This is a genomic window from Parapedobacter sp. GCM10030251 (genome assembly GCF_042666505.1).
Lineage (GTDB): Bacteria > Bacteroidota > Bacteroidia > Sphingobacteriales > Sphingobacteriaceae > Parapedobacter.
In genome coordinates this window covers 1-115343 of record NZ_JBHTDN010000009.1, presented here as the reverse complement: position 1 = coordinate 115343, position 115343 = coordinate 1, and the positions used below count along the sequence as shown (strand labels likewise).

Sequence of the window (115343 nt, the reverse complement as noted above, 5' to 3'; positions counted from 1 at the left end):
AATAGACCCGCGCAAACTGGTTGTTGGCAACGGCGGGCGTGAAGGTGTCTTCGGTTTTCGACTCGAATTCATAGCTGACATTCGTGCTGGCGCGGAGCCCCTGGATGAATTCGTAGCTGGCCTCCAGGTTCGACCGGATCAACCGGGTCGCGTTGTCGTTGTCGGTGTTCAACGCGGAGGCGTGGCTGCCACCGGCCTGGTAGAAGGATGGAGGCGGAAGCAGGGTGGAGGACAACCCGTTTTCGGCAATCCCGGTCTGCAGCATCCCGATGCCGTCGCCCACGCTCTGCTGCCCCAGTTGGCCGGTTACCGAGCCGATAATCTGAAAGCGGCGGTCGGCGGGCTGGTATTCCATGCGCAGGTTGGCGTTATAGCGCTGGAAGCCCGTATTGCGGATGATGCCCTGATCGGAAAAATAACCCAGGTTGGCCTTGTAGTTGAACAGCTGATCACCGCCGTCGATCGCCAGGTTATGGCTCTGGTTGTAGATGGTGCGGTAGTAGTAATCCTGCCAGTTGGTCGAGTTGTTCCAGTACGCGTTGAGGCTGTCGGAGAGCATTCCCGATTGAGACACGAGCCACAAATCCCAAAAGTCCTGCGCATTTTCATAGATCTGCCTCAGTTTGAGCTGCCGCTCCAGGTTCCCGCCCAAGGTTTCGCGCAGCTTGGGCGGTGTTTTTACGAAGGAATTGTGGGTGTACCGCACGCGGGGGATGGGTGAGTTGCCCCGTTTGGTGGTGATGATGATCACCCCGTAGGCGGCCATGGAGCCGTACAGCGACGTCGCCTGGGCGTCTTTCAGGATTTCAATGCTGGCGATGTCTTCCTGCGGGATGAGGGAGAGCGGACTGATACCGGGTCCTTGTTGCTGGAACCCGTACTCCGTGGCGCGGTCAGCGTCCATCGGTACCCCGTCGATGACATAGAGCGGTGAGGTGGGCTGCAGAAACGACTGGTTGCCACTGCCCGTCATGGAGATGGTCGAAAGGCCCCGTATCTGGGTAGAGCCCCGGAAGCCGGGAGCGCCGGTGTTTAACTGGATGTTCATACCCGGCACCCGGCCCTGGAGGAGCTGCTCCACATTGGCGACGGGAATGTCCTGCACCTGCTCGCCGCTGATGGCGAACGACGAACCTGTGCTTAACTCTTTGGAACGCTTCTGGTAGCCGCGGATCACCACCTCTTCCAGCGCATTTGCGTCCGGCGCCAGCTGGATGCGGAGGCTCTCGCGGTCGGCGCCGACCTTTCGCGACTGCTCCTGATAGCCGATAATCCGGAACACCAATGTAGAGCCGGGGGGAACCGAAAAGCGGAAGTTCCCGTTTTCGTCGGTGGTACCCAAGGCGCGCAACGGGCGTCCCACGAACACGGTGACGCCGGCAAACGGCTGGCGGTTTTCATCGACGACATTCCCCGCCACGGTTACGTTGGCCTGCCCGTAGGCACCCACGGTGGCCAGTAACCCGATAACTATCCCGATCAATCGTACAGACTTCATACTGAAGAAATTGATGTGTAACTTATTCATCTTCAAACTTTGGTAGTTCGTTTCTAAAATGGAATATGATTTCCCAGTTGCCCGCTCGGTAAATGTTGAAGTCCAGTCCGAACGATGCATATTCCCGCACGCCGCCGAATCCCCGGCGGGAGTATTCGATATCAATGCTGGCACTGCTTCCGTTTCCGTTGGTGTACGGGGTGGCGACATTGACCAGGGGAATGGGATAGGCTACGTCGTATTGGACGTACTCGGCCGTTTTGACGATGTTGAAACCGTGGATCAGCTGGTTCCACTTCGTTTCGTTGAACTCGTCGGGATTCATAAATGTACCGTCGGGGCGCATGAACTTCAGGCGGAGGTTATGGCCGTTGCCGCCTTCAAACGGACGGATGTAAACCACGACGTCCTTGACGTTGTCATTGCTCTGCAGCGGTTTATTGGAATTGGCGCCGATGACCTTGTCCAATCGCGGACGGATGTAGTCTTGCTTGTCCGGATTGGCTGGATCCACCGGATCGGGGGCCGGTTCACCGGTATACGGATTGGTATCCGTGTACGGGTAATAGGGCTGCTCCCGCCAGGGGATGAGCTGAAAGTCCCGTAAGTAAACGGTTCCGCCGGAGTTGGATACCTTCAGGTCGAAAAAGCGGATATCCTGCACGAGGTTGCTGCTGTCCGTCGGGCGGGGCTCGATGAGGTCGTTGGTGGACGAACCCCAGAGAATGAACTGTCCCGACTCGCGGACTTCAAACAAGGGGCGGTCTTCCAGGCGACGCTTGGCTTCGATTTCTTCCAGCGATTTTTCATAGCCATCGTACGCGTCGATCCACACGTAGGTGGGCCGCACCTGGAACAGGTCGGTAACCGGCCGGCCGTCGCCATACCGGGCATTGACAATTTCGAAGGTCAGCGGCAGCGACGAGTCGTCGGAGTTGAAAATCCCCATCAGGTTGGTCCGCCCGATAACGGGCTCCAGCAGTTGTGTGCCGTAATTGATGTTTTTGCTCAGGTATTCCCGTTCTTCGGGCAAATCCAGTACGTCCTTACAGCCGCCCGCAAGCGAGGCTGCCAGGATGCAGGGGATGACGATATGGAATGGGTATCTTCTCATGGTCTTGTTCGTTTAATTCTCCTCACTATCGGGTGCGTTCATCGTCCAGTCGGCGATCTGGAAATCACTGCCGCTGCGTATGCGGGTTACGTTGAGCCGGTAGAACTTATACGCCACTTCGTTGCGGATGCGGAATACCTTCAGCTGGAACCGCTCCTCGAAGATCTGCCCGGATTTCGAATCAAGGGTAGTCCAATTCTCGCCGTCTTGTGAGCCCTGCACGTTCCAGTCGATCGGGTCGCGCTGCGGCAGGTCGTTCGCCGACGTGAGGGTGTAGGCCCCGGCAACCGCAGGTTCCTCCAGTTCAAATTGCAGCCAAACGCCGTTGAAGTTGTTGAGGAAGAACTTGGTTTCCCGGTTTCCGTCAAAGGCGAATTCCGCAGCTTCGATGGCGGTCGGACCGCCGGGATTTTCGCGCGAGGTTTTCCATTCGCCGCCGATCAGCTTAAACAGGTTGGGTGGTGGCGGGACGTAGGTAAGCCGGCTGATGAAATCACCGAAACCGAATACATGATCGCTATTGACGACGTGTACAAACCCGTTGTCGGTTTGGATGTTGATCGACCCGGTGTGGGTCGTGATCCAGTTGCGCCGGAACTGACTGCGCTTGGTGTCGCTGAATTCAATGGTCGAAGGTCCGCCATCGCGGAATCCGGTAGAGGTGGTGTGCGCCAGCTTGGCGTGCATGGGGTAGTTGTAGCGGATGGCCGTCAGGCTGATGCCGTCTTGCAACCGCATCGAATCCGTTGGGTACTTGCCGCGGATTATGTATTGGGTCAGCATCGTATCCAAGTGTTCGTAATCGACGGTTGACAGGTATTCCGATGGCTTATCGGCCAAAAAGCGGACGTTGTTCAGGTTTGCGATCGCCAGCTGAAAGCTTTCGTTGGTCAGCGCAAACAACGTGATGTCGCTGTCGCGGAGCGTCTCTGCCAGTTCCAGTCGGTCGATCACGCTGAGCAGCGAGTCGTACACGCCCGGTTGGCTTTTCAGGTAGGCATAGGTGTCTCCCACGAACTGTTTGTCAATGGGTTCCGGATTGTAGTAACCGCCATCTTTGGCACAGGAGGTTACCAACAATCCCAGGAGCAGCCAATAGCAAAAATTGATCAGTTTCTTCATGGTTACGGGGTTATTGCCAGTATTCGTTTTGAGTCAATAGGTTATTCTGATCCAGCAGGGTCTGGGCAATGGGCCAGTAGATGCCTTGTTGGGTAATCAACCGGCTGATCACCGGATGGCCGGGCCGGATGCGGTTGTAGCGTACCAGGTCATACCAACGGTGGCCTTCGCCCATCAATTCGCGCTGGCGTTCCAGAAAGATGGCGTTGAGCAGGTCGCCGTTGACTTCCTCGTTGTACGGGTCCAGTCCGCGCCGTGTGCGGATTGCATCGAGGTTCTCGATGGCACCCGAGCGCTCACCCAATACGGCCAGCGCTTCGGCGCGCAGCAGCGTGACGTCTTCCAGCCGCGTGAATACGATGGCGCTAGTGAAAATCCGGAACGAGGGGTCGTTTACCCCGCCCATGATGCATTTGATTTTGCTGAAAATCGGGTACCGGCCGTTATAGTTGGAAAAATACCGCTCGGATACGGGGGTGCCCAAGGTGTCCAGACTGAAGCGCTCGTCGCCGCCTTCGTTGAAGATGTTGATGATCGAATCCTTCGGCAGGTAGATGTCGGGGATGCGCTTGTTGACCACCGGTTCGGCCAGTGTCAGTTCTTCGATATGGCCCGTAAAAGAGGCATCGACATGGCCCCAGTCAAAAGCAAAGCCGAATAGCTGATTGGTATTCTTATTGAAGAAAAACCCGTTTGCCCCGGTGAGGTGGTCGGTAGAGATGTAACCGTTTGAAGCGCGTTGGTAATTGTCGATCACAAACTTGCTGTAATTGGCTACGGAGGGATAGTCCCCCTGCCAGGCCGCCAGGTGCGCAAGTACGGCATATGCCGTTAACTTGCGCGCTAACGCACCATCCCAACGACCTGTTGTTTCGTTATAGTAATTGCCCTGCTGCTGTTCGTCGTTTGCACTGTAACGATAGGGGAGGTCGGCCGCCGCAGCCAGCATTTCCTGCTCCGCCCAGGCCAGCACCCGGTCCTGGTTTTCACGGGGTTTGTTTTCAAAATTCCCATCGTGCGAGGAGACGATCAGCGGTACATCTCCCCAGTTCCTGACCATGTAAAAATAGGCGAAGGCACGCAGGAACCGGACTTGGGCAATGTCTACGACCATGTTGTTTTCCGTATACCGGAGGTCTTTTTCGTGCACCTCATGCACGCGCTCCAGGAAGATGTTGGCCGAATTGATCACCGCATACCAACGCCGCCAGTTCGAGAGGGCTTCCAGCGATGGATACGAGGCAGTGAGGTCATTGCTGATGATGGCGCGGAGATCTTGTCTCGAGGGACTGGTAAATTCGCCCGCGCGGACGTCGCCATAAAGCCAGTGGGCGTTGTAATCGGCCAGCGCCGCACGTACCAGGCCGTAGGTTCCCATTACCGCGGCACGGGTGTCTTCCAGCGAATTCCACATGTTTTCTTCGCCCACCACGCGCGACGAATCGATGTCAAGCATTTTTTTGCACCCACCCGTCATCCACAGTAGGATGGCCACAGCGCCCCAGGTGATCAGCCGTAGGCTCGGTAAGTTGCGATTTGTCGGTTTACTCATGATGTATCTTTGTGCTTTCTGTGGTTTACAAATTCATTCGGATGCCCAACGTATACGTACGGGGGATGGGCAATCCATATCCCGTGTCGTATCCCATAAAATCAACCAGCTCCGGATCGCGCCCCGTATAGGGGGAGAGCGTAAATAGGTTGTGGCCCGTGCAATAGACAAAAAGCCGATCCAGCGTGCCCATCCGCTTGCTCAGCAGCTCGGTCAGGTCATAGCCCAACGACAGCGTGCGGAGTTTGAGGAACGAGCCGTTTTCCAGGAACAGATCCTGCTCCATGCGATAGGGAATGACGTTGCTCCAGGGATTGTAAATGGGATACTTGCTGTAATCGCCGTGTTTCTCCCAGAAGGTGATTTCCTTCACTGCATTGATTTCTATGGCTCCTTCCCGGTTAACGAAATCAAACCGGTTGGCCATGTCGGCATTCAGCACGTTGCGGCCCAGGTTGAAATAGAAATTTGCATCCAGCGACCACTTGCCGTACCGGAACTGGTTCGTAAAGCCGCCGGATACTTTCGGGAAGATGGATCCCATAAGCATCCGGTCGTTGTTGTCAATCAGGTTATCGCCGTTGGTGTCCACCCATTTCGGGTCGCCGGCGCGCAGCGGTATGCCGTTGTACCGCAGCGGTTGCCCGTTGGTTACCGGCACTTCGGCATCCGACAAATAGATGCCTTCGTTTTGCAGCAACCAGAACCGGTCAATCCGCTCGCCGACGCGGAACAGGCGGTTGTTTATGACTAGCTCATCGCGGCCGCCCGGCAATGCAGTAAGTTTGTTCTGGTTGTAGTTGATATTAAGGGACGGTGTCCACGAAAAATTCCCGGCCCCACGGAAGGCATCGACCCGCATCAGCAGTTCCACGCCGGTATTGTTGACGTCCATGCCGGCTTCGTACGACTGGCGATAGCCAAATTCGGCATAGGAAGGAATTCCCAGAAGCTGGTTCCGGTCGTACTTGGTGTACCAATCCAGGTTGATCTGGATGCGCTCATCGGCCAAGCCCAGATCCACGCCGATATTCAACTGATCGGTGTAGGCCCAGGGGATGCCGTACCCCGACCAGCCGAATTCATAAGGCCGGGTCAGCACGCCCATGCCGTTGTAGCCGGGGGTAATGAGGTTTCCGGTATACCCGACCTGCGTGGAGTAGGACGGTCCCTGTGAGAAATTGTCAAACGCATTCAGGCGGCCGATGCGGCCGGCGCTGGCGCGCAGGTTGAATGTCGAAAACGGCGTACCTTCCGTCAACAGGTCGTTCCGGATGTTCCATCCCACCGACAGTACCGGGGTAAACAGCCACCGGCTGGTAGGCTGGGCATTCGACGAGCCATCAGACCGCAGCAACAGGGAAACGGTGTACCGGTTGTCGAAGTTGTAAGATCCGCGGCCATAGAAAGACACCAGGTTCTGCTTGGTGTAATCGAGAAATTTAAAGACCAGTTGCCGGGGAAACGCCGTGGGGTTGAGGTAGTCGCCGTTGTTCGGGTCCGACTGAAGCAAGTTGATTTTGATGAAATCGTTGATGCCTTTATAGGCATATGCGTAGTTGTATTTGAACGCATCCCATTGCAGCACGCCGCCGCCTTCAACGAACAGCGTATGCCTATCACCCGTTTTGACGTCGTATGTGACGTGATTGTCGAAAATCAGCCGTTGGTTGTAACCGTAGTAGTTGGACGCGAAACTGTTTTCTTCCATCAGGGTACGCGGATAAAAGAGGTCACGGTACCCTTCGTTGTAGTCGACCGCCAGTCGGGATGCAATTTTAACCCGATTCAGGTCAAACACCAGTTTGGCATGCCCCTCCACGATGTTGGTCGCGTTGTTATCAAAACTGTTGTCAAACTGGGCGAGATACTGCCGGTAGATCTCATCATTCGGAGATAGGGGCGAGGAAGGGTCGGGGATATAGGAAGCCGTGGCAAAGCGGTCGCGCAACGACCGGTTGCGGTCACGTTGCACGCGGTTGCCATTGATCATGGCCGAAAACAACAGCCACTTCATGGGTTTCATGTTGATGTTGAACAGGGCGTTGTATCGCTTCAAACCGGTTTCATCGGCCACGCCCTGGTTCCGTAGATGTCCCGCAGCGAAGCGGAAATTCGCACGTTCGCTTCCGCCCGATATATCGGCATTGGCGGAGTACAGCAGGCCGGTTTGGTAATAGCTGTCCGTCCAGTTGGATGGACCGTAATACGAGGCGTTCAACGAGTCACTCAGGTAAAGCGGATAGCTGTCGTCCGCCGAATACCGCCCCGTGGCGGTGTAGCGATCGTAAAACTGCTTGCGGAATGCATTTTCATACGCGCCGTTGATGGTGGTCACCGTAGGCCGCTGGGCCGCACCTGCGTATACGTTGAAGCTGATTTTACGCTCGGTGCCGGGTTGTTTGGTGGTGATGGCGATCACGCCGTTGGCACCCAACGGTCCGTAAACCGCTATACTTGCCAGATCCTTCAACACCGCTACCGACTCGATGTTGTTCATGTCGATGTTACTCAAGAGATTGGTGGCCGGGCCGATGCGGTTGAATTGGTATTGCTGGATGTCGAACGCAAAGGGGTGCTCGCCAATGAGCGGAATGCCATCCACAACCACCAAGGGCTGTGATTGATAGACTTCTTTGTTGGAAAGGATCGGCATCGGGAGGCCGCGGATGTACATCGGCTGTACACTTCCCGGTTCTCCGGTATTTTCCTGCACATACAGTCCCGCAACCTGATCTTTCAGGTACTGTTGCAGGGAAACTGCGGGAAAGCGGGCGATGTCATCAGGTGCCGCACTCATGAACCGCGCACTCAGGTCTGTGAAAACGGAATCCCGCCGACCGATTGCCAGTTCCCTGACCAACGTGGTGTCGCTACGGAGACTGTCTTGGGCCGCTCCCGTGGTATCCACAGTGGACTGGTACGCCCCGCCGGAAAAGTTCCGGGCAGCATATGCGGGATACGTTAGGTATAGCAGCGCACAACCCGTTAGAATTATTGTGATACGCATATAAATTGGTTTTTCAGACAATTATTATCTTTTAAGTTAATAAAAGGCATGCGAGTTCCTTGCCACCAGAAGTAGCAGTGCATAAAAGTTTACAAAAGCTTACAAAAAGTCACCGGACGCCCCGCAACGAAGGCAGCCAATAGATCCATACACGGTCGGCAACACGGAACGTGAGGTACCGCATACAAATCGAATGTCCGTCCTGATTAACTAAATTAGGTGATGAATGTAAATAAGATTCTCATATGTCATAATTAAAAGAGTTTATTAATTAGGCAGTTTATCCCTTTCTTTCGTAATTAATTTGGTCAACGGCATCGCTGACGATGCTTGTTTACTTGGTTTGTTACGGCTAAGTTACAAACAAAAATCGTTTTAGCAATTTTTTTTGAAATTTTTTTTTCGCGGAAAAATCGGAGCGCTTGTATTGTTAAAATTTTGTAATTAATCGCAGAAAAATCGGGATTTTCTGATTTCTGTCACTAATTTTGCGGCAATTTTAACAGAATGGGTAAAAGAAGCAAAAAAACCGCCGACGAGGTGGATGTCATTCTTATCGGCGCGGGCATCATGAGTGCTACCTTAGGCACCTTAATCAACGAACTGCATCCCCGTGCAAGCATCGAAATTTTCGAACGTCTGGACGAGGTTGCGGCCGAGAGTTCCGATGCATGGAACAACGCTGGGACAGGGCATTCGGCGTTATGTGAACTGAACTATACGCCCCAGCGTCCCGATGGCTCGGTGGACATCGCAAAGGCCATCAAGATTGCGGAGTCGTTTGAGCAGTCGAAGGAATTTTGGTCATACCTGGTGGTCAACGGACTGGTAGACCGTCCGGAGAGCTTTATCCGGAGTATTCCGCATATGAGTTTTGTGTTCGGGAAGGAGAACGTAGCGTTTCTTAAAAGACGCTACGAGACGATGAAAGAACACCATCTTTTCAAAGGTATGGAGTACACGGAGGACCATTCCGTGCTGCGGGAATGGATTCCCTTGATGATGGAAGGCCGGAACAAAAAGGAACTGCTGGCGGCGACAAAGATCGACATCGGTACCGACGTTAATTTCGGCGCGTTGACAAGGGCCTTGTTTCGCCATCTGATGGAGAAAGAGGGCGTGAAGCTCCGGCTGGCACACGAAGTGCGCGACATCGAGCGGGCAGCCGACGGGCGCTGGGAGGTAACGGTGAAGAACCTGACCACCGACAAAAAGCGTACGGTGTCTGCTAAATTCGTGTTTATCGGTGCGGGCGGTGGATCCCTGCTGCTGCTCGAGAAATCGGGGATACCCGAGGCCAAGGGATTCGGCGGATTCCCGGTCAGCGGACAATGGCTGAAATGCACCAACCCGGCTGTCATCGAGCAACACCACGCAAAAGTATACGGAAAGGCCGCGGTCGGATCGCCACCCATGTCTGTACCCCACCTGGATACCCGTGTCATCGACGGCAAGCTGGCGCTGTTGTTTGGCCCTTATGCGGGTTTCTCGACGAAATTTCTCAAAAATGGTTCCTGGCTCGACCTGCCGGCTTCCATTAAACTCAATAACATCCGTCCCATGCTGGCCGCCGGAATGGACAACATTCCGCTGACCAAATACCTGATCAACCAGGTACGCCAAAGCCCGGAAGACCGGCTGGAAGCCTTGCGGGAATACGTTCCCACTGCCCGTATGGAAGATTGGGAGCTTGAAGTTGCCGGGCAACGGGTACAGGTTATCAAAAAGGACGAAAAGCATGGCGGCATATTGGAGTTCGGTACGGAAGTGGTGAGCAGCGCCGATGGTTCCATCGCGGCATTGCTGGGCGCATCGCCCGGTGCATCCACCTCGGTCTCCATCATGATCGACCTGCTGGCCCGCTGTTTTCCGGAACGGGCGAAGACCCGGCAGTACCTCGATAAGCTGCAGGCTATGGTGCCTTCGTTCAACCATTCCATTGCGGCCGATGAGCAACTGTGCCGGGAAACGCGTGAACGTTCGGCAGCAATCCTGAAACTCGAGCCAACACTCGCGTCCGTCTGATGGCGCCGGTAGCACTTACGAGCGACTGGCTTTTCCTGCTTATTCAATGGGTGGGTGTCATTTGCGGCGTAGTGCAGGTGCTGCTCGCAAAAGCCAACCGCGTGCTGCTGTATCCGTTCGGAATTGCCAGTATCCTGATTACCCTCTATGTGCTGTATGATGCGGGCTTGTATGCGGAAATCCTGCTGAACCTGTATTACCTGGCTATGAGTATTTACGGATGGGCACACTGGGCGAAGCGCAGGGGCGAGGCCCCGGTAAAGGCGGGCTACTCAGGCAAAAGGGAATGGATCATCACACTGCTGATCGTCGCCATCGGCTTCCCGTTGTTATATTATGCATTGGTCCATTTCACCGATTCAACGGTGCCGGCGTGGGATGCATGGGTAAGTGCCACGGCGTGGGCCGGCATGTGGCTGTTGGCGCAGCGAAAAATCGAAAATTGGGTTTGGCTCAACATCAGCAATGCGATCGCGATTCCGCTGCTTATCCACAAGGGGCTTCATCTCTATGCCGCGTTAACCTTGTTTTTATTTATTGTGGCCATTTTCGGCTTTATCGAGTGGAGGCGTATCATCCGCCGGGAAGGGGCATCGCTATGATTCCCGCGGAAATCGCCGATCAGCTGCGCGCGTTGTCGGGCCGCGCCGAGTCGGAAGGCCGATTGACGCAGGAGCAGTTGGCCATTCTCTACAATCGTGGCTGGTTCAAGCTCTTTGTACCCCGGGATTTGGGTGGATTGGAATTGACGCTGCCCGATGGGGTTCGTCTGGAAGAGGAACTGGCGGGCATTGACGGAAGCCTTGGATGGACGGTCACGCTTTGTGCCGGGGCTAATTTGTTCGTGGGGTATATGCAACCGTCGGCCGCACAGGCCGTGTTTGCCGATCCGGCCGTCTGCCTGGGAGGAAGCGGACAGGCGTCGGGCACCGCTACGGTAGCGGGGAATGGCTACCGCGTGTCCGGAAGGTGGCGCTATGCTACCGGAGCACCTCACTTGACTCATTTTACGGCCAACTGCTTCGTCGAACGCGATGGCGAGACCTTGTTGGACGAAGCCGGGAATCCTCGGGTGATGTCATTTTTCTTTGCTAAAGACGATGTACGGATTATCGAGGACTGGCCGGCTTTCGGTCTGAAGGCTACGGCAAGCCACTCGTTTGAGGTGTCAGACATTTGGGTGGACGAAACCCATGCGTTTGTCATTGCTCCCGAGCGGGCTACCCTGGCCCAACCGATATACCGGTATCCGTTCCTGCAATTTGCGGAAGCGACACTTGCCGCCAACACGTTGGGCATGGCGCGTCATTTCGTGTCGTGCGCAAAAGGGCTGCTGAAAGATCCGGTGGTTGATTTGGCCGAAACCGTACTGGCGCGGCTTGCGACGGTGAGGGCTTCGTTTTATCAGGCTGTGGACGCGTCGTGGAACGAATTGGCAGATCGGGGGCAGCTATCTCCTTCAATACTTCAGTCGGTGAGCGATCAAAGCCGGATCATGGTGCATGTGTGCCGCGAGCAGGTGATGGCTCTGTATCCCCACGCCGGATTGGCTGCCGCGGATGCTTCCACCGAGATCAACCGGATCTGGCGGGATCTCTTTACCGCCAGTCAACACAGCCTCCTCCGTTAATCTCTTCTCTGCCGCTAATGCTAATCACTTACACAATCTACGGGTTCGTACAGCACCGAAAAGCGACTGGTATCGCGGGTGACCTGCCGGCCGGTAACCGTATCTACGGATAGGGGTTTTTGCGTCAACCTGCCATCCTGCAACGCGAATACTACCCGAAGCGTATCCGGCATGCCCTCCTGGGTGAAACTCCATACCAAGTCAAGTGTGTCGCCCTCCATCTTACCCAGCAACGTGCCCCGTCGGGCGTCCTTTTCAAAAGGAATAACGTTGAAAACGCCCGTAACGGTTTCCTTGCGGATCGCCAATTGGACGTAAGATGAATCCTGCTGTTGGGTTCCCTCGGTGCGCAGAAAACAGTACTTCTGCTCCTGGTCGCTTCGCGTTGGGTTGCCGCCCGTCGAATCTCCGGCAGTTGATTTATCACCGGTTGTGCTGTGTTCGCTCTGTGTACGATTTTGGCAGGAAAATAGCGCTGCTAGGCAACATATACTAAAATAGGTCCGTAGATTCATGCTTGAAGTTCGATGTTCCGTTTAGTAACAACTAAGCCGCCATAATGTTTTTAATTACAGGCGACCGATACAAATATACGGTTTCAGCTTGTTTGTTTCTCGGAGGTATTTTGAACCTGCCGCTCGCAAGCTGGGATCCGCTGCGCTACGCTTGCGTCTCAGCAAGGCTTGCTCGGGGGTATTTTGGACCTGCCGCTCGCAAGCTGGGACCCGCTGCGCTACGCTTGCGTCTCAGCAAGGCTTGCTCGGGGGTATTTTGGACCTGCCGCTCGCAAGCTGGGACCCGCTGCGCTCCGCTTGCGTCTCAGCAAGGCTTGCTCTGCAGCAGGTCCAAAATACTAGATCTACGTCAGAGACACCACCCGGGATACCTTTGGCTACGCAAAAGCAGCCTAGTGACGCGGACCAACGGGAGCGTTACAGCTGAGTTGCGTACCAAAGGTATCCGTACCCAAGTTATCCATCCCAAATACTTCTCCAAAGATACCCTTGCTACGCAAAAGCAGCCTGATGACACGCAGACCAACAAGAGCGTTACAGCGGAGTTGCGTAAAGCTATAGAGATTGCCCATTGAACCCGTATATTTCCTCTAAAATATGGTCTTTCATTGGCAGAGGAGAGACCGATAAATTCCTTTTATATGTAACGCCATCAAATTGCATATAAAAGGTAATTTATCTAAGTTTGTCTACATCATGCATAGAAAAAGTTAAATGATTGCATTTGCCAATGCCAAAATCAATATCGGCTTGCAGGTCTTGAGCCGGAGAGAAGACGGATACCACAATCTTGAAACCGTCTTCTATCCGCTGAAACTATATGATGTCGTGGAAGTGGTAGAAGCTCCGGATATGCGCTTTATCCCCTCCGGTATCCCCGTTCCCGGCGATGGACACGACAATCTCTGCCTCCGGGCTTATCGGCTGCTCAGTGAAACACACGATTTGCCGCCCGTGCATATTTACCTGCATAAGGCCATTCCCATCGGTGCCGGACTAGGCGGTGGCTCGGCGGATGCCGCGTTTCTGTTAACGTTGCTGAACACGATGTTCGAATTAAAGCTTGACGAACCGCAGTTGATGGATTATGCACGCCGGCTGGGCGCGGATTGCGCCTTTTTTATCCGTAATACACCTGTACTGGCCTCCGGAATCGGTGATGTTTTCCAAGACGTAAAGATTGATCTGTCGGCATACCACTTGGTGTTGGTTAAGCCTCCGGTACACATATCGACGGCGGAAGCCTATGGGACGGTCACACCGGATCCGGAGGGGCGGCAATTGAAGTCGGCCATCACCCGTCCAGTAACCGAATGGCGGGACACCATCGTCAACGACTTCGAGTCCGGCATTTTTGCGAATCATCCCGAAATAGCGGCAGTTAAAAATCAGCTGTATGAAAACGGAGCCCTATTTGCCGCCATGAGCGGCAGCGGATCTTCGGTGTATGGATTGTTTAGCAAACCGGTAAAAATTCCTGACTTAGAGTTAACTAACGAAGTATTTTACATCGCGCAATAAAAGAGATTTAGCATGGTAGAATTCCGGGCACTTATCGAACGATCCGAAATCCAGCATGGTCCGGCAATGATGGGATGGGCGTATATCGAAGTGCCGCGTACCATAGCCGAACAGCTAAAACCCGGCTGTCGGCAGGTCTACCGGGTACGCGGGGAAATCGACGATCAGCCGTTTTCCGGACTGGCCTTGATGCCCAAAGGGGAAGGCGACTACTTCCTCGCCATCAATGGTGGCATGAGAAAAAAATTAAAGAAGGGCGTGGGGGATTTTCTGTCCCTCCGCTTGGAGGAAGATCGGGAATTTGTGATCGAGATGCCCGAAGACTTGGAACTATGCCTATCGGACGATGAAGGGAATCTGATGGCAAGATTCATGTCAATGCCCAAATCGCACCGCAATTATTTCATCAAATACATCAACGACGCAAAAACCGATCCCACGCGCGCAAAACGCATCGGCATGACGGTGGAGGCGATGGCGACAGGACTCGACTTCGGGGCGATGATCCGGCTCGACAAAGCAAGGAGGCAACGCGATGTATAGGTTGTTGAAAATAGCGTTGATGGCGGTGGTATCGGTCGGCGCCGTAGTGGCGTGCGCGCAGGAAAGCGAAAAAACAAAACCTATGGAAACACTAGAAATCGGGGATCAAGTGCCCCGCTTTGTTCTGAAAGATCAATCGGGCCGTGATGTGGATATCGCGGATTACATCGGTAAGAAAAAACTGGTCATCTATTTTTACCCCAAAGACGAAAGTCCGGGTTGCACGAAGCAGGCCTGTGCGATCCGGGATAGTTTTGCAGACTATACCGATGCGGGTGCCGTTGTTATTGGCATTAACTCCGGAAGCGTGGAAAGCCACCGGTCATTTGCGGAAAAACACAGGTTGCCTTTTATCCTACTCAGCGACCCCGGCAACCGGGTGCTGAAACAGTTCGGTGTGAAAAATGTACTTTTTCTTACCGGGCGGGAGACGTTTGTAGTCGGGCTTGACGGGAAGATCGTATTTAACTACCGGGCGTTGATGAATGCCGCCGAACATAACGATAAGGTATTGGAGTTTCTGAAAGGAGACGATGCCGGATAATCCCGGATAATCGGCGTCCGAAACCGGCACCGTCCTCAATACCGTTGTTTAATGTTTAATGACCGTGGTCATCCCCGTCCACTACGTGAACCTCTACTTTAAGGTCAAGGTCGTTCGCCCCACTGAATTGCGTGTAGTTGGGATTGTTCCAATCATCGGCTGTGATGTTAGCCTTTACGCCGTTGTTTAAGTGGCGCAGGATGACATTGAACACAAACGAGTCGGATGGTTTCAGCACGTGTAAATATCCCGTTATACCCACCCGCTTGTTCTCAGGATCGGCATATTGGTAGTCCAGTACCCCGTCCGGAGCGCCCAGGAAGAAAATCTGGTGGATGTCGGATTCCGCCAGGAATTCCTGTTCGGCACCTTCCCGGCCGGCGAAGTCTGTGGTGCTCAACGTGAGGCGGTAGGTTTTTCCGGCGTCCAAGTGCAGGTGCGTACCCACCGGAGGTAAACCGGTCTCGTCAAACGTTACCGCCACGACTTCCGGGTTTTCAAGATCCTCGGCATGACCGTCGTGCCAATCTACTTCGGTAAAGGTCAATGTCGCCGATTTGATTTCTTCCTGAGGGATCTCAGGTTCCGGGTCATCCTTGCTGCACGACACTGCAAACACCAGGAATCCCAGCGATAACAGCGTAAAACGAAGGGGGCTAAACAAATGCTTCATAACGGACTTAATTAAGATTTGAGTTAAACAAGTTATTTAATTATATTGTTTTATCAGTTGACAAATAGCGTATTGAATAGCTAAAAAGAATATGATAATCGGATGCCGATTTCTCGGCCCAAACCATGGCTGTAATAGCGAAATCGATTCATGTATTCTTTATAACTTCTATTAAATAAATTAGTTATGGATACACCCGCTTCTAACGGATGATTGCCTAAAGCAAATTGACTGCCGGCATACAAGGAAAAGAGGTGGTAGGCCGGCGGTGGTGGTGCGTAATCCGACGCTGGTTCGTAACGCCTTTGTTCCAGTACCCATTGGTGTGCAAAGGTGAGATAGGTGTTGCTCGTTATCTTACTTTCTATGGGCAACTGCCATCGCAGCCGGTGATCGAACCGATCGGATGGGATATAGGGAAGATAGTTGTCATGGGTTATGTCACGGGCACGGATAACCGAAGCATTGAGGTGGTAATCGAGGTCTGCAAATAATGCGTATCGCAGGGCAAGGTCTGCACCAAAAAACGACGCGTCGGTCTGCGTGTACCTGAACACGGGAAATGTACCGCGGATGGTTTGCAGAAATTCGCCGGGTGAGGGCTGTGCATAGATATAGTCTTGGATATACTGCGCGTACAGATCAAGGTCGACGGTCAGCGCGCCATTGGCATATGACGGGCTGACGACCCATTTATATCCGTGTTCGCTACCCAGCCCCGCATCCCCGATTTCATAGAGGGCTGATCCATGGTGCAGGCCGTTGCTATATAGTTCATTGGCACTGGGTGCACGCCATGCCAAGCCGAGGTTACTACGTAGCTGCCAAGCTGCGCTCATGTGCCATACAGCGCCAAAAGAGCCGCTGACGTTGTGGAAGTCGCGCTGGCCGCCATACAGGTTCTGGTGTTTATCGAACCCAGCGGCATCAAAGGTTTTAAAATCATACCGGATTCCCAGTTCCCATTCGTGCGTCTCCCGGATGAGCCGCTGGATGGCAAAAAGCCCACCGGTGAAACTGTCGTAGTTCGGAATGAGCGGCGTATTCAGCGTTCCCGGGACGTTGTTATTCACCTGTAACGTCAGGTTGGTCCCCACCTGTGTGCGCCAGTGGTCGTAAAGCGGTGTCTGGTAATTCGCATCCAGCGTCTGGGTGGTCAGGACCATATCAAGCATCGGCAAGGCGTCGCGGTCCGCACGGCGCATGTCATACTCCTGCCGGTGGTTGCGCTGAATACCATACTGGATATCGGAACTGCCGCCGCCGGAATAATCGCGGTGCCATTTCAGCTTACCGAGGTCGTGTGTAACGCGCTGGCGGGGAACATCAATGTCGTAAGTAAACGGATACGTTTCGAAAGGCCGGCCGGCCTCAACGCGGGCCCGTATGTCGGCTGTGGTGCCGACATGGGCTCCGGTGAAAATGCCGAGTGACGTATAAAACCGGCTGTAGTAAGCATCAAACACCGATTGCGGGCGGCTATAGCGCAGTGCAGCAGAGACATTGTACTCCGCCAGTCCGGTATTGCCAAGGTAATAATCAGCCGTGCGTACATTTCCACTCCGTTTGGCCGTGCCCTGTACACGCCACGCAAGTCCCGGTAAGGCACTGACTCCCGATTGCAGCATGCCGGATAGGATACCGCCGCGGCCATTGGTCTGGTAGAGGGTATTCAGCTCGCCGGATAGATGCGGATCGACGGGCAAAGGAGATGGCGACGTAATGATGACGCCCCCGATGGCATCGGCGCCGTAGCGAACACCTTCCGCGCCCTTTACCAGCCGGAATTCCTTTGCAACAAATGGATCGATCTCCGGTGCATGCTCGCTGCCCCATTGCTGGCCTTCCTGCCGGATGCCGTTGTTCAGAATCAGGATCCGGTTGCTGTGCATCCCATTGATGACCGGTTTTGCAATCGTCGTACCGGTCTGCAACATGCTTACCCCGGGCAACGTACTGAAGATGTCAGCCAACGTTTTTCCCTGTACCTGTGCGGCTTGCTCGCGGGAGACAGTCCGTACCGCATTCGTGGTAACCACGGTCTGCTGGTGGCCTACCACATTGACATCGTGCAACAAGATCTGATCGTGATGAAGTGTCAAGGTAAGGGTCGCGTCACTCTCCAGCGTGACTTCCGTAGTCAGGCTATCAAAACCCACGCTGGTAGCAGTAATCGCATACCGGGTACCGCTGCAGAGCTGCACAAACCGGAAATAGCCATGCCCATCGGAAAGAATTTGCTGCGTGCCGGGATTGATTTTCAGGGTCACGCCCGATAAGGGGAGCTGCGTGTCACTGTCCACTACCCGGCCCCGGATAGTAAGGTGGCATGTCGGAGTTTGGGAATACCCGGCCTCGACAAATAAGCCCGGTATGGAAACAAGTATAGAAATAAGTATCGTCCAGATCCGCATCGTGTCGTTATCGATCAGGCCACAAATTTCAACATAGTTGCGTTAATAAACAAATCAAATGCAACAAAGTTTATTTTAATAATTGAGGTTTGCAAATAAATTTCTGATTGTCAGTATACTAACTAGATTTATGGCTCAGTCGGCAGCGTTGATCATGAACCATAAACTAGGAGCGCGGATGGAATTGCGTGATAACCGAATGTAAGTAATCGCGATCCACATGGGTATAGATTTCCGTAGTGGTAATGCTTTCGTGTCCCAGCATCTCCTGTACAGCACGCAGATCGGCACCGCCTTCGACCAGGTGGCTGGCAAACGAATGGCGGAACGTGTGGGGACTGATTTTTTTCTTCAATCCGATTTTTGCCGCAAGGTCCTTGATGATAATAAATATCATGACTCGGGTCAACGGCGCGCCCCGGCGGTTCAGGAATACGAAGTCCTCGAAGCCCGGTTTGATCTTCTGGTGGATGCGTATTTCGTTCAGATAAATATGGAGATATTTGGCCGCTTGGGAGCCAATAGGTACCAGGCGTTCTTTGCTGCCTTTGCCTTCGACTTTGATAAACTCCACGTCCAGAAACAGGTTGGAAATTTTCAAGCCTACCAATTCACTCACCCGGAGGCCGCAGCCATACAGAACCTCCAGCAGGGCTTTGTTACGCATACCTTCGGCGGCAGTCAGGTCGATTGCAGCGATGAGGTCGTCTATTTCCGTGATGTTGAGTACGTCCGGGATCTTGCGGCCCAGGCGCGGCGCCTGGATCAGTGCCGTGGGGTTTTCAACCAATCCGTACTCCAGTGCCATAAAGAGATAAAATGTTTTGATGCCGGAGAGGATGCGGGCCTGGCTGTATGCGGAGAGCCCGAATCCGTTGATCCATGTTAAAAAATCCTGTAGCTGTACCGGCGTAATACTTTGGGGTTCTATCGCTTGTGGTTCGGCGAACTGCTGAAGTTTGGATACGTCATCGAGGTATGCCTCAACCGTATTTGCAGACATGGCCCGCTCCAGTTGGAGGTAGTGCTTGAAGCCGTCGATGGCGGTTTTCCAATCCATGGTCACTGTCCAAGTGAGTCAGGAAAGTGTTATTTATTCAAACAAAGTAAAATGACACCGAATGTCGCGGCAACTTGTCCACTCCAGAAAACAAACATCCATTTGATGATTTCGGTTTTATTCTTGGCTAAATCGGCTTTCGTCGCCAAAATTTTTGTTTTATCTTCCACCTCTTCTTTGATTTTTTTTTTCGATATACGTTGTGAGGTTTTCGGCTGATTCTTCTCCCAGTTTTCCCGAAAGCAATGAATATAACTTTGTAATCGTAATGGTACGCATTCTATTCCAGTTTTTTAGATCGATTACACAAAAATAAGAAAGAATCATATGATATGCAAGTCCCAGCGGATCCAAGCTTGCGGGCGGCAGGCGTAAAATTCATTCCGATTTGTTATTTTTACCACCCATGGAAAAGATGGAACTTGCATTGGACCGCATCATCGAAGCGATGTTGTCGCGGATACCTGGTTTGATCCTCGCGATCATCCTGTTGTTCATCGGAAGCTGGTTGATCGGGCTGATCCTGAAAGTCCTCCGCAACCGGTTCGAACGGCGAAATGTAGACCTTTCGCTCCGCGATTTTGTGGCAAGTATTGTCAAGTTTATCCTGTATACCATGCTGATTATTTCCGTCGCCTCGATGGTAGGGATACAGACCACCTCATTTGTGGCGGTGCTGGGCGCAGCCAGCCTTTCCATCGGACTCGCGCTTCAGGGCAGCCTCTCCAATTTTGCCGGCGGGGTGTTGATCCTTCTTTTCCGCCCCTTTCGGGTGGGCGACTACGTAAGCAGCGCTGCGGGTGCTTCGGGAACTGTGGAAAAAATCGATATTCTTTATACCACGCTGCGGACTGCCGACGGGATTGCGGTGTTCGCACCCAACGGGCCGCTTGCCAACTCGGTGATCACCAATTATTCAAGCATTACCAAACGTCGGATTGAGTATAAGATTGGCATCGGTTACGAATCCAATATCAAAGAAGCACGGGAGGTTATTTTGTCTGTTCTGAAAGCGGACAGCCGGGTCTTAGGCACTCCGAAGCCGGAAGTGCACGTCGCGGAACTCGCAGACAGTTCGGTTAATCTGGTCGTTCGGGCTTGGGCACCGAAGGAGGTCTATTGGGATGCATATTATGAAGTCTTTGAGCAGATAAAGGGAGCCCTCGATACCAACAACATCACCATTCCCTATCCCCAGCAAGAAATGCGCATTGTGAACATAGGTTCCTCAAAGGGGGATGTGCTCGGCGGGGACCCGAACGGAGGGCGGGATAACTAGCGCTGCATGCCCAGCAGGCGGGCCACATATTTCCCGACAATGTCGAATTCAAGATTGACGACATCACCGACGTTAACCTGCTTAAGATTTGTGTGTTCGTAGGTATATGGAATAATGGCAACCGAAAATTGGCTGTCTTTAGAATCTACGACCGTAAGGCTGATTCCATTGACCGTAATCGAGCCTTTTTCGACCGTTATGTTACCCGGACCGGCATCATATTGGAAGGTATACAGATAACTGCCCTGTTGGTCTTCGATGGCTATGCATCGCGCGGTCTGATCCACGTGCCCTTGCACGATATGCCCATCCAACCGGTCGCCCACTTTGGTGCAGCGCTCGAGATTGACCTCACTGCCGAGTTGCAGGCCGCCGAGGTTGCTTTTTGACAACGTTTCCGCAATGGCGGTTACTGTATGTTCGCCGGGCGACAAAGCCACCACCGTGAGGCAGACCCCGTTATGCGATATGCTCTGATCGATTTTCAGTTCGTCCGAGAGTGCGGACGCGACGGTGATGTGCAGGTTGCCGGCCTCGTGGTCGAGGCGTGATACCTTGCCGATGGTTTCGATAATGCCTGTGAACATGCGCGTGGTTTTTTAGCTTTCAATTAATTTTTACCCGTTTCCGTAATCCAAATAGCAGTAGAACACCGAACACCAGGCTTCCTGCGCATCCGGCATAAGCGAGATAGTCGCCCGTTTGCACATAAAACGTGATTTCCTCATTGAGATTGATGTCCTGCTTAATGGCCGTCGGTACCCACCACTTGGTTTTTCGCACGACGTCACCGCGTTGGTTGATGAATGCCGAGATACCGGTGTTGGCCGACCGGGCTACCCAGCGCCGAGTTTCGATCGCCCGCAATTTGGCGTATGCCAGGTGTTGGTCTTTGCCGGCCGTATTGCCCCACCAGCCGTCGTTGGTAATGATGGCAATGAACTGTGCACCTTGTTCGATAGACTTGGCTACATAATCTCCCCAGATCGATTCGTAACAGATCACCGGAGCGGCACCGATGCCGCTTTGCGAATAGAAAACCGAAGGCTTGTCCTGGCTTCCGTAACCTCCGGTGGTGCCACCGAATCCTTCGAACAGCGGTTTCAGGAATGCCAGCGCGCCTCCGAAGGGGAACTGCTCGGCACCGGCCACCAACTTGGATTTGTGATAGTATTGCAGCTTTGCCGAATTCTCAATGAGCACGGCCGAATTAAATGCGTCGTAATAAACGCCTTCAAAGGCACGTGCCGTGGGGGTCTGTGGACCGTTGTAGATCCGGTATCCTTCGATGCCCGAGAGCACGTTTCCATTTTTGTACCGATCCAGAAATTGCTGGATGTGCAAAAAGGTAGGGTGTTCGTAAAAGCGATCTTCGTCAAAACCTCCCTGTCGGGCGATGGCCGTTTCCGGCCAGATGAAAAATTCGGTATTCGGCTGTGCAATGGACTCCGATAGCTTCACCAGGTTATCGATCTGTGATTCAGGTGTCAGGAAAGTGAACTTGCCATAAGGATCGACGTTTGGCTGTACCACCACGATATTAGAAGGGTTTTCCCGTTCTTCATAGGTCGTGTACCGCCATAGCGACCAAAAAGTAGGCACACCGATCAGCAGAACGACAACACTCAGCAGTTTCCGCCGATGTGAAGGAGCAAATCCATCGCGTGCCGACAAAATTGCCAGAAACACCAATATGTTCAGCGCCCAGATCCATACCGTCCCGCCGTACACACCGGTGTATTCATACCATTGTACCATCTGATGGGCGTTGGCAAAACCATTTCCCAGCGTCATCCACGGAAACGCGAGGTCCCACGTCTGGTGCAGGTATTCATAAGCGATCCAGAACGATACCAATCCGGCGAATGACCACCCGATTGCATACCGTTTACGCAACTGATAATAGAGGCGAAAGGCGAATGCCATCAATAGGGCGGCCAGACCGAAGGGGATAAGTGAAACAAAAGCCGCAGCATAGACCGGCATCACGGCATTCATAGCGTTGAAGACCCAATAAATGGAGGCTGTATTCCACACCACACCTGTTAGTCCTCCCAATAAAAACACCTTCGCGCCCTTCTTTTGGTAGTCACCCCGCATCACATCTTCGAGGGCTAATAAAAGGGGAATGAAGGCTAGCCAAAGCAATGGAGCGGTGTAGGGGATAGGGGGCCATGACAACCACAGTAAGAAAGCACTCAACAGTGCAAATAAATAATTCTTTCTCACGGTTAAAGTTGGGATAGGAGTTCGCTTTTCTTGTTTTCGTACTCTTCCTGCGTGATCAGCTGCCGCTCAAACAACGATTTCAGCCGCCGGAGCTTCAAGGTGAGCTCATCTTCCTGTTCGGTTTGCTGAGGAGGCGGGGCCGGTTGCGGTTCCGGAAGCTGCTTTTCCGTTAAGCGCTGCTTTTCGGCCGAACGTTGCTTTTCCAATGCGTCGTTTGCCAATTGGTATACTTTGCGTGCCTGGTTTTTAGGGATGTATCCAATCTCTACAGGGTCGCCTTTCGCCGGGATGAGGAACAGCCGGGAGCCGAGTATGCCCTCTTTGAACCACACCTCAGACAATTGGTGCCAAGGAAAGATATCGAAGTCGGCAGCGAGTCCGAGTTTCGTCGATTTACACACCAAGATCCGCTGATCGGTCACCGCAATGCTGTCCGGAAACAAGGTGACGGCAGGCATCTTCTGCACGGCTACGTATTGTATCTGTTCGTCGTGAGCCAACAGGTCCTGAAGTTTCAGCAGCAGCTTTTCGACGACCTTGGGATCTTGCCCATCATTGATATATCGATCGATGTTCATGTACGCGAAGATAGGAAGATTATCCCATACCTTGTATGCACACCACAAATTCCCCTTTCACCGGATGCGAAGTGAAATGTGCGATCACTTCGGCAAGCGTACCCCGTACGGTTTCCTCGTATACTTTGCTGATTTCACGCGATACAGAAGCCAACCGCTCTCGGCCGAAGGTATCGGCAAACTCCTGCAGCGTTTTCGTCAGCCGGTGTGGCGACTCATAAAAGACCATCGTCCGGTTTTCATTGACGAGCGCTTTCAATCTCGTCTGGCGCCCTTTTTTTACCGGAAGAAAGCCCTCGAAACAAAACCGGTCGCATGGGAACCCCGAAGCAACCAGTGCCGGCACAAAAGCGGTCGCGCCGGGTAGGCATTGGATCTCGATCCCATTTTTAATCGCTTCACGCACCAAAAGAAATCCCGGGTCGGATATTGCCGGTGTGCCTGCATCAGATATCAGAGCGACCGCCTGGCCTTCTTTGAGGAAGCGGATAACCTCATTCACCGCTTTGTGCTCATTGTGCTGATGATGGGCGTATGCCTTTTTTTCAATGCCGAAATGCCTGAGCAGGGGGGCACTGGTACGGGTATCTTCAGCAAGGATAACGTCGGCCTCTTTCAGGATACGTATTGCTCGTAAGGTCATATCCTCCAGATTACCGATGGGAGTGGGGACGAGGTAAAGCATTTTTCTTATTTTTGCGCGATACAAATAAACGAAAATATGTTGCAAGTTAATTATCTCCGAGAGAACCGCGACCATGTGGTCGAACGTCTGGCAATCCGTAACTTCAAAGCGTTGGAACTGGTAGATGAAGTGATTGCGCTTGATGAGCGCCGTAAGCAACTTCAGACTGAGTCGGATTCCATTGCTGCTGAGGCGAATGCGGCGGCACGCCAGATTGGCGAGTTGATGCGGCAGGGGCAGCGGGAAGAAGCCGAGACGATCAAAGCGCGTTCCGGAGGATATAAAGAGCAACAAAAGAAGCTTGCCGACGAACAGGCTGCGGTCGAGGCGTATTTATACGAGAAGCTGGTGCTTTTGCCTAATCTGCCGCACAAGTCCGTACCGCGTGGGGGCGGTGCGGAAGACAACGAGGTGGTGTTGGAACACGGCCATCGTCCCGAACTTCCCGAAAATGCGTTGCCCCATTGGGAGCTGGCGGCAAAATACGACATCATCGATTTTGAACTCGGTACCAAGGTTACCGGCGCTGGATTTCCGGTATATAAAGGCAAAGGTGCACGCCTGCAACGCGCCATGATCAATTTCTTTTTGGATCAAGCCGCCAAGGCGGGGTATAAAGAGGTACAGCCGCCCATCCTCATCAACGAAGCGTCCGGATTCGGCACGGGCCAGCTACCCGACAAAGAAGGACAGATGTACCACGTCGGAGTTGACAATCTGTACTTGATCCCCACGGCGGAGGTACCGGTAACCAATCTGTACCGTGATACCATCGTCAAGGAGTCCGACTTCCCCATCAAAATGACGGCCTATACACCGTGTTTCCGACGTGAAGCGGGATCCTATGGTGCCCACGTGCGGGGTTTGAATCGCCTGCACCAGTTTGACAAAGTAGAGGTTGTGCAGATCGTACATCCTGATAAATCTTACGAGACGCTGGAGGAGATGAGTGCCTATGTCCAGTCGTTGCTGCAGGCACTGAACCTCCCATACCGGGTGTTGCGGCTCTGCGGCGGGGATATGGGATTCACGTCCGCGCTGACGTACGACATGGAGGTGTGGAGCGCCGCCCAAAAACGCTGGCTGGAGGTTTCTTCCGTATCCAATTTTGAAACTTTCCAAAGCAACCGGCTAAAGGTGCGCTTTAAAGGGGAAAACGGCAAAACCCAGCTGGCACACACACTTAATGGAAGCGCCCTGGCATTGCCCCGTATATTGGCCTCGCTTTTGGAAGACAATCAAACGGCAGCGGGTATAAAAATTCCAGAAGTGCTGGTACCCTACGCGGGCTTTGAGTGGATCGACTAGGTAGCGGATATTATTCGCCATGGAGGGAAGCTTCCCGGTAAAGATGTTTGAACATGACGCCCGGATCTTCCCCGATGGCCAACGCGATAAGGTAGAGTTCGTCTGCTCGCAGCTGTGATTTTGGATTGATACTCAATTGGCTGAGTCGATAGGTACTCAGCCCTGTTTTTCTTGCAACTTCAGCCCTGTTCACGGATCTTTTGGCAAGGTAAAGGCCAAGTTCCGTCAATGTCCCCTTATTCACGTCGTCTAATCTTTTAATCTTCGAGATGGGATAAAAATATCCGCTTAGATATTTTATGGAAAAAATATTTTGATATATGTGTAATTTCTCTATATTTGTAGAGTCTAAACAATATTATCAACAGTCATACCGCATATAGGTTTGTCTAATTTTTTGAAAGTACTTGCGGTTTTTGAATTGTCCGCTTGTATCATGTGTTTGTGAATCCAAAACAATTCTATCGCTAAAAGGGGCTCCCCGCCCCTTTTTTCCGTTTACCCTCGCTCTAAATTCCTCTCTGACTTTTTCCATACTGCTTCGTGCGTCAGTTTTGTTAAATAGATAATAAATTAAGTATACACATAGGCTTAATATAGGGTTTGTATAGGTTAATGCTATTTATATACTATATAAAAGCATTATATTTTCGTTAAATATTCTATCTTTGTATCGTTAAAGAATCGGATAAAGCACATATCATAACAAACGATTAAGATGGCTATTATACAGCAGGGAATAAACGGTCCATTCCGCGGTAAAGTAGGATCCGTCATCGGATATACCTTGAACGGTCAGAATGTAATGCGTTCGATCGGTAAACGGCGTACACGGCCTTTTACTGAACTGGAACTTTTGAATCAGGCTAAGATGAAAGTTACGTCGGAATATCTCGGGCGGATTAAGCCTTTTGTCAAATTCGGTTACCGGACCGAAGCGCCCAATGGCAGCCGGATTGGCGCGTTCCAGTTAGCTCAATCGCAGGTGAGAAAGCATGCGCTGGAGATCGATTCGGAAGGTAAGCCCTTTGTGAACCCCGCAAAAGTGCTTATTTCCAAGGGAAACCTGGAGCCTCCCACAAACTGTTCGGTAAAGGCAGACGGCAACCGGTTAATCTTCCGCTGGGATTATTTGAAACGTGGGGGATACCACAGGCTCCTGACGTTGGCGTATGATGGCGATTCTTTCCGTTTTTTCCGGGACCTGGGAGAAGAGCGGCGGAATGGAGCGGACATCTGGGATCTACATAACCTGGATTTGCTGGAACAACCACTTCATGTATATGCGGCATTCCGGGATACAATAACCGGCGAAATATCGGACAGTGTCTACTGCGGGGCTATTGAGCCATCGGTTCCATCCGTGCCAGATATTGATCGTTCCCATCCTCAAACACCACCTGCACCACCCAGCCCTCCATCCGGGCAATACGAGTTAGCATTTCCTGATCGATGAACAGCCAGTTGAACGGCGTTCCGGTCACGCCCCGGTATTCATACTGATAGTGGATTTCGCCAAAATATCCATGTGGTTTCCCGACCGACCCGTCTGAATAAAGATAGGTAATGTCGGAGGAATCGAACAAAAGCTGCCCACCCTGACGGAGCAGCGTGCGGCAGTGTTTCAGCAACGAGCTTAACCCCGCTACGGTTCCTGCTAAACCGATGCCGTTCATAAGAAACAGAAGTGTATCGTAGCCGCCTTCACGGTAGTCAAAAAAGTCTCGTTGCAGCACGGTTCGGACGCCTCTTTGGCGCATCACGGAACACGCCCCGGACGATAGTTCCAAAGCGGTTACATCAAAGCCCCGTTCCTGCAGATACAGGGCGTGACTGCCCGCACCCGCTCCGACATCGAGCGTGCGGCCGTCACACAACGCGAGTGCGATGTGTTCCAGTTCCGGAAAATCGTCAGGTTGCCGGAAAAATACGTCAACCGGCATTTCTTCCAGGTCGCCGTAACTGGTGTGCAGCATCAGCTTGTCGCTGGTATTGCCGTGAAAATAGTCGCGAAGGGCACTGCCCAGAACATCAGTCGCCATGGGAGATGTGCAGGATCTGTTTGGCAAGCGCAATGGTTTCTGCATCACCCGTATGCTTGCCAGGTTCGTCGGAAAGTTTAATAACCGGTGTCCACTCCGCTTCTTCGGGATAGGCCTCGGTCATTTTAATCACAATATTCATCGGCGAAAGCCCCACGTCGTTGGTAAAATTCGTGCCGATGCCGAAGGACATTCCGATGCGGTCCCGGCAATATTCGACGATGCGGGCAACTTTCTCGTAATTCAGCCCATCGGAAAAAATGATGGTTTTGGAACGCGGATCGATTCCTTTCTGTTGGTAGTGATGGATGGCTTTATCGGCAAACTGCAACGGATCACCGCTGTCGTGGCGGACGCCGTCGAATAATTTGGTGAGTTTTTTGTCGAATTGCGTAAAGAAGACATCGGTCGTATAGGTATCGGAGAGTGCGATGCCGAGATCTCCCCGGTACACGTCCGACCAGTGCTCGAGCCCCAGCAGATTGGCCATTTTGAATCCATATTTTGCCGCATGGAACATAAACCATTCGTGCGCATGCGTTCCGATGGGTTTGGTCTGGTACAGCATGGCCATATGTACGTTGCTGGTGCCGATAAACGAACCCTTGCCGTATTGGGTGAGTGCCTGGACCACCAGCCGGTGTACCGCATAGGAATGACGCCGTCGGGTGCCGAATTCCGCCAGGGTAATACCCAGTTGGCCATATTGATTGATTTTTCGCCGTACGGTTTCCACGACCTGGTCATCCGGTTGCCGCTGCTGGCCGGTCATCTGATAGTAGAGTTCACAGATCAGCGACATAATCGGTACCTCCCACAGGATCGTGCGATACCAATATCCCTCGATTGACACGGAAAGTTCTTCGCCAAGCTGCCGGATGTGAACCTCTTCGGGATCGTATCGGTACCCTTCCAGGAAGTCAAAATAAGTAGGGTCGATATAAGGGCAGGTGATGGCAAAGAAGTTTTTTTCCTGGCGCGTGAGCTGGAGCTTTGCCAGCTCGTTAACAGCTTTCCGTAACGCTTCTGCAAATCCATCAGGAAAGGTATGCCCACCCCGGTTGATGAACCGGTATTTTGCTTTGGCCTTGGGAAATAATTTCACCACCGCGTGCTGCATGGTGAATTTATAAAAGTCGTTATCGAGCAGGGAATTGATCATCACTTCACCGCTGCTAGCCAAGCTTCAGCCATCAATTGCGCCCCGGCTAAGGACGCATGCACACCGTCGCCGGTCCAATAGGAGGGAGCTGCCACTTTCGCTGCTTCATCGAATACCCGTTGATAGGGGATAAATGCTGCTCCATATTCCGTGGCGATTTCCCTTGCCGCCCGGCGGTATTCGTCAAAATCCGGATACCAGGCGTCGGTCACCGCTTTCACGTTATTGACGGCAAAGGGCTCGCCGATGACGAGTTTGACTCCGGGAAGTGCGGTCAGCGTTCGATCGATCAGTTTGCGGTAATCGTCGCGGTACACTTGTATGGTCCCGTCATATTTTCCGTCAAATTTATGCCAGAAGTCGTTTACACCGATGAGGATGCTGAGTACATTGGGTTTGAGAGCCAAACAATCTTCTTCCCAGCGGTCGGCCAGCTGGTAGACCTTATTTCCGCTGATCCCGCGGTTATAGATCGTCAATTGCTTCGATGCATGTGTATTCAAAAGGTTCGCGGCGGCCAAAAACGCGTAACCGGTTCCCAGTGCACGGCTGTTATTGGGGGCTTTGTTTTCTTTGTCCCGCCCGGCGTCTGTGATGGAGTCTCCTTGAAATAAGACGACGTCGTTTTCCTGAATGCGGATCTTCGGAGCCGAAGAGATCCCAGCGGCTTTGACAATTTCGGGAAGGCTGACCGCCATCGCGGCTCTCATTAACGTGGTTCCTATAAAGGTGCGTCTGCTTTTATCCATGGTTAACAAATGGTTTTTACTGGTTTCAAAAGTAGAAAAATATATGGAAAAAAGAAGAAGCAGTCCGATCGGACCGCTTCTTCTTTTTACGATTGCTGGTCTACGCTAGCGGGAATTATCCCCGGCCGCGGGAAGACCCCGACCGCTCATCCGAACGGCCCCGTACGGCGCTGCTGCTTCTTTCGGAACTGCGGCTTGTCGATACACTTGGCCGCGACGTTGAACGTGAAGACACCGAGGTGTTACGGCTGGAGGTACTGCGCTGTGTCTGGGAGGACGAAGGCCTGACATTCTCGCGTGACGACCGCGATGATACGGTGTGTACCCGTGCTGCCGGCTGGTTGCGCTCCCGGGCTTGAGGTTGTACGCGTTCCCTTGCTTGGGGTTGTACGCGTTCCCTTGCTTGAGGCTGTACCCGCTCCCTCGCTTGAGGCTGTACCCGTTCACGTGAGCGTTGTGGCGTCACGTTTTCGCGGCCGTTTGTTTGCGAACGGCTGCTGTTTACCTCCGGACGGCTGGCACGGTTGCGTTCAGCACGGGGTGCCGGTGAGTTGCCGGACTCCCTGCGGGTACGTGATTCCGTGCGTGTGCGCTCGGGGGCCGATTGCCGCGCCGGCGCAGTGGCCTTGGAACGGTTTTCCGATGTCCGGGATGTCCGGGCAGTATTGCCGTTCTCACGGGTGGTTGACTGCGCTCCGCGTGTGGCTGCGTTATTCCTGGAGGCCGTGCCGCGCGTAGCGGAAGAAGTCCTCGGATCGGTGGCTTCCGTGCGACCGCCGGTCCGTGAACTGGCGCTGCGTGATCCGGCCGACCGCACGGTCGCTGCGTCGGCTACCCGCGAAGGGCGTGCCGAAGAGCGGGAGCTGCGGTCAACTTCCGGACGGTATAAGCTTACCGAGCGGCTACTGACCGATGCCCGTCCGGGACGGGAAGCGCTATTGATATCCCGAATGGCCACCCGGCTGCGTGTTACACGCTCGATCTCGCTGTGCCGTGGGCCGGTTACGTACGTGCGGTTGTTGTATACATAGGTGTTGTTGATAATCGTCGTACGGTTATAAATGTTCACACGGTTCCGATACGGTGCATAGTAGCTGTAGATCCGCGGGCTGCAGATGTAACGTTGCGGCACAAATACCCAATGTGCGGCAGGGATGCCCATATTGATGGAGATGCTCATCCGGGGGCCGAGCGGTGCCCAGCCATAATAACCACCGCCGCTGCGCCAGCTCACCCACGCAGGTCCCCATTCATAGCCCGGTACCCACGCCCAACCGTAATAGTCGGAATAGGTCCAACGTCCGTAGTGAAACGGAGCCCAGCCCCAATCGTAATCCGAAACCCAGGTATTGCCGTAAGAGGTCATTACCCAATGGCCGCGGGAAGCATAGGGCTGGAAATCACGATCTACGTCAGGAAGCCAAATATATCCATATTCGGGGTCGTCTATCCATTCCCCATAAGGTGAAAGTTCGTCGTAGAACATTTGAAATGAAACGCTCATACCGGGTTGAGCCTTCACGGTGCCGGTTGCTGCCATCACCATGAAGGTAAGTGCAGTTATCACTAATTGTCCGGTTCTTTTTAACGTTTTCATGACAAGTTGATTTAAATCTAACAATCTTGTTCGTTTCTGTGGGTATGACTGCAAAGCAGGGGCCAGGGTTTAACGGGGTGGCAGCGTCTTTCTTTTTGTTACGTTTGGTTTTCCAAGAACATTTTGCCGAAATTGGTGTTTACTAGTGCATTGGCAAGGGTATTTGCCTGGACTCCGGGAACGGCTCACTGTTGCGGGAGGGCCCGGAATAACGGACGGTTGCCTGCGCGACGGGTTTGAATGACAAATAAACGATACAGATTAAAATTAATCTTCTATTTTTGTAGCCTTAACTGCTGAAATCCCCGATGATAAACAAGATACAGCGCATACTGATCGAATTAGCTAATATCCATCGGTTTGTTATGCGTTTCTATCGGGAGGTGTTCATGCCTCCCTACGAATTCAAGGAAATTATCCGGCAATGCTACGAAGTGGGATGGAAATCACTGCCGTTGATTTCGCTGACGGGCTTCATTACGGGCATTGTGTTCACCAACCAATCCCGTCCGTCGCTCGCTGAATTTGGTGCCACCTCTTGGTTGCCCGCCCTGATATCCATCGCGATTATCCGCGCGCTGGCACCGCTGGTTACCGCATTGATTGCATCGGGCAAAGTGGGCTCACAGATCGGTGCCGAATTGGGCTCGATGAAGGTGACGGAGCAGATCGATGCCATGGAGGTTTCCGGTACCAATCCGTTTAAATTTTTGGTGGTGAGTAGAGTGCTAGCTACGACAATTACGATACCCATCCTTTCTTTCTACACGGCAGGGGTAGGTTTAATCGGTGCCTTTTTGAGCGTAAACCAAAATGAAAACACCAGTTTCGCGGTTTATTTCGATCAAGTGTTTGAAGCAGTAACTTATTTGGATATATTTTCGTTGGTGTTGAAGGCCGTGGTTTTTGGCTTTACGATCGGCATTGTAGGCTGCTACCAAGGCTATAATTCATCCAAAGGAACCGAGGGAGTGGGCAGGGCGGCTAATTGGGCGGTCGTTATGTCGATGTTCCTCATATTTATCGAAGAAATATTGATTGTACAAATTATTCAGGCAATGCGCGCTTAAGTCATGTTGAAAGCAGACGGACATATTGATCAGAGCACACAGGTGATAGACGTGCGGGATGTAAGCAAGTCATTTGGCGATCTGCATGTGTTGCGTGGAGTGAATCTTGAATTGTATAAAGGAGAGAACCTGGTCGTTCTGGGACGATCGGGTACGGGGAAATCGGTACTGATCAAATTGATATCCGGATTGTTAAAACCCGATTCAGGAACCATTGAAGTGCTGGGTGAACACTTGGATGAACTAACTGAAAAGGAATTGCAGCAACTCCGGCTGAAAATAGGTTTTTCATTTCAGAACAGTGCGTTGTATGACAGCATGACCGTGCGCGAGAATCTGGAGTTTCCACTGGTACGTAATAAACGTCATCTTTCGCGCTCAGAAATTAACCACGAAGTGGAAGATGTGCTGGATGCGGTGGGACTCTTACAGGCGATCAACCAAATGCCCTCGGAGCTGTCCGGCGGTCAGCGCAAGCGGATCGGGATAGCACGTACGCTGATACTTCGTCCAGAAATCATGCTATACGACGAACCAACCGCTGGACTCGATCCCATTACTTGCATTGAGATCAATGGATTGATCAACGAGGTGCAGGAAAAATACAGGACCTCGTCGATTATCATCACGCATGATCTGGCGTGTGCAAAGAGTGTGGGCGACCGGATCGTGATGCTGCTTGACGGTAAATTTGAACGTGAAGGTAATTTTGACCAGATTTTTGACACGGACGATAACCGGGTCAAACCGTTTTATGACTATAATTTTATCAAATGATCTATGAGTGCTACAGAAAATAAACGTTCAATTATCGTAGGGTTGTTTGTACTGGTGGGGTTGGTTATTTTGGTGGCAGGTATTTTGGTGCTTGGCGGCCAGCAGAACCGTTTTTCCAAAAACGTACGCGTATCCACCGTATTCAATGACGTGAGCGGCCTCAAAGCTGGCAATAATGTTTGGTTTTCGGGTGTGAAAATCGGAACGATCAAAAGCATCACATTCAAGAACCTTAAGCAGGTAGAGATCGTCATGGCCATCGAAGAGAAATCGCATGAATACATCCGAAAGGACGCGGTTGCCAAAATCGGATCGGAGAGTTTTATCGGAAACAAGCTGATCGTCATTGAAGGTGGCAGCAGCGATGCGCCACCTATCGAGGAAGGCGATGTGTTACAAAGTGCTGAGGAAGGAGGATTGGACGCCATGCTGTCTACTTTGCAGGTGAATAACGAGAATCTAGCGATAATCACCAAGAATTTCAGCGAGCTGAGTGCCCGTATTGCTCGGGGCGAAGGCGCGGTAGGGGCTGTTCTGACAGACTCGTTGATGGCGATCCATATTAGGCAAATGATTGCTAACTTAGACAGAACCGCGTCAAATACTGCGGCGGCGTCGCAAGCGTTAAACCAATTGACGGGTAAATTGAATACAGAAGGCACGCTGATCAATGACCTGCTTACAGATACGGTGGTTTATGGCAATCTGCAGTCGGCTGTCGCGCAATTACAGGGCATTACTCAAACGGCATCGGCGTTGGTAACTAATTTAAACCAAACAGCCAGCAAATTGGACGAAAAAGATAACGTGGCAGGTGTGCTGCTCAACGATCCGGAGTCGGCTGAAACCATCAAACAAACGTTGTTGAATCTGGAACAAAGCACCGAAAAGCTGGATCAGAACATGGAGGCGTTGCAGCACAATTTTCTATTCAGGGGTTTTTTCCGGAAGCAGCGGAAACAGGCAGAGAAGGAAGCGGAAGCGCAGAATTGACCTCCGATACGAACGATCTTGGGTTAAACGATGGTAGCCTCTTTATTAATGCGATAGCAATTCAGGGATTTCCGTAGCTTCCACTTCGCCGCTTTCCGTAATTTTTGCGAGCTTCACGGCTACCACTTCATTGACGAGCAACGGATCGTAGGGTGTACGCACCTTTACATAATTGCGGGTAAAGCCGTGCATATAGCCGTCTTTGACATCGCCTTCAAATAATACCGCCTCTTCCTTCCCCAATTGGGATTCATAAAACGCCCGGCGTTTTTTGTCGGAGAGGATGTGCAGCATTTTGCTACGTTCCCCACGCTGCGCGCCCGGCACCGCACCTTCCATCTGCGCCGCGATGGTGTTTTCACGCTCCGAATAAGTGAATACGTGCAGGTAGGAAATATCGAGACCGTTGAGGAACTCATAGGTGTCCAAAAAATCTTCCCGCGTTTCGCCGGGGAAACCCACAATCACATCCACGCCGATGCAGCAGTTGGGCATCAACTCCTTGATCCGTGCGACCCGGCCGGCATACAGCTCGCGTTTATAGCGCCTGCGCATCAGTCCAAGGACTTTATTTGATCCGGATTGCAGTGGAATATGAAAATGAGGGACAAACCGTTCTGAACCGGCTACAAATTCAATAATTTCATCGCTGAGCAGATTCGGTTCGATGGATGAAATGCGGAAGCGGTCGATTCCTTCCACGCGGTCCAGTGCCTTTACCAAATCGAAGAAGCGATCTTCACGGTTGCCATTGCGGATTCCGAAGTCGCCGATGTTTACCCCCGTGAGCACGATTTCCCGTACGCCGGATGCGGCAATGTCTTCTGCTTGTTTCACCAGATCGGCAATGGTTCCACTGCGGCTTGCGCCCCTGGCCAGAGGAATCGTACAAAATGTGCACGAATAATCGCAACCATCCTGGACTTTCAAAAACGTGCGGGTTCGGTCGCCGATTGAAAAGGCCGGCACAAACTGATGGGTTTCTGCAATCGGTGCATTATAAACAATCGCTTTCGGTTGCTTGGTTAAATCATTGATATGCTCAATGATATTAAATTTTTCGGCCGCACCAAGCACCATATCCACACCCGGTATCTCCGTGATTTCGCGGGGTTTCAGCTGGGCATAGCAGCCCACGACGACAATATATGCACCGGGCGAATGGTTCAAGGCTTCCTTTACGACCTTGCGGCATTTACGGTCGGCATTTTCCGTAACGGAACAGGTGTTGATCACATAGACATCCGCCCGGCTATTAAACGGGGTAGCCTCGTATCCCGCTTGTTGAAAAATGCGGCCAATGGAAGATGTCTCCGAAAAATTCAGCTTACATCCCAAGGTATAAAAAGCGACTTTCCTGCTCATTTTCAAAGCGCAAAGGTACTTCTTTTTTCTCAGGCAGCAAAAGCTATCTTTGGTAGATGGAACGTGAAGTTATCATCGGATTATCCCCGGTCCGTCGGCGGAATTTGCCGTACAAAATCCTTGATCCGAAAAAGCGGGCCTCTGATCGCGGTGAGGTTGCATATCCTCACGCGGAAATCACCTGGCCATGAACCGGCGATCAAAAATCTGCATAAATGCGGTTAACGGATAACAGGGTGTTGTGGTTTAGGACGAGATTCAGTACACTTGCTCCTAAAACACGACAAACATTTAGGGATTGCATTCCATTGAAAAACAACGATCTGCATATCGGTCCGTACAAAAAAATCAAAAGGCTGCTTTTGCATGTGGTGTTCTGGGCGATTATTTCGGTATTGGCATACCTTACCTACCGGCGTCTCGGAGGTGATTACGTATGGATTTTTGTGGTCAAGGAAATCGCGGTCACCATGACGCTTTTTTATACCGTGTCGTGGTTGATAGCCAAAGGGGTGCAGGTCGGCAATATCTATCGGGTTATCGGTTTCTATATCTTGGGTTATGTTTGGTGGGTGTCCATGACCTACCTGGTATGCTATATTGTACAGCATGATTTCGAAAGAGGAGATACGTTTTTTGATGCCTACCTGAATTTGGTGTTGGACAAGGGGTACTTCGGATTGTTCACGTTCCGTAAAACGGCGGCATTGTTGCTGGACTACATTTTTATCGTTACCTTAACCGTCGGTCCGAAACTCGTCAAGTCTTACGTAGATCAATCCAACGAGAAGGCGCGGTTGGAACGGGATCACCTCGCGATGGAATTGAACTTTCTCAAATCCCAGGTATCTCCGCATTTTTTGTTCAATACGTTGAATAGCATTTATCGGATGTCTGAAAAAGGTGATCCCAGGGCGTCGGATACGATTTATCGGTTATCCGGAATGATGCGATACCTGCTGTATGAAGCCAGGGACGAGAAACTGCTTCTTGACAAAGAGGTGCGGTTCATTGACGATTACGTAGCGTTGGCCCGTATGCGGTACAACGATAATGTCCGGATTGAACTTTTAACCGACGAAATAGATGAGCCGTACCGTATTGTTCCGCTTCTGCTGATCCCTTTTGTCGAAAATGCCTTTAAGCACGGCCCGGAACAGAGCCGTAAAGATGCCTGGGTTCGCATTGAACTGACGGTTCGGGATGGAGTGCTTTATTTCAAGGTAGGCAACGGGATAAACCGGGCTATCAAACCGTCCGAGGTGGGCGGCGTAGGCATGGAAAATGTCCGTAAGCGGTTGAAGCTCCATTATGCGGACCGTCATTCCCTCCAGGTGCGTGAAACCGAATCGGATTATTGTATTTCGTTGGAGATCCAACTGTAGCGAAGGTTATGTATACGTGTGTAATTATCGACGATGAGGCCATTGCGCGTGACGCGCTCGCGGAATATGTGGCCAAGGTGCCCTTTCTGAAATTACTGGGTTGTTACGAAAATCCCTTGGCTCTCATGACGCTTACCGAGCCGGTAGATATCATTTTCTCAGATATCCGCATGCCGGAGATGGATGGTATATCGTTTTTCAGAAGCCTAAGCAATCCACCGGCTTTCATCTTCGTTACGGGTAATCCGGAACATGCCGCCGAGAGTTATGAACTGGATGTATTGGATTTTGTGGTCAAACCATTCGACCTCGCGCGTTTTATCAAAGCGGTGAATAAGGCGAAGTTGTTTTTGGAGCATAAGCATGGATCGAAGCAAAACACTCCCTACTTCGTGGTAAAGGACCGGAATCTGCACGTTATCCTGGAACATGCCGCCATTTGTTTTGTAAAAGGGAATAAGGACTATGTTTCCATTGAGACGACCGAAAGGACCTACACCCTTTGGCGTACATTGGGCAGCGTGGCTGCGGACCTTCCGGCCGACCGTTTTCTGCAGGTACATAAGTCGTACATCGTTAACCTCGCCTTTGTGAAATCCATTGCGGCCGAAAAATTGATCCTGAAAGGAAATCTCGGAGAAGTACCGGTAGGTAAGCAATTTAAGGACGAACTGCGCAGACGCTTCGGGATAGGCTTATTGTAGGGTTACCCCGGATGTTGGAGGTGTTGGATGATCCGTTCGATGCACGCTTCAAAATCGTTAAATGATATTGGTTTTAGAAGTTGATAGGTGACGATGGGCGGAAGCTGCTCGGTAAAACAATCCGTGGAGGTGGCCGAAACCACCACCACGGCCAGGGACGTAGGGAACAGTCCAAAATGGAAGCCTGAGGGGCCTCCGGAGGGAATCACTAGGTCGAGGAAAACAATGTCCGGCTTCGTTAAATTCAGTGCGCCGAGAATCTCGCAACGTTCCTGTACGACGCCGACCATTAGGAGTTCATCGCGCCGGCCGATGTAATCCGTCATCATGTCGATGGCCAATGAATCGTCTTCAATCAGCAGACAGCGATACATCCTCATAATGAAACGAAGATGGCGTATCTGAAAGACGTTGAAAAATAAAACCGACCAATGGATGATCTACCCCTACGAAAGCCGAATTCCAACCGATATAACGGATATAACCCGATAGCGCGAAGCGCAGGGTCCGATGCCAGAAAGCCGCCCGGCTTTTTGTAGGTACGTGAATATAATAGCCTATGGCTATAAAACGTGAAATAGATCGGCTGGTAGGACGTTTTCGTCGCGGTCGGTGCCCCGTTCGTCGGGTATTTTTTTGCCGTTACTCAATCTTTTTCATAATTGTACAAATACAAGTTTTTGGATTATGGAAAGGAATCACCTAAACGCTATCATCAGCCGGAATCTGCTGTTGGTACGGCGGCAACGACGGCTTTCACAGACGGAAGTCGCTGCGGTGTTACGAATCAAACAGCCGTCCTACAATCGGATGGAGTCGGGAAAAACGCACATCAGTGCGGATCAATTGGCTATGTTGGCGGAATTTTATGATTTGTCCGTTGCCGCGTTTTTCAATGAGTCAAGGAAATATGAAAGGTATGCCTAAGTTTGGAAGCAGACCAAGGGAACGTAGAGGAGCTAAGGAAGATTGATCAATATGTTATTGTGGTTGGTAATTATCGGGCTATTGGTGAGGGTGGCGTGGGAAGATTTCAAATATCGTGCAGTATTGGTGTTGTTGTTTCCGATACTCGGATCGGTGGCTATTTCGCACGCCATTTTATTGGGCGTGTTTTCAATCAAGGATGTGGCCGTCAACCTGATCATTGTGACGGTACAGTCGGGGATATTGGCGGTGGTGTTATTCCGGCGGAAAGGAAGTTGGAAGTTGACGGGGAGCAGCTGGATCGGTTGGGGTGACATTGCTTTCCTCGTGGTGATGGCTTGCTGCTTTTCGACCGCGAATTTCGTGCTATTTTATTCCGTTGGCGTCGTGTTGGTGCTGTTTGAATCTTTGTTGGCAAAGATGATCGGTTTCCAAGTAAAGCATATCTTATTGGCGGGCGGGCAGGCGCTGATCCTGGCGATTGTTTACCTGTGCGATCATATGCAACTAGGCGCCAGTTTGTTTATGGACGTATCAATTTTCCGGATATTACTAGATGGGATCACGGCCTTGTGATACATCTGCAGACTGTATGGTTAATGTAATCAGACTTCTAAGAATGAGAGCGTAGGAAAATAGAAAGTGTGGGAAATACAGGGCTCGAACCTGTGACCCCTACCTTGTCGAGGTAGTGCTCTGAACCAACTGAGCTAATTTCCCGGGTGCTGCAAAAATAGGCTTTTTTTGAATAGCTGCAAATGATTTTTGATATTGTCGGATTGGAAGCGAAGGCATTGTCGCATTTGGCCCGTAAAAATGTCACAGAAAGCCGCTGCAAACCACCGAAAATATCGCTAATATTGGCCCGATTTTCACGCTTACCTCGGAATTTATGCGAACAACTAAGCAGGCTGCGATTGGTTTTATCTTTGTCACCTTGTTGATTGATGTTATGGGTTGGGGGTTGATCATCCCCGTCATGGCCGATCTGATTGCCGAACTGAAGGGTATCCCGGTAAATATTGCCAGTACCTACGGGGCGCTTTTGTTATCCTCGTTTGCGATTACTCAATTTCTATTTTCGCCGTTGGTCGGAAACCTCAGCGATCGGTTCGGCCGGCGGCCCATCTTGCTGATTTCGCTGCTGGGATTCGCGATAGACTACCTGATTCTCGCTTGGGCGCCTACCTACGGGTGGTTGTTTGCGGGTCGTATTATCGCGGGCATCACGGGTGCAAGCTTCACGACAGCGTCTTCCTACATTGCGGATATCAGCACGGACGAAACCACCCGGGCAAAGAACTTCGGATTGATCGGTGCAGCTTTCGGGCTGGGGTTTGTGCTCGGACCCGCGCTGGGCGGACTGCTGGCAACATGGGGCCTGCGGGCTCCTTTTTATGCTGCGGCGGTGCTTTGTTTGCTGAACTTTCTTTTCGGATTATTGCTGTTGCCCGAATCGCTTCCCAAAAGCAGCCGAAGGGCGTTCGACTGGCGGCGCGCGAATCCGCTGGGGTCGCTTCGCTTTCTGATGGAACATAAGGAAATCGGCGGATTGGCGATCAGCTTTTTTCTGATTTACCTGGGGGCGCAGGCAGTGCAGGGAAGCTGGAATTTCTTTACCATTTACCAATTTGACTGGAGTGAGGGCATGATCGGGATTTCGCTGGCGGTCGTTGGCGTACTGACCGGCTTGGTGCAAGGGGGATTGACCCGGATTTTGAATCCGAAAATCGGAAACGAAAAAAGCATATACCTTGGGTTGTCGCTGTATGCACTGGGACTTATTTTGTTTGCATTTGCGACCGAAGGATGGATGATGTTTGTCTTTTTGGTGCCGTATTGCCTGGGCGGTATTTGCGGACCTTCTTTGCAATCATTGATCGCGGGCCACGTGGAAAGCAGCCAGCAGGGCGAGTTGCAGGGTGCACTGACCAGCCTAATGAGTCTGACGACCATCGTAGGGCCGCTCATTATGAATAATGCATTCTCCTATTTTACAACACCCCAGGCACCGTTTCACTTTCCGGGTATCCATTTTCTGATCGGTGCGGTCTGTATGCTGGGCGGTCTGTGGATCGTCCGCCGGATATTAACGCGGGAAAAACTTGCGGTGGTATGACAACAACATGGGCCGAAAAGATCATCGCGTTTAACCGGGACCTGCAATACACAGGTGCACTGCCTCCCGGTTTCGGGGTGATGAATCCTTACCTGGATAACCCGGAGACGATGGTTGTAATGCAGGCCTTTTACCGGAAATATTACGGCGATTCAAACCAGCGAAAGTTCATTATCGGTATCAACCCGAGTCGGCATGGCGCCGGGGTAACGGGTGTTCCGTTTACCGATACGAAGCGGCTGGAAAGTGTTTGCGGCATTAAGATGCTTTCGGCGCGTACCCACGAAGTTTCGTCGGTGTTCCTGTACGATATGATCACAGCATGGGGTGGGCCGGAAGATTTCTACCAACGGTTTTATATCAATTCACCGTTTCCGTTAGCCATTGTGCGTCATGTAAAAGAGGATACCTGGCTGAATGCCAACTACTACGACGATCCCAAGCTTTTTGAAATGGTGAAACCGTTCATGATTGCCTCCATGAAACAACACATCAGCCTCGGGTTGGATACTTCGGAAGTTTACATCCTCGGGAAAAAGAATGCGCAGTTTATCAGTAAACTGAACAAAGCCGAAAAGCTGTTTGAGAAAGCCGTGGTATTAGACCACCCGCGATTTATTCAGCAATATAAATCCAAAGATAAGCAATGGTATATCGATAAATACCTGACGGCCCTGAGCGGCGGCAATTCTTATACCGCTGCGCGATAGTTCGAATGCGGGCGTTTATGTTTCTTCTTTTTGCTTTTATTCGGCTTGCCGGAAGGTTGTGCGGCCGCTCGTGCGGGCTCGTTCCGGTATTCGTCCACGTTATCCGGGAGGAACGGATGGTCTTCGACCAACGGCAGGCGCTGTTTGATCAGTTTTGAGATCTGCCAGAGGTATTCTCGCTCTTCCGTATCGCAGAACGACCAGGCCCGTCCGCTTTCACCGGCTCTTCCGGTGCGTCCGATGCGATGCACGTAGGTTTCCGGCTCGTTGGGCAGATCAAAGTTAATGACTAATTGGAGCCGGTCGATGTCAATCCCTCGTGCAGCGATGTCTGTAGCTATCAACACCTTGAGGGTTCCGTCCTTAAAGGCTTTGAGCGCCTTTTGCCGGGCCTGTTGGGATTTGTTGCCGTGAATCGCCTGCGCGGTGATATTGGCTTTGCTGAGCTTTCGCACGATTTTGTCGGCGCCGTGCTTCGTCCGTGAGAATACCAATACGTTTCCGTTTTTTTCATTGTGCACCAGGTGGCACAACAGGTCGACTTTGTCGGCCTTCGCGACGGGATAGATTGCCTGCTGAATCGTATCTACGGTGGAAGACACCGGTGCAACGGCAATCCGCTCGGGTTTGTTCAAAATGGCATTGGCCAGGTTTTCGATTTCCGAAGGCATGGTGGCCGAGAACAACATCGTTTGCCGTTTTTCCGGAATTTTGCTGATGATGGTGCGGATGTCTTTGATGAAGCCCATATCGAGCATGCGGTCGGCTTCGTCCAACACCAGGAAACGTACCTGTTGCAGGGACAGAACTTTTTGGTTGAGCAGATCGATCAGCCGCCCGGGTGTGGCTACCAGAATATCCGGGCGTTTACGGAGCGCCGCAATTTGATTGACGGCTGATACGCCGCCGAATATAACGGTATGTTTGATGCGTGTCCGGCTGACATATACGTCGATATTTTCGCCGATCTGGATGGCCAACTCCCGGGTTGGGGCGAGTATCAGTGCTTTTGGTCCCTGAAACCCAATATCCGTTTTTGAAGCTAACAGGCGCTCAATAATCGGAAGGGAAAACGCTGCGGTCTTGCCGGTACCGGTCTGTGCACATGCCAACACGTCGTGGTGTTGAAGTACTGCGGGAATGGCCTGCTGCTGAATGGGAGTGGGGGTATGGTAACCTGCGGAATCCAGTGCCTGTAAGATCGGGCTGGAAAGATTTAATGATGTAAATAGCAAAGTACAATGTTTACTGAGGCTGCAAAGGTATTCATAATTATCGAGCTTCCGAAATGTTGGGTGTTTTTAGCGGGCAGCGGGTTCGCTTTGGTACGCAGCGCAGCGGTAACGCTCCCTTCGGTCTGCGTCACTAGGCTGCTTATGCGTATCCAACGCGAGCCTGGGTAAGGGTTGGGATTCCGTGCCTTTGTGTTGAGACCTGCTGCAGAGCAAGCCTTACCGGGACGCAAGAGCAGCGTCGCGGATTCCAGCTTGTCTTGGATACCCATTAAAAATGTCGCATCCGGCACCTGTGATTTAGCGTATCTGTGCTTATTTTTGTTACAAAATCAATGGTATGAAAAGGTTACTATTCTTGCTGTTTACCGCGTGTACGTTGGCGCATACGGTCATGGCACAATCGGCTGCGCCTGGGGCGCAACACGACAAAGCATTTTTGCTGGATTATTATCAGCAAACATTCGATGCGCTTGCGAAATCAGTGGAGGGACTGAGCGATGCACAGCTCGCATTCAAGTCGGCACCCGACCGATGGTCCATCAGCCAATGTTTGGAGCATATTATCCAAACGGAACCGGCACTTTTTGTGTATGCGAAAAAAACGCTCGAACAGCAACCGAACCCTGAGCGGAGAGGCGATGTAAAAATGAGCGATGACGATGTGATCAACGGAATGACTGACCGGAGTTTTAAGGCAAAAGCCTCCGAAGAGTTAAGTCCGAAGGAAGCTGGAACGTATACGAATGGCAAGACCGCGCTTAAAGACCTAAAAAAGCAACGCAAAGCATTACTCGATTTTATAAAAGAGACTTCCGTGGACGATATGCGTAACCGCATTACCGATTCACCATTCGGTGCCGTTGACGGGTACCATGCGCTTCTGTATATTCCGGCGCATACCGCGCGGCATACGCTGCAGATCGAGGAGATCAAGGCGGATCCGAATTTTCCAAGGTGATAACCACGTTTCCGGTTTTTTGGCCGGTTTCTACGTAGCGGTACGCCTCGACCAGCTGTTCGAGCGGATAGGTGCGGTCGACCACGGGTTTAAAATCACCGGATTCCGCAAGGTTTCGAATCATTACTACATCGGCCTGGGTGATGGAAGGGATGGGAAACAAGACCTTCCTGCCCTTGCCCAACGGTGTTACAAGCGCGAGGAATACGTTTTCCGAATTCCTGCCTAATTCGGTAGAGATGTAGATTCCTTTTGGCTTTAATAGCGGTTTGCATTGCCGGAAAGAAGATTTGCCAACGGCGTCAAAAACGAAGTCGAAGCGATGAGGGGTCCCGGTGAATTGCTGGGTTTCGTAGTCGATCACTTCGTCTGCTCCCAAGGATGCGACCAATTCGACGTTTTTTGTATTGGAAACAGCTACCACATAGGCGCCGAAGTGCTTTAGCAATTGGACCGCAGCGGAACCGATGGATCCCGTGGCACCATATACCATTGCGATATCGCCTTTCTTGACCCTGGCTGCGCGGATGTTACCCAATGCATAGTGGCTTCCTTCCGTAAGCGGAGCTGCCTCGGTGTAATCCATTCCGCCGGGAATCGTTGCTAAGGCGCCCGATGCCGCTATAACCTTATATTCGCCATGCCCACCAAAACGGGTCTCGTCATATCCGAAGACGCGGTCTCCCGGTTTGAAGTTGCGCACATTTTTGCCGACGGCTTCTATTTCTCCCGCAAACTCGCAGCCCAGTATTTTCGCCCGTGGTTTAAACAAGCCGCTGAAAAAACGGACGATAAAATAGTTTGCGCTGCGGAATCCACAATCGGTACGATTTACCGTGGTTGCGTGTATCTTGATCAATACCTCACCCGCTTTTACCGCCGGTACGTCGACATCCTGCATCCGGACCACCTCGGGAGGGCCGTATCGGGTATAAATCATTGCCTTCATTCGAAGTTGTGATGTGTTGGTTACGTAAAGTTACATTTATGTAGGTTAATTTACTATTAAATCAGTGGCGTATGAGCGGGTGATGGTTGCTCGCTGTCATTTTTATGCATCGGTGTGTGGTTTCCGAAAAAGTTCCTGTAAATTTGTGAAGATGGAGGCCAAACCGCTAACCGACGAACGTGAACTATTATCCCGAGTGGTTAATGGCGATCAACGTGCTTTCCGTATCCTCTATGATCATTATTACCCAAAGGTTTATGGGTATGCCCTGTATCTGCTGAAGTCGGTCGTTCTTGCTGAGGAAACGGTCCAGTTTACGTTTTTAAAACTGTGGACAATAGGCGAAGGAGCAAGAAAGATTGACCATTTGGAGCCGTTTCTGGTAAGGATCTGCCGGAACCGCGCCCTGGATTTTCTCCGTCGCCAGAAGCTACAGGTCAGAATCGACCGTGAAACCCACACAGATTGGTCGGAATCCCACAACGAGACCGAGGAGGTAATCCTACTGAACGATACCCGGAGACTGCTTGACGAAGCCGTCCAATCCCTGCCGCCCCAACAGAAACGAGTGTATCAGCTATGTCATCAACAAGGGCTGAAGTACGAGGAAGCGGCACGGGAGCTCGACCTTTCGACCGCCACAGTTCAATCTTATATGAAACATGCGCTCCGTGCGCTCCGGAAACATCTTTCGCGACATACCGATATTGCCGCGATGCTGGTTATCTTCAAACTGCTTTAGCAAAAAAAATTACAACCCCATACCCCCGAAATTCCTCGCCATTCGTCTACATGAGAAAGGGTAGGTGTAAATACCTAACGGATACGCGTCTTGGAAGATGGACAAAAGCAGGATTTCTTATTTGATCGAGCGGTATCTTAACAATACGGCGTCACCCGATGAGCTAACGGAACTGGAAAACCTGTTGGCGGATCCCGATGCGGATGGCATCGTCAAAGAGGTGCTGTATTCCTTTTATCCGGATGTGCCGGTTTCGATATACGACGGGGCTGAAAGTGCTGCGAAAGAGCGGATTTTTCAGCAAATTGTCGATCACCCTCAGCAGCCGGCCAAACCCATCAGCCTGAAATGGCGCAGGTGGCTACCCTATGCGGCGGTTGTATTGCTCTCGGTTTCGGTGGGTTTGCTGATCTGGCAAGCTGGTCAGGATACAACCCCTTATGAAGTATCTGCTGCAGAAATCGCTCCAGGCGCGAATCGTGCTACCTTATCCCTGGGAAGCGGGAGAACGATTGCGCTTGATGAAAGTCATCGGGGGATTGTCATTGGAAAGGGAGAAATTACCTATAGCGATGGGACCTCGGAGGTGACGAGTCTGGAAGATGGCGCCTCGATCGAGCGGTTGGTGCTTTCCATACCCAAAGGAGGGACGTATGCAGTAACGCTTCCCGACAGTTCGACCGTGTGGCTGAATTCGGCATCGACGCTTACCTATCCATCGCGGTTTGACGACACGGAGCGCGTGGTATTTTTGGAAGGTGAAGCGTACTTTGAGGTTCGGCAATCGAGGGGAAGACCATTCCGGGTCGTAAGTGCCGGTCAGGTGGTTGAAGTACTGGGGACGGAATTTGCGATCTCGGCCTATGCAGACGAGTCCGAGGTCCGGACAACCCTGGTGAATGGCCGTGTGCAGGTATCTGCCAACGCGGGCGTTACGGCGAGTGAGGTGGCTTCGGGTGGCAAGCCGAGGATGTTGAAGCCGGGCGAACAAGCGGTAAACCACGCCGGAACCATCCATGTACGGAATGTGGATGTCAATCCCTATACGGCGTGGAAAGACGGTCTTTTTTACTTTGACCGATCGTCGCCGCAGGCAGCAATCGCGCAACTGGCCCGCTGGTATAATTTGGAGGTAACTTATCAGGGCAAACTGCCGCAGGTTCCTATTTTTGGCGTAATTGATCGGAATAAACCCTTGGCTTCTGTGTTGAAATCACTTGAAAAGACTGGGTTGAAATTCTCGGTGACTCAAACCGAAGGAATAAATCGGCTTACCGTTCTAGGGGAACAGTAGGCAGGCATTAACCAATACATAACGGGAAGGAGCTAGATTATGAAAACGTAACCAGACAAACCATTTCCATTCTTCCATTCAAAAAAACGGATGATGCTGACAACATCACCCGCGTTATTTGCTTGGACTGACCCCGGCGACAGCATCGCACCGCTTTGCCGGAAACCAATTTATTAACCACGCAAACAGGACAAATATATGAATTTTACACGATGTGTAACGGGCAGTTGCTGGCCCATTAACTACCGATTATTACTCATTATGAAATTGGCGATATTCCTGACGGTCGCCTTCGTGTTCCAAGCGATCGCCGACAGCAAAGCGCAGAAGATAACGCTTAACGTGCAGAATGCCCCCTTGCGGGAGGTGATGAGGGAAATCCAAAAACAACAAGGGTTTTCGTTTTTGTTCCGGGGCGATCACATTGCGGACATTCCCATCGACGCCCATGTGAAGCAAATCGACCTGGCTGAGGCGATGCGCGTCATCTTGTCGGGCCAACGTTTGGATTGGTCGCTTGACGATGGGATCATTACGATCATGGAAAAGGCCACGCCGACGACCCCACAAATGGAAACACCGCAGGAACGCGTGGTTTCTGGGCGCGTAACCGACGAATCCGGCTTGCCGCTGGAAGGCGTGACCATTGCGCAAAAAGGAGGAAATAACCGTACGACGACCGGCGCCGATGGGAATTACCGGATTACGCTATCCGGCGATCCTGCGGTATTGGTTTTCAGTAGTGTCGGGTTTGAAACCCGGGAGCATCCCATCCGACAGCAGTCGGTCGTGAATATCTCCCTGAAGGCGGTGGTCAGCGACCTGGCGGAAGTCGTGGTGGTGGGGTATGGCACGCAAAAGCGCAGTGACCTTACAGGATCGATTGCTTCTGCAGATTTGGACGCCTTGAGTGGTACACCGAATCTCAACATCTTCCAGAGCGTACAGGGCACGGTTCCCGGGCTTAATGTAGGGATGGTGGATGAGGCGGGAGAGACCCCTTCCATTTCGATCCGGGGCAGAACGAGCTTATCCGGCAGCCAAAACCCACTGATTATCTTAGACGGAATTATCTTCTATGGGAATCTTACCAGCATCAATCCCAACGATATCAAAACATTGGATATCTTAAAAGATGCCAGTAGTAAAGCAATCTATGGGGCGCAGGCCGCCAATGGCGTGATCCTGATTACCACGAAAAGCGGGCGTGGGGAGCAGAAGCCGCAGATCAGCTATACTGGTTCGTACGCGATTGGTGGACCCTCAAGCAGGCTGCACACGCGCAATCGCGACTCGTATCTTAAGATGATACAAGATATCTTCTGGAGGGAAGCTTATACAGAAGAATCCGGTTATTTACAGCTGGATGAAAACTTCAATATGCTGGAAACCAATCCATTTTCCCGGGAACTTGCGGTTAAAGGATATGAAACAGGCGCGGATGTCGACTGGTGGGAACTCGGAACGACCAACGCTTCGATCCAGCAGCACAACATAGGGATCCAGGGCGCTTCAGCCAGAACCAACTACTACCTGTCGTTGGCTTATGACAAGCAAAAAAACTACATCATCAATGATAAAATGAATCGAAAGGCTGGCCGGATTAACATCGAAACACAGCTAACCGAATGGTTGAACGTAGGGGTACAGACGTTCGGTACGTTTGCAGACTTTTCGGGCGCGTCGCCGAACCTTGCCCAGCTGACCCAGGCGGGTCCGCTGCGGATGCCTTACGATGAAGCCGGTAAGCTGATAACCGAATTCGGGGGGCTGAACAACCCACTTATCGCCGTCAATACCGACGATCTGGACCAGCGGAATGAACTATTCGGTAACCTGTACGCAAAAATCAAAGTACCTTTTCTTCCTGGGTTCACTTGGGATATCAATTATGGGAACACACTGCAATGGCGACGGCAGTTCAATTCCAATCCGTATGTAAATGCGGAGACCGGCGAAGCGTGGAAAAACAACTCCGAACTCTACAGTTATACATTTGATAACATCCTGAACTATACGAAAGAGCTGGGTGAAAACCATCACATTGATGCAACGCTTGTCATTGGAAAGAGCCACAGGGAAGCTGATTCGACCATGGCACGGGCCACCAGTCTGGCTAACCAGACGCTGGGTTATAACGACCTGTCACAGGGCATCAATCAATTCACCAATTCGAGCTCATGGGAAGAAACTTCCCTGTATCAGATGTTCCGGATCAACTACGCAGCATTTTCCAAGTATTACCTCACAGCTACGCTGCGCCGGGACGGATTTTCCGGATTTGCCGAAAATGAAAAAACCGCTTATTTTCCATCCGTTGGAATCGGCTGGACGGTTTCGGAGGAGGCTTTTTTGCGTCCGGTTACTTGGCTGAACCATTTGAAACTCCGCTTCAGTTATGGTGTAAACGGGAATCTGGTACAACGGTACAGTTCCTTGGCGAGCGTGGGCTCCTCCCCCACTTACGTGTTCGGCGATGGGGCGTCGACGGCCTACGGTCACGCACCTTCGAGCCTGCCTAACCCGGATCTCAGGTGGGAGAAAACCTATGGGTCGAATTTCGGACTTGATTTTGGGGTTCTCGGCGACCGGGTTGTGGGTAACTTGGAGTACTACCAGACGACCACCCGCGATTTGATCTGGAGCCGTGATTTACCGATCCTTACCGGCTTCAACTCGATCATAAGCAACATCGGCCAGATCGGAAACCGTGGCTTTGAAGCAAGCATTACGGCCGCGGCCATCCAGACTGCCGACTTTCAATGGAAAGTTACCGGAAACTTTTCGCTGAACCGGAACCGGATTGAGAAGTTGCTTGGCGATATTGACGGCGATGGGAGGGAAGATGACCTGATGACCAGTAACCTGTTCATTGGCGAGCCCATCGGCGCAGTTTTTGGGTATGAAGTAGACGGCATTTACCAATTCGGCGAGCAGATTCCCACGGGTTATTATGTGGGGAGTTACCGTATTGTAGATCATACCGCAGACGGGGCGTTATCCGCGGCCGACCGGGTCATTCTGGGCATGACGGATCCGTTATATCGGTTCGGTATCCATAATCACTTTCAATACAAGGGGTTCTCATTGAAGTTTTTTCTGAATTCCATCCAAGGCGGAAGAAAAGGGTACTTGGGTGAAAACGAGCCGTTTGAAGCCAGAAGTGCGGATGCTATTTCGGACATGGGAATCTGGGAGGAGGTGGATTTTTGGACCCCCAGTAATCCGGGCGGGCAATTCCGAAGCCCGGCAAGTACGAGTTCCATCAACCCCATGTTGTATGGAAGGCGTAGTTTTCTGCGCCTGCAGGACGTCATTCTGGCCTACCGCTTTGATGCCGACCTGCTCTCGAGACTCAGGCTGTCGGATTTGACGCTTACCCTTGCGGGTAAAAACCTGTTCACGTTGACCGACTGGAAGGGCTGGGATCCCGAAACGGGCAGTGGTTTAGGCTATGGAAGCCGTCCGGTTATGCGTCACTATTCCATCGGTTTAGCATTAACATTTTAAACTTATCGATCATGAAAAGACTGCTCATAGTTTTCTTTATAATTCCTTTTGTAGCGTGTCAGGAAGCTGATATACTTCGGGAGAATCCATCGGGTATCTATACGGCGGATAATATGTATGTTACCGAAGCTCACTTCCGGTCTGCGTTGAATATGTTGTATCAAAACTATCGCAACCTGTATTATGGAGGGGATGATAATTCTTTTGATTTGCAGTTGGCTACGGATTTGTCGCATGCGGGCCAGGATGCGATTGTCCGATTCTTCAGCGACTATCCGGCAACGCTGGACCCAACTGCTGCCAAAGTATTGTATCATTGGCGAGGCAATTATAAAATTATCGCCAATGCCAATACCATCATTGGACGGCTGCCCGCATCGGAAGTGCCTATTGAAGCACAGCCGCAGCTAGAGGGGGAAGCCCGTTTTTTCAGGGCCTTGGCCTATCGTTACCTCGTCTATCTTTATGGAGGGGTGCCGTTAATATTGGAAGAGACCACATCTGCAAAAAATGACTTTGTACGTAGTTCAAAGGACGAGGTGATCCAGCAGATGATCGCAGACCTACAATTTGCAGCAGCAAACTTACCAAGCATCCCCAATTTGCCGGATGGCCAGGTGTCCAAGGAGGCAGCCAACCATCTTTTGGCCGAGTCGGCATTAGCGATCGGAGAAAATGATTTAGCGATTGAGGCTAGCAGTCAGGTCATTGGCAATCCGGCCTTGGCGTTGATGACCGACCGTTTTGGTTCACGCCGGAATCAACCGGGTGATGTATACTGGGATCTTTTCCAACGGAATAATCAGAATCGAAGCAGTGGCAATACGGAAGGGATCTTTGTCATCCAATTTGAACCGGATGTTCCCGGAGGTGGCCAATCTACCATTGCGCGGACGGGATATCAAATGGAACGGTGGCACACTCCGAATGTACCACTGGCAACGGATCCGGACGACCGGAACCTCATCGCCACTGGTTTTCTTCCGACCTCTATCGTCGGTCGCGGTGCAGGGTGGCTGATGCCGACGTTCCATTTTTCGAATGAGATCTGGTACGATGAATCGGGCGATATTGACGATCGGGACATGCGCGTTTCGGAGTATAACTTTCCGCGGGGAGTTTTGTACAACAACCCCAGCGGGCCGGCGAAGTACCAGGGTGTGTATTTCGATATCAACACCGACGAAAATCAATACCTATTAGACACACGGGGCACCTGGTCGCGCGGAGCCTATCCTTATCAAACCAAAGCGACCACTCCCGGTGATCATCCGTCCAACCTCATTCTCAATCCGGAAACGATGCAGCTTCGTGACATTGCCGGTGTAACCTACACGGATTGGTACGACATGCGGCTGGCAGAAACCTATTTGCTGCGTGCGGAAGCTTACCTGGAAAGTGGGAATCCCGCGCTGGCGGCGGCAGACATCAATACGGTAAGAAGCCGTGCGGGTGCGGTATCGGTGGATGCCTCGGCCGTTAATTTGGATTTCATCCTGGATGAACGGCTCAGGGAGCTCGGTATTGAAGAAAAAAGACGGCTGACACTGAGCCGGACGGGACGGATGTATACGAATATCCGGCAATACAATCGTTATAACGCGGACGACATACAAGAACATCACCAGGTTTTTCCGATTCCGCAAAGTGAAATCGATGCAAATATCGGGGCGGTGTTGGAACAAAATCCGGGATATAACTAACAAGGACCGGTATTTCAATAGCATATAGAAATTCATGGAGAATCAAAACAAAAAGGGAATGATAAATAGATTAATATTCGTAGTAGTATTGCTTTGGATCTGCCAGTCGTGTAAAACAGCGGATCAACAAGCCTTCGAAGCCGATATCATCATCTACGGCGGTACGGCTTCGGCGATTATCGCGGCAGTACAGGCCAAACAGTCGGGCAAATCGGTGGTCGTGGTATCGCCGGATCAACACCTGGGCGGTTTGTCGTCAGGCGGTTTGGGCTTTACCGATACGGGCGACAAGTCGACCATCGGCGGGTTGGCCCGCGATTTCTATCACCGCATATATCTTCATTATGAAGATAGTGCGGCATGGCGTTGGCAGCAACATGCAGAATATGGAAATAAGGGACAGGGTACACCTGCGATGGACGGAGATGCGCGTACGATGTGGATATTTGAGCCGCATGTCGCTGAGCGGGTGTTCGAGGATTACGTGAAGGAGTTCGATATAGAGGTGCGCAGGGACGAATGGCTGGACCGCGACGCGGGCGTGGCGGTGGAAGACGGGCGAATCAGGTCGATCACCACGTTGAGTGGGACAACTTATCGCGGCAAGATGTTTATCGATGCTACGTACGAAGGCGATCTGATGGCTGCAGCCGGGGTAAGCTATCACGTCGGACGGGAGGCAAATAGCGTGTATGGAGAAAAGTGGAATGGTCTCCAGACCGGCGTGTTGCACCACAAACACTGGTTTGCCTCCAATGTCAGTCCGTATAAGATTCCCGGCGACAGTTCTAGCGGTTTGCTGTATGGCGTATCAGCTGAGCCGCCGGGTGGGTACGGGCAGGGGGATCATCGCGTGCAGGCTTACTGTTTCCGCATGTGCCTAAGCAATCACCCGGACAACCGGGTGGCCTTCCCCAAACCAGACGGTTACAATCCGGAACATTACGAGTTGCTCGCCCGTGTGTTTGCGGCAGGCTGGCGGGAGACGTTTGAGAAGTTTGATCCCATCCCCAACCGCAAGACAGATACGAATAACCATGGGCCGTTCAGTACGGATTTTATTGGCATGAATTACGATTACCCGGAGGCCAGTTACGAGCGCCGCCGGGAAATCATCAAGGCGCATGAAAACTACCAAAAGGGATTGATGTACTTTTTGGCCAATGATCCCCGGGTACCCGATGAGGTGAGACAGGAAATGGTCCAATGGGGATTGGCAAAGGATGAATTTATCGATAACGGCCACTGGCCGCACCAGCTGTACATCCGGGAGGCGCGGCGCATGATCGGGCAATACGTGATGACGGAGCATGACACGTTCAGCGAACGGGAGATCACCGATCCCGTTGGAATGGGATCGTACACACTTGACTCGCACAATACGCAGCGTTACGTAAAGCCGGATGGGTTTGTGCAGAATGAGGGTGACATTGGCGTTTCGACGAACGGGCCTTATCGGATTGCTTATGGATCGATCATTCCGAAGAAAGAGGAGTGCGAAAACTTGCTGGTGCCGGTGTGTGTTTCGAGTTCGCATATTGCTTTCGGCAGCATCCGTATGGAGCCGGTGTTCATGATTCTTGGCCAGAGCGCTGCGTTGGCCGCGTCGTTGGCGCTGGATCGGGAGTGTGCGGTGCAGGACTTGGATTACAGCGAATTGGAGCGGCAGCTGCTGGCGGAGAAGCAAATTTTAAGAAAGTAATGCTGCTGTGCAGGTGATGGCTGTTGAGGGGATCGCTTTGGTATGCATAAGCAACCTTGGGGGATGAAGCGAAGCGAGTCTTCCAGTTGCATTGCATATCAAAGCGATCCTAAATGATGGTTACAGCTCAGCGCAAGCCTTGTGGAGATGCAAGCGACGTGCAGCGGATTCCAGCTAGCGAGCAGCAGGTTTAAAAACCAATTCGGATCGCCTATGCTGTGGCATTTTAACTACCTTTGGTGTTGATGGATAAAATCAAGGCATTGGGTACGGATATTGCACGTGCAATACGCCAGTATTACGGAGCGCTGCTCGTAGCGCTCGTGGCTACCGCTGCATTCATCGACCGATCGCAGTCGGCCTCCGAGCCGCTGCTCAAGCTGGGGTTTGTCGGTATGCTGGGCATTTCCCTGTTGTTTGCATTGCACCTCATCCAGCAACGCTATCGCATAAAGTGGCCGCTGCCGATCGTCGGATTTCTCGTGTTGGCCGCCTATTATGTGCTGCTTCCGGATTTCGATGGATCGCAATTCGGACCGGTCACCGCAATCATTCTGGGCGTTTCTTCGATCTGCTTTCATTTACTGGCAGCAACCGGGCCCTTTTTAAAACGCGGCGATACAGATGGCTTTTGGTCTTATAACAAGAGCTTATTTATCAACCTGGTGCAGACAGCTGTGTTCACCGTAGTGCTTTGGGGCGGCTTAGCACTGGCCGTCGTAGCCGTGGAAAACCTCTTTGGCCTGGACGTGGGCAGCGTTTTTTGGGAACGGCTGGCCTGGACGGTCCTAATCTTGGGAAGCAGCCTCATCTATGCGCTTTTTTCAAAAGACGGGTGGGCGGTATTGAAGCAAAGTGCACCCTATCCGCCGGTGCTGCGGTTCTTCGTGCAGTATATACTGGTACCCCTGTTGGTCATTTACCTCGTGATCCTGTATAGCTACGGTATCAAGATTGTGGTGGAATGGGATCTGCCTAAAGGATGGGTGAGTTACCTTGTGCTGGCGTATAGCTTTCTGGGGGTATTATCACTGCTTCTCCTTGATCCTCTATACGAGGTTACTGAAAAAGTATGGGTCCGTTTCTTTTCCCGGAGCTTTTACCTGACGCTGTTGCCGCTGCTGGCCTTGCTTTTTGTGGCAATCGGCGTACGCGTGGCCGCATATGGCTTCACGGAAAATCGTTACTATGTGCTATTATTGGCGCTTTGGTTATCGGGCATCGCCGTGTATCAGTTGTTTCGCGGGCGAAATGAGATAAAAACCATTCCGGTAAGTCTGTTGGTGGTCGGCGCACTGAGCTTATTGACGCCGTTCGGGAATGTCTTCAGCGTATCATTCAACAGTCAAAGTAGCCGTTTCCACCGGTTGTTGGCGACGCAGGAAGCCCTGACGTCGGGAAAAATTGACTTTGACCGACCGGTGAAGCGTTCCGCACTGAATGAAATTGCCAATGTTTTTCAGTACCTAAACACCCGTAACCAGCACCACGTCATCCGGGCCAAAATACCCGATGACCGGAAGGTAAAGGTAGATAGCTTACTAGCGGATAAATGGGGGAGCGAGTCCGAGTTTGCCAGGTTATTTGCACACGTTATTGAAGACGACGATGGCAGCAAACGATTTACATTTACCCGGTTGGGCGACGGTCGGTCGGGCTACGAACAGGTCTATGACATCCGCGGATATGATTACATCATTCCGATGGTTCATATGGGGACCGGGTATGCAAAAAGGCAATATGCATTGGGTGCAGATTCATTGCGGTTGGAAGTCGGAAGTGATTATCCAAACCACCTTTCCCGTCGGCAAATAGATAGTATTTCCAATACCGTTTCGCTATACAGTCCGGACGGCGATACGGTTTTTCGTCACAATTTCACTGCCTTTGTCGATTCCGTGTATGCGCAATACGCGGATCAGCTCTTTACGACAGAGGCGATCGAGGTAAGCGGTCTGGCTACGCGTTTCAGTCTCGATAAGTATGATGTGGAAATCCATTTCAATGAACTGGGTTTTAATCGGGGGGAAAACGACTCCTCCGCCAAGGCGCCCCTGGACAGCATCACCACGACAAAGGCGGCCGCCATTTTAATAAGAGCACGATGAGAGACCTTACTACCTTAACGTTTCCTTAACACGAAGGCGCTAACTTTGCGCCGTGGCAAGCCCTTCGGACCAGGAACTGATCATAGCGATACGTAATTCGGATATCCGTGCATTCGAGCAATTGCACGGGCGGTATTGGACACAGCTGTACGATCTGGCTTATCGCCGTATAGGTCATGCCGAGGATACGGGCGACTTATTGCAGGATCTTTTTATCGAACTTTGGGAAATCCGCGATACCCTGTACTTCGAAAACCCGCCCGCGAACTGGCTGCGCAATAGGCTGTGGTTCAAGATTGCCCATTATTTTCGCGACAAAGGATCCAGGGAGCGACATCGCCAGGATTTCTCGGCATTCATGAAACAACAGCACACGCTTGATTGTGCAATGAACGACGAACACATCCGGGAGGCCGAGCAATATTATGCAGAAATATGCGATGCATTGAACCAGACGATCGGCGAGATGCCCCAGCGCATGCGGGAAATCTTTCGGTTGAATAAAGCTGAGCGGCTAACCGTGAAAGAAATTGCGGTAAAGTTGGAAATATCGCCGCAAACCGTCAAAACCCAACTTGAACGGGCTATGTTGCGTGTTCGAAAAACGGCAGGTAACCACCACCCCACGACATTTGGGCTCGTTCTTACCTGGTGGTTACTTAATTTGTAAACGTAAAGTTAACCTAAATTTCATCCAACGCCTGTAGGCCATTTACCCTTTACCGGGATATTATGGGTGATATGCAATCAGAAGATCCCATAGCCGAATTGTTCCGGAGAATTGACGCCGGCGAGGCAACCGAAGAAGAAATTACATTGGCGGCTCGTTGGCTGTCTCGTTTGGACGTGAAGCCGCAGCGGATTGCGCCAAACGAGGTAGCCGCCAGGCGTCTTCGTATGCATCAAGCTGTCGTTGCACGCAATACAGCCAGCAAACGGCCGAGGCGGATATTTCGTGGGTTGGGATGGATTTCCGCGGCGGCGGTATTGCTGCTTTCACTTGCGCTTTGGCAGCAGCAAATCGATCGGGACCGTACATCCGGACCCGTCCGCTACCAGGTGGTGCACACCACACGTGCTCAACAAAAGCGGCTGGTTTTACCCGATGGCACCGTCGTGCTGTTAAACCCAGTCAGCACCCTTCGCGTCCCCAGCAACTTCGGGCAGACCGGCCGCGATGTCCATTTGGAGGGGCGGGCCTTTTTCGACGTTGCCCGCGATGCATCCCGTCCGTTTACGATCGAATCGGCCGACTTAAGCGTGAACGTATTGGGCACGTCGTTCAGTGTATCAAGTTACGGCGACGATGCGGAAGCCGAGGTGATGGTCGAATCCGGAAAGGTACAGGTAACCGCCCCCGGGCAAATGGATCATCCACAGATTTTGGGGGCCGGCGATCAGTTAGTCTACGATAAGAAATTGCAAGAAATGCGGCGGCAACGGGTGCATCCGGAAGATTACCAGATCTGGAGGCGTGGCGAGTTGGTTTTTAAGGACGCTCCGTTGCAAACGATTTGCCGCGGATTACAGCGGCGGTATGACGTGGAGATTACGATCGAATCGCCTTCAATTGCCGATCGACGGTTGTCCATTGAACCCAGGGGCGAACCTATCGACCGCATCATGTACTCCCTTTCCGTGGCCGGAGGCTTCCGGTATCGCATCCAGGGAAAAAAAATCAGTATTCACGAATAGAAGAAAGGAGTGTATATGTAGGAAAAAGAGACCAAAGAAGGACGGAGGTCTCGCACACCCCCGTCCTGAACGCTTTCACGATTCATCACATTGTAAGGAAAAATCATGTATAAACGAATGTACAAGTTTAGGAAAAGAAATATAAACAAACGATTAAGGATAATGTCAAGATTTGTTTTTCTTGTTGTTGTCATCACCCTGAGTCTTGCCGGTGTTGCTTGGGCTTCCGGAGTCAGGTCGCAAAATCTCAAGTCGGTCATCGTTAGTGTCGACCGCGAAAAAGCCCAACTGAAGGAAGTGTTGGCCGATCTGAAAGCGGCATCTTCATTCACGTTTGTCTACAGCGAAGCCCTTGGCAACCGGGGCGGAATTACCATCCGGGTCAAAAATCAAACGCTGTACGACGTCCTGAATCGCCTGGCACGTGAACATCAGCTGACTTTCAGCCCGAACCGCTCGTTGATCGCCGTAGCAGCAGCGTGGCCACAGCAGCGTCCCGGCCGTATTGGAGGTAAGGTCACTGGTGCACAGGGGGAAACCCTTGCGGGGGCATCCATCAAGATCCTCGAAGGTGGAAATGCCACACAGACCAGTGTGGATGGCAGCTACGTCTTGCCCCTTCCTGTAGGTACCTATACGGTAGAGGTGTCTTACGTAGGTTATCAAACGAAACGCATTACCGATGTGAAGGTGGAAGCCGGAGAAACCACTCCCTTACCGGTTTCCCTGATACAGGCTACAGCTACATTGGAGGCAGCAACGGTTACTGCGGGCTATAAACGCGCGTCCGTGGAAGGACTCTATGCTCAACAGAAAAACGCCGCATCGGTAACCGATGGAATCAGCGCCCAGCAGATTAGCCGTACGCCGGATAACGACATGGGTCAGGTTCTTAAACGTATTTCAGGGCTCACGACCGTCAATAACAAGAGTGTCGTGGTTCGGGGGATGTCCGATCGTTACAATCAAGCGATGCTCGATGGCATCGTCATTCCCAGTACGTCCATGAACCGAAGGGATTTTTCGTTTGACATTATCCCCACGGAGATGGTTAGCAACGTCGTGGTCAATAAAACGGCCACACCCGATGTCTCGTCCGAATTCTCCGGCGGGCAGGTGTCCATCAATACGCTGGATATCCCCACTGAAAATTTTACGCTCATCAGTTTGGGTACCGGCGGCAATAGTCAGACGACCGGTAAGGACTTTTACCGGCTTGGTAAGCGCCATACCAGCGAGTATTTTGGTTTTTTCGACCGCTCAGCGGAACAGCCAGAGGGGTTGTTGCCTTGGTACTGGCACAATCGGGCTACGCAATTGGATGCTCCTCCGGGTATGGTCTTGGATGATCCTGAGTTGAACGACGCTATTCTGAGTTTTGACCGACCGGATTTGAAATATAACGACCTGGACGCGATGGCGCAATCGAGGCGACTCGATCACAGACCGTTGATGCTGCAACGTTATACAGGAAAGCCGAATGCCAATGCCCGCGTGGCGATAGGCCGGGTTTATACACTGAAAAATGACCTCCGATTCGGATTTGCCGCCAGCGGGAGCCTGCGCAATGAGCAGAATATCGTTCATTTCAACAACGTACGCGGATCCAATTATGGAGTGAGCTATATGGATAGCACGGAATATGGGCATAACGGTGCAGGCAAATCCTATCGGTTCAACAGCAGCAGCGGTTTGGTAGGCAACCTGGGGCTACAGGGAAGACGGTTTAAGCTTGCATCGAAGAATATGTATGCCCGTACGTATAGTGACAATTACAACGAAGCGGTCCGGCTGGATTATCGGGACATTACGCACGGCATTCGCAAGGAAGTTTACCAATTGCCGGAGGCCATGTCGTTGCAGCAACATCAATTGACGGGTGAATACCTATTGCCTTGGTCAATCAAGTTTGAGGGAATGCTTACCTACAATAAGATCGGGCAACAAATATTGGATGAACGGAAATTTCAGTATCGGTTATCCGCAATCCTTGGCGGCGAATATTTTTTCCAAGAACCGAATTTATTGCGGCATTCTTCGTGGTCGAACAATACGGTGGCACTGGATTCACGGATGTGGACACACATTGATGAGGAGGATTACAACTGGGCGGCCAATTTTTCCCGGACGTTTGGTACGGGTTCGGCGGTCAGCACCGTTCTTAAGGCAGGATATCAGGCCTGGACCAAGAAGCGAAGCCTGGATGTCTTTCGGATGCTGCCCATGACCCGTTCAGCAGCGGCTGGCGAAATACTGCCCAACATCGAACAGCCCTATGAGGTACTGCTGGCGCCGGAAAACATCGGGTCAGGTACGGGCCAGGCCTATTACTACGCCGAGAACATCGGTGGCCGGATTTTTACCGGTGATATGAACTCGCATGCCTTATATGCGATGGCCGACCAGAAGTTCTGGGATAAGCTCCGTTTGGTTTATGGCGTACGGTTTGAATACTACGACCTGAGTAATCGGCAAGCCGAACTGCTTCGTAGCCGCTACGGCAATGAAATTCCCGATTACCTGAAATTTCAGGAAGAAAGCGGTGAAAAAGACTGGCGATGGCTGCCGTCGATCAATGCGACCTATAACCTAAGCAACACGGTTAACATACGGGCCAGTTATTCGAAGACAGCAATTCGCCCGGATTTCCGGGAGACTTCATTTTTCGGCTTTTACGATTACGAACTGGACGCGAACGTCTCCGGCCAGGACGTGGTATCCACCCTTGTCGACAATACCGACCTACGATTGGAATGGTACCCCAGTCCGGGAGAAATCATTTCGCTGACCGGTTACTATAAGTATCTGGATAAGCCGATAGAATTGGTGAATAATCCGTCTTTTGAGGATGGAAGCTACTACGTCTTCGCCAATATGGAATCGGCGAAAAACTATGGTCTGGAGATGGAAATGCGAAAGAATCTCTCATGGGTAGCGGATAAGCCCTGGCTGGCCGACCTCTTTGTGTATGCCAATGGGACCCTACTTTGGTCTAAGGTAAATTACGAGGGGCCCTGGGAATTCCGCACGGTAGAAAACGGTGTCATTGAACGCTTCAAAGAACGGGTGCCGGGCTTGGACCGTCCACTGATCGGTCAGTCGCCTTGGCTCTTGAACCTCGGCTTGGGGTATTGGGGCGACCGTTTTGGCGCAACGGCCGGTTATAATCACCGCGGATATCGTTCGCATCTGATCCGGAAAGATCCCCGGAATATCGAGTTCGAATTGGCGCCGCGGCAACTGGACCTGCAGGTGTATGCCCGTTTTCTAAAGCGGAAAGCGGAAATTAAGCTTAACGTAGCGAATTTATTGGACGAATGGACCCGCTATTACGTGAATACGTATGGGTACGAGCAGGCAGATAGCCAATCGGGCGGCCTCTCGTACAACCGCGCGAAAGGAGATAATGGTTACAGTAAGGCGGACGGAGACTTGATCATGTACCGGAGGCAGGAAGGCCGTCGCTTTAGCCTCTCATTGACTTATAATTTTTAAGAACCGAAAAATGAAGCGAATAAAACAACTGTGCGGCGCGATGTTGCTATTAATCGCATCAGTCGCTTGCGAGAAGGGTGACTACGTGAAACCCTTCCGGGAATTTGTGGAAGTCTCCTTTGACGCCAACAAGACCGCCCTGAGGGATAACGGCGAAGCGATCTATATTGCGGCCAGGTACAACGGCTATCCGATTGAATGGAGTCCGGGAGGAGACGGCAAAATCAAAGTAGTGGAAGGGGAAGGGAGATTTGAATTTTACGACACCCGGAACGACCGCATTGTCGCCGATACCCTTATCGATGTGATCCCCGGTGCGGAACAGGTATTTTACCTATTCCAGCCAACCCTGGAATCGCCGGTTACCTTTATTGATCCGGTGAATGCCCAAGCCGGAGAAGAGGCTGCACCGGAGGGGTACATCAAACTCAAAGTGGCTAACTATGCACAGGACGTAATTCCGTTTTCCCAAACCGATGTGAAGGTAATTGTCTTGTACTATGACGAAAACTGGAATGAAATCCGCGCGGATGTAGGTGTGATCGAAAACGTTGCCAAGGCAGTCGAAGAAGCGTCCTATGTGCTCTTGCCGGACGGGGTTCCGGATGGCGTAACGGATTACCAATATATATTTGAATTTATCGATGGAGTTACGGGACAACCCTTATTGAACTACGGCGGAACCGATTACTGGACCACCACGGGTTTTACGCCGATGTATATGGATCCCTTGCCTATGAAGAATGTGTTCACGCTCTATTTCGTTACCCAAAAGGGCTGGGGAGAGGCACCGCATTTCATAAAAAACGGGGATGATTTCTATGAAATACAGAGCAAAGTATTGTATGCGGATTAATGGATGCCGGCATATCTCCAGACCGATGATTTGTTGTTGAGATCCAGTGGCTGGCTGGCTTTATGGGAGCCAGCCACTTCATTAATTGGGCATACTGACAATGCATTCCTCAAGAATGGCTTGTGTGTTATCGTCAATTGCTCTGCTCGATTGGGGGGAGGGCGTAAGCAGCCGGTGATATATTAACGCAATGTGAAGTTTTGCATTGACCCATCCGTTGGTGGAAGAATATTACTAACTTTGAAAGAGTAGGTTTAGCTATGGTGTTATGGAAACCCTTATTGTCACGACTGATTTCTCTGGATCTTCGGTCCATGCAGCCAAATATGCTGCCGCAATAAGTAGCCCATTAGGGGTTCGCACGTTGGTATTGTATCACTCGTATTCAGTGGCCACCCCCATAACTGAGGTGCCCCTACCAGAACCGGAAGAACTTGCGTCTGCACATGAAGACCGTATTCGGGCGTTAAAAATCCTTGAATCACAGATTTCGCCACTAATGGCCCATCAGGTGTCCGTCGAATGTGTTACCGACGATTTGCCATTACTGTCCGGAGTAGAGCAGTTGCTTAAACAGTACGGAGGAGGACTGATCGTAGCAGGAATGACGGGTAAGGGCGGTGTGGAAAAACTTCTGGTGGGCAGTCATACCGCTTTATTGGCCGGCAGTTGCCGGGCACCCGTCTTGATTGTGCCGGAAGAGGCGGAATTCACACCCATCACCAAAGCGGTATTTGCGTGCGACCTGAAAAATGTGGACGAAACCATTCCCACTCACCTGATTGATGAGATCGTCGAAAAATTGGATTGCCGTTTACTGGTATTGAACGTTGAAACTACGGATTCAAGAATGGCTGGTGATGTGATTCCAGAACAATATAAACTTCACGAAAAGCTGAATCACCTGAAACCTGAATACTATTATATCGAACATGGATCCGTTGCGGAAGGGATTATGGCATTTGCGGACACTCAGCAGGCTGGATTGGTGTTGGCTATGCCTAGAAGCCGCGGTTTTTTCGATAGCCTGTTCCATCGGAGCGTTACCAAAAAACTTGCACATCATACCCGGTTACCGTTATTGCTGCTGAGATCTGAATGACCTTTTTTGCTATGGATACTAACTATCTCATCATCGGTTTAGTCTTAGTGCTGGTCATTGTTTTGATTGTATGGCTAATCAAAAAGAACCGGAAAGACCGGAAAGATTTTGAAAAAGCGGTTAATGCCTCCGATGTGAAGCCGGAGCAGCATGAAGATGATCAAATGTAAATACCTTTGCTGTGTTTTACTCGTCCCTGAGACTTTCCACGGGATTGGCTAACGCCGCACGGATGGCCTGCGTGCTCACCGTGGCGACCGCAAGGAAGAGGGCGCCCAGACCCGACAGCATAAATACCTCCCAGCCCGGGGATATCCGGTAGCTGAAATCCTGCAGAAACCGATCCGCCGCCCAGTAGGCGACTGGAAACGCTACCAGGCATGCGATCAGTACCAGTACCACGAATTCGATAGAAAGCAACTTGGTGATGGAAAATACCGAAGCCCCCAGTACCTTACGCACGCCGATTTCTTTGGTGCGGTTTTCGGCCATGTATGCGGCCAAGCCGAACAGACCCAAGCACGAGATTAGTATGGTAAGCCCCGCAAACAAGGTCGCTAAGGTGCCCGTGCGCTGCGTCTCGGCGAATTTCTGCGCATAGGCCTCGTCGACGAACGTGTAGGTGAACGGGTAGTCCGGGTTATGGCGTTTTAGGACATCTTCCGTTTTGCGCAATGCTTCTGCTGTACCCAGGTCGGGATTGAACCGGATGTGCAGCACGTTGAAGAATCCGTGGGCACCTTCAATCACGGTAGGGGTTACGGGACTGAACGGCGAGCCCAGGATAAAGTCTTTCACGACGCCAACTACCTGCCAGTTCCGGCCGTTGTCCGTGATGATCTGGCCGATTGGATCCGCAAACCCCATCGCTTTTACGGCCGATTCGTTGAGCAGTGCCGCAGCTGAATCCGTAGGGTAGGTGGCGGGATCGAGATCCCGGCCTTCGACCAGCTTCAATCCCATGGTTCGCACGACATGCTCATCGGCAAACAGTCGGTCGAACACGGTTTTGTCTTCCGGATTTTTTCCCGACCAGCCAATGCCCCAGGTATTGCTCCAGGCCTCGGTAATGGGAGAGAGCGTGCGCGTCACCGATTCAGCGATGCCGGCATCCTGCAGTTCCTGTCGGATAAGCTGGATGTTCTTTGCCATCTCGCCTTGTTCTAGTAAATAGATTATGTGGCTGCGGTCATAGCCGTTTTCGCGCTCCTTGCCATACTGGATTTGCCGCAGAACGACCACCGTGCTCACGATGAGAATGATGGCGATGGTAAACTGTGCGACCACCAGTACCTTGCGGAGCGTAACCGCACTTTGAGATTTGCGAAATGATCCCTTGAGTACCGCGACGGGGTTGAACAGCGACAGGAAAAATGCCGGATAACTGCCCGCCAGCAGGCCGGTAAGCAAAATGAAGCCGGTGAAATACAGCCAAAAGTGAACGCTGGTGAAGTCAATAACCAATTGCCGCTCGACGAGTGTGTTGAATGCCGGCAAGGCAAGTTGGATAATGCCAATGGCCAGCACGCCTGCCACTGCAGCGAGGAGGGTTGACTCGCAGAGAAACTGCCGGATGATGGACCCTTGTTTGGCTCCGGCCACCTTACGGACCCCCACCTCCCTGGCGCGCTTTTCGCTGCGTGCGGTGCTGAGGTTCATAAAGTTAATACAGGCGATCAGTAGGATAAATCCGGCAATGATCGCAAATAGGCGGACCTGCTCGATGCGGCCTCCCGCTATTTGCCCATTCTCGAAATGCGACCGGAGCCACCAGTCACGCAGGGGGTGCAAAAACACTTCGGTGCCCTTGACGTCCTTACTGTGGCGCTGCGCGATATCGCGGATTTTGCGGTTCATCGCCTCCCCGGAGGAAGTAGGCGCCAACTCGACGTACGTCGTCACCGAGTTATTTCCCCAAAAGCTATCGGCGTATCCCAGTTGCTCAAAGAACGCATAAGGTACCAGGTAATCAATGTCACGGAACCGGGAATTGTCGGGAATGTCCGCCAGTACACCCGTGACTATCGCCAATTTGGCCGTGTCAAGTTGGATGGTTTTGCCCAAAACATCGGTATCGCCGAATAGGCGTTCGGCGAGTGCGGCGGTGATAACAATGTCTGACGGGTTGTGAAGCGCGGCTTTTTTGTTGCCCACCAGCAACGGGAGATCAAACATCGACAGAAACGTGGAATCTACCACATAGCCGCGGGGCAATTGCCTGTTTTCGCCGACTCTCAAGAGCACCGAGGCGCCGAGTTCGAGCTGGCGACTGGTACGCAAAACTTCCGGGATTTCGCTGGTCAGCGCCGGGCCGAGTGGCTGTGGCGTGAAAAACCAGGTTTGCGTTTCGCCGTTGATGACTGTTTGGTTGCCGGCCATATAGAGCCGATCTCGCTTCGTATGGAACTGGTCGAAGGTAGCTTCATGCTGTACCCACAGCAGAATGAGCATGGCTGCCGCCATACCCATAACCAATCCGCCGATGTTAAGTGCCGAATACCCTTTGCTTTTCCAAAGGTTGCGCTGGGCAATCTTGAGATAATTCCTAAGCATGATTTACTGACGTCGATATTTTTTACCTTTTGTTACAGGAAACGGGCCAATTGGCTAAAACATCGCTTTAGGTTCATTGGAGGCGGTTTAGGCGGTTTAGTTACGGTCGCGGATGTTCGTTATCGGACAGGGGATGTACGTTATCGGACACCCGGCGTGTCGAGCTACTACTCCACATAAACTTTGACGGAGTCCGCATTCAGTCGCGATTGGAACCATCCGGCTAGCTTTTCTTGGTCCGCAAGGGTTTTTCTACGGTCGGTTGACGCCAAAAACAAAGCAAAATACCGATGCGCTTTTAGCGAATCATCGTAAATTACTTGATCGGCGGCGCCACAAGCCGTTATTTCTGGATATAAAGGCTTAAGTTCCTGTAGTAACTGCCTGCCCAGATGTTTGCGCTGTGCAGTGCTGTCTTGCATATGCAATGTACGGCTTAGCTCAGAGCGAAGCCTGTCAATTTCGGTCTGCTGCGAGTTTATGGCCAGCAAATTTTCGGTTGCCGCTTCATCTTCAAGCGAGAAGCCCTGTTGAATCGTAATTTTGCTATGGGCCAGATCATAATGCTTCGCTTTGGCAATCACCTCCTGTTTGACGTTGTCGGGGATCAATCGGCCGCCATAAATTAAGCGGATGGAACGTTTAGCGGGATCTACTTCGGATTTCAGAAGGTAGTCACCAGGGATGTGGGTTTCGTTGCGAATATAAGAAAGAGCATTTCTGGAAAACCGTTCTTGCTGGACCAAAATATAGCCGAAATAAATACTTGGCAGCACGGTGATCGTCGCGATGATGCTAACCCATCTATTTGCCGCCCTTTTCATGTTTTCATCGACGCCATGCCAAATCGGATATTTCAAAAAGCGGACAATGAGTAACGTTGCCACCGCAATAAATACCGTATTGATCGTAAACAAGTAAAAGGCACCAAAAAAATAATTCCATGTGCCGGTTGCCAGTCCATACCCGGCGGTACATAACGGTGGCATAAGTGCAGTGGCGATAGCGACCCCGGGAATCACGTTGCCTTTTTGCTTGCTCGAGAGTGCAATAATCCCCGCTAGTCCGCCTGCCAGCGCAATAATGACGTCGTATATATTCGGCTGGGTACGGGCCAAGAGTTCGGAGTGTGCTTCCCCAAGTGGCGTAACCGAAAAATATACTGTGGAGGCCACCAAGCCGGATGCCACGGCAAACCCGAAATTGACCAAGGACTTACGGAATAACGTAAAATCGTAAGTCGCCAGACTGTATCCCATCCCCAGAATGGGACCCATAAGCGGAGAGATTAACATGGCACCTATGATGACGGCGGTCGAGTTGACATTCAGGCCTACACAGGCAATCAGGATGGCGAAGATTAAGATCCAAAGGTTTGTGCCTTTAAAAAAAATGCCCTTTTCTACAGTGTCGTGGATAACATCATAATCCTCTTGTTCGGATCGGATGTTGAACTTGGCTTTCAGTTTACGCAGCTCCATGAACGAAAGTAGCATAATCTCATAACTGGAACAAATGGAACTGTAATTGCAATAAAGTTGCAAAACAAAATATTTTAATGCAACTTTGATGCAAAATAATGAATCGCTGTATACGTATACCGAAACTATGTATGTCCGTTGTTGCCGGTTGGCTGGCCCTGGCGCTCCTCAGTATACCCATTGTATATGCGACTCACATCCATTACCATTCCCAGGTGAACGGCCGGTATCCGGTTAATTGTTTGGATAACGGCAGTGAGGTCGATATGCCGCATTGCGGCTTATGCGAGTTCTACGTGCATTATACTCCCAAGGAGGTCGATTTCCGGCTGTCCCTGACGTTTGCCATTTTACTGGCTTTTGTGAATGTACAGCTTGGGCAAACCCCATGCGGGATTCCTCGCAAAGAATCGGGGCGTCGGCATGCCAATAAAGGGCCTCCGCCGGTCTACAACCCGATATAAGTTTCTGATCGGCCGACTCATCGGTCAGTTAATTCTTTGGTTTCAGTTTTCCACGGACTTTTTTATCAGCCATATTGCATATTACGTTGCTGCTCTATGGCATCGTCGGTGGACAAATCACACATAACATATACAACACGAATATGAAAAAACAAAACAAATTCGCTGCATGGGCCCTTGTCGGCTTTACTGTACTCTCCATCGCTTCCTGCAACAAAGATGAGGGCGACCAGCCCCTTCCTCAGGGCATTCAACGATCTGAACTGATTCTCACCGAAATAAGCGGTGAATCCGTAGAAGCTCATGGTGACCATTTTCATGGATTGGACGGTGGTACAGAAGGGGAATCAATCGTTATCCCATTTGATGAAAACGGTGTTGCTACCGCTAACGGACACCTTCACCTGGAAGCCGATGCCGTTTACAAAATCGAATTGAAAGCCTGGGATTACGCCGGGAAGGAAATACAGCAAGATTTCATTGTCAACAAAGGAACGGCGGCGAATTACAAGGCCTTCCTTATCGGCGGAGATTTCATCCTGAATCCGGATTCCGACGACGAAAGCGGTGCGATCTTCCAACCCAGGGAACAAGCCTATGGCGACGGCACCCCCGTGGACGGAAAATACGAGACCACAGGGATTTTGAGTTACTTCACCATTGGCCATGATAACGAAGGTGCTACGAAAACAGTGACTTACGTACTGCGCAAGTTGGATGCCGGCGTAAAAGCGTTAATCGAACGCACCGACTGGAACCGCACCGATTATGCCGAAGCGTTTGCCGGTGAAAATGTACTCGAGCTTAAATTCGAAATTCACGCCGAGCACGGACACGCGCATTAGACGCGTCAGCTTTGGCGAGGGCAGCGGACGATTGGAACTCCGCTGCCTGATTTTTTTGTAGCGCACTAGACGGTATCCGTTTCTTCAAACCATTTGACGATGCCGGGCATATTTTTTTCAAAGCCTTTTCTGCACTTTTCCATTTGTCGTTTATCAGAACGGCGACTGTTCCTTCGAGCACGTAAAACACCTCTTCATTATCTTCATGTTGGTGTGCGCCGACTCCTCCCGCGTAGGGCGCCAACCACCATTCGGAAATGCTGTATTTTTCATCGGTTTCACTTTCGTCAGCCTTGAAAACAGCTGTCATGCTTCCGCAGTCATACGTGCGGCCTTGTCCCGCGTGACGGATTAGGACGTCAGTTGAACGATCGAATTGCTCCATTTGCTTGTGTATTGATTTCGGGCAACAACCACCAAATTCCGGAATTTCAGTGTGAAGAATGCAGGCCTAACCGGTTTCCCTCCGTGTCGATGAACATTGCGAAGAAACCCATTTCGGGGCCGATTTCGGTTTTCGGAACGATTATCCGTCCGCCATTTGCCAAAACTTTATCCAGCATGGGTTGCAAGTCGGTTCCCGCATGCAGGTATACAATGGGGCCGTCTGCGGAGGGCTTATAATTGGCACCATTTATCAGGGCAAGGTTTACCATTCCTTCGCCACCTGGAAACACGCCCATTTGTATGCCATCCATGTCTACTTCTTCAATGCTGACGTTTACTACCGCCTGATAGAATGTTACTGCCCTTGGAAAGTCAGCGGTAGGGATTTCTACAATTGAAATTAAATTGCTCATATATACCGATATTAATCAGCTGTAAAATTAGCATGCTCCAAACTAACAGAATAGTAAAAATGCGACACGTCAGTCTTTTGCATAAAAAAGAGAAGAAAGTATCAAGGTGTCATCTTGCAGAATTTCCTTCGGGGTGGTTCCGGTAAATTCCTTAAAGTCTTTGATGAAATGATTCTGGTCGTAGTAGGCACTTTCATAAGCAATTTGCGTAAGCGTGCCGTTCGTTTTGCCCAGGACCATTTTCAGGGCGGTCTGTAACCGGATAACCTTGCCCAATTGCTTCGGGCTCATGCCGATTTGTTTCCGGAATTTCCGCTCGAGCTGCCTGCGTTTGGATAGGTCGCCTTGGAGGATAGCTTGGATGGAAGCGCTCCCACGTGTTACGAACAGCAGGTCGACGGTGTTCTTTACGATGGCGTCAATCGTATCGGTCTCACCCAACCTGGTCAGCAAAAAGCGCTCGACAATCTCGATGCGCTGCTGGGTGGTTGTTGCGTGGGTAATTTTTTGTTCCAATTCATCGGCCGTTGGTTGACCGAAAAGCTCGACTATGGGCGTTTCTTTGTTTGCCAGTCTGCTGATCGGTGTCGTTACGAGGTTCGCGAAACCATACGGGTAGAACCGGACGGCAAAAGTATGGACATAACCCATCGGCTGAATATAGAAGGGCTCGACGGTTTGTCCGAGAACCATGGCCCGGGGTTGACGGATAAAATCGGTTTCAGAAACAAACCGTTTAATATCGTCGCCGAGAATAAATGCCATTTCGATACAGCCGTCGGGGACAATCCGCTGCTTTTCGGAAGGGTATTCGGCAGGAACTTCCAAGGTCCAGTAGCATTTAACCAGCGATGCGAGGTCTGAGTCGGGTTGAAACGTCTGATAGTTCATGGATGGGATGGTATATGTATCAAAGATAGCGTAAGAAAAGACAGGTATCCAAATAATTGTGATCAAGATGCCAAAATAAAAAAGGCTTTCGCGCAGATGATCAGGAATCCGTTTCAACAGCTTGCCGATTTGGTCAGCGCGCTATGGCGTCGTGGACAAAGGCCTCGGCATTTTTTACGCGTGTTTTTTTGTTATTCAATTTTTTTGTAAATTGGTACCAAGAAAGCGCATCGGCGACGCTCCGTCTGAACAGAACTTTTCGTCCCATGTATCCGCTCCTTCGCCGAGCCGTCAAGCATATCAAAACCTTTTTTATATATGTTTTATATATGGCTAATATGAATACCGTATTACCGAATGGGACTGCCGATCTGTATTTAACCGACGGAGGCTTGGAAACGACATTGGTTTTCCTTGAGGGTTATGAGCTGCCCTGTTTTGCTGCCTTTGATCTCTTGAAAGATGAAAAGGGTTATCATGTACTTAGGGATTACTACAGACGCTATTTGAACATCTCCAGGGAGTTCGGGATGGGGTTCATCCTGGAAAGCCCTACCTGGCGAGCGAATCCGGATTGGATCGAAAGGATCGGATATCCCGGATCGGCTATCGCGGATGTGAACGAAAAAGCCGTCCAACTCCTTGCCGATCTAAAAAAGGAGTTTGAAAACGATATCGGCAATATTGTCATCAGCGGATGCGTCGGCCCACGCGGTGACGGGTATGTGCCGGAACACGTAATGACCGCCGAAGAAGCACAGAAGTACCATGCCGCGCAGATAGCGGTTTTTAGCCGGACCCCGGTCGATATGGTTTCGGCAATTACCATGAATTATGTGGAAGAAGCCATCGGAATTGCCCTTGCATCGGCGGCTGTTGGTCTTCCGGTGGTAATTTCCTTCACCGTGGAAACCGATGGCAAACTGCCAACAGGAATGAGTCTTAAGGAAGCTATTAACCAAGTTGACAAAAATGTGGCCCAGCCTCCGCTTTACTTCATGATCAACTGTGCACACCCAAACCATTTTTTCAACGAATTGGAATCGGGCAGGAACGAGCACTGGACAAAGCGCATTAGGGGCCTACGGGCAAATGCGTCCTGCAAAAGCCATGCAGAATTGGATGAAGCGATCGAATTGGATAGAGGAAGTCCACAGGACCTGGCCATCGAACATAAGAGGCTAAAAGAGGTTTTCAGTCAGCTAAACGTATTCGGCGGATGCTGCGGTACCGATGAAGAGCACGTTATAGCCATTGCCGGTCAGGTAAGGCATCTTCCTGAACAGTCCGCCTAACGGCCCTGATTTATAACGAGCACCATACAAAACGAAAAACCCCTTAAGCAATCTGCATAAGAGGTTTCTTGTGGTACCAGCTGGAATCGAACCAGCGACACAAGGATTTTCAGTCCTTTGCTCTACCAACTGAGCTATGGTACCCTTTTGTATCGGTGGTTACCACCGTTTTGGGATTGCAAATGTAGCGCCTTTTTTCATTTCAGAAAACTTTTTTTGAAAATTGTTTACTGAATTTGCCCAAGCCGCTGATTACGTTCGGGATAAAATGACAACCCCAAAACAATGCGGTACAAAAAATAGCTGTATCTTTGCATTTTCATAAATAGCGATGAGTAAAAGAGGAAGAGTATTGGTTGCCATGAGTGGGGGAGTGGACAGTTCGGTGGCAGCCGTGATGCTCCACGAACAGGGGTATGAAGTCATAGGGCTAACCATGAAAACCTGGGATTATGCGTCTTCGGGTGGCTCGTCCAAGGAGACCGGGTGCTGTAGCCTGGATAGCATCAATGATGCCAGGGCGTTAGCCGTGTCCTATGGATTTCCGCATTACATACTGGATATCCGCGGTGAATTCGGTGATTTTGTGATCGACAATTTTGTGGACGAATATTTAGCCGGCCGCACCCCCAATCCATGCGTACTCTGCAATACCCATATCAAGTGGGAAGCACTTCTCAAGCGCGCGGACAAATTGGATTGTGAGTTCATTGCGACGGGCCATTATGCGAATATCCGCCAGCAAGACAACGGCCGGTATGTCATTTCTAAGGGAAAAGACACACACAAAGATCAATCGTACGTACTTTGGGGGGTATCCCAGGAAAACCTTGCGCGGACGCAATTTCCCCTTGGCAGTTTCACGAAAATGGAAATTCGGCAAATGGCGGCGGAAATGGGGCAGCTGGAATTGGCCAATAAATCCGAAAGCTACGAGATCTGCTTTGTGCCGGACAATGACTATCGAGCCTTCCTGCGCCATCGCGTGGAAGACATAGATGAGCGGATCGGGCCTGGTAATTTTGTGTTGACGGACGGCACGGTGGTGGGGCGGCATCAGGGGTATCCGTATTATACGGTTGGCCAGCGCAAGGGGCTGGGCATTGCCCTGGGACGGCCCATATTCGTTACGCAGATATTGCCGGAAAGCAATACGGTGGTGCTGGGAGATGAACAGGAATTGCAACGTCAAGGGGCCTACGTAAAAAATGTAAACCTCGTAAAATATGCGTCAATTACCGAGCCGATTGAAGCGGTGACCAAAATCCGTTATAAAGATGCTGGAATGACCAGTACGATTGTTCAGGAAGGCGATCGGGTGAAGGTGGATTTTCATCACGCGGTGAAGGGGATTGCTCCCGGACAATCCGCAGTGTTTTACGAAGGTGATGATTTGCTGGGCGGCGGCTTTTTGATGTAAAAAGGCTCCGATATAAAAAAAGGCTCCGGCATGCAGCCGGAGCCTTTTTGTGAACTTATTGACAGGTGTCTCGTTAGATTTTGCCCGCCAGTTCAACCAAGTCGACCAATTTGTTGGAATAACCCCATTCGTTGTCATACCAGGAAACGACTTTCACAAAGTTGTCGTTGAGTGAAATCCCTGCTTTGGCGTCAAAGATAGACGTGCGTGCATCTCCTCGGAAATCTTCCGATACGACGTCATCTTCGGTATAACCAAGGATGCCTTTCAACTCGCCTTCAGAAGCTTCTTTGAAGGCTTGCTTGATTTCCTCGTAAGTAGCCGGTTTTTCCAGCCGGGCAGTAAGATCCACAACAGACACGTCAGGAACCGGTACACGGAAAGACATGCCGGTCAATTTTCCTTTCAATTCGGGTAATACCAGTCCGACGGCTTTAGCAGCGCCGGTAGACGAGGGAATGATGTTCTGATAGGCACCCCGTCCTCCGCGCCAATCTTTCACGGAGGGGCCATCTACCGTCTTCTGCGTAGCCGTAACCGCGTGGATGGTGCTCATCAATCCTTCAATAATGCCGAATTTGTCGTTAAGCACTTTGGCAAGCGGTGCCAGGCAGTTGGTTGTACATGACGCATTAGACACAATGGTCTGTTCGGGTTTCAGCTGTGTGTGATTCACACCCATTACGAAAGTAGGTGTATCGTCTTTTGCAGGCGCAGACATAACAACCTTTTTGGCACCCGCGTCGATGTGTTTTTGTGCAGTTTCCTGGGTCAGGAATAAGCCCGTAGACTCGATGATTACTTCTGCACCCACTTCGTTCCACTTGAGGTTTGCCGGATCCTTTTCGGCCGTTACACGGATGGTCTTGCCATTCACGACAAGATTGCCATCTTTCGCTTCCACGGTGCCGTCAAACCTTCCGTGTGTAGAGTCATATTTCAGCATGTACGCCATGTAATCGGGGTCTACGAGGTCGTTGATTCCAACAATTTCAACACCCGGGCGGTTTACGGCTGCCCTGAATGCCAGACGGCCTATGCGGCCGAATCCATTGATTCCAATTTTCATTTTATATTAATTTTTATTTAAATAGTATTTCAGTAAATTGTGTATCGGCTCCCGGATCACCGTGCCGATGGAGATTCCATACCCATCGGCAACCTCCCGCAGCCATTCCTCGTATCCCGCAGCCACACTGCCCGTAAAGTTAACGGCCATATTTGGGTATTGTTTGGTCAACGGGAGCAGATACGTTTCGACATATAAGGTAAAACCCTGATAGATCATCCGTTTTATGAAACGGTGCTTATGGTTCTCCATGACAAAATCGGCAAATGACGTGAGGAAAAGGGTGGGGTTGGCTTGATTGTACACCTTATCCAGAATAATTTTCCGATCCAGGGGATAGCGCTCGACAAATCTTTCCCGGAGGTCAGTCGGCATGGTTTCGTGGAGAAAGCTTTTTAGCAGCATTCGCCCAATCCAGTTAGCCGATCCTTCGTCGGATAAGATGTACCCCAGTCCGAAGTTGTTGTCTGTCGTGCGTCTACCGTTGAAATAAGCGGCGTTGGAACCGCTGCCTAAAATGCCGACAAGCCCTTTTTCGTCGCCTAATGTAGAAAGCGCAGACGCTTTAACATCATGATCCACCGTAACCTTTGCATGGATAAAGAACTGTCTTAACACGGCGGCGATTTTATCTTTCCGCTCCAGTGAGGAGGATCCTGCTCCGAAGAAATAAATTCTTTTGATCTGTTCAGCGTAGTTGATCAGGTTGTTGCTTTTATTGAGCAACTGGAGAATAAAGCGTTCGTCATGGAGATAGGGGTTGATCCCCATCATGCGGAAGCCCGTGACGATTTTTCCTTTATCCGCCAGCCGCCAATCCGAAAACCTAGACCCGCTGAAAACTACTGCGATCATATAGACAACACTTCCATCATTTCAAGCATGTCTTCACTGAGCTTGAATACCTTTTTGTTCAACACTTCCTCAAGAGGGGTGGTCTTAATTTCATTCCCGCGAAGGCCCACCATAACACGGGTTTCCCCGGCAAGCAAGTGCCTTATTGCGGCAAAGCCAAGCCTGCTGGCAAGCACCCTGTCGAAACTGCTGGGCGAACCGCCCCGTTGGAGGTGTCCCAAAATGGTTACCTTCGTATCGTAAAAGTCAAATCTGGATTTGACCTCCTTAGCCACATTGTAAGCGCCACCGTTTTCTTCTCCTTCGGCGACGATGACAATGGTTGACGATTTTTTGCTTTTAGCGGCACTTTCCAATTGGGTGCAGAGGTTTTCGATGGCCGTTGCCTTTTCGGGCAGGAGTATGGCCTCGGCGCCGCCCGCTATACCGGCATTCAGTGCAATGCAGCCTGAATCGCGCCCCATTACTTCTACGAAGAACAACCGATCATGGGAAGCAGCCGTATCCCGTATTTTATCAATCGCTTCAATGACCGTATTGGTGGCCGTGTCGTAACCCAGCGTGAAATCTGAGCCATATAAGTCGTTATCAATTGTGCCCGGTACACAAACGATCGGAATGTTGTGTTCGCGCGAAAATACTTCAGCTCCGGTGAAGGTTCCATCACCGCCTATGGCGATCAGTCCGTCGATGCCCGCCGTTTTCAAGTTGTTGTAGGCCTGCTGACGGCCTTCAGGTGTACGGAATGCTTCACACCGGGCGGTTTTGAGGATGGTACCCCCTAACTGAATAATGTTGCTTACCGACCGGCTGCTCATTTCCTGGAAATTGGCATCAATCATTCCCTGGTAGCCGTGATAAATACCCACGACAGATTTGCCAGCATGTAAAGCTGTCCGCACCGCCGCCCGGATACAGGCATTCATGCCGGGAGCGTCTCCGCCAGAAGTAAATATTCCTACTTTTGATATGCTTTGCACTTTTCTAATAATCTTTTGTAAATTAGCAGCACGAATATAGTGTGTATTTGCTACACTATTAAATTTTTCAAGATTTATTTTTCAACTTGAATGGTTTAAGTGTGCAAACTTAGATAAATTCGCCTTTATATACAAGCGAACAATCGATCTCACCGCTGCTGTTGAGGGACAAGATTTAAGGCGGGAGTTAATAAAATAAATCAATTAGTAAAACAAATAGTCAACGCATTGCAATCAAATTTACCACATCTACAATCCACGTTTACCACGGACTGCGTAATCTTCGGTTTTCACGAAGGGGAATTGAAGCTATTGCTTATTGAGCGGAACGAGTACCCTTTCAAAGGGTGGTGGGCACTTCCGGGTTTTTTTGTCGAACACAACGAAACCATCGATGATGCCGTAAAACGCATTTTATACGAGCACACTGGATTGAGAGGGATCTATATGGAGCAGCTGTATACGTTCGGTGATTTGAAACGGCATCCGCAAGGGCGCATTATTACAGTGGCTTATTACGCCCTGCTGCGCTTGGATGATTTAAAAAGCCAACCGGAGCCGGTAACCGACTATGCCCGGCAAGCGGTTTGGCATCCGTTGAACAATTTGCCGGAATTGGCGTTTGACCATAGGCACATCATCGATAAAAGCATCTCCAAAGTACGGCGCAAAATAAGTTACAGCCCGATTGCTTTTGAATTGTTGCCGGAGAAATTTACGCTCACCCAACTGCAGCAGCTATACGAAGCGATATGGGGCCGGAAATTGGATAAGCGGAACTTTCGTAAGAAAATGCTTAATTATAATATTTTAAAAGAACTGCCCGAATTTCAGCGTGGGGTTTCTTACCGTGCTGCACGTTTGTATAAACTCGACAAGCGTAAGTATGCGAAAGTGTTTCAAAATGAGCTAACATTTGCGCGGTAGCCTCTTATTACACAATCTAAATTTCGTTCCAATGGCCTTGCCATAGGGTTGTCACTGCCGGCTTCTTTCTTTGTCGCGGATCAGTTTGTAAATATTGTGTCATAACCCGTGAGAATATGCCGTATCCGGCATCTTTTTTTGGTGGACTGCAAGCAAACTTTTACTTTTGACCAATTTTTAAAAATAGTCAAATGGTAGAAAGGTAAAAACAGCATGGTGGACGAGAAAAGAGATCAGATTATCGGTGCTGCATTAAAACGGTTTTCTCACTTCGGTATTGCGAAAACGACAATGAGTGAAATCGCCGACGATTTAAAGCTATCCAAGGCAAATTTGTACTACTATTTTCCGGACAAGTTTTCGTTGATAGAAGCTATCGTCTATCAGATCATCGAGGAAAGTGATGTAACGATTAATCAGGCATTGGAGACCATCGACGACACGCTCAGTTTATTAATTCGCATGCTGGATATCAAAAAAGAATATGTCGAAAAATATTATATGCTTATCCTCAATTTGCAGGAAATGAATATCAGCGATGAGAAGTGGGTGCAGCTTTCGGAGAAGATGTTCAAGCGGGAAGTTGAGACAATTTCAAGGATATTTAAAAAGGGGATTGACGGCGGTGAACTTGTAACATTTGACGTTATTTCTACGTCTGAACTGTACGTTGCCATGATACGGGGGCTTGCGATGTTTTGTGATCGCGCGGTCCCGCATACGTTGATCGATCGTAATGAACTGTTAGCGATCCTCGATAAACAAAAACAAGCCGCAGCCATTTTTATCAATGGCATAAAAAAATAGTGTTCGAATTAAAAGTCATATGAATATATCGAAGATGAATATACGAAAAGTTCTGGCGATAGCGATCGTTGGTTTATGGGGAGTGCATTCGGCCTCGGCTCAGGAGCCGCTTACGTTACGGGATGCGCTGCAATATGCATTGGAAAATAGCGAGTCCATTAAAAAGGCCTATCTGGATGTTGAAGGAGGCGAGCATCAAGTAGCTGAAGTAAGGGCAAATGCCCTGCCTCAGGTCGAGGGGTCAGCGGCGCTCAATTATAACCCTGTGATCGGCAAATTGGTATTTGCCGGACAATCGGTGACCATTGGTCAACCCTGGGATTCTCGATTCGGAGCCCAGTTAAGCCAACAAGTGTTCAATCAACAGGTATTTACCGGGTTGAAAGCCGCCAAAGCGACGCGCGACTATTATAGCTTGGCCGCTAATATGACAGAAGAGCAGGTCATTGAAACGGTGGCTTCCAATTATTATCAGATTTTAGTTAATCGCGAACAACTTAGCGTCATTGATACCAATCTCAAGAATATTCGGGTGATCAATGAAATTGTTTCCAATCAATACCAAAATGGACTCGCGAAAAAGATCGATGTAGATCGTATTAAGGTAAACATTACGAATCTTGAGAACCAACGGGAGGAACTAATCAATGGCGTTTCCCTCCTGGAGAATCAATTGAAATTTTCAATGGGTATGCCCATCGAAACGCCAATTGTCCTTGCTGAGGAGGAATTGAAAGAAATCCCGCAATTAGCCGATTTTGAAGAAGACAGCGGCCGGCTGGATCGCTTAATTGAGTTACAACTGCTAACCAAGCAACTGGAATTGTTGGATTTGCAATATAAGGCGAATAAGGCTGAGTATTTCCCAACGTTGTCGTTGGTGAGTAATTATAATTATACGACGATGACCGACCGGTTTAATTATTTGTATAAGAGTTCGGAAAATCCCATGGCAGCAACATTCGGTGCAGCCGTTGTGGGGCTGAATCTTCGGATTCCGATATTCAATGGCTTTGCAACACGTGCACGGATGGGAAAGGCCAAAGTTGATTATCTGAAGGCAGAGCAAGATTTGTTTAACATGAAGCAGTCGCTCAATCTGGCAAATGAAAATGCAAAGATCCAGCTGAAGAATGCGTTGAACACCATCCGATCGCAACGGGAGAACATGCAACTGGCGCAAGAAGTGTATGAAAGCACCCAGAACAATTATAATAATGGCCTTGCTGCGTTGACCGACCTACTGGATACGGAAAATGCGCTCACACAAGCTCAAAATAGCTATACACAGGCACTGTTAAATTATAAAATCGCCGAGATACAGCTAAAGAAATCGAACGGACAAATCAAATCATTAATAAGCGAGTAAATCATCATCAATTTATACAAATGAAACGAATCATCATTACCATCGTTGTCGTCATTGGGGTATTAGCCCTTATCGGATGGGTATTAAGCAATAACAAAAAGGAAAACGAGGCAAAGACGGCCGTCGTTGCTGAAACGGGCGGAGCCATTGTGGTTAAGGCCGCCAAAGTGAGTAAGCAACCCATTGTGCTTGACTTCTCGGCAAACGGAAATTTTGCGGCAAACCAGGATTTGAAACTGCTTTCGGAAGTCAGCGGCCGGATCACCAAACTTCTGGTGAAAGAAGGTGCGCGCGTAAGCCGTGGGCAGGTATTGGCGCTTGTTGATCCCGAGCTAACGAACCTGGACCGGCAAGTTGCCGAAGAGAACCTGCAAAAGTTAAAGACGGATTATGCCCGGTATAAAAGCTCGTTTGAAACCGGCGGTGTAACCAAATCTCAACTGGACGAGATCGAGTTGCAATTACGAAATGCGGAGATCAAGTTACAGCAGGAAAATCGGCGGGTGGCCGATGCCAATATCAAAGCCCCGATCAGCGGTATTATCAATAGCCGGAGCGTAGAAGTAGGCGCCTATTTGTCGCCGGGTACCGAGCTGTTCGAGATCGTCGACCTTTCGCAGTTAAAATTGAAAGTGACCGCCAACGAAACGCAGGTGGTTAACCTGAAAGTAGGCGATAAGGTGAGTATTGCGAGTACCGTTTTCCCGGGAAAGGAATTTAACGGCACTGTGACTTTCATCGCTGCGAAGGCCGACAACACCTTGAACTATCCCGTAGAAATTACCGTGGATAACAGCACGGCATCCGAATTGAGGGCGGGGATGTACGGTACGGCACACTTCAAGTTCCCGCAACAGGAACCGACCATTTTGATACCACGCGGATCCTTTGTGGGCGGCGTAAACAGCAATCAGGTGTACGTTCTGAGCGCCGACAGTACGGCGACCGTGCGCCAGGTAGTCGCCGGAAGAATTTTCGGTGAACAAGTGGAAATCGTAAAAGGCCTGGAAGAAGGCGAAACCGTGATTACCAGTGGACAGATCAATTTGGTAGATGGTGCAAAAGTTGATGCACAGCTCGATTCAACCGGCAATCAAGGATAAGCTCCATCTCATGTCTCACATTTCATATCTTAACTCATGAAGATAGCAGAAATATCAATAAAGCGCCCATCCATCGTCATCGTGGTGTTCACCGCGTTGACCCTGTTGGGCATTATGAGCTACTTCTCGTTGAATTACGAGCTGCTCCCCAAATTTACGCCTAGTGTGGTGTCTATCACCACGATATACCCAGGGGCGTCACCCAGCGAGGTGGAAAACACGGTAACCAAGAAGATTGAGGATGCCGTAGCGTCGTTGGAAAACATCAAAAAATTAGACGCCACCTCGTTTGAAAGCTTATCCATGGTGATTATCGAGCTGAATGCGGGCACGGATGTCGATTATGCACTCAACGACGCCCAGCGTAAGGTGAATGCCATTTTATCGGAACTGCCGGACGATGCCGAAGCGCCGTCGTTGGCTAAGTTCTCGATGGATGACTTGCCCATTCTCTCGCTGGCCACCACGGCCAATATGGACGATGCGGCGTTTTACGACCTTGTCGATAAACGTATTCAGCCGGTGTTATCCCGCGTGCCGGGCGTGGCTCAGGTAAACCTCATTGGTGGCCAGGAACGGGAAATACAAGTCAGTATCGATGCTTCGAAGCTGGAAGGATATGGCTTATCCATCTTACAGGTACAACAGGCAATTTTGACATCCAACCTGGATTTTCCGACTGGTAGTGTGAAAACCCAAAACCAGGACATCCTTGTACGCTTGGCCGGAAAATATAAGTCGGTCGATGAACTGCGTAATATGGTGATCCTGACGACACCAAGCGGTGCGCAGGTCCGGATCCGGGACATTGCGGACGTCCAGGATACACAGAAGGACGTAGAAAAAATCGCCCGTGTAAACCAGCGGAGCGCTTTACTTGTGCAGGTGCTCAAACAATCGGATGCGAACGCGGTAGAAGTTAGCCGGGGCACCCAAGCGATCATCGCCAATTTGATGAACACGTATAAAAATGAGGGGCTGAACATTGAAATTGCAAATGACAGTTCTACGTATACGTTGGAATCGGCCAATGCGGTGATATTCGACTTGTTTTTGGCGGTGGTATTGGTAGCCGTCGTAATGCTTTTCTTCCTGCACAGTCTCCGGAATGCCGTTATCGTAATGGTGGCTATTCCTGCGTCGTTGATAGCGACGTTCATTGGGATTAACCTTTTCGGATATACCCTGAACTTAATGTCGCTTCTGGGCCTATCTTTGGTGGTGGGTATCCTGGTAGACGACGCGATTGTGGTGATCGAAAATATCTACAGGCACATGGAAATGGGAAAAAACAAGGTCCGGGCGTCGTATGATGCGGCGAAGGAAATTGGATTTACGGTTATTTCCATCACGCTGGTTATCGTTGTGGTGTTTTTACCGATTGCCATCAGTACCGGTATGGTTTCGGACATCTTGCGTGAGTTTTGTGTGGTCGTCGTGATTGCAACCATGCTGAGTTTGTTGGCGTCGTTTACGATTGTGCCGCTGCTTACGTCACGTTTCGGAAAATTGGAGCGGGTATCCGACAGGAACATCTTCGGACGCTTCGTCCTCTGGTTTGAGAATCAACTGCACCGGTTTACCCGGTGGGTCACCGGCGTACTGAAGTGGTCGCTTAATCACAAAATCATCACGCTCGGGCTGATTACCGTCCTGCTCTTTTCTTCGTTTGGATTGATTATAGGCGGCTACATCGGCGGTGAGTTCTTTGCTCAGGGGGACCGGGGAGAATTCCTGGTTCAAATTGAGATGCCGAAGGACGCCTCGATTGAGCAAACCAATCAGATGACGCAGAAGGCAGAGGAATTTATTAGCAAAAAGCCGGAGGTTATCTCGCTTATCACCACGGTGGGCCAATCCAGTGACGGTTTCGCAGGAACCCAAGCCACGGCCTATAAATCGGAAATTACGGTTAAACTGGTCGCGCGCGGTGAAGGCCGCGATGAACCCAGTAATATCTTTGCGGCAAAGTTGAAGCGCGAGATGGAAAAGGTGCTGGTCGGTGCAAAAATAAAGACGGTGCCAATCAGTATCGTGGGTTTCGCTGAGCAGGCGCCTTTCGAAATGGTAGTCATTGGATCGGATTTGGATAGCGTGATGACCTATGCAGAAGGTATATTGGAACGGTTGCGCAAAATTCCCGGCACGTCTGAGGCAAAGCTGTCTGTAGAGGGCGGTACGCCGGAAATCGCGGTTTCGGTGGATCGCGATAAGATGGCGGCACTCGGCCTGAATCTGCAAACGGTAGGTGCTACCATGCAAACCGCATTTAACGGCAACACGGACGGTAAATTCCGTTCAGGTGAGTATGAGTACGATATCAACATCCGTTTTGATGACTATGACCGGAAGAACGTGGCGGACGTGAGCAATCTGCATTTCACAAACGATGCCGGCCAGTTGGTTCGCTTGTCGCAGTTTGCGACAATACATGAGGGTTCCGGCCCGAGCCAGTTGGAGCGACGCGACAAGAGTACTTCCGTGAAGGTACAATCGCAGGTTGTGGGCCGGCCGGTCAGCGCGATAGCGGCCGACTTGGAAAGCCAGCTTCCGGAGCTTCGTATACCGAGTGGCGTGAGCTATGTATGGAGTGGTGACATGGAGCAGCAGTCGGAAGGTTTCGGTACGCTGGGGATTGCCTTGCTGAGCTCGATCCTACTTGTATATTTTATCATGGTAGCCCTCTACGACAGCTTTGTTTACCCACTTGTGGTGATGTTTTCCATACCCTTGGCGGTGATCGGGGCATTTCTTGCATTGGCGCTTACAAACAATACGCTGAACATCTTTACCATCTTAGGGCTCATTATGTTGATCGGTCTGGTGGCAAAGAATGCCATTATCCTCGTCGATTTTACGAATCACCTCAAGGCGGAAGGTAAATCGACCCGGGAGGCACTTATTTTAGCCAACCACGCCCGGTTGCGTCCGATTCTCATGACGACCATAGCCATGGTATTCGGGATGTTTCCCATCGCCATCGCCACGGGACCAAGTGCGGAATGGAAAAACGGACTTGCCTGGGTAATTATTGGCGGTTTGCTGAGCTCCCTTTTCCTGACGCTGATTGTGGTTCCGGTAATTTACCAGATTGTGGATAACATCCTGCATTATTTTGGCCTTGACAAGAAGGGGAAACCCATTGAGGAGCTTCTGGTAGAAGCCTATGATCACAAGGATGTGAAAGAGTATGAAGACGAACCGGTATAATGGATTACCTCGTTGATGAGTTGATTTATCTGTTCACTGCCCGCTGTACTTCAGCGGGCTTTTTTTTGTTTTGGTGTGAGCCATCAAATCTGCTTATCTTTACCAACCATAAAAGCAGGATTTACCATGAAGCAATACCTCGATTTGATGCGTCACGTATACGAGAATGGAACGGATAAACAAGACCGTACGGGCACGGGTACGCGCAGCCTATTCGGCTACCAAATGCGGTTTGACCTCAAAGCAGGATTTCCATTGGTAACCACGAAGAAGGTACATCTTCGGTCCATCATCCATGAGTTGATCTGGTTTCTCAGAGGCGATACCAATATCCAGTATCTTAAGGACAATGGCGTAAGCATTTGGGACGAATGGGCTGATGAAGCTGGAAACCTGGGGCCCGTATACGGTTCGCAATGGCGCTCATGGCCCACGCCCGACGGGGGGCATATCGATCAGATCCAAAAGGTAATTCAGCAACTGAAAGCGAATCCGGATTCACGCCGGATTATCGTTTCCGCATGGAATGTAGCTGAAATTGAAAACATGGCGTTGCCTCCGTGCCATGCGTTCTTCCAATTTTATGTGGCGCCGGCAAATCCTGCCAAAGGGCAGCTAAAGCCACAGCTTTCCTGTCAGTTGTATCAACGCAGTGCGGATATTTTTCTGGGGGTGCCGTTCAATATCGCCTCGTACGCGCTGCTCACGATGATGGTCGCCCAAGTGTGCGGCATGGAAGCGGCGGATTTTATCCATACCTTTGGCGACGCCCATCTGTACCAAAACCATTTCGATCAAGTGGAATTGCAGTTAAGCCGCGAACCCAAGCCGTTGCCCACGATGCGTCTTAATCCATCGGTCACCGATATCTTCGCGTTTCGGTATGAAGATTTCGAATTAACGAATTACGAACCCCATCCGCATATCAAGGCACCTGTGGCTGTTTAAATCGTAGCATATGGATAACCGTTTCGTATCGGCCATTGTAGCCGCTGCCGACAACAATGCCATCGGAAAAGATAACGAACTTCTCTGGCATTTACCCAATGACCTCCGGTTTTTTAAACGGACTACTTCCGGCCATGCAGTCATCATGGGACGCAAGACCTATGAGTCGGTTGGCAAGCCCTTGCCGAACCGACGGAACCTGGTGGTTACGCGGCAAAAAAATTATGTCCTGGAGGGTGCCGAAGTGGTCCATTCATTGGAAGCCGCATTGGCGCGTTGCGCGGATGAAACGGAAGTGTTTATCGTAGGTGGCGCGGAGATTTATCGGCAGGCGCTTCCCATTACCCATCGGGTATACCTCACCCGTGTGCATGCTAATTTGCCGGGAGACGCATATTTTCCCAGCCTGGATGAACGCGACTGGGTGCTGGTTTCAGAAGAAAAGCATAATCCGGACGAGCGGCACGCGTATGGATATAGCTTTCAAGTGTACGAACGGAGGAAACATGACGCATGATTCCGACATGATGAAAAGACGGGCCGTGCGTGACCGGCTTTTTTTTGCGTTAAAGGTGGTGCTTTGGATGCTGATCGCCTACTCTTTTGCAACGGAGATCGAATTGTACCGTACTTATCCGCACCTGGGACAAATAGCGTACGGCTTGAACACCTTCCTCACAGGGAGCATCGTGATTTCGATTGGCCGGTTTATTTTTATTTCTCTATACCAGCGACAAAACAAGAAGAATAACCGGGTTCGGGGCAATTACATATTGGGAATCAACCAAATCGCTACGTTGTTGAATGTGGTGTTTGTCGTTTTGGGGTTGATGTGGGCCTTCGGGATCAATCCGAAAGAATTTTTGACCAGTATTACGATTGTCGCCATGGCCATCGCTTTGCTGTTCAGGGACTACATTACCAACATGATCAGCGGATTACTGATTATGTTTTCCGATCAGTTTACCATTGGTGACACAGTACGTATCGGTGAACATCAAGGTAAGATTATGGATATTACGCTGGCGAATATCATGGTTAAAAACGATGACGACGACGTTGTATTGATCCCAAACAACACGGCGTTTACGGTTAATATCATCAATCAATCGCTCCAGAATTCGAAGAAACTTACCATTGATTTCGAACTTCCGTTGGCGCATTCGTACCATCCGGAGACGTTGGAGAAAGATTTGGTGTCGGTATTGGAGAAATATGCGTCAGATGTCGTGCCGGGCAGTTTTCAGCTTAAGGTGGTGGGAGTAGGCAAGGATTTTGTACACTACAAATTCCAATTAACCACGGCAAAGAAAGATACCGGTCTGCGGCGGAAGCTCCGTAATGATCTTTACCTTAAGGTAATTACCTACGATGCTGCGCAGGCCGCTGAAAAATTGCAACGTTAAACTTTTCGGATTTTGATACTTTTAACAAAATGATGGCTGCCTTTTTCAAGAATCAGGTCGGCGCGGAAACGCGTCGGCAGAATGTTTTTGAGCAGATTCGGTTTGTTGATTTCGTTCCAGATACGCGTTGCGACGGTGACACTTTGTTTTTCATTGAGATCGGCATAACGGTGGAAGTAGGACGCGGTATTTTGAAATGCGGTTTTCCGTAACCATTGAAACCGTTGCGTATACCATTCCAGTAGGTTTTCGGGATCGGCATCCACATAAATCGAATAGTCGAAAAAATCCGATACAAAGACCCGCGGACCGCGATGTTTACCTTTCACATTTACCTGGAGTACGTTAATTCCCTCGACGATCAGAACGTCTGGCTGTGTTATCCATTGAAGCTCATCGGGCAGGATGTCATAAGCCAGGTGAGAATATACCGGAGCCGACACGCGTTCTTTACCGGATTTAATGTCCGAAAGAAAGCCGAGTAAACGCTTGGTGTCGTAACTTTCGGGAAATCCTTTGCGATTAAGGATACCCTTGGCTTCGAGGTAGTGATTGGGATAGAGAAACCCATCAGTCGTGACGAGGTCTACCTTTGGATTTCCGGCCGATAGCGACAGTACCTTTTGGAGTACCCGTGCTGTGGTGCTTTTGCCTGCCGCTACGCTGCCCGCTATGCCGATAATAAACGGCAAACGCTTGGTATGATTGTTAAAAAAGGCACTGGCGTTGTTATGCAACTGTCGATAGGAGTCGATATGAATTTGCAACAGATGACTGAGGGGAAAGTAAACATCCTCGATTTCCTGCATGGTCAGCGGCTCATTGAGCGCGTTTAATTTTTGAAGATCGGCGTCTGCGATGACATAGGACGGGTGTCCGTTGAGCTCTTTCCATTCTTCTCGAGAAATGTTCCGAAATGGAGAATACATGCCTCCGTTTTCTGTATGATCCATTTTAAAGTAACCCTTTCAAGATCAATTCTCCGGTGGCCGGATTGGTTGCCAATGGTACATTGTAAACATCGCAAACCCGCATAAGCATTTGGATATCCGGTTCATGCGCATGTTTTCCGAGTGGATCGCGAAAGAAAATTATGGCGTCCACTTGTCCTTCTGCGGCCAGGGCGGCAATTTGGGCGTCGCCGCCCTTGGGGCCGCTGAGTTTGAGTTCTACGTCGAGACCGGTTTTTCGGATGTAGGATCCGGTGGTGCCAGTAGCGATAAGCTTGGCGGTGCGCAGCGCTTCGATGTGATCCTTTACAAATCCGACCATTTCAGGTTTTTTGCCATCGTGTGCGATGAGCGCAATTGTCTTTTGTTCAACCATTTGATTCAAATTATTGAGATTTAGTTATCCTTTCGTTGATAGAAACCGCCACGGGCCTTTCGATTGGGAATTTTCGTGTTCCTTCACGAGGCGCTCCACCAGTTGATTCAGCAGGTCGTTGTGCTCGCTAACCATTCGGTCGCCCAGCGCGACTAATTTCTCGATATTGCTATGGCTTGCCGCATCCAATTCTTCGCTGATGCTGTGTAAACTACTGGGTTCTACGCGGATGTAATGTTTCTCCTTCCCGACGGATTTGTACAGTTGTTGTAAAAAGAAATCACTGCTTTCGGCAGCGCCGCTCATCATGATATCGATCAAAGCGGGGCCAATCGAAACCGCACGGCTTTTTTTGAAATGCTCGTAGTCGTAAGCTTTGCGTGATCGTCCGGTACCCAGGGAAAGGATGGAAATATCGTTGATCTTCGTTTCGTTAAATGCCCTGGTAACCTCTACCAGCGCGCTCATCGACGGATTGGGAGCGAACACCCCACCATCAAGAAGTGGATAGCGCGTGCCACTCATTGAATAAATTTCGGCTACCCTGAAATAGGTGGGGGCGGCAGAAGTAGCCCGACAGACATCGCGCAGATAAAAATCACGCGGATCGCCTCGCAAAATAGCCGTTTGTTGGCGGAAAAAGTGTGTTTTTCGGAGTTCAATGTTGTACGCCGTAATGATGCAGGGCTTTAGCAATTGACTCAACTTGGTTTCGCCAAAGTAATTTTCCAATACATGCTCCAAGGTTGTGGCAGGATAACGCTCGCTAAGCAGACCAAACTTGCTGATTAACCGTCTGAAAAAGCCGGCTTTAAAAATGTCACTGCCATGATTTAGGTAAATGTCTAACGCTTCCTTCGCTGTAAATCGGGGGCGTGATGGGTTTTGACCATCCGGGCAGAGCAATAGACAGGTGAGAATTCCTCCGGTACTGGTCCCGGCAAAAAAATCAAAATAGTCGACAATGGCGGCATCGGGATTTCCGCTTACGCGTTTCAGTCTCCGTTCCAAAGCCGCTAGTAACATTCCGGGAATGATCCCACGGATGCCGCCGCCATCTATTGAAAGGATTTTCTTCATCAGCTCATGCTTTGGCGGTAAAAATAGGTTTTTTATACTTATTTTTGTACCGCTTACTACATTCATAATTATACGATATTTTGGAGACACAGGAACTGACTACCGTAGATACCGCAACCGAATTGGGTTTATTGCCCGAGGAATTTGAACGCATAACAGAAATACTGGGAAGAACACCCAATTTCACCGAATTGTCTATCTTTTCGGTGATGTGGAGCGAGCATTGCTCGTATAAGAATTCCATTGTTTGGTTAAAGACCCTGCCCAAAGAAGGGCCGCATATGCTTGCGAAGGCAGGCGAAGAAAACGCTGGACTGGTGGATATCGGAGATGGCCTCGGTTGTGCGTTTAAGATTGAATCGCACAATCATCCCTCGGCCTTGGAGCCGTACCAGGGAGCTGCAACGGGTGTGGGGGGCATCAACCGTGATATTTTCACCATGGGTGCACGGCCCATCGCTCAACTTAATTCGCTTCGTTTTGGCGATATTAACCACCCGCGCACTCAGTGGTTAATTAAAGGCGTGGTAAAGGGCATTGGCGATTACGGCAATGCATTCGGAATCCCGACGGTGGGTGGCGAGGTGTTTTTTGATGAGTGCTATCAGGTGAACCCACTGGTAAACGCCATGTCTGCGGGCATTGTCAAAGCAGGAGAAACGGTTTCGGCTACTTCTTACGGCGTGGGAAATCCCGTTTATATCGTGGGGTCCGCTACGGGCAAAGACGGCATACATGGTGCGGCATTTGCATCAAAAGATATTACCGAAGACTCGGTGAACGATTTACCGGCTGTGCAGGTGGGGGATCCTTTTCAGGAAAAGTTACTGTTGGAGGCGACGTTGGAAGTGATCCAGACGGGGGCGGTTATTGGTATGCAGGATATGGGCGCAGCGGGTATTATCTGTTCCAATTCGGAAATGTCTGCTAAAGGGAAGCACGGTATGCGTATCGATTTGGATAAGGTACCCACCCGGCAGGCCAATATGAAGCCTTACGAAATCCTGTTATCGGAATCGCAGGAGCGCATGTTGATCGTGGTGCAAAAAGGTCGGGAAGCTGACGTGGAAGCGGTATTTGAAAAGTGGGATTTAAATTGTGCAATTATCGGCGAGGTAACGGATACCCAGCGTCTCGAATATTATATGAACGGGGAGCTGGTAGCTGATGTGCCCGCGGATGATTTGGTGTTAGGCGGTGGGGCGCCGGTATACCATCGGGAATACAAAGAGCCAGCATACTTTGCCGAATATCAGAAATTCCGTATGGAAGACATTGCGGAACCAGAGGATTTGCGGGATGTGGCGCAGCACTTGCTTTCCCACCCCAATATTGCGTCCAAGCGATGGGTAACCAATCAGTATGACTCCATGGTCGGTACGGCGAATCTAACAACCAATCGACCTTCTGACGCGGCGGTTGTGGCCGTAAAGGGAACGGACAAGGCGATTGCGTTGACGGTGGATTGCAATTCTCGCTATGTCAATGCGGATCCCCGTAAGGGATGTGCCATTGCCGTAGCGGAAGCGGCGCGTAACATCACCTGTGCGGGAGGGGAACCTTCGGCGATTACCAACTGCCTTAATTTTGGTAATCCTTATATTCCCGAAGTTTACTGGCAATTTGTGAATGCCATCAAAGGGATGGGAGAGGCATGTCTGAAATTCCAGACGCCGGTGACGGGGGGGAATGTGAGCTTCTATAACCAGTCGCCAGATGGCGGATCGGTGTTTCCAACGCCTACCATTGGCATGTTGGGGGTGCTGTCCGATGCATCGGCGATCATGACGCTTGATTTCAAGGAAGAAGGGGATTACATTTATTTGATAGGCGAATCCCGTAACGATATTGCTTCTTCTCAATATCTCGCTTCGTATCACAAAGTCAAAGCTTCTCCGGCACCTTATTTCGATCTTGACGAGGAATACGCGACACACCAGGTTGTCAAACACCTGATTCGCGAGAAGTTAATTATCTCAGCACACGATGTGGCTGATGGAGGGCTTTACGTCGCTTTAGCAGAATCGGCCATGGCAGGCAATTTGGGATTCGCCATTGATAGTGATAGTGAAATCCGTAAAGATGCGTTTCTGTTCGGTGAGGCTCAGGGGCGGATCGTCGTGTCCGTCAAGCCTGATAGGCAGGAATCCTTTGTCGAAGTGTTGGCTGCCAGCGGTACGGAATTCTCATTGCTGGGCGCCGTTACTAAAAACGGATTTGTAGTGGACGGCGAGCTTTACGATACGGTCGATCACGCTAAGCAAGTGTTTGATCGCGTTTTTCACGACATTCTTGGTGATTAAACGCTGTTATTTCTTTTTTTAAGCCCGATATTTTTAATATCGGGCTTTTTTTGTGGTTAATTTTCGGTTATATTCGATTTCAATGGATGGTTTTTCGTGTATACTTTGTCTGTTTTGAATAAAAATTATATTAAATGTTTAATTATAACATGAGTTCGTTGGGTTTTTATCAAAATTTATTGTTATTTTTAAAAATATATCAACGAAAAAATTGATTTAATGAAATATTTGTACATATTTGTGCCAATGTTTATGTTAATTCAAAACTTTAACCCTGTTTCTAACTATTTTTTTAAATTATGGAGTTATTTACGTTAAATCTTTCCTGCTTGACTGAAATGTTCAGTGCAGGTATGGCTTTCCCGCTGTTGTCTGTGATGACGCAGGAGGTAGCTGCGGAAGGTCCATCCGTGACGGATGTGCTGTTGACTGCAAACAATATCTGGATGATGCTTGCCGCATCGTTGGTATTTATCATGCATTTAGGCTTTGCCAGTGTCGAAGCGGGGTTTACCCAATCAAAAAACACGGTCAATATCTTGTTTAAGAATACATTGACCCCGGTGCTCGGTATCGTCACCTACGCCCTTGTTGGATTCGCCCTTATGTATCCGGGGGAGTTCAATGGGTTTCTGGGTTTCAGCAAAGAAAGTTGGGATATTATTTGGTTTAACCCAAGCGAAGCTGATGTGAGTGCTGGTTACGCAGATGGAGGATATACTTTTTGGACGGATTTCATTTACCAAGCCATGTTCGCGGCAACGGCAGCCACCATTGTATCTGGCGCGGTGGCCGAGCGAATCAAACTGAGCGCCTACCTAACTTTCACCTTGATTTTTGTCGGTACGGTATATCCCATTATCGGTAGTTGGAAATGGGGCGGCGGCTTTTTGGATGAACTTGGTTTTGTAGATTTTGCAGGCTCGACTCTAGTGCACTCCGTTGGCGGTTGGGGTGCTTTGGTGGGTATCTGGCTGTTGGGACCGCGCATTGGCAAGTATGATAACGGAAAAACCAGTGAAATCGCCGGGCATTCCGTTCCCTTGGCTACCATCGGTGTATTTCTATTATGGCTAGGTTGGTTCGGTTTCAATGGTGGATCGGTACTCTCTGCTAATCCCGGACTGGTATCTTTGGTATTGACGACTACCGCACTGGGTGCTTGTGGGGGAGCCATCGGTGGACATTTCACTAGCATGATTGCCATGAAGCGAATTGATTTCGGGATGGTGTTGAATGGTATACTGGCAGGATTAGTCGGAATTACCGCGGGTGCTGATATTATTACTCCGCTTGAGGCATTGATTATCGGGGGAATTGCCGGCATTCTGGTAGTGTTTTCAGTGATGTTGCTAGATAAATTGAAATTAGATGATTGTGTAGGAGCTGTTTCGGTGCACTTGGTTTGTGGTATCTGGGGAACTTTGGCTACTGGAATTTTTGGCGAAGGAGCTTCGTTCATGCCGCAACTCTATGGCGTATTAGCGTGCGGGGCAGCCGCTGCGCTTGGCGCTTTCGTCATTTTCGGTATTCTTAAGGCTACTATTGGATTGCGTGTCAGCGCCGAAATGGAAAAACACGGATTGGATAGCCATGAACACGGTGTACGTGGTTATACTATTTTAATGGAAGACTAGTCATAATGGATTCTGAGCGGATAACCTTAGGTTATCCGCCAAAATCCCAAGTATTCACCGCTTCTTAAGATGGCCTGGAAACTATGCTTAAGAAAGCAAGCAAAAATTACTACAAATATGAAAAAAAATTTTATCGCGGCGATAGCCCTGTTATCGGCATTCAGTGGGTTTTCACAAGACGAATCGTTAACGATCTCCGGGTCTGTGGATGCCTACTATAAATATGATTTTTCCGGCTATAGAAACGAAGATGGATTGAGTAACATCCCTACTTCATTTGCCAACGAGCAGAATTCAGTTTCCTTGGGCATGGTAAATGTCATTCTGGGTAAGACCGTCGGTAAAGCCTCATTTGTAGGCGACGTATCTTTCGGGCCGCGAGGGCAATACCAGTCTTTGCTTAATGGGGGAGATGGCAACACGTTCAATATCCAAAACCTCTACATGAGTTATGCCTTTACCGAGAAATTTTCGATGACGGCGGGTTTTATGGGCACTTTCGTCGGTTATGAGATCATTTCTCCGACCGGAAACTTCAATTATTCCACTTCTTACCTGTTTTCGGCTGGTCCGTTTCAAAATGCAGGCATTAAGGCTCAGTATGATTTTTCCGACAAAGTAGGCCTAATGATCGGTTTATTTAACGACTGGAATGTCTACCACGATTTTAATGGAGTGTCCGATATTGGAGCCCAGTTGCGTCTTTCGCCGGTGGAAGGCTGGGACGCCTATATCAATTTTTTGGATGGACATGAGACGGGGATGATTTTTGATTTAACAACCTCTTATCAGGTTACTAAAGCGTTCAAGTTGGGTTTGAACGCTGCTGACTTCACCGCAGAAGGTGAAGATGCGGGAGGCTATCAGGGTGGTGCTTTGTATGCGCAATACGGATTCACAGATGCATTTGCTCTTGGTTTGCGGGGCGAGTATTTTAAGACAAAAGATATCGGTAGTGGCGATGACCTGGTTGAAGGGAACTCGGTTTTGGGGTTGACGTTGTCTGCGAATGTAAAAGCAGGTCCGCTTACGGTCATTCCTGAATTCCGTTTTGATAACAATTCGGAGGAAGTGTTCTTCAAAAACAAGGAAATGGATCCTACCAAAAGTGCATCACAGTTTTCTTTGGCACTGGTGTATGCATTCTAAGACCTGAAATCTGAACCATATGACTCCAACGGTGTTAGCGCCGATAAGCAGGCCCGTGACGCCGCTTGTGGATAAATGATTTCCGAATGAACGTCATCAGCGGTTGTCTCTCAGTATCGGTGAGGCAACCGCTGAATTGCTGGTCTTCACGGGGTTTTCCGTCCGACAAACGACCCTTTTCCCAGTAAAAAGTCGATGGCTTTGGCGACATTACGGTCGACGCTGGTTTCGGTTTTTAGGAACGAGATATAGCGAATAATTTCCTTTTGCAGAGAGGGGGCTAAAGAGTCAAATTTTTGTTTTGCTTGCTTATTTTGTTCCAGCGCATGGAGTAATTTGGGGTGTGGATGGATGGAACGGTCGCCCGAATCAACAAAAACAACCAATTGAACGATCTCTCCAATGCGTTTCGGTGAATTTTTGAGCATGGTCGTATTTACATACAGTCGCCAGGCCCCTCGATACCTAACCAGCGTCTGCCGAAACGCAACACCGTTGATGGTGCCTTTAATGGGGATCGGGCCCTTATTTTTTCCGGCTGCAGACAAAAGCGAATGCAATACGTTGTCGGGTACGGGTACGAATGGATTGATTCCGATGATTTCCAATGGAGCGGTGAAACTGGGCATCGTATTTTTCTAACCAGGATACCAATTTATAAAATTTGATTTGAATTCCGATATTCCCCTTCGGGTATTTTCACGGACTTGCAAGGGTTCACGATTTCTGGGTTGCTTTTTTGAGCCCTTCCAGAAAGTCCTGACCCCATCGCTGTACATCGTAATGTTTGACAATTTCAAACATGCGCTTAATCCGGAGAGACCGTTCGGACGCGTCGAGGCCTAGCGCAGAAAGCAGGCTGTCTTTAAGGTCTTGGCTATCGTAGGGATTCGTCCGTATGGCATAGGGCAGCTCCACGGACGCTCCGGCGAATTCGGAGATTACCAGCGCACCGAATGGTTGTTCCTGCAGCCCTTGCACGGCGATGTATTCCTTGGCCACCAGGTTAAGTCCGTCACGAAGCGGGGTGATCCAGGCAACGTCGGAGACCGCATAATAAGAAACGACTTCTTCAAACGGGACGGATCGGAAGAAGAACCGAATAGGGGTCCACTCTAGCGTGGAATACCGTCCGTTGATTCTGCCTACGGCTTGTTCAAGTTCGTGTTGTATACGATCGTAAATTTTCATCCCCTGGGAAGGCGGCGTACAAATGTTGATCAGCTCAACCCGACCGTGATACTCCGGATGCTCGTCGAGAAACTCACCGAATGCTTCGATTTTTTCCAGCGGCCCTTTTACATAATCCAGACGCTCTACGGATAAAACAATACGCTTTCCCTGGGTTCGCTTGCGTAGCAGTTCGATGCGAGACTGGGTTTTCTGCTGATCGAGGATCTGTTGTATGTTTTGCATGTTCACCCCGACCGGCTGTGCGCCCAATCGGATGGTGCGGTCGCCTACCTCAATGAGCTTGGTCATTTTGTCTATGCCGAGTGCACAGCTGTAGGTAAGAAACTGTTTGGCGGCATTGACGCGGCGTAATACGTTTACCGGTGCATGGCTTTTGACCACATCGACGAAGTTTTCGACGTATCGCGGGATGTGGAAACTGATGAAATCACATTGTAGCAGGCTGCCGATAATGTCTCGTCGCCATGGGATGATGTTGAAGATGTCGGCTGGGGGGAATGCCGTATGATGGAAAAAGCCGATTTTCAGGTCGGGACGCCGTTGCCGTAGAAATGCCGGAACCATCCAAAGGTTATATTCGTGTATCCAAACCAATGCGTTGGGTTCGGCTTCATCGGCCACACGATTGGCAAACAGTTCGTTGATGCGGAGGTAATGTTCCCAATGGCTATGGTCAAATTTGGCTTTGTTGATAAAGGAGAAAATGGTCGGCCAGAAGGCTTCTTTTGAAAATACGCGATAGAACAGATCGATGTCCTTTTTCGGCAGCGGGATGATGGAAGCCCGGAGATTTGGGTATTGTTCGCTATCAATGTGCGGATTCAATACTGGGTCGTCGCCCAGCAATCCCATTGCTTCCTCACCAACCCATATACCCGGTCTGCCGTTGGAAAAAAAGCCTAGCAGGGAAGGGATAATTCCGTTGGGACTGCGTGGAGGAATGCGCTGGGGGTGGCCATCTTTGACCTCAATGTCAAATGGAAGCCGGTGGTATACCATCAGCAACTGCTTGCTGTCTGCTGTTTTTGTGGCCGGCTCTTGGTGATCGCTGCTATAATTCCGGAAGGCTTCGAAATGCGCCATGGCTTCCAGAATTCCGCCGGCGCCGGGCTCGGTCGCTGCATACACGTTGGGCCATTGCTCGACGGCAGCCAGTAACCGGGGCTCCGACTTGCCTACAGCGACGCCGTGATATCCCGTTTCAAATAACGCGTAGTCGTTGTAGGTGTCGCCGGCAACCAACACATCAGCCTCCGGAATACCTAAATGTACCATCAGTTGAGACAAGGTTGTGCCTTTGTTGACAGCTTTGGGCAGGATGTCGAGGTATTTGCCAGCGGATGTCAGCACATCGCAATGAAGGGCAGAAGCAAGCCGTTCGACTTCTTCAATGTCGGTGTGTTCGTCGTAATAGAATGAACAGCGTCGTTGCTGGGGTACTTCTTGAGGCGTTAGTCCTTGTACCGTAGCCAGTTTCTCCCGGATGGCAAATTGCCCGGGCCATTTACGCTCGATCCCGGATTGAAGAGGGGTAACGGGGAGTAATGTCGTGCCGTCTACGACCGTTGCCCCTACATCGGCAATGATGTAATCCGGGGTAGGTACCAGTGGGTCATGCAATAACGGAAGCACCGTTTCGATCCCCCGTCCTGTCACGAATACCAGGTCGATATCCGGGTGGTTCCGGATTAGTTGATAGAGGGTTTGTCTTTTTTCTGCGGTGCCGCCGAGAAATGTTCCGTCGAGGTCTGTAGCTAATAACATCGTTGTTTCTTTGTGAGTTCATACCATACGGCGCCCAGCGAGAAGACCACAGGTGCCGATCAAACTAAAAACGGGAGATTAATGTTTTTGCAGGTGACCCAATACCTGCCCCTTTATTCGATGTTCAGTGATGCTGATGCAAAAGGGTTTTCAGATTAAGAAAGCTTTGGTGAAAGCTTCGTTGGTGGGCAAATATAACAATTTTTCCCCAACCCTGAAAACAGGAGTACGGCCGATGGTCCTAAGTGATGCGTTTCAGGTTGATCGCCAGCGGCGTGGAATCTAAGATCAGCGGTACCCGTTCGACGGTAACAAAACTTGAATCCAATCCGAACCCGCGCTCTTCGGATAAACTGAATTTCCGCAGAAAGCTGTATATATCCAGGACAATGCGTTCCATGAATTTCAAGGTGTTGGTTTTCATAATCACCTTTTCCAGCACGATAAAGCGAAAGTCGCCATCGATATCATGTTTTCGGAGCGTATCATAGTTGCTCTTAATGCTGACTTCTCCGTTTTTGACAAGGTCTTCCACTACTTTGCGGAATAGCAGACTGATGCGTTGCTCGTCGCGGAATCCAAGGCGGAAGTCAATACGTATCAGCTTACCGGGGATGAGTTGGTTAACCTTGTATTCGCCGGTATAAGGATGGTCCGTCACATCGACATGCACCAGCCAGTAAATATCCGCACGTTTGGGTTTCTTGCGCAGGATCGAATAGATGATTTTTTCTTCAATCTCCGATTCGAAGTTCGCGCTGGTCAAGTATACGAGTTGTGACGCATAAAGCGGTACCGATTGGTCCGTTGCGAGCTGGCCGAGCAGTTCGTAGTAATCAGCCACTTCAACAAAGCGCGTAAACCGGTTCTTGATTTTTCGTGCCCACCACCAACAGAGCATCACGGTGAAGAGCAGTCCGGTGATGAGCAAGGTAAGCCACCCGCCGTGCGAGAACTTAGTGGCATTGCCAATGAAAAATACTGACTCAATGAACAGGTAAAAGAGTAGGAATGCGGCGCATAGGTACAGCGGGATATGCCGGTTTCGTAAATAAACCGTCATCAACACGGTGGTTACCAGAAAACTGATGTTTATGGCCAGTCCGTAGGCTGCTTCCATGCGGGCGGATTCCTGGAAAATGAGGATGATGAATACACAGCCTATCAATAATATCCAGTTAGCTGAGGGTACGTATAATTGCCCTTTCAGCATATTCGGGTGAATGATCTTCACTTTCGGCCAAAGATTGAGACGTACAGCTTCGGAGACGAGCGTAAATGCGCCGGAAATCATCGCCTGGCTGGCGATGATAGCTGCCACTGTGGCAATGGAAATGCCAAAGGGCAGAAACCAACCCGGCATGCCCATGAAAAATGGATTTCCGCCATTGAGCGGGATGCCCTCATGCTCCAGCAGCCATGCGCCTTGCCCAAAATAGCAAAGCAGCAGGCAGGCTTTCACGAATATCCAAGAGACGCGGATGTTCTGCAACCCACAATGACCCAGATCGGAATACAAGGCCTCCGCACCGGTAGTACAGAGGAAGACGGCGCCGATAATCAATAGGGCGTCCGGATGCTGGATGAGGGTTACCACCGCATAATGTGGGCTAAGCGCCCAGAATATCTGCGGGACATCCACAATATGTCCCACGCCGATCACTGCCATCATCGAAAACCAGACAAACATGATGGGGCCGAAAAGCCTTCCAACCACAGCAGTGCCAAAACGCTGCAGCAGAAACAACACCAATACGATGAATAGGACAATCGGCACGGTTTGCAAATGCGGATAGAAAATATCAAGGCCCTCTATGGCAGAGGAAATGGTAATGGCTGGTGTAATCATACCATCGGCAAGCAAGGAGGCCCCGCCCAGCATGGCAGGAAATACTACCCACTTGCCGTGTTTTCGTACCAATGAATAAAGGGAAAGGATTCCTCCCTCACCTTTGTTGTCTGCACGGAGCGTGATGATGACATATTTTAAGGTGGTTTGCAACGTGAGTGTCCAAAAAATACAGGACAATCCCCCATACACCAAATCGCGGTCTACCGCATCCTGTCCGATGATGGCCTTAAAGACATAGAGGGGCGACGTGCCAATATCTCCGAAGATAATCCCCAGTGCCACCATTAATCCCGCTAAGGTCAGCGGCTGTTTTGAATGAGCTTTCATTCGATAATTATCCGTTACCTGTTTGCATCATGGAATGTATGGATGCTTTACAGTTATATGCCTGGCTGCCGCGCGCAACTGTCTTTTACTCCCTTTGCGACGGCAATGAAAGGTAAGCAGGTTATGCGACAAACCGCGAGGCAAACTTAGGAGTTAATTGATGGAAAAAAAAATCAGTGGAAAAATTGGCGAATTTGGCATCATTTTGCTATTTTTATGGCTGTCCGGAATGTCTTGGGAGGACACTCCGGGTGAATAGAAAGAATGGTTTAACCTTATTAAGTTGGAGGAGTTATGGTTAATTTAGTTGTAATGTTTGTGGCGGGAATGGCCATCGGTCATGGTAACCCGCTAAAAGATGACGTAGGGCGCGATGCTGGTCAATTTTCCGTAGATCAGCGTGGTAAATTTGTGGTATACGATTCGGAGACACTGCCAAGCGGTGTAAGTTTTTCCGATATCCAAGCTCAGTTGAATACCTTTTTGGCATCGAAAGGCGATGACACCGAATTGAAGGGAACGACCCGTTTGGAAAGCAGGGGACGTGTTCCCATGAAAAAGCATGCGGGTATCGGCAATTACGTGGCAGGTGATGTACATTACACCTTCGTAATGGAAGATAAAGGGGGAGAGCTCACTTATTGGTTTACCGACCTTACCTATCAACCCTTCCGCAACGACCGCTACGGTAAGCGTGTCAAAGCGACTGCTTCACCCATTCCGCTGGAAAAGCAGATGAGCAAAGTGAATGCGCAGGTCTGGAAAAAGCAAAAGAATTACGCTTATGAGGCCATTAATGAAATGGCCGATCAAGTGCTCGCACAGTTGGAAACTGCGCGCAAACCCCGGGTAATCACTACCGGTATGGAATAACCGTATCTAGATAAACACGATCGAAAGGGTGCTTGACAAGCACCCTTTTTTTGTCAGATTGTCCTGTCATCCTGACGTAATCTCGAAATGGAACACAAATTGTTTTAGAGCCGACGGCAAGTCTTTAGTTAATTTACGCATAATAATTAATCTATGAACGAAAAGGGCAACATATCCATCCATACCGAGAATATATTTCCGGTAATTAAGAAATTTTTATATTCCGACAATGAAATCTTCCTGCGTGAGTTGGTGTCGAACGCAGTGGATGCAACACAGAAATTGAAAAGGTTGGCTTCATTGGGTCAATATACGGGTGAAGTGGGGGATGTGACCATTGACGTAGCTTATGACGAAAAAGCCAAGACAATAACAATATCCGATCGGGGGATCGGAATGACCGCCCAGGAGGTAAAAAAGTACATCAACCAGATTGCGTTTTCCGGGGCGACCGAGTTTGTGGAAAAATTCAAGGAAGCAAAAGACGCGAACGAGATCATCGGTCGCTTTGGTTTAGGCTTTTATTCTGCATTTATGGTCGCTGATCAGGTGGAAATTCAGACTCTATCTTACCAAGAAGGCGCTGAGCCAACCCGTTGGGTGTGTGATGGCAGTACATCGTACGAAATAACGGAGGGCAATCGGACGACACGGGGTACGGATGTGATTCTGCATGTCAATGCCGACTCGGAAGAATTTTTAAACAAGGGCAGGTTGCAGGAAATCCTTGATAAATATGGTAAATTTCTGCCGGTTCCCATCCGTTTCGGTACACGCACCACGAGTGAACCCGATGGAGAAGATGCAGATGGCAAAACTAACTATAAGTCGGTCGAGGTCGATAATATCATCAACAACACACAGCCAGCCTGGACCAAAGCCCCATCAGAGTTAAAGGATGAGGACTATCTGGCGTTTTACCGGGAGCTATACCCTTATTCATTGGATGAACCGTTGTTCTGGATTCACTTGAATGTGGATTACCCCTTTAACTTAACGGGTATTTTGTATTTCCCGAAGCTCAAGGAGAACTTTGAAATACAGAAGAACAAAATAAAGCTGTATTCGCGCCAGGTATTTATCACCGACGAAGTAAAGGACATCGTTCCCGAGTTCCTGATGTTACTTCACGGTGTCATTGACTCGCCTGATATTCCACTCAACGTATCGCGGAGTTTTCTGCAAGCTGACAGCAATGTTAAAAAAATCAATGCTCACATCACCAAGAAAGTCGCCGATAAATTGGCCGAAATATTTAAATCGGATCGGAAGGGATTTGAGGAAAAATGGCCCGATATCGCCCTGTTTGTCAAATACGGTATGCTCAGTAACGACAAATTTGCTGAAAAAGCAAACGAGTACTGCCTGGTGAAAAATACCGATAACGAGATTTATACGCTTAAGGAATATGCGGAGAAGGTAAAAGATATCCAGCAAGACAAAGACGGCAATGTTGTGTACCTCTACACAAATGATACGGCGCAGCAGGACGGCTATATCACCACAGCTAAAGACAGGGGCTACGACGTGCTGGTCATGGATTCGCCTATAGACAGTCACTTTGTAGCATATATCGAGCAGAAGGCAGAAAAAACGCAGCTCAAGCGCGTAGACGCCGATGTGATTGATAAGCTTATCCAAAAGGAAGAGGCTAAGACGTTAAATCTCACTGAGGAAGAAAGCAAAAAGGCAGTCGAGCTCTTCGAGAAAGCGATTAGCCGGGACCATATGAAAGTGCATGTTGAAGCGCTCAGCGAAAACGAACTGCCTGTTACGGTGACTATCGACGAATTTATGCGCCGCATGAAAGATATGGCACAGACAGGAGGTGGAATGAGTTTTTATGGCTCTATGCCGGATAATTACAAGGTCACCGTTAATGGCAACCACCCATTGATTAAACGTATCCTTTCCGGAGAAGATGACGAAGAACGGCAACAACTGGCTAAACAGGCATTTGATTTGGCGCTGCTTTCGCGCGGGTTACTGACCGGAAATGAACTTACGAATTTCGTAAAAAGGAGCGTGAGTTTAATCGGTTGAGTTTTTTTAAATTTTGTTGTTGGATTGTTGTTTAATTGCTATTTTTGCAGTCCAATAACACGGTGGGTATAGCTCAGTTGGTTAGAGCACTAGATTGTGGTTCTAGGGGTCGTCGGTTCGAGCCCGATTATCCACCCGGAAACTTGGAAAGCACCTACGACGTCGTAGGTGCTTTTTTTATAACCTTAACAAGCCGATTTTGCAGAAAGGTGCCGAAATGATTATCTAGCAAAAAAACTATTCCGAAATTGCTTAAAACATCCACGGGAATTTGTTGGTTTGACAAATGGAAGAATTTATACGTAAAATAAAGTATGGTTGTTCGTTTAGTCAGTTTTGGATTCATCGCTTTTCCAGTACTCGATCCCATCAATCTTTAGTTCGTCAGCTTGGAATACCGGGTCTTGCCCTGCCTTTTTCTGTTTTCGATAATCTTCCAGTGCCTTTAGTGCGGGCTTGCGAAGCAAAAGAATCGCGATCAGATTGAGCCACGCCATAAGGCCTACACCAATGTCGCCCAATGTCCATGCGGCAGCGGCTGTCTTTACGGTTCCATAATAGGTTGCGGCGAGAATCAGCAAGCGTAATATCCAAATCGCCCATTTATGGCGCCCTTGTTTATCCAGGTAACTCAAATTGGTTTCTGCCATATAATAGTAAGCCATGATGGTGGTAAATGCGAAGAACAGCAGTGAAATAGCGACGGCCGGCCCACCGATGGCTGGAAAATGTTCGGCGATGGCCTGTTGGGTATACGCCGGACCGATTTCGGTGCCTGGAATGTTTTCCACGATATAGCCACCATCTGGATGCTGCACATTGTATTTTCCAGTAAATAGAATCATGAATGCGGTGGCCGTACAGACAAATAACGTATCTACATAGACAGAAAATGCTTGAACCAGTCCTTGTTTAGCGGGGTGGTTTACTTCCGCCGCAGCTGCAGCGTGTGGTGCAGTACCCTGACCGGCCTCGTTGGAATAAATGCCTCGTTTCACCCCCCAGGCGATCGCCATGCCGATAACTCCGGCGAAAGCGGGTTCAAAATTGAATGCTGATTTGAAAATCAACAAAATTACGTTTGGTATTTGGTCAAAATGAAAAGAGATAATTATAAGAGCCAACAAAATATAGCCACCAGCCATAAACGGAACGATCACTTCGGCTACTTTAGCGATACGCTTAACGCCACCGACGATAATGAGTCCCAATAAAACGACCAGTCCGATTCCTGTATATTCAACAGGTATAGAAAAGGCATTATAACTGCTCAGTGCTATGCTGTTACTTTGGACCCCAGGTAAAAATACGGCTGTACTTAATATGGTGGCCACAGCAAATACGGCGGCGTACCATTTTATGCCGAGTCCTTTTTCGATGTAAAACGCCGGCCCTCCGCGGTACTGCCCGTCCTTTACCTCTTTATATAGCTGTCCCAGTGTGGCCTCCACATATGCGGAGGCGCTGCCCAAAAAGGCGATAAGCCACATCCAAAATACGGCTCCGGGACCACCCATGGCGATGGCTGTGGCCACACCGGCGATATTTCCGGTCCCGATACGACCGGAGAGCGCCATCGCAAATGCTTGGAATGATGATACTCCGGTTTTGGAACCCGTGCTTCCGAAGAGCAGTTTTACCATATCTTTCAAATAGCGGACCTGCAAAAAGCCGGTAGCAAATGAGAAATATATACCGGTTGCCAGGCAAAGAACGATGAGTGCGTTGCTCCAAATGATGTTGTTGATGGCGTTGATCATTTCTTCCATATGTGTCCGATTCAATTTGATGTAGGCCGCTAAGATAGGAATTAATGATCGACGGGCAGGTAATTTCGATTCCGGTCACATTTTTGTGATGAACGCACAAAGCGCATGCGGATGTTCAGGAGATGCGGTATATCCAGCTTTACGCAATTAATTCCACATCGGATTTTGTGGAAAGTTGGCAACATGCGCATATTTGGGACCCAAAGACACAATCGCCTCTTTCCAGAGATTTTCTCCGTCGTTGCCGAAAGTAATATCCGGATTGTAATGGTTGCTGATTACCCACGTGTTTTCATTGAGCTCACTTTCCAATTGGCCAGGGCTCCATCCTGAATACCCAATAAAAAATTTAATTTCGTCACGTGCAATGTCTCCATTTTGGATGAGGATTTTTAGGCTTTCGAAATTACCTCCCCAATAGATGCCGTTGCCGAGACCTACGCCGCTATGCAGCCGATCATAGCACTTATGTATAAAATGAATGCTTTCCTGTGCAACGGGGCCACCGAAGAACAGCGGAAAATCGGCTTCTGGGACATCGTCTACGACGTCTTTAAGTTGCAACATCGCAGGTTGGTTGAGAACGTACCCTACGGTCCCGTCTTCCGCATGGTGTTCGCATAACAATATAACGGCTCGTTGGAAATTCGGATCCAACATGAAGGGTTCCGATATAAGTAAGCTTGCGATTTGGGGGATATTTTTGTTAAACATGATATGTCTCGTTACGTACTGTAAATGTACTGAAAATTTTTCATCGGGCCGATCTTTACCACTTCTCCGTCTCAATCAAGCTGCTCAGTTTTTTTTCGTCGGTTAAGTCGAGGCGCAGGGGGGTGACCGATACATAACCGTTTTCTACTGCCCAGCGGTCGGTTCCCTTTTCTGCTGGTTCGAGTGGAATCACCGTAAACCAGTAGTGTTTTCGATCCATGGGATCCTTTCCCGGTACAATTTTGCCGTCATAAAAGCGCATCGACTGTCTTGTCCAGCATATGCCCGATGGCTGTGGGGGATAATTCACGTTATAAAGTCCGATTTCGTTAGGGTCGCGTAGCAAAAGTTTCAATGTCTTTTCGACATATGGAGCCAGCGCAACAAAATCAGGTTCGGAGTTTCCGGCAGGGGTACTCAAGGCAATTCCCTTTTTTCCCAGAAGTACAGCTTGCTTGGCGGCGGCCAACGTGCCGGAATGCCACATCGAATTTCCTAAATTCGGCCCCATATTAATGCCTGAGAGTACGACCTGGATGTTGTTACGCAGGTGGGTGCCGAGTGCTACACAATCGGCCGGCGTGCCGTTAACCCGATAGGCCTCGATGCCGGGAAAATCAATCGGTGACTTTTTATAAGATAGGGGTCTGGAGTGGGTAACAGCATGGCCCATAGACGATTGTTCCACATCGGGCGCGACCACTACAACCTCTCCAAATTGCGAGGCAATTCTCGCTAACGAACCAATTCCAGGGCTGTAAATACCGTCGTCGTTAGTAACTAAAATCCGCATACGTAGGTGTATTAAAAAGTGCATCCACGAGGACGCAAAGTAAACCGTTGTGATTCTAAAACAAGTGTTCCGGATTTTTTGTTTGGAGAAGTATGCATCATTCAGCAATACATACCACGCATGCAAGACGTTAAATACGCCCAATTGTTGCATAATCCCAAAGCAGGAGATGGCGACCACATGAAAGAAGACCTGATTGAGACAATTGCATCCTGTGGGTTTAGTTGCAGGTATGCCTCGACAAAGATAAAAGGATGGGACCGCCTAAAGAATAAGACAATGTTGGTGGTTATTGCGGGTGGTGACGGCACGGTGAGACAGGTTTTGAAACGGTTGTTGAGGCGCAGGATACTGGATAAACAGTTGACCATCGCATTGCTGCCGGCCGGCACGGCGAATAATTTTGCGAAAACGCTCGGGATTCCGATGACGCTTTCAGGATTGAAGCGTGCTATTACGGGATGGCAGGTTAGAAAAATTGATATCGGGGCCATCGGTAATCTGCCCGATGTCAAATTTTTTTTGGAGGGCATGGGGTATGGCCTGCTGCCAAGACTGATCAAAGAAATGAAAACGGTCGATCTTTCGGGAGTTAAAACCGCGGACGAAGAGTTGACGCTTGCGCTGGATAAATTGATCGAAATAGCGCAACAATACGAGCCCAAGCACGGAATATTAACAATCGATGACACACGGTACGAAGGCAGTTACTTGCTGGTGGAAGTGTTAAATATCCAATCGGTAGGACCTAATGTTATCCTTGCCCCGAAAGCCGACCCTGCCGACGGGAAGTTCCACGTAGCGTTATTGAAAGAGGCCGATCGGGAAGCCTTTATCGACTATCTTCGTCACCTGCACCACCCACGGCCCAGGCGTCAGAAGGTTCCCTGGCAACTGGTCGAGGTGAATCACTCGCTAACGATGCGCTGTGATAACCGGTTGTTGCACGTTGACGATGAATTAGTCAGTCTGAAAAAAGCCCAACTTGTTCGGGTGGAAATCCGGCCAGGTATTGTAGACGTTATTGTCTGATGAGTCCCAATTTTTCCAACAGAACAGGCAATGACTCGCCGGGTGCCAGCAGATGAGCTTGCAGTCCCAGTCGAAGCGCGGTTTCAATGTGTTGGGGACTGTCATCGACGAACAGGGTCTGTTCGGGTTGGAGCGAATGGGTATCCAATACAAATTCGAAAATTTCCGGATCTGGCTTCCGCATTCGCAATAAATGGGAATAATAGTCCTTTTCGAAAAACTCCGTATTGTCCTTGAGGCCAAATTCGCGGTTGAGATAATCGATGATCCATGTGTAATGGATCTCGTTATTGTTACTTAGCAAAAACGTACGGTAATGTCTTTTCAGTTGATGCAACAACTCGTGGTGGCCGGCTCTTACCCCAATCAAGAGACTGTTCCATGCCGAGTCGATTGTTTCGTCGTTCAGCGATGAGTTACCCGTGGCCTTACGAATTTCATCGCGGAATTGCGCCGCAGTGATAAGCCCTTTATCGAATGCATCAAATAACGCATGTTGCGCCCGGTGTCCATAAAAAGTGTCAACGTCGGGTACCCCTAGATCGACGAACGCCTGACGCAACCTGGAAAAGTCAATGTCAAACAGCACATTGCCGTAATCGAGGATGATGTTCTCAATATTTTGCATAAAAAATTTCAGAATGTATGCGCAAAGATGTAAATTTGCAGCCGCAAAACAATAGGGATTTTTGCTGCGCCTATAGCTCAGTTGGTTAGAGTAGAAGACTCATAATCTTTTGGTCCCTGGTTCGAGCCCAGGTGGGCGCACTTAAAATGAAAGTCCTTTCTTACAGAAGGACTTTTTTTATTTATATCTAAAGCTTTTCGATCACTTCGGGCATGGGAAGTAACGCACGTAAGCACGGTCGGCCCATTTTCTATACGTTCGCGCTATGGTATACCGGTTGTTGATCCTTCTGCTTTTTCGCCGAATCCTGTGCATCCTACTACCTCTCCGGCGAGGTTGTGCATGTGGCCGATGGAGATACGTTTACATTGCTCATAGGAAAGACACAACGTCGGATCAGACTTCATGGTGTGGATTGCCCAGAGCGTGGTCAACCCTTTAACAGGCAGGCGACCTCGTTCACGAAAGAACTACTTTCTACAGGCACAATCAAAGTGAAGGAAATGGACGTGGACCGATATGGCAGGATTGTGGGGATCGTGTATATCTCGGATACCATTAATTTGAATGAACGGCTTTTGGAGGCTGGCTTGGCTTGGCATTACAAAGCTTACGATAATAATCCTTTTTGGGCAGCTAAAGAATTAAATGCAAGGGACAGCGGCGATGGCCTGTGGGGAGAAGGGAAGGCGGTTCCTCCATGGAACTGGCGGAAAGGGAAAAGACAGTAGAATTTGTAGGTTCAAAAAAAATAATTACCTTTGCGATCCAATTTCGTACGAAAGGAGGTATAACAGGATATGATTATTGTAAATGTAAAAGAAGGTGAATCGTTAGACAGGGCATTGAAGCGCTTCAAGAAGAAATTCGAGAAAACCGGAGTGCTACGAGAATTGCGCGCCCGTCAGGCTTATGAGAAGAAATCCGTTACCCGTCGTACGCAAATTAAGAAGGCTATTTATAAGCAAAGCCTCAATCAAGATACGATTTAAGGATTCAAAGAATAGATTGCAATTTATTTGCAACATCTGAAAACTATCTGTATATTCAACGTGTAGAATATAAAGGTAGTTTTCGATGTTTATAGAGCGTTTTGTAAATTTTATTCAGCACGAAAAGCGCTATTCCCGCCACACGCTGACAGCTTATCGTCACGAGATTCAGCGGTTCGTTAACTATCTGATCGAGCGTAATATCGAGGCGGGTAAGGTAACACACCGCGAAGCGAGATCGTATCTAGCGGTATTGCTTGAAGAAGGTCAAAGCCCGATAAGCATCAACCGGAGCCTTTCCGCCCTCCGCACGTATTACAAATTCTTATTGCGTGAAGGCGGCGCATCCCAAAACCCATTCGCCTTAGTCAAGGCTCTGAAGACCCCCAAGAAGCTCCCTGTGGTGGTAGACAAAGACAAGCTTTCGTCGCTATTGGATATGGAAGGTGTTTTTCCGGATACATTTGAAGGAATTCGTGATAAGACCGTCATGGAATTGCTGTTTGGAACGGGTATCCGATTGTCGGAGTTATTGCAAATCCGGATTGAGCATATCGATTTCTATAACCGATATGTCCGTATTTTCGGAAAACGGAACAGGGAGAGACTTGTTCCGTTGAACCAAACGCTAATAAAACAACTCCAACATTACATTCAGGAAAAAAAAATACAACCATTTAATAACAATTCAACGTGTTTGATCGTTACTAAAGAAGGGAGAGAAGCATATCCCAAATTGATCTATGACATTGTAAAACATTATCTTGGTGCAATTTCCTCGCAGCAAAAGAAAAGCCCTCATGTATTGAGGCATACATTCGCGACCGCCCTGCTTGACAATGGCGCGGATTTGAATGCAATCAAAGAATTGTTAGGGCATGCGGGACTTGCAGCAACACAGGTCTATACACACAATTCAGTCGAGCGACTTAAATCAGTTTATAAACAGGCCCATCCAAAGGCTTAAAAAAGGAGGAATCTATGAATATCATCGTGCAATCGATCCGGTTTGATGCGGACAAAAAATTAATCCAATTCATCCAAAAGAAAGTGAACAAACTTGACCAGTTTTTTGACCAGATCATCGATGGCGAGTGCTACCTGAAACTGGAAAATGTGGAAGATGAAGCGAATAAAATCACGGAATTTAAACTGAATATACCAGGTAGCCAATTGTTTGCCAAGGCGCAGGCGAAATCCTTTGAGGAGGCTACAGATATTGCGGTCGAATCCCTGCGGAGACAAATCAATAAGCATAAGACTAAAACACGTGCCAGAGCTAGTAATCATAAAGAATTGCTTTCATTGGTAGATGAGCGCCTCGCGTAGTCTCATTTCAATATCTCATACTTACCGGCAGTCTCAAACGACTGCCGGTTTTTTTTGAATTGTTTGCTATCTTTGGGTGCCAAAACCCGAAGACAATCATGTACAAATGGTTTGAAAGATACTTTGCATTTAGCCGCCGAGAATTAAATGGCATCTGTATGTTGGGGGGGCTGCTTTTTGTTTCGTGGTTGATTTTGAATATTTTAAATTGGGGGGTCCGTGAGGATGCGGTCGATATGGCCCATCACATTGAAGACATTGAGCGCTTTTTGGCTACAGCGAGTGAGCGACAGCAATCGACGGTTAAGAGCGATCTAGAGCCCTCGGAACAACCTCAAATGGCGTATGATGTGGAATATTTTATCTTTGATCCAAATGGGCTGTCGGTAATCGATTGGAAGCGGTTGGGCCTCTCGGAAAGGCAGATACGAGTGATTAAGAATTATGAAGCTAAAGGTGGGCGATTTCAAAAAAAAGAAGACCTGAAAAAAATTTATTCTCTGCACGACAGAGATTACATTCGGTTGGAGCCTTATATTCGTATCCCTGTAACTGAACCGGCACCGAACCTGAATACAGTTTCGAAAGATGCATCATCAGCGGATGCAGAGGAAAAGTCGATGGCGGCGGACCTATCGGCGCGAGTAACTATTGAACTCAATGCGACGGATTCGCTTGCCTTGCAACGGTTGCCAGGTATCGGCCCTGTCTATGCTTCCCGTATCGTGCGGTTTCGTGACCGTCTGGGAGGATTTTACGACGTATCTCAACTGATGGATGTCTACGGAATGGATACTATGCGGTTTAACGGACTAAAACCGTACGTTTATGTGGATAGCAGCCGTGTTGAAAAGATAGGGTTGAATTCAGCCGATTATGAACAATTAAAAAATCATCCATTCATCACTCCAAAGCTAGCTAATGCCATTGTCCAATACCGCAAACAACATGGTCCCTATCGATCGCTGTCTGATTTATGGCAAATAGCGATAATGGATGACGTGATTTTTCGTAAAATTGTGCCGTACTTAACACTATCTAATGATTGACCAGCAACTTAAAGACGTCATACGGGACGTATCGGATTTTCCCAAACCAGGTATCGTATTTAAAGACATTACTCCTATCCTGAAAAACACCCAGTTGTGCGATGCTATTTTAGAAGGATTTCTGGATCGCTTACAGCCGGATGCCATTGATGTGGTGGCAGGAATCGAAAGCCGGGGTTTTTTATTCGGATTGTCGTTAGCGCAACGGCTTGGAAAACCTTTTGTACCGATTCGGAAGCAGGGGAAATTGCCTTACCGTACGGTTGCTCAGTCGTATGCATTGGAGTATGGAGAGGCAATTGTTGAAATCCATGAAGATGCGTTTGAACCGGGGGCGCGCGTACTTGTCCATGACGACTTGCTTGCAACCGGCGGTACAGTCATTGCTACAAGCAAACTGATCGAGAAATTGGGCGGCACGATTGCCGGATATGCGTTTATCATTAGCCTGGATTTTCTGGCGGGAAAAGAAAAGCTGGCCGATTACAGCCAGCAGGTCGTTTCTTTGGTTGATTACTAAATCGTGAAGCGCTACATTTTTTTACCGGTAATGGTAATGTCGGAAACAATGGTCATTGGGATCTGCATCCCTTGTATTTCGAGATTACCGCTGATATCCTGTTTTAATGCGGTCTTTATCGGCAGTCCGGATGCGATGTCCAGTTCTAAAATCCCTTTTTGGGTGCCGTTTAGATCGAGTTCGGCGCCTTGAAGTAATGGATTGCCACCGTTTTCCAGTTTGGAGAAGACCAATTGCCCGTCGACAGCAACGATGGCTAAATCGCCATTTATTTCCGAGAGGGTGAATTCGGATGTCGCGGTTGAATGCAACATGCCGGCTACGGACCCGGAGAAGCTTTTGGTCCACGTATCGCCCTTGCCTACGGTCTTGTTCGGATAAATATTTGTGATCTGGTTCATGTTCTGGATCATGGTTGAATCCCCAAAACTTTGTTTCAATATTTCAGCTTGTTGATCGTCTACTGATCCGATAATTTCGGCCAATCCTTCAATCTCTTTTACATTTCCTTCTTCATTGATTCGCATCAAAAATGATTTACCGACTAAATTGGCTAGGGTCTTCAGTTCGCCTGTGCCAGCCTCCGGATTTTCGGAGTCAAAGTGTAATTGTTGCATGCCGCTGGCAACATCGGTGTCCATTTTGATGGCGCCGAATGTAACGTTGATGGTGGTAATGCCATTCTCCACCGTTTGGACGTCATAGATATAATCAGAGGCCATGTTTTGCTTGGTTACGATTTGTTGTCCCATCATTTCTTGCGTGATATCCTGTTTCACGATAGACGAAAAAAGATATTTATCACCGGGTTTTAGGTTGAACTTCAGCCGGATTTCCTGATGTTCGCGGGAAGTGGTCCTTTTCAGGTTGGGCTGATCTGCCTGCCCCCCGTGGTACGTGAAAAACAGGAATGATAATACCCCCAATACTTTTGCGTGCCTCATAATTTGCATTTCTTTAAGTGTTACCAAGTTTGCTATCAAATGTAAAATTTATACCGGTTTGCTGTATGTTTTTTTAATGAAATTGAGAAATCATACCCAAAACTATATTGTTCCGCATTATACGGTATTTTCTTTGGTTTGCTTTTCGGGCGGCATTCGTTATTATTGCATAAATACCAAGGGATTATGCACACAGAATCACTATTAATGGGCAACGAAAACCGGGAGCTTATACGCCGGATGGTACAAGAATTCGTAGAGAAAAACGTTCGACCGCACGTCATGACATGGGATGAGGCACAGATTTTTCCGGTTGATACCTTCAAGACGATGGGACAATTGGGAATCATGGGCGTGTTGGTGCCGGAGGCGTACGGCGGTGCAGGATTGGGATACCATGAATATGTAGACATCATTGCGGAAGTGGCCAAAGTATGTGGCGGTATCGGACTATCATTGGCCGCACACAACTCGTTATGTACGGGACATATCTTAACGTTTGGCAATGAGAGGCAGAAGCAGCAATGGCTACCCAAATTAGCTTCCGCCGAATGGATTGGTGCCTGGGCACTCACCGAGGCAAATACCGGCTCAGATGCGTTGCGTATGAGGAGTACGGCCGTTTTGGACGGCGATGTTTACGTGGTGAATGGTTCGAAGAATTGGATAACGCACGGAATGAGCTGTGATGTCGCCGTGGTAATGGCGCGGACGGGCGAAAGCGGGCGATCCCGGGGTGTCTCGGCGTTTGTTATCGAAAAAGGTACCCCCGGATTCACATATGGAAAAAAGGAAAACAAATTGGGTATGCGCGCTTCAGAGACCACGGAATTGATCTTTGATAACTGCCGGGTACCCCGTGAAAACTTACTTGGTGCCGAAGGGGAAGGGTTTAAACAGGCTATGAATGTGTTGGACGGTGGCCGGATATCAATCGCTGCATTGGCATTGGGTATCGCGAAGGGCGCGCTGGAAGCCGCGGTTAAATATGCAAAGGAGCGGCACCAGTTTGGGCAACCCATAGCTAATTTCCAGGGGATATCGTTTAAACTTGCAGATATGGCCACCGAGATTGAGGCCGCCGAACTACTCATCAGACAAGCGTGTGAGCTAAAGAACAACGGAAAAGAGGTGACTAAATATTCGGCAATGGCCAAGTATTATGCGTCGGAAATGGCTGTACGATGCGCGACGGAGGCTGTTCAGATTTTTGGAGGATATGGATATACGAAAGATTTTCCGGTCGAAAAGTATTACCGCGATGCCAAGTTGTGTACCATCGGCGAGGGGACTTCCGAAATCCAGAAACTGGTGATTGCGCGAGAGGTACTACAATAACCTATTGACAAATTATTACCTTTGCGAATCGAATCGATAAATTATGGAATGGATTTTAAACCCGGAAATTTGGATTTCACTGCTCACGTTGACTGTACTGGAGATTGTATTGGGCATTGATAATATTGTTTTCATCTCTATTTTAAGCGGCAAACTCCCGCAGGAACAACAAAAGAAAGCCCGGCAACTGGGCTTATTGCTCGCGTTGATCATGCGGGTCGGCTTATTGTTCTCGGTAAAATGGATCATGTCATTGACGGAACCCTTCCTGAAACTGGGCGAATGGCTGGGTATCCAAAACGAAAGTGTAAATCACTATTTGACTCTCTCCGGCAGGGATTTGATTCTGTTATTAGGCGGTTTGTTTTTGATTTACAAGGCTACCTCCGAGATCCACACGAAGCTGGAGGGAGAGGAACACCGTCATGAGTTGAAAGGAAAGGTTGTTACCTTTGCCAATGTCATTTTCCAGATCATTATTTTGGATATCGTATTCTCGTTGGATTCGGTTATTACCGCCGTGGGTATGGTAGACCACATCGAAGTTATGATTGCGGCCGTTATTATTGCTGTGGCTATCATGATGCTCTCGGCAGAATCCATCAGCCGCTTTGTAAATCAGCATCCTACGGTGAAAATGCTGGCACTGGCTTTCCTGATACTCATCGGGGTATCGCTTACCGCGGAGGCATTTGAACAACATATACCCAAAGGGTATATCTACTTTGCAATGGCGTTTTCGGTTTTGGTGGAGTTTCTGAACTTAAAAGCAAAAAAGAAGCGATCAGATCCGGTTGACCTTGGCCCGCCTCAAAGCGAATGAATGAGCGCCCAATACCGGAAACCCAAAATTGCCCGCTGGCTTTTTGTCAGCGTGGCAGGGTCTTTCCCCGAATATTTTGGTAATAAACGGTTGTTGAGTTTAACGAGTAACTTGAACAAGACTTTCTTCATTTATTTCCTAAATTTGTCGGCGACTGATTCGTTCACTTCCACTTACTCAAATTTAACATGGCTAAAGCAAAAAAAGAAGAAAAACGACATATTCCTATAGTGACTTCTAAGTCCCTTCGTTTTTTCGAAAAATATATTAACAATCCTTCGCCCACCGGTTTTGAGTGGGAGGGGCAACGTCTATGGTTGGACTATTTGAACCCGTACGTGGATGAAACGTTTACCGACGCCTATGGAACCGCTGTGGCTGTCATCAACCCCAAGGCGGAGTTTAAAGTGGTGATCGAGGCCCATGCCGATGAAATATCATGGTTTGTAAACTACATTACCAAAGATGGACTGATTTATGTAATCCGAAACGGGGGCTCTGACCATCAGATTGCGCCTTCCAAGCGGGTAGATATTCATACGGAAAAGGGCATTGTCAAAGCGGTGTTCGGATGGCCAGCGATTCACACACGATCGGGAGAAAAGGAAGAGAGCCCAACCCTGAAAAACATCTTCCTCGATTGTGGTTGTACCAGCAAAGAGGAGGTAGAAGCCCTGGGGATTCATGTAGGATGCGTGGTGACCTACGAAGACCAGTTTATGGTGTTGAATGACCGTTATTACGTGGGACGTGCCCTTGACAACCGAGCTGGGGGTTTTATGATTGCTGAGGTAGCTCGCCTGCTTAAGGAGAACAAAAAGAAGCTGCCTTTTGGATTGTATATTGTGAATTCTGTGCAAGAGGAAGTTGGCCTGCGCGGAGCGGAAATGATTGCACAGCGGATTAAACCGGACTTAGCGATTATAACCGACGTAACACACGATACGCAAACTCCGATGATCAATAAAGTTACACAAGGCGATTTGGCTTGCGGCAAGGGGCCGGTTGTTTCTTATGCGCCGTCCGTACAAATTAACTTCAATAAACTATTGGTCGATACGGCTATAAAAAAGGGAATTCCATTTCAGCGACAGGCGTCGTCCCGATGGACGGGGACCGATACTGACGCATTTGCTTATTCCAATGAGGGGGTTCCGTCGGTGTTGATCTCCCTGCCATTGCGCTATATGCACACGACCGTAGAAATGATTCACAAAGAGGATGTGGATAACGTGATCCGGCTGATTTATGAGGCTTTACTGTCGATCAAATCGGGACAGGATTTCAGATCGTTCGCTAACTAATCGTATAACCGCCCTAATATATAAACACGATGGCAGAAAAAAATGAAAATCAATTGAACATTGAGCTGGCAGAGGATGTCGCAGAGGGCGTCTACTCCAACTTGGCGATCATCACGCATTCCAACACGGAATTCGTACTCGATTTTATACGGGTGATGCCCGGCATTCCGAAAGCGAAGGTGAAGTCCAGAATTATTCTGACGCCTGAGCACGCAAAACGGTTGTTACGGGCTCTCGACGATAATATCGCAAAATATGAAGCGGTAAACGGCAATATCAATGCACAGGATGAACCTCCGTTTCCGATGAATTTCGGGGGGCCTACCGCACAGGCATGAGTTAGGTACTTTTGGGCTTACTGAAGATAGCCATGATGAATGCGATGGCGGCCAGAATAATTAAGATATTGAATAGGCCCTTTAGCGCATACCAAAAAATACCGATACCCCAAATGACAAGCAGGATTAATGCCAGAATAAATAGAAAACTTCTCATGGTGTTTTTCAATAGGTAACCATAAAATGGAGGGATTGTTTTTGCAATTCAGGCAAGTTTAGCTATTTTTGCATCGATTTGCAGGAGCGCCAATAGCTCAGCTGGATAGAGCAACGGTTTTCTAAACCGTCGGTCTCAGGTTCGAATCCTGATTGGCGTACGAATTGGAACCTTCCGGTCATAAATGATCGGGAGGTTTTTTCATTCCACGACTCATACTTCATTTGTTGCTGTTCAATTTATCGCGGTGTCCTTCACGCAGTTGGCGATTTTAGCGGTAGATAATGAAAAAAAAGGTATAATTGAATTTGCAATCTATCGTAGAGTTTGTACTTTTGCGCCGGAGAGTTGGCAGAGTGGTCGAATGCGGCGGTCTTGAAAACCGTTGTCTGTAACAGGACCGGGGGTTCGAATCCCTCACTCTCCGCCAAGCAAATGAAGCCCCGCTTTAGCGGGGTTTTTTCGTTTGCAGGCAAGCCAAGCTTGCTTGTGCGATGCCGCGATAAACGGAAAAAGGAATGAGCGAAGCGAATGGCTTCATTTGCTTGAGCAGCTCCCCTTCCAAGGGATCACCGAAACGAGGTGAAGGTAATCCCCCACTCTCCGCATCCTATCAAGGAAATATATCAAAACCCTATAAACAGCGCGTTTATAGGGTTTTTTCTTTTATAAGCCTTCCTGATCATTCAATAATTCCTTGTTCAAGCGAGACCCTAGCGAGACCTTACAAACTGTCAGTTCAGGCTCTCGCTAAACATCGCAACGACATAGCTAACAAATAGTTGCGTTATAAGTGTTCAAGGTGAACATCTTGATTTAAGCTGTCAATGGAATAATTAGAGACCTGATAGATACCACCATGATGAAGACAGATTCAAACAGCCATATGGACAATTAACAGAAGAAGAAGCCATTTTGACCACCCTGCAGATGTTACAGCGAGGTTAATCGCGTTACTTGGTCAATAAAACCGTGTATGAGACCAAGGCGAGTATATCGCCCGGATCACCCCGACAAGATTACACCCATACATGCTTTTTCGCGTATCTCAGCAGCACAAGCCCTAATTAAAATAGAAATCCGGTCCGATTGATTTTTGCTAAACAATACTTTTGCAAGCTTGTTTTCTTTAATGGGCAAATAATCCGATCTGCAAATTATAATGTTGTTCAGATGAAGGCGGAAAAGCTACCCATTGTGCGTTTCGCGCCCAAAGGCGCAAAAAGCTTCTACGAAGCTGTGACGGAGAAAGTCTCAGCTTATTTCGAAAAGAATCAGCTTTCACCTTATGCAAATACAACCATGTGGATAAAGACATACTTCATGTTACTGCTTTACGTGGTGCCCTATGTCCTGATGGTTACGGGCCAGGCAGCTGGTAATTATTGGCTGT

Annotated in this window: 103 protein-coding genes, 6 tRNA genes and 1 pseudogene (1 of these 110 running past the window's edge); 65 read left to right on the top strand and 45 right to left on the bottom strand. The window is 49.7% G+C overall.

The window, feature by feature from the left end; genetic code table 11:
• The 5 genes in view from ACFQRK_RS19960 to ACFQRK_RS19940 are tightly spaced (at most 25 nt apart) and all read right to left on the bottom strand, a layout consistent with a single transcriptional unit that may run on beyond the window.
• Nucleotides 1-1498, bottom strand: the beginning of a protein-coding gene (locus ACFQRK_RS19960; RefSeq protein ID WP_379009858.1) for a SusC/RagA family TonB-linked outer membrane protein. It extends 1643 nt beyond the left edge of the window; only the first 1498 of its 3141 coding nucleotides appear in the window; it begins with the start codon at nt 1496-1498; its stop codon lies off the left edge, out of view.
• Nucleotides 1499-1520: 22 nt separating this feature from the next.
• The gene (locus tag ACFQRK_RS19955) at nt 1521-2612 is read right to left on the bottom strand and encodes a DUF5007 domain-containing protein (RefSeq protein ID WP_379009857.1); all 1092 of its coding nucleotides are present in this window, start codon (nt 2610-2612) and stop codon (nt 1521-1523) included.
• A 12-nt stretch (nt 2613-2624) separates the two neighbouring features.
• Nucleotides 2625-3734, bottom strand: coding sequence for a discoidin domain-containing protein (locus ACFQRK_RS19950; RefSeq protein ID WP_379009855.1), 1110 nt, complete (start codon nt 3732-3734; stop codon nt 2625-2627).
• A 10-nt stretch (nt 3735-3744) separates the two neighbouring features.
• Nucleotides 3745-5286: a RagB/SusD family nutrient uptake outer membrane protein gene (locus ACFQRK_RS19945; RefSeq protein ID WP_379009854.1), complete on the bottom strand. Its 1542-nt coding sequence runs from the start codon at nt 5284-5286 to the stop codon at nt 3745-3747.
• Nucleotides 5287-5311: 25 nt separating this feature from the next.
• Nucleotides 5312-8296, bottom strand: coding sequence for a SusC/RagA family TonB-linked outer membrane protein (locus tag ACFQRK_RS19940; protein WP_379009852.1), 2985 nt, complete (start codon nt 8294-8296; stop codon nt 5312-5314).
• A gap of 507 nt (nt 8297-8803) precedes the next feature.
• Here ACFQRK_RS19940 and ACFQRK_RS19935 point away from each other — a divergent pair.
• From ACFQRK_RS19935 to ACFQRK_RS19925, 3 genes are read left to right on the top strand one after another with little or no spacing between them, the layout of a single operon-like run.
• On the top strand, nt 8804-10321 hold the full coding sequence (locus ACFQRK_RS19935) for a malate:quinone oxidoreductase (protein WP_379009851.1): 1518 nt from the start codon (nt 8804-8806) through the stop codon (nt 10319-10321).
• Nucleotides 10321-10923: a nicotinamide riboside transporter PnuC gene (gene pnuC, locus ACFQRK_RS19930; RefSeq protein ID WP_379009850.1), complete on the top strand. Its 603-nt coding sequence runs from the start codon at nt 10321-10323 to the stop codon at nt 10921-10923. The genes ACFQRK_RS19935 and pnuC overlap by 1 nt, the downstream gene beginning before the upstream one ends.
• Nucleotides 10884-11951 (top strand): acyl-CoA dehydrogenase, encoded by a 1068-nt coding sequence (locus ACFQRK_RS19925; protein ID WP_379009849.1) that lies wholly within the window; start codon nt 10884-10886, stop codon nt 11949-11951. The genes pnuC and ACFQRK_RS19925 overlap by 40 nt, the downstream gene beginning before the upstream one ends.
• A gap of 20 nt (nt 11952-11971) precedes the next feature.
• Here ACFQRK_RS19925 and ACFQRK_RS19920 read toward each other — a convergent pair whose 3' ends face one another.
• On the bottom strand, nt 11972-12466 hold the full coding sequence (locus ACFQRK_RS19920) for a hypothetical protein (protein WP_379009848.1): 495 nt from the start codon (nt 12464-12466) through the stop codon (nt 11972-11974).
• Between the two features lie 395 nt (nt 12467-12861).
• On the opposite strand from ACFQRK_RS19920, the gene ACFQRK_RS19915 reads away from it, so the two are divergent.
• The 4 genes from ACFQRK_RS19915 to ACFQRK_RS19900 all read left to right on the top strand — a co-directional run bounded on the left by ACFQRK_RS19915 (nt 12862) and on the right by ACFQRK_RS19900 (nt 15074).
• Entirely contained in the window at nt 12862-13041 is a 180-nt protein-coding gene (locus ACFQRK_RS19915) for a hypothetical protein (protein ID WP_379009847.1), read from the top strand.
• A gap of 139 nt (nt 13042-13180) precedes the next feature.
• On the top strand, nt 13181-13987 hold the full coding sequence (gene ispE / locus ACFQRK_RS19910) for a 4-(cytidine 5'-diphospho)-2-C-methyl-D-erythritol kinase (RefSeq protein WP_379009846.1): 807 nt from the start codon (nt 13181-13183) through the stop codon (nt 13985-13987).
• A gap of 12 nt (nt 13988-13999) precedes the next feature.
• The gene (locus ACFQRK_RS19905; RefSeq protein WP_379009845.1) at nt 14000-14530 is read left to right on the top strand and encodes a YdeI/OmpD-associated family protein; all 531 of its coding nucleotides are present in this window, start codon (nt 14000-14002) and stop codon (nt 14528-14530) included.
• A gap of 82 nt (nt 14531-14612) precedes the next feature.
• A complete protein-coding gene (locus ACFQRK_RS19900; protein WP_379009844.1) occupies nt 14613-15074 on the top strand; it encodes a peroxiredoxin in 462 nt (153 codons plus the stop codon).
• A gap of 55 nt (nt 15075-15129) precedes the next feature.
• Here ACFQRK_RS19900 and ACFQRK_RS19895 read toward each other — a convergent pair whose 3' ends face one another.
• The 4 genes from ACFQRK_RS19895 to ACFQRK_RS19880 form a co-directional block, all read right to left on the bottom strand.
• Nucleotides 15130-15747 (bottom strand): hypothetical protein, encoded by a 618-nt coding sequence (locus tag ACFQRK_RS19895; RefSeq protein ID WP_379009842.1) that lies wholly within the window; start codon nt 15745-15747, stop codon nt 15130-15132.
• A gap of 80 nt (nt 15748-15827) precedes the next feature.
• On the bottom strand, nt 15828-18161 hold the full coding sequence (locus ACFQRK_RS19890; RefSeq protein WP_379009840.1) for a TonB-dependent receptor: 2334 nt from the start codon (nt 18159-18161) through the stop codon (nt 15828-15830).
• Between the two features lie 166 nt (nt 18162-18327).
• The gene (gene xerD / locus ACFQRK_RS19885) at nt 18328-19221 is read right to left on the bottom strand and encodes a site-specific tyrosine recombinase XerD (RefSeq protein WP_379009838.1); all 894 of its coding nucleotides are present in this window, start codon (nt 19219-19221) and stop codon (nt 18328-18330) included.
• Nucleotides 19222-19250: 29 nt separating this feature from the next.
• Nucleotides 19251-19391, bottom strand: a complete 141-nt coding sequence (locus ACFQRK_RS19880) for a hypothetical protein (protein ID WP_379009837.1) — start codon at nt 19389-19391, stop codon at nt 19251-19253.
• A 236-nt stretch (nt 19392-19627) separates the two neighbouring features.
• On the opposite strand from ACFQRK_RS19880, the gene ACFQRK_RS19875 reads away from it, so the two are divergent.
• Nucleotides 19628-20500 (top strand): mechanosensitive ion channel family protein, encoded by an 873-nt coding sequence (locus ACFQRK_RS19875; protein WP_379009836.1) that lies wholly within the window; start codon nt 19628-19630, stop codon nt 20498-20500.
• Here ACFQRK_RS19875 and ACFQRK_RS19870 read toward each other — a convergent pair.
• From ACFQRK_RS19870 to rsmI, 4 genes are read right to left on the bottom strand one after another with little or no spacing between them, the layout of a single operon-like run.
• On the bottom strand, nt 20497-21087 hold the full coding sequence (locus ACFQRK_RS19870) for a riboflavin synthase (RefSeq protein ID WP_379009834.1): 591 nt from the start codon (nt 21085-21087) through the stop codon (nt 20497-20499). The two genes, ACFQRK_RS19875 and ACFQRK_RS19870, sit on opposite strands and share 4 nt — an antisense overlap.
• A gap of 19 nt (nt 21088-21106) precedes the next feature.
• On the bottom strand, nt 21107-22729 hold the full coding sequence (gene lnt, locus ACFQRK_RS19865) for an apolipoprotein N-acyltransferase (RefSeq protein WP_379009833.1): 1623 nt from the start codon (nt 22727-22729) through the stop codon (nt 21107-21109).
• A gap of 2 nt (nt 22730-22731) precedes the next feature.
• Entirely contained in the window at nt 22732-23307 is a 576-nt protein-coding gene (locus tag ACFQRK_RS19860) for a PH domain-containing protein (protein WP_379009830.1), read from the bottom strand.
• 19 nt (nt 23308-23326) lie between these two features.
• Nucleotides 23327-23992 carry a 16S rRNA (cytidine(1402)-2'-O)-methyltransferase gene (rsmI, locus tag ACFQRK_RS19855; RefSeq protein WP_379009829.1) on the bottom strand — a complete coding sequence of 222 codons (666 nt, stop codon included), beginning with the start codon at nt 23990-23992 and terminating at the stop codon, nt 23327-23329.
• 36 nt (nt 23993-24028) lie between these two features.
• Between rsmI and serS the strand changes: the two genes are divergently transcribed.
• Nucleotides 24029-25300 (top strand): serine--tRNA ligase, encoded by a 1272-nt coding sequence (serS, locus tag ACFQRK_RS19850; RefSeq protein ID WP_379009826.1) that lies wholly within the window; start codon nt 24029-24031, stop codon nt 25298-25300.
• 10 nt (nt 25301-25310) lie between these two features.
• On the opposite strand, the gene ACFQRK_RS19845 is transcribed toward serS, so the two are convergent.
• Nucleotides 25311-25544: a helix-turn-helix domain-containing protein gene (locus ACFQRK_RS19845; RefSeq protein WP_379009824.1), complete on the bottom strand. Its 234-nt coding sequence runs from the start codon at nt 25542-25544 to the stop codon at nt 25311-25313.
• Nucleotides 25545-26018: 474 nt separating this feature from the next.
• On the opposite strand from ACFQRK_RS19845, the gene ACFQRK_RS19840 reads away from it, so the two are divergent.
• Nucleotides 26019-26756 carry a DUF6266 family protein gene (locus ACFQRK_RS19840; RefSeq protein WP_379009822.1) on the top strand — a complete coding sequence of 246 codons (738 nt, stop codon included), beginning with the start codon at nt 26019-26021 and terminating at the stop codon, nt 26754-26756.
• Here ACFQRK_RS19840 and ACFQRK_RS19835 read toward each other — a convergent pair.
• From ACFQRK_RS19835 to ACFQRK_RS19820, 4 genes are all read right to left on the bottom strand, one after another.
• Nucleotides 26641-27342 carry a class I SAM-dependent methyltransferase gene (locus ACFQRK_RS19835; RefSeq protein ID WP_379009820.1) on the bottom strand — a complete coding sequence of 234 codons (702 nt, stop codon included), beginning with the start codon at nt 27340-27342 and terminating at the stop codon, nt 26641-26643. The genes ACFQRK_RS19840 and ACFQRK_RS19835 overlap by 116 nt on opposite strands.
• Complete coding sequence (pncB, locus tag ACFQRK_RS19830) at nt 27332-28504, bottom strand: nicotinate phosphoribosyltransferase (RefSeq protein WP_379009885.1); 1173 nt, start codon at nt 28502-28504, stop codon at nt 27332-27334. Before pncB ends, ACFQRK_RS19835 begins: the two co-directional genes overlap by 11 nt.
• Nucleotides 28504-29253: an SGNH/GDSL hydrolase family protein gene (locus ACFQRK_RS19825; protein ID WP_379009818.1), complete on the bottom strand. Its 750-nt coding sequence runs from the start codon at nt 29251-29253 to the stop codon at nt 28504-28506. The genes pncB and ACFQRK_RS19825 overlap by 1 nt, the downstream gene beginning before the upstream one ends.
• Nucleotides 29254-29368: 115 nt before the next feature.
• Nucleotides 29369-30850 carry a DUF6600 domain-containing protein gene (locus ACFQRK_RS19820; RefSeq protein WP_379009816.1) on the bottom strand — a complete coding sequence of 494 codons (1482 nt, stop codon included), beginning with the start codon at nt 30848-30850 and terminating at the stop codon, nt 29369-29371.
• 308 nt (nt 30851-31158) lie between these two features.
• Here ACFQRK_RS19820 and ACFQRK_RS19815 point away from each other — a divergent pair, with 308 nt between their 5' ends.
• The 3 genes from ACFQRK_RS19815 to ACFQRK_RS19805 are packed head-to-tail and all read left to right on the top strand — an operon-like array spanning nt 31159 to nt 33690.
• The gene (locus ACFQRK_RS19815; RefSeq protein WP_379009813.1) at nt 31159-31920 is read left to right on the top strand and encodes an MlaE family ABC transporter permease; all 762 of its coding nucleotides are present in this window, start codon (nt 31159-31161) and stop codon (nt 31918-31920) included.
• Between the two features lie 3 nt (nt 31921-31923).
• A complete protein-coding gene (locus ACFQRK_RS19810) occupies nt 31924-32697 on the top strand; it encodes an ABC transporter ATP-binding protein (protein ID WP_379009811.1) in 774 nt (257 codons plus the stop codon).
• Nucleotides 32698-32700: 3 nt separating this feature from the next.
• Nucleotides 32701-33690: an MlaD family protein gene (locus ACFQRK_RS19805; protein WP_379009810.1), complete on the top strand. Its 990-nt coding sequence runs from the start codon at nt 32701-32703 to the stop codon at nt 33688-33690.
• A 45-nt stretch (nt 33691-33735) separates the two neighbouring features.
• On the opposite strand, the gene mtaB is transcribed toward ACFQRK_RS19805, so the two are convergent.
• On the bottom strand, nt 33736-35055 hold the full coding sequence (gene mtaB / locus ACFQRK_RS19800) for a tRNA (N(6)-L-threonylcarbamoyladenosine(37)-C(2))-methylthiotransferase MtaB (protein ID WP_379009809.1): 1320 nt from the start codon (nt 35053-35055) through the stop codon (nt 33736-33738).
• A gap of 308 nt (nt 35056-35363) precedes the next feature.
• On the opposite strand from mtaB, the gene ACFQRK_RS19795 reads away from it, so the two are divergent.
• Complete coding sequence (locus tag ACFQRK_RS19795; RefSeq protein WP_379009807.1) at nt 35364-36440, top strand: sensor histidine kinase; 1077 nt, start codon at nt 35364-35366, stop codon at nt 36438-36440.
• An 8-nt stretch (nt 36441-36448) separates the two neighbouring features.
• A complete protein-coding gene (locus ACFQRK_RS19790) occupies nt 36449-37144 on the top strand; it encodes a LytR/AlgR family response regulator transcription factor (protein WP_379009805.1) in 696 nt (231 codons plus the stop codon).
• 2 nt (nt 37145-37146) lie between these two features.
• Here ACFQRK_RS19790 and ACFQRK_RS19785 read toward each other — a convergent pair whose 3' ends face one another.
• Nucleotides 37147-37524: a hypothetical protein gene (locus tag ACFQRK_RS19785; protein ID WP_379009803.1), complete on the bottom strand. Its 378-nt coding sequence runs from the start codon at nt 37522-37524 to the stop codon at nt 37147-37149.
• A gap of 307 nt (nt 37525-37831) precedes the next feature.
• On the opposite strand from ACFQRK_RS19785, the gene ACFQRK_RS19780 reads away from it, so the two are divergent.
• Together ACFQRK_RS19780 and ACFQRK_RS19775 are read left to right on the top strand one after the other, a co-directional pair.
• Nucleotides 37832-38071 carry a helix-turn-helix domain-containing protein gene (locus tag ACFQRK_RS19780; RefSeq protein ID WP_379009801.1) on the top strand — a complete coding sequence of 80 codons (240 nt, stop codon included), beginning with the start codon at nt 37832-37834 and terminating at the stop codon, nt 38069-38071.
• A gap of 51 nt (nt 38072-38122) precedes the next feature.
• On the top strand, nt 38123-38647 hold the full coding sequence (locus tag ACFQRK_RS19775; RefSeq protein ID WP_379009798.1) for a hypothetical protein: 525 nt from the start codon (nt 38123-38125) through the stop codon (nt 38645-38647).
• 69 nt (nt 38648-38716) lie between these two features.
• Here ACFQRK_RS19775 and ACFQRK_RS19770 read toward each other — a convergent pair.
• Nucleotides 38717-38791, bottom strand: a tRNA-Val gene (locus ACFQRK_RS19770).
• A 172-nt stretch (nt 38792-38963) separates the two neighbouring features.
• Between ACFQRK_RS19770 and ACFQRK_RS19765 the strand changes: the two genes are divergently transcribed.
• The gene (locus tag ACFQRK_RS19765) at nt 38964-40190 is read left to right on the top strand and encodes a TCR/Tet family MFS transporter (protein WP_379009796.1); all 1227 of its coding nucleotides are present in this window, start codon (nt 38964-38966) and stop codon (nt 40188-40190) included.
• Complete coding sequence (locus ACFQRK_RS19760; RefSeq protein ID WP_379009794.1) at nt 40187-40900, top strand: SMUG2 DNA glycosylase family protein; 714 nt, start codon at nt 40187-40189, stop codon at nt 40898-40900. The genes ACFQRK_RS19765 and ACFQRK_RS19760 overlap by 4 nt, the downstream gene beginning before the upstream one ends.
• Here ACFQRK_RS19760 and ACFQRK_RS19755 read toward each other — a convergent pair.
• Nucleotides 40882-42135, bottom strand: a complete 1254-nt coding sequence (locus ACFQRK_RS19755) for a DEAD/DEAH box helicase (RefSeq protein ID WP_379009792.1) — start codon at nt 42133-42135, stop codon at nt 40882-40884. The genes ACFQRK_RS19760 and ACFQRK_RS19755 overlap by 19 nt on opposite strands.
• Before the next feature lie 337 nt (nt 42136-42472).
• Between ACFQRK_RS19755 and ACFQRK_RS19750 the strand changes: the two genes are divergently transcribed.
• Entirely contained in the window at nt 42473-43093 is a 621-nt protein-coding gene (locus ACFQRK_RS19750) for a DinB family protein (RefSeq protein ID WP_379009789.1), read from the top strand.
• Here ACFQRK_RS19750 and ACFQRK_RS19745 read toward each other — a convergent pair.
• Nucleotides 43065-44042, bottom strand: a complete 978-nt coding sequence (locus tag ACFQRK_RS19745) for an NAD(P)-dependent alcohol dehydrogenase (protein WP_379009788.1) — start codon at nt 44040-44042, stop codon at nt 43065-43067. The genes ACFQRK_RS19750 and ACFQRK_RS19745 overlap by 29 nt on opposite strands.
• Nucleotides 44043-44193: 151 nt before the next feature.
• Here ACFQRK_RS19745 and ACFQRK_RS19740 point away from each other — a divergent pair, with 151 nt between their 5' ends.
• The 12 genes from ACFQRK_RS19740 (at nt 44194) to ACFQRK_RS19685 (ending at nt 62419) form a co-directional block, all read left to right on the top strand.
• Nucleotides 44194-44784 (top strand): RNA polymerase sigma factor, encoded by a 591-nt coding sequence (locus ACFQRK_RS19740; protein WP_379009787.1) that lies wholly within the window; start codon nt 44194-44196, stop codon nt 44782-44784.
• Between the two features lie 97 nt (nt 44785-44881).
• On the top strand, nt 44882-46078 hold the full coding sequence (locus tag ACFQRK_RS19735; RefSeq protein WP_379009786.1) for a FecR family protein: 1197 nt from the start codon (nt 44882-44884) through the stop codon (nt 46076-46078).
• A 198-nt stretch (nt 46079-46276) separates the two neighbouring features.
• Entirely contained in the window at nt 46277-49588 is a 3312-nt protein-coding gene (locus ACFQRK_RS19730; RefSeq protein ID WP_379009784.1) for a SusC/RagA family TonB-linked outer membrane protein, read from the top strand.
• A gap of 11 nt (nt 49589-49599) precedes the next feature.
• Complete coding sequence (locus tag ACFQRK_RS19725; RefSeq protein WP_379009783.1) at nt 49600-51291, top strand: RagB/SusD family nutrient uptake outer membrane protein; 1692 nt, start codon at nt 49600-49602, stop codon at nt 51289-51291.
• Between the two features lie 58 nt (nt 51292-51349).
• A complete protein-coding gene (locus ACFQRK_RS19720; protein WP_379009780.1) occupies nt 51350-52993 on the top strand; it encodes an FAD-dependent oxidoreductase in 1644 nt (547 codons plus the stop codon).
• Nucleotides 52994-53238: 245 nt separating this feature from the next.
• On the top strand, nt 53239-55101 hold the full coding sequence (locus ACFQRK_RS19715) for a DUF4153 domain-containing protein (RefSeq protein ID WP_379009779.1): 1863 nt from the start codon (nt 53239-53241) through the stop codon (nt 55099-55101).
• Nucleotides 55102-55153: 52 nt separating this feature from the next.
• Nucleotides 55154-55771, top strand: a complete 618-nt coding sequence (locus ACFQRK_RS19710) for a sigma-70 family RNA polymerase sigma factor (protein WP_379009777.1) — start codon at nt 55154-55156, stop codon at nt 55769-55771.
• 62 nt (nt 55772-55833) lie between these two features.
• Entirely contained in the window at nt 55834-56796 is a 963-nt protein-coding gene (locus tag ACFQRK_RS19705; protein ID WP_379009775.1) for a FecR family protein, read from the top strand.
• Between the two features lie 162 nt (nt 56797-56958).
• Nucleotides 56959-60291, top strand: coding sequence for a TonB-dependent receptor domain-containing protein (locus ACFQRK_RS19700; protein ID WP_379009772.1), 3333 nt, complete (start codon nt 56959-56961; stop codon nt 60289-60291).
• Between the two features lie 10 nt (nt 60292-60301).
• Nucleotides 60302-61147, top strand: coding sequence for a hypothetical protein (locus ACFQRK_RS19695; RefSeq protein WP_379009770.1), 846 nt, complete (start codon nt 60302-60304; stop codon nt 61145-61147).
• 268 nt (nt 61148-61415) lie between these two features.
• Complete coding sequence (locus ACFQRK_RS19690; RefSeq protein ID WP_379009767.1) at nt 61416-62249, top strand: universal stress protein; 834 nt, start codon at nt 61416-61418, stop codon at nt 62247-62249.
• Nucleotides 62250-62260: 11 nt separating this feature from the next.
• The gene (locus tag ACFQRK_RS19685; RefSeq protein WP_379009765.1) at nt 62261-62419 is read left to right on the top strand and encodes a hypothetical protein; all 159 of its coding nucleotides are present in this window, start codon (nt 62261-62263) and stop codon (nt 62417-62419) included.
• Nucleotides 62420-62435: 16 nt separating this feature from the next.
• Here ACFQRK_RS19685 and ACFQRK_RS19680 read toward each other — a convergent pair whose 3' ends face one another.
• A complete protein-coding gene (locus ACFQRK_RS19680; protein ID WP_379009763.1) occupies nt 62436-64802 on the bottom strand; it encodes an ABC transporter permease in 2367 nt (788 codons plus the stop codon).
• Between the two features lie 167 nt (nt 64803-64969).
• Nucleotides 64970-66298, bottom strand: a complete 1329-nt coding sequence (locus ACFQRK_RS19675) for a DUF389 domain-containing protein (protein ID WP_379009762.1) — start codon at nt 66296-66298, stop codon at nt 64970-64972.
• Between the two features lie 116 nt (nt 66299-66414).
• Between ACFQRK_RS19675 and ACFQRK_RS19670 the strand changes: the two genes are divergently transcribed.
• Nucleotides 66415-66747 (top strand): hypothetical protein, encoded by a 333-nt coding sequence (locus ACFQRK_RS19670; protein WP_379009761.1) that lies wholly within the window; start codon nt 66415-66417, stop codon nt 66745-66747.
• A 143-nt stretch (nt 66748-66890) separates the two neighbouring features.
• Nucleotides 66891-67592, top strand: a complete 702-nt coding sequence (locus tag ACFQRK_RS19665) for a hypothetical protein (RefSeq protein WP_379009759.1) — start codon at nt 66891-66893, stop codon at nt 67590-67592.
• On the opposite strand, the gene ACFQRK_RS19660 is transcribed toward ACFQRK_RS19665, so the two are convergent.
• From ACFQRK_RS19660 to ACFQRK_RS19650, 3 genes are all read right to left on the bottom strand, one after another.
• Nucleotides 67552-67977 carry a hypothetical protein gene (locus tag ACFQRK_RS19660; RefSeq protein WP_379009758.1) on the bottom strand — a complete coding sequence of 142 codons (426 nt, stop codon included), beginning with the start codon at nt 67975-67977 and terminating at the stop codon, nt 67552-67554. The two genes, ACFQRK_RS19665 and ACFQRK_RS19660, sit on opposite strands and share 41 nt — an antisense overlap.
• Before the next feature lie 46 nt (nt 67978-68023).
• Nucleotides 68024-68392, bottom strand: a complete 369-nt coding sequence (locus ACFQRK_RS19655; RefSeq protein ID WP_379009756.1) for a VOC family protein — start codon at nt 68390-68392, stop codon at nt 68024-68026.
• 69 nt (nt 68393-68461) lie between these two features.
• Nucleotides 68462-69283: a DUF6597 domain-containing transcriptional factor gene (locus ACFQRK_RS19650; RefSeq protein WP_379009754.1), complete on the bottom strand. Its 822-nt coding sequence runs from the start codon at nt 69281-69283 to the stop codon at nt 68462-68464.
• Between the two features lie 338 nt (nt 69284-69621).
• Here ACFQRK_RS19650 and ACFQRK_RS19645 point away from each other — a divergent pair, with 338 nt between their 5' ends.
• Nucleotides 69622-70578: a homocysteine S-methyltransferase family protein gene (locus tag ACFQRK_RS19645; protein WP_379009752.1), complete on the top strand. Its 957-nt coding sequence runs from the start codon at nt 69622-69624 to the stop codon at nt 70576-70578.
• A gap of 71 nt (nt 70579-70649) precedes the next feature.
• Here ACFQRK_RS19645 and ACFQRK_RS19640 read toward each other — a convergent pair.
• Nucleotides 70650-70722 (bottom strand) — tRNA-Phe (locus tag ACFQRK_RS19640).
• Between the two features lie 187 nt (nt 70723-70909).
• On the opposite strand from ACFQRK_RS19640, the gene mnmA reads away from it, so the two are divergent.
• Nucleotides 70910-71998 carry a tRNA 2-thiouridine(34) synthase MnmA gene (gene mnmA, locus ACFQRK_RS19635; RefSeq protein WP_379009751.1) on the top strand — a complete coding sequence of 363 codons (1089 nt, stop codon included), beginning with the start codon at nt 70910-70912 and terminating at the stop codon, nt 71996-71998.
• 73 nt (nt 71999-72071) lie between these two features.
• Here mnmA and gap read toward each other — a convergent pair whose 3' ends face one another.
• The 3 genes from gap to pfkA are packed head-to-tail and all read right to left on the bottom strand — an operon-like array spanning nt 72072 to nt 74902.
• A complete protein-coding gene (gene gap, locus ACFQRK_RS19630) occupies nt 72072-73067 on the bottom strand; it encodes a type I glyceraldehyde-3-phosphate dehydrogenase (RefSeq protein WP_379009750.1) in 996 nt (331 codons plus the stop codon).
• Nucleotides 73068-73073: 6 nt separating this feature from the next.
• Nucleotides 73074-73922, bottom strand: a complete 849-nt coding sequence (locus ACFQRK_RS19625) for a hypothetical protein (protein ID WP_379009747.1) — start codon at nt 73920-73922, stop codon at nt 73074-73076.
• The gene (pfkA, locus tag ACFQRK_RS19620; protein ID WP_379009745.1) at nt 73919-74902 is read right to left on the bottom strand and encodes a 6-phosphofructokinase; all 984 of its coding nucleotides are present in this window, start codon (nt 74900-74902) and stop codon (nt 73919-73921) included. Before pfkA ends, ACFQRK_RS19625 begins: the two co-directional genes overlap by 4 nt.
• A gap of 228 nt (nt 74903-75130) precedes the next feature.
• On the opposite strand from pfkA, the gene ACFQRK_RS19615 reads away from it, so the two are divergent.
• From ACFQRK_RS19615 to ACFQRK_RS19580, 8 genes are all read left to right on the top strand, one after another.
• Nucleotides 75131-75829 (top strand): NUDIX domain-containing protein, encoded by a 699-nt coding sequence (locus tag ACFQRK_RS19615; protein ID WP_379009743.1) that lies wholly within the window; start codon nt 75131-75133, stop codon nt 75827-75829.
• A gap of 213 nt (nt 75830-76042) precedes the next feature.
• Complete coding sequence (locus ACFQRK_RS19610) at nt 76043-76636, top strand: TetR/AcrR family transcriptional regulator (RefSeq protein WP_379009742.1); 594 nt, start codon at nt 76043-76045, stop codon at nt 76634-76636.
• A 34-nt stretch (nt 76637-76670) separates the two neighbouring features.
• Nucleotides 76671-78005, top strand: coding sequence for a TolC family protein (locus ACFQRK_RS19605; RefSeq protein ID WP_379009741.1), 1335 nt, complete (start codon nt 76671-76673; stop codon nt 78003-78005).
• Between the two features lie 20 nt (nt 78006-78025).
• Nucleotides 78026-79108, top strand: coding sequence for an efflux RND transporter periplasmic adaptor subunit (locus tag ACFQRK_RS19600; RefSeq protein WP_379009739.1), 1083 nt, complete (start codon nt 78026-78028; stop codon nt 79106-79108).
• A 36-nt stretch (nt 79109-79144) separates the two neighbouring features.
• Nucleotides 79145-82318, top strand: coding sequence for an efflux RND transporter permease subunit (locus tag ACFQRK_RS19595; protein WP_379009738.1), 3174 nt, complete (start codon nt 79145-79147; stop codon nt 82316-82318).
• A gap of 126 nt (nt 82319-82444) precedes the next feature.
• Nucleotides 82445-83266, top strand: a complete 822-nt coding sequence (locus tag ACFQRK_RS19590) for a thymidylate synthase (RefSeq protein WP_379009736.1) — start codon at nt 82445-82447, stop codon at nt 83264-83266.
• Between the two features lie 10 nt (nt 83267-83276).
• Nucleotides 83277-83783 carry a dihydrofolate reductase gene (locus tag ACFQRK_RS19585; protein ID WP_379009733.1) on the top strand — a complete coding sequence of 169 codons (507 nt, stop codon included), beginning with the start codon at nt 83277-83279 and terminating at the stop codon, nt 83781-83783.
• Nucleotides 83773-84672 carry a mechanosensitive ion channel family protein gene (locus ACFQRK_RS19580; protein ID WP_379009731.1) on the top strand — a complete coding sequence of 300 codons (900 nt, stop codon included), beginning with the start codon at nt 83773-83775 and terminating at the stop codon, nt 84670-84672. Before ACFQRK_RS19585 ends, ACFQRK_RS19580 begins: the two co-directional genes overlap by 11 nt.
• Here the strand turns inward: ACFQRK_RS19580 and coaA are convergent.
• Genes coaA through ACFQRK_RS19565 form a run of 3 tightly spaced genes read right to left on the bottom strand, consistent with a single transcriptional unit; the run spans nt 84669 to nt 87078 of the window.
• Entirely contained in the window at nt 84669-85625 is a 957-nt protein-coding gene (gene coaA, locus ACFQRK_RS19575) for a type I pantothenate kinase (RefSeq protein ID WP_379009730.1), read from the bottom strand. The genes ACFQRK_RS19580 and coaA overlap by 4 nt on opposite strands.
• A 1-nt stretch (nt 85626) precedes the next feature.
• The gene (locus tag ACFQRK_RS19570) at nt 85627-85998 is read right to left on the bottom strand and encodes a methylglyoxal synthase (protein ID WP_379009728.1); all 372 of its coding nucleotides are present in this window, start codon (nt 85996-85998) and stop codon (nt 85627-85629) included.
• Between the two features lie 24 nt (nt 85999-86022).
• Nucleotides 86023-87078, bottom strand: coding sequence for a patatin-like phospholipase family protein (locus ACFQRK_RS19565; protein ID WP_379009726.1), 1056 nt, complete (start codon nt 87076-87078; stop codon nt 86023-86025).
• Between the two features lie 80 nt (nt 87079-87158).
• On the opposite strand from ACFQRK_RS19565, the gene purL reads away from it, so the two are divergent.
• From purL to ACFQRK_RS19550, 3 genes are all read left to right on the top strand, one after another.
• Nucleotides 87159-89381, top strand: a complete 2223-nt coding sequence (purL, locus tag ACFQRK_RS19560; protein ID WP_379009725.1) for a phosphoribosylformylglycinamidine synthase subunit PurL — start codon at nt 87159-87161, stop codon at nt 89379-89381.
• Nucleotides 89382-89680: 299 nt separating this feature from the next.
• On the top strand, nt 89681-91018 hold the full coding sequence (locus ACFQRK_RS19555) for an ammonium transporter (RefSeq protein WP_379009723.1): 1338 nt from the start codon (nt 89681-89683) through the stop codon (nt 91016-91018).
• A gap of 117 nt (nt 91019-91135) precedes the next feature.
• Nucleotides 91136-92167: an outer membrane beta-barrel protein gene (locus ACFQRK_RS19550; RefSeq protein ID WP_379009722.1), complete on the top strand. Its 1032-nt coding sequence runs from the start codon at nt 91136-91138 to the stop codon at nt 92165-92167.
• A gap of 146 nt (nt 92168-92313) precedes the next feature.
• Here ACFQRK_RS19550 and ACFQRK_RS19545 read toward each other — a convergent pair whose 3' ends face one another.
• The 3 genes from ACFQRK_RS19545 to ACFQRK_RS19535 all read right to left on the bottom strand — a co-directional run bounded on the left by ACFQRK_RS19545 (nt 92314) and on the right by ACFQRK_RS19535 (nt 97304).
• Nucleotides 92314-92796: a YdeI/OmpD-associated family protein gene (locus ACFQRK_RS19545; RefSeq protein WP_379009719.1), complete on the bottom strand. Its 483-nt coding sequence runs from the start codon at nt 92794-92796 to the stop codon at nt 92314-92316.
• An 88-nt stretch (nt 92797-92884) separates the two neighbouring features.
• Nucleotides 92885-95125 (bottom strand): glucosylglycerol-phosphate synthase, encoded by a 2241-nt coding sequence (gene ggpS, locus ACFQRK_RS19540; protein ID WP_379009718.1) that lies wholly within the window; start codon nt 95123-95125, stop codon nt 92885-92887.
• Between the two features lie 241 nt (nt 95126-95366).
• Entirely contained in the window at nt 95367-97304 is a 1938-nt protein-coding gene (locus tag ACFQRK_RS19535) for a KUP/HAK/KT family potassium transporter (protein ID WP_379009717.1), read from the bottom strand.
• 294 nt (nt 97305-97598) lie between these two features.
• Between ACFQRK_RS19535 and ACFQRK_RS19530 the strand changes: the two genes are divergently transcribed.
• From ACFQRK_RS19530 to ACFQRK_RS19520, 3 genes are all read left to right on the top strand, one after another.
• The gene (locus ACFQRK_RS19530) at nt 97599-98177 is read left to right on the top strand and encodes a hypothetical protein (protein ID WP_379009716.1); all 579 of its coding nucleotides are present in this window, start codon (nt 97599-97601) and stop codon (nt 98175-98177) included.
• A gap of 153 nt (nt 98178-98330) precedes the next feature.
• On the top strand, nt 98331-100220 hold the full coding sequence (gene htpG / locus ACFQRK_RS19525) for a molecular chaperone HtpG (protein WP_379009713.1): 1890 nt from the start codon (nt 98331-98333) through the stop codon (nt 100218-100220).
• Nucleotides 100221-100282: 62 nt separating this feature from the next.
• Nucleotides 100283-100356 (top strand) — tRNA-His (locus tag ACFQRK_RS19520).
• Between the two features lie 190 nt (nt 100357-100546).
• Here the strand turns inward: ACFQRK_RS19520 and ACFQRK_RS19515 are convergent.
• From ACFQRK_RS19515 to surE, 3 genes are all read right to left on the bottom strand, one after another.
• Nucleotides 100547-101989, bottom strand: coding sequence for an alanine/glycine:cation symporter family protein (locus tag ACFQRK_RS19515; RefSeq protein WP_379009712.1), 1443 nt, complete (start codon nt 101987-101989; stop codon nt 100547-100549).
• A 147-nt stretch (nt 101990-102136) separates the two neighbouring features.
• Nucleotides 102137-102703, bottom strand: coding sequence for a YqgE/AlgH family protein (locus ACFQRK_RS19510; protein ID WP_379009711.1), 567 nt, complete (start codon nt 102701-102703; stop codon nt 102137-102139).
• Nucleotides 102704-102758: 55 nt separating this feature from the next.
• Nucleotides 102759-103496: a 5'/3'-nucleotidase SurE gene (surE, locus tag ACFQRK_RS19505; protein WP_379009709.1), complete on the bottom strand. Its 738-nt coding sequence runs from the start codon at nt 103494-103496 to the stop codon at nt 102759-102761.
• Between the two features lie 120 nt (nt 103497-103616).
• Here surE and ACFQRK_RS19500 point away from each other — a divergent pair, with 120 nt between their 5' ends.
• Entirely contained in the window at nt 103617-104528 is a 912-nt protein-coding gene (locus ACFQRK_RS19500) for a diacylglycerol/lipid kinase family protein (RefSeq protein WP_379009707.1), read from the top strand.
• Here ACFQRK_RS19500 and ACFQRK_RS19495 read toward each other — a convergent pair.
• Nucleotides 104518-105156, bottom strand: a complete 639-nt coding sequence (locus ACFQRK_RS19495; protein ID WP_379009706.1) for an HAD family hydrolase — start codon at nt 105154-105156, stop codon at nt 104518-104520. The two genes, ACFQRK_RS19500 and ACFQRK_RS19495, sit on opposite strands and share 11 nt — an antisense overlap.
• A gap of 66 nt (nt 105157-105222) precedes the next feature.
• Here ACFQRK_RS19495 and ACFQRK_RS19490 point away from each other — a divergent pair.
• From ACFQRK_RS19490 to ACFQRK_RS19460, 7 genes are all read left to right on the top strand, one after another.
• Nucleotides 105223-105296 (top strand) — tRNA-Ile (locus ACFQRK_RS19490).
• A gap of 198 nt (nt 105297-105494) precedes the next feature.
• On the top strand, nt 105495-105887 hold the full coding sequence (locus ACFQRK_RS19485; RefSeq protein WP_379009704.1) for a thermonuclease family protein: 393 nt from the start codon (nt 105495-105497) through the stop codon (nt 105885-105887).
• Nucleotides 105888-105956: 69 nt separating this feature from the next.
• A complete protein-coding gene (gene rpsU / locus ACFQRK_RS19480; RefSeq protein ID WP_379009703.1) occupies nt 105957-106148 on the top strand; it encodes a 30S ribosomal protein S21 in 192 nt (63 codons plus the stop codon).
• 85 nt (nt 106149-106233) lie between these two features.
• Entirely contained in the window at nt 106234-107115 is an 882-nt protein-coding gene (locus tag ACFQRK_RS19475) for a tyrosine-type recombinase/integrase (RefSeq protein ID WP_379009702.1), read from the top strand.
• A 14-nt stretch (nt 107116-107129) separates the two neighbouring features.
• Nucleotides 107130-107477 carry a ribosome hibernation-promoting factor, HPF/YfiA family gene (gene hpf / locus ACFQRK_RS19470; protein ID WP_379009700.1) on the top strand — a complete coding sequence of 116 codons (348 nt, stop codon included), beginning with the start codon at nt 107130-107132 and terminating at the stop codon, nt 107475-107477.
• Between the two features lie 98 nt (nt 107478-107575).
• Nucleotides 107576-108526 carry a helix-hairpin-helix domain-containing protein gene (locus ACFQRK_RS19465; RefSeq protein WP_379009699.1) on the top strand — a complete coding sequence of 317 codons (951 nt, stop codon included), beginning with the start codon at nt 107576-107578 and terminating at the stop codon, nt 108524-108526.
• Nucleotides 108519-109046 carry an adenine phosphoribosyltransferase gene (locus ACFQRK_RS19460; RefSeq protein WP_379009697.1) on the top strand — a complete coding sequence of 176 codons (528 nt, stop codon included), beginning with the start codon at nt 108519-108521 and terminating at the stop codon, nt 109044-109046. Before ACFQRK_RS19465 ends, ACFQRK_RS19460 begins: the two co-directional genes overlap by 8 nt.
• A gap of 11 nt (nt 109047-109057) precedes the next feature.
• On the opposite strand, the gene ACFQRK_RS19455 is transcribed toward ACFQRK_RS19460, so the two are convergent.
• On the bottom strand, nt 109058-109990 hold the full coding sequence (locus ACFQRK_RS19455) for a DUF6263 family protein (RefSeq protein ID WP_379009696.1): 933 nt from the start codon (nt 109988-109990) through the stop codon (nt 109058-109060).
• A 186-nt stretch (nt 109991-110176) separates the two neighbouring features.
• On the opposite strand from ACFQRK_RS19455, the gene ACFQRK_RS19450 reads away from it, so the two are divergent.
• From ACFQRK_RS19450 to ACFQRK_RS19435, 4 genes are all read left to right on the top strand, one after another.
• The gene (locus tag ACFQRK_RS19450) at nt 110177-111328 is read left to right on the top strand and encodes an acyl-CoA dehydrogenase (protein WP_379009694.1); all 1152 of its coding nucleotides are present in this window, start codon (nt 110177-110179) and stop codon (nt 111326-111328) included.
• A gap of 43 nt (nt 111329-111371) precedes the next feature.
• Entirely contained in the window at nt 111372-112151 is a 780-nt protein-coding gene (locus tag ACFQRK_RS19445; RefSeq protein ID WP_379009693.1) for a TerC family protein, read from the top strand.
• Between the two features lie 188 nt (nt 112152-112339).
• The gene (locus ACFQRK_RS19440) at nt 112340-113455 is read left to right on the top strand and encodes a M42 family metallopeptidase (RefSeq protein WP_379009691.1); all 1116 of its coding nucleotides are present in this window, start codon (nt 112340-112342) and stop codon (nt 113453-113455) included.
• A gap of 29 nt (nt 113456-113484) precedes the next feature.
• Nucleotides 113485-113793, top strand: coding sequence for a DUF3467 domain-containing protein (locus tag ACFQRK_RS19435; RefSeq protein ID WP_379009689.1), 309 nt, complete (start codon nt 113485-113487; stop codon nt 113791-113793).
• A gap of 1 nt (nt 113794) precedes the next feature.
• Here ACFQRK_RS19435 and ACFQRK_RS19430 read toward each other — a convergent pair whose 3' ends face one another.
• Nucleotides 113795-113950 carry a DUF5670 family protein gene (locus tag ACFQRK_RS19430; RefSeq protein ID WP_379009687.1) on the bottom strand — a complete coding sequence of 52 codons (156 nt, stop codon included), beginning with the start codon at nt 113948-113950 and terminating at the stop codon, nt 113795-113797.
• An 86-nt stretch (nt 113951-114036) separates the two neighbouring features.
• Between ACFQRK_RS19430 and ACFQRK_RS19425 the strand changes: the two genes are divergently transcribed.
• The 3 genes and pseudogenes from ACFQRK_RS19425 to ACFQRK_RS19415 form a co-directional block, all read left to right on the top strand.
• A tRNA-Arg gene (locus ACFQRK_RS19425) sits at nt 114037-114110 on the top strand.
• A 182-nt stretch (nt 114111-114292) separates the two neighbouring features.
• A tRNA-Ser gene (locus tag ACFQRK_RS19420) sits at nt 114293-114380 on the top strand.
• 743 nt (nt 114381-115123) lie between these two features.
• Nucleotides 115124-115343 (top strand): annotated as a pseudogene (locus ACFQRK_RS19415) (hypothetical protein); the annotation flags it as partial.

Excerpts from the sequence above, each read along its gene's own strand:
- ACFQRK_RS19595 (WP_379009738.1), top strand. The coding sequence starts at position 79,145 with ATGAAGATAGCAGAAATATCAATAAAGCGCCCATCCATCGTCATCGTG.
- ACFQRK_RS19600 (WP_379009739.1), top strand. The coding sequence starts at position 78,026 with ATGAAACGAATCATCATTACCATCGTTGTCGTCATTGGGGTATTAGCC.
- ACFQRK_RS19920 (WP_379009848.1), bottom strand. The coding sequence starts at position 12,466 with ATGAATCTACGGACCTATTTTAGTATATGTTGCCTAGCAGCGCTATTT.
- ACFQRK_RS19890 (WP_379009840.1), bottom strand. The coding sequence starts at position 18,161 with ATGCGGATCTGGACGATACTTATTTCTATACTTGTTTCCATACCGGGC.
- ACFQRK_RS19465 (WP_379009699.1), top strand. The coding sequence starts at position 107,576 with ATGTACAAATGGTTTGAAAGATACTTTGCATTTAGCCGCCGAGAATTA.
- ACFQRK_RS19610 (WP_379009742.1), top strand. The coding sequence starts at position 76,043 with ATGGTGGACGAGAAAAGAGATCAGATTATCGGTGCTGCATTAAAACGG.
- ACFQRK_RS19715 (WP_379009779.1), top strand. The coding sequence starts at position 53,239 with ATGGATAAAATCAAGGCATTGGGTACGGATATTGCACGTGCAATACGC.
- ACFQRK_RS19955 (WP_379009857.1), bottom strand. The coding sequence starts at position 2,612 with ATGAGAAGATACCCATTCCATATCGTCATCCCCTGCATCCTGGCAGCC.
- ACFQRK_RS19835 (WP_379009820.1), bottom strand. The coding sequence starts at position 27,342 with ATGGCGACTGATGTTCTGGGCAGTGCCCTTCGCGACTATTTTCACGGC.
- gap (WP_379009750.1), bottom strand. The coding sequence starts at position 73,067 with ATGAAAATTGGAATCAATGGATTCGGCCGCATAGGCCGTCTGGCATTC.
- ACFQRK_RS19775 (WP_379009798.1), top strand. The coding sequence starts at position 38,123 with ATGTTATTGTGGTTGGTAATTATCGGGCTATTGGTGAGGGTGGCGTGG.
- hpf (WP_379009700.1), top strand. The coding sequence starts at position 107,130 with ATGAATATCATCGTGCAATCGATCCGGTTTGATGCGGACAAAAAATTA.
- ACFQRK_RS19690 (WP_379009767.1), top strand. The coding sequence starts at position 61,416 with ATGGAAACCCTTATTGTCACGACTGATTTCTCTGGATCTTCGGTCCAT.
- ACFQRK_RS19810 (WP_379009811.1), top strand. The coding sequence starts at position 31,924 with ATGTTGAAAGCAGACGGACATATTGATCAGAGCACACAGGTGATAGAC.
- pncB (WP_379009885.1), bottom strand. The coding sequence starts at position 28,504 with ATGATCAATTCCCTGCTCGATAACGACTTTTATAAATTCACCATGCAG.
- ACFQRK_RS19625 (WP_379009747.1), bottom strand. The coding sequence starts at position 73,922 with ATGATCGCAGTAGTTTTCAGCGGGTCTAGGTTTTCGGATTGGCGGCTG.
- ACFQRK_RS19660 (WP_379009758.1), bottom strand. The coding sequence starts at position 67,977 with ATGGAGCAATTCGATCGTTCAACTGACGTCCTAATCCGTCACGCGGGA.
- htpG (WP_379009713.1), top strand. The coding sequence starts at position 98,331 with ATGAACGAAAAGGGCAACATATCCATCCATACCGAGAATATATTTCCG.
- ACFQRK_RS19445 (WP_379009693.1), top strand. The coding sequence starts at position 111,372 with ATGGAATGGATTTTAAACCCGGAAATTTGGATTTCACTGCTCACGTTG.
- ACFQRK_RS19440 (WP_379009691.1), top strand. The coding sequence starts at position 112,340 with ATGGCTAAAGCAAAAAAAGAAGAAAAACGACATATTCCTATAGTGACT.
- ACFQRK_RS19655 (WP_379009756.1), bottom strand. The coding sequence starts at position 68,392 with ATGAGCAATTTAATTTCAATTGTAGAAATCCCTACCGCTGACTTTCCA.
- ACFQRK_RS19460 (WP_379009697.1), top strand. The coding sequence starts at position 108,519 with ATGATTGACCAGCAACTTAAAGACGTCATACGGGACGTATCGGATTTT.
- rpsU (WP_379009703.1), top strand. The coding sequence starts at position 105,957 with ATGATTATTGTAAATGTAAAAGAAGGTGAATCGTTAGACAGGGCATTG.
- ACFQRK_RS19780 (WP_379009801.1), top strand. The coding sequence starts at position 37,832 with ATGGAAAGGAATCACCTAAACGCTATCATCAGCCGGAATCTGCTGTTG.
- ACFQRK_RS19605 (WP_379009741.1), top strand. The coding sequence starts at position 76,671 with ATGAATATACGAAAAGTTCTGGCGATAGCGATCGTTGGTTTATGGGGA.
- ACFQRK_RS19585 (WP_379009733.1), top strand. The coding sequence starts at position 83,277 with ATGGATAACCGTTTCGTATCGGCCATTGTAGCCGCTGCCGACAACAAT.
- ACFQRK_RS19720 (WP_379009780.1), top strand. The coding sequence starts at position 51,350 with ATGATAAATAGATTAATATTCGTAGTAGTATTGCTTTGGATCTGCCAG.
- surE (WP_379009709.1), bottom strand. The coding sequence starts at position 103,496 with ATGCGGATTTTAGTTACTAACGACGACGGTATTTACAGCCCTGGAATT.
- ACFQRK_RS19735 (WP_379009786.1), top strand. The coding sequence starts at position 44,882 with ATGGACAAAAGCAGGATTTCTTATTTGATCGAGCGGTATCTTAACAAT.
- serS (WP_379009826.1), top strand. The coding sequence starts at position 24,029 with ATGTTGCAAGTTAATTATCTCCGAGAGAACCGCGACCATGTGGTCGAA.
- ACFQRK_RS19510 (WP_379009711.1), bottom strand. The coding sequence starts at position 102,703 with ATGTTTAACAAAAATATCCCCCAAATCGCAAGCTTACTTATATCGGAA.
- ACFQRK_RS19895 (WP_379009842.1), bottom strand. The coding sequence starts at position 15,747 with ATGAAGCATTTGTTTAGCCCCCTTCGTTTTACGCTGTTATCGCTGGGA.
- ACFQRK_RS19760 (WP_379009794.1), top strand. The coding sequence starts at position 40,187 with ATGACAACAACATGGGCCGAAAAGATCATCGCGTTTAACCGGGACCTG.
- ACFQRK_RS19475 (WP_379009702.1), top strand. The coding sequence starts at position 106,234 with ATGTTTATAGAGCGTTTTGTAAATTTTATTCAGCACGAAAAGCGCTAT.
- ACFQRK_RS19805 (WP_379009810.1), top strand. The coding sequence starts at position 32,701 with ATGAGTGCTACAGAAAATAAACGTTCAATTATCGTAGGGTTGTTTGTA.
- ACFQRK_RS19500 (WP_379009707.1), top strand. The coding sequence starts at position 103,617 with ATGCAAGACGTTAAATACGCCCAATTGTTGCATAATCCCAAAGCAGGA.
- ACFQRK_RS19815 (WP_379009813.1), top strand. The coding sequence starts at position 31,159 with ATGATAAACAAGATACAGCGCATACTGATCGAATTAGCTAATATCCAT.
- ACFQRK_RS19935 (WP_379009851.1), top strand. The coding sequence starts at position 8,804 with ATGGGTAAAAGAAGCAAAAAAACCGCCGACGAGGTGGATGTCATTCTT.
- ACFQRK_RS19545 (WP_379009719.1), bottom strand. The coding sequence starts at position 92,796 with ATGCCCAGTTTCACCGCTCCATTGGAAATCATCGGAATCAATCCATTC.
- ACFQRK_RS19945 (WP_379009854.1), bottom strand. The coding sequence starts at position 5,286 with ATGAGTAAACCGACAAATCGCAACTTACCGAGCCTACGGCTGATCACC.
- pnuC (WP_379009850.1), top strand. The coding sequence starts at position 10,321 with ATGGCGCCGGTAGCACTTACGAGCGACTGGCTTTTCCTGCTTATTCAA.
- ACFQRK_RS19570 (WP_379009728.1), bottom strand. The coding sequence starts at position 85,998 with ATGGTTGAACAAAAGACAATTGCGCTCATCGCACACGATGGCAAAAAA.
- ACFQRK_RS19450 (WP_379009694.1), top strand. The coding sequence starts at position 110,177 with ATGCACACAGAATCACTATTAATGGGCAACGAAAACCGGGAGCTTATA.
- ACFQRK_RS19680 (WP_379009763.1), bottom strand. The coding sequence starts at position 64,802 with ATGCTTAGGAATTATCTCAAGATTGCCCAGCGCAACCTTTGGAAAAGC.
- mtaB (WP_379009809.1), bottom strand. The coding sequence starts at position 35,055 with ATGAGCAGGAAAGTCGCTTTTTATACCTTGGGATGTAAGCTGAATTTT.
- ACFQRK_RS19590 (WP_379009736.1), top strand. The coding sequence starts at position 82,445 with ATGAAGCAATACCTCGATTTGATGCGTCACGTATACGAGAATGGAACG.
- ACFQRK_RS19940 (WP_379009852.1), bottom strand. The coding sequence starts at position 8,296 with ATGCGTATCACAATAATTCTAACGGGTTGTGCGCTGCTATACCTAACG.
- ACFQRK_RS19785 (WP_379009803.1), bottom strand. The coding sequence starts at position 37,524 with ATGAGGATGTATCGCTGTCTGCTGATTGAAGACGATTCATTGGCCATC.
- ACFQRK_RS19765 (WP_379009796.1), top strand. The coding sequence starts at position 38,964 with ATGCGAACAACTAAGCAGGCTGCGATTGGTTTTATCTTTGTCACCTTG.
- ACFQRK_RS19705 (WP_379009775.1), top strand. The coding sequence starts at position 55,834 with ATGGGTGATATGCAATCAGAAGATCCCATAGCCGAATTGTTCCGGAGA.
- xerD (WP_379009838.1), bottom strand. The coding sequence starts at position 19,221 with ATGGATTGGAAAACCGCCATCGACGGCTTCAAGCACTACCTCCAACTG.
- ACFQRK_RS19555 (WP_379009723.1), top strand. The coding sequence starts at position 89,681 with ATGGAGTTATTTACGTTAAATCTTTCCTGCTTGACTGAAATGTTCAGT.
- ACFQRK_RS19515 (WP_379009712.1), bottom strand. The coding sequence starts at position 101,989 with ATGGAAGAAATGATCAACGCCATCAACAACATCATTTGGAGCAACGCA.
- ACFQRK_RS19650 (WP_379009754.1), bottom strand. The coding sequence starts at position 69,283 with ATGAACTATCAGACGTTTCAACCCGACTCAGACCTCGCATCGCTGGTT.
- mnmA (WP_379009751.1), top strand. The coding sequence starts at position 70,910 with ATGAGTAAAAGAGGAAGAGTATTGGTTGCCATGAGTGGGGGAGTGGAC.
- ACFQRK_RS19700 (WP_379009772.1), top strand. The coding sequence starts at position 56,959 with ATGTCAAGATTTGTTTTTCTTGTTGTTGTCATCACCCTGAGTCTTGCC.
- ACFQRK_RS19435 (WP_379009689.1), top strand. The coding sequence starts at position 113,485 with ATGGCAGAAAAAAATGAAAATCAATTGAACATTGAGCTGGCAGAGGAT.
- ACFQRK_RS19745 (WP_379009788.1), bottom strand. The coding sequence starts at position 44,042 with ATGAAGGCAATGATTTATACCCGATACGGCCCTCCCGAGGTGGTCCGG.
- ACFQRK_RS19665 (WP_379009759.1), top strand. The coding sequence starts at position 66,891 with ATGAAAAAACAAAACAAATTCGCTGCATGGGCCCTTGTCGGCTTTACT.
- ggpS (WP_379009718.1), bottom strand. The coding sequence starts at position 95,125 with ATGTTATTAGCTACAGACCTCGACGGAACATTTCTCGGCGGCACCGCA.
- ACFQRK_RS19455 (WP_379009696.1), bottom strand. The coding sequence starts at position 109,990 with ATGAGGCACGCAAAAGTATTGGGGGTATTATCATTCCTGTTTTTCACG.
- ACFQRK_RS19820 (WP_379009816.1), bottom strand. The coding sequence starts at position 30,850 with ATGAAAACGTTAAAAAGAACCGGACAATTAGTGATAACTGCACTTACC.
- ACFQRK_RS19905 (WP_379009845.1), top strand. The coding sequence starts at position 14,000 with ATGGTAGAATTCCGGGCACTTATCGAACGATCCGAAATCCAGCATGGT.
- rsmI (WP_379009829.1), bottom strand. The coding sequence starts at position 23,992 with ATGCTTTACCTCGTCCCCACTCCCATCGGTAATCTGGAGGATATGACC.
- ACFQRK_RS19750 (WP_379009789.1), top strand. The coding sequence starts at position 42,473 with ATGAAAAGGTTACTATTCTTGCTGTTTACCGCGTGTACGTTGGCGCAT.
- ACFQRK_RS19695 (WP_379009770.1), top strand. The coding sequence starts at position 60,302 with ATGAAGCGAATAAAACAACTGTGCGGCGCGATGTTGCTATTAATCGCA.
- ACFQRK_RS19685 (WP_379009765.1), top strand. The coding sequence starts at position 62,261 with ATGGATACTAACTATCTCATCATCGGTTTAGTCTTAGTGCTGGTCATT.
- ACFQRK_RS19870 (WP_379009834.1), bottom strand. The coding sequence starts at position 21,087 with ATGTTCACAGGCATTATCGAAACCATCGGCAAGGTATCACGCCTCGAC.
- ACFQRK_RS19860 (WP_379009830.1), bottom strand. The coding sequence starts at position 23,307 with ATGAACATCGATCGATATATCAATGATGGGCAAGATCCCAAGGTCGTC.
- ACFQRK_RS19535 (WP_379009717.1), bottom strand. The coding sequence starts at position 97,304 with ATGAAAGCTCATTCAAAACAGCCGCTGACCTTAGCGGGATTAATGGTG.
- coaA (WP_379009730.1), bottom strand. The coding sequence starts at position 85,625 with ATGGATCATACAGAAAACGGAGGCATGTATTCTCCATTTCGGAACATT.
- ACFQRK_RS19875 (WP_379009836.1), top strand. The coding sequence starts at position 19,628 with ATGGAAAAGATGGAACTTGCATTGGACCGCATCATCGAAGCGATGTTG.
- ACFQRK_RS19675 (WP_379009762.1), bottom strand. The coding sequence starts at position 66,298 with ATGCTACTTTCGTTCATGGAGCTGCGTAAACTGAAAGCCAAGTTCAAC.
- ACFQRK_RS19725 (WP_379009783.1), top strand. The coding sequence starts at position 49,600 with ATGAAAAGACTGCTCATAGTTTTCTTTATAATTCCTTTTGTAGCGTGT.
- ACFQRK_RS19670 (WP_379009761.1), top strand. The coding sequence starts at position 66,415 with ATGTCCGTTGTTGCCGGTTGGCTGGCCCTGGCGCTCCTCAGTATACCC.
- ACFQRK_RS19530 (WP_379009716.1), top strand. The coding sequence starts at position 97,599 with ATGGTTAATTTAGTTGTAATGTTTGTGGCGGGAATGGCCATCGGTCAT.
- ACFQRK_RS19950 (WP_379009855.1), bottom strand. The coding sequence starts at position 3,734 with ATGAAGAAACTGATCAATTTTTGCTATTGGCTGCTCCTGGGATTGTTG.
- ACFQRK_RS19550 (WP_379009722.1), top strand. The coding sequence starts at position 91,136 with ATGAAAAAAAATTTTATCGCGGCGATAGCCCTGTTATCGGCATTCAGT.
- ACFQRK_RS19645 (WP_379009752.1), top strand. The coding sequence starts at position 69,622 with ATGAATACCGTATTACCGAATGGGACTGCCGATCTGTATTTAACCGAC.
- ispE (WP_379009846.1), top strand. The coding sequence starts at position 13,181 with ATGATTGCATTTGCCAATGCCAAAATCAATATCGGCTTGCAGGTCTTG.
- ACFQRK_RS19495 (WP_379009706.1), bottom strand. The coding sequence starts at position 105,156 with ATGCAAAATATTGAGAACATCATCCTCGATTACGGCAATGTGCTGTTT.
- ACFQRK_RS19565 (WP_379009726.1), bottom strand. The coding sequence starts at position 87,078 with ATGAAGAAAATCCTTTCAATAGATGGCGGCGGCATCCGTGGGATCATT.
- ACFQRK_RS19430 (WP_379009687.1), bottom strand. The coding sequence starts at position 113,950 with ATGAGAAGTTTTCTATTTATTCTGGCATTAATCCTGCTTGTCATTTGG.
- ACFQRK_RS19825 (WP_379009818.1), bottom strand. The coding sequence starts at position 29,253 with ATGGATAAAAGCAGACGCACCTTTATAGGAACCACGTTAATGAGAGCC.
- ACFQRK_RS19580 (WP_379009731.1), top strand. The coding sequence starts at position 83,773 with ATGACGCATGATTCCGACATGATGAAAAGACGGGCCGTGCGTGACCGG.
- ACFQRK_RS19790 (WP_379009805.1), top strand. The coding sequence starts at position 36,449 with ATGTATACGTGTGTAATTATCGACGATGAGGCCATTGCGCGTGACGCG.
- ACFQRK_RS19740 (WP_379009787.1), top strand. The coding sequence starts at position 44,194 with ATGGAGGCCAAACCGCTAACCGACGAACGTGAACTATTATCCCGAGTG.
- ACFQRK_RS19840 (WP_379009822.1), top strand. The coding sequence starts at position 26,019 with ATGGCTATTATACAGCAGGGAATAAACGGTCCATTCCGCGGTAAAGTA.
- ACFQRK_RS19730 (WP_379009784.1), top strand. The coding sequence starts at position 46,277 with ATGAATTTTACACGATGTGTAACGGGCAGTTGCTGGCCCATTAACTAC.
- ACFQRK_RS19900 (WP_379009844.1), top strand. The coding sequence starts at position 14,613 with ATGGAAACACTAGAAATCGGGGATCAAGTGCCCCGCTTTGTTCTGAAA.